This window comes from Achromobacter animicus, from assembly GCF_040775605.1.
Classification (GTDB): Bacteria; Pseudomonadota; Gammaproteobacteria; order Burkholderiales; family Burkholderiaceae_B; genus Achromobacter; species Achromobacter animicus.
Genome location: NZ_JAYGJK010000001.1, coordinates 3059640 through 3172831 on the forward strand (window position 1 = coordinate 3059640; position 113192 = coordinate 3172831).

Here is a 113192-nt window from a genome sequence, read left to right on the forward strand (position 1 = left end):
ACTCACCTTCGCGGACGTGACCTTGCTGTCGCCGCCGATGCGATTGATGTTCTTCAGGAAGTCCGCCACGCCGAAGAGGCCCATGGCCAGCGCTACGATCTGCAGGCCATCGGACAGTTCCAGGATGCCGAAGTGAAAGCGCATCGTGCCCGTGTTGACGTCCGTGCCCACCACGCCCAGCAGCAGGCCGACCACGACCATCGCCACGCCCTTGATCGCCGATCCCTTGGCCAGCGTGGCGCCGGCCAGCAGGCCCAGCATCATCATCGAGAAGTACTCGGCCGGACCGAACTTGAACGCAACGTCAACCAGCAGCGGCGAGAACAGGATCATCGCCAGGATGCCGACGGACGCGCCGCAGAATGACGAGAACATCAGCATGAAAAGCGCCGAGCCGGCCTTGCCGTTGCGCGCCAGCGGATTGCCGTCCAGACACGCTACCGCATGCGACGCGGTGCCCGGCAGGTTCAGCATGATCGACGTGATCCCGCCGCCGTATTGCGAGCCGTAGTAGATGCCGGACAGCATCACCAACGCCGCGGTGGGCGTCATCGTGTAGGTCAGCGGCAGCAGGATCGAAATGGCGGCCAGCACGCCCATGCCCGGCAGCACGCCGATCAGGTTGCCCATGAACACGCCGAAGATGGCCCACATCAGGTTGTCCAGCGCGAACGCGACAGAGAACCCGTGCATCAGGTTATTGAAGATTTCCATGGATCAACCCCAGCGGAACAACGGAAACTGGAGCTGCAGGGCCCAGGAGAAAACCGCCACGCCAAGCACCGTCACACCGGCGGCAAGAATGGCTGCGCTGCGCCAGGTGTGCTGGCGATCGCCCATGGCAGAGATGAAGACCAGCACGAAGGTCGCCGGCACCAGGCCGCCGAACTTGCCGATCAGAATGAAGGACAGCAACCCGCCGATGATGCAGCCCCAGCCGCGCCACTCGGGCGGCGCCACTTCTTCGGCATCTTCCTCGGCAACCACGGGCGACGTCGCCGTCTTGGCAATGGCCAGCCCCAGAAGGACGAGCAGCACGCCCAGAATCGCGGGGAACATGCCAGGACCCATGCGATCAAGGCTTCCCAATGTGTAGGTTGACGCCTGCGCGAGGGCGCCCAGGCCCAGCACGATCATCGTGCCCGCGGCCCACGCCTCGCGCCGTACGGCGCTGCTTTTTGATTGCATGGTCTTTTCCTCCCGTTGTTGTGCTTCTGTCTGACTGCGGTCTGAACAAAAGCTGACACTGCAATGAATGCGGGAGTCTAAAAATCCAAACTTCCGTTCACCTTTCAAGGTTCGCGAAAGTTGCGCGCGGGTGTGCGTATCGCCATGAAACCGGGGGAAATCCCTAGGCCTTTTTCAACCGAAAAGCGGGCGTTGCGCGCATGCGGATCACATGCGCGCATGCGTATTGATGGGTACTACAGGCCCAGTTCCGACAGCCCCGGATGATCGTCGGGACGGCGTCCCAGCGGCCAATGGAACTTGCGGTCCGCTTCCTTGATCGGCATGTCGTTGATGCACGCATAGCGGTTGAACATCAGGCCGTCTTCGTTGAACTCCCAGTTCTCGTTGCCATACGAACGGAACCAGTTGCCCGAATCGTCATGCCACTCGTAGGCATAGCGCACCGCGATGCGGTTGCCGTTGTAGGCCCACAGCTCCTTGATCAGGCGGTAGTCCAGCTCGCGCGCCCATTTGCGCGCCAGAAACGCACGCGCTTCCTCGCGGTTCGTTGCGAACTCGGCGCGGTTGCGCCAGTGCGTGTCCAGGCTGTAGGCCAGAGAAACCTTGTCGGCATCGCGGCTGTTCCAGCCGTCTTCGGCCAGGCGGACCTTCTGGATGGCGCTTTCGTGCGTGAAGGGGGGGAGGGGCGGGCGGACTTCGGAGGGGGTCGTCATGGCAAAGGCCTCATGGACTGGGGGGGTGGAAAAAAGCAAGAGGAGGGCGTGGACTCAGTGGTCCGCGTCAAGCAGCGCCTGGGCGGCGCGTTCGGCGCTGTCGGTGATAGACGCATCGCCCGTGACCATGGCCACGGCAATCGCGCCATCGATCAGCACGAGCAATTGCCGCGCGCGCTCATCGGCGTGCGGCAGGCCCGCGGCCTGCACCAGCGACAGTACGTGGGCAAGCAGACGTTCCTTGTGGCGCCGGGCAACCGCGCGGATTGGGCTGTCCGCGTCGCCGATTTCGCCGGCGGCGTTGATGAACGCGCAGCCGCGAAAGCCGTCCGACGCAAACCATTCGCGCAGCGCATCGAAGATGGACAGAAGGCGCGCACGCGGCGAAGGCGCGCGGGTCGTGGCGTCGATGAACCACTGCATCCAACGCTCGTCGCGGGCCGTCAGTGCAGCGGCAACCAGGACTTCCTTCGTGCCGTAGTGGTTGTAGATGGTCTTGCGGGATACGCCAGAGGTCTTGACGATGAGGTCCATGCCGGTGGCATTGATGCCGCCGGCATAGATCAAATGTTCGGTGGCGCGCAGCAGCTTTTCATGCACGTCGGAAGCGGGGGTAAGGGCGGTGTCGGACATAAGGAGAATGATCGTTCTAGCTGTAATGCGCAGATGGTAGAACGATCATTCTCCAAAGTCAATCACTCGCAGTTTTGGGTCGTTGCCAGCACCGCGCGGCATCGGATGGATGCCGCGAGCAAACGGCATCCGGTACTCCTGCTTGCTATTTCTGTCAACTTTGGGCTAAAATCTTTTATCTATCGGCAAAAAAACAATAAAACTGCCGATACCTCTTCCCGGCGCCGCCTGCTTTCTGAATGCTCCCCCGCACCCGCGGCATTCATGGCCCGCCAGAATCTGTGCATGGTGCTCGGCGGGGGAAGCCATGTGCCTGTCCAGGAGCATGCTTATGACTCATCAATTGACTGCCAAGAAGGGAAGCTTCGAGATCCCCCCGCTGAATTGGAAAGCGCCCGAATCCAACAAGCAGTCCGACCGTCACGACGCGCCTTCCCGTAGCGCCGAGACCTCCAAGCAGGCCGACGTTTCACGCGTCAAGTCGTAATCCGGCAATCGGGCAATCCGCGCTGCAGGTAGCAGTAGTCAGGTAATCCGCTGAGCGCATCGCCCATCGGCCCAGAAGCTAGACGGCCCAGCCGCCGTCAAGCTTCTGGGCCGTTCAGCTTCCGGGCCGCTGAACTCCGGGCCGCCAAAAACGGTGTCATCCCAGGGTGCGTTGCTGAACCTGATTGCGCCCATTCAATTTCGCCAGATACAAGAGTTCGTCAGCGGCACGGAAAAGGCCGCTGACGGATTCCGCATGGCTCCAGGAAATGCATGCCACGCCGAAGCTGGCCGTCAGGCCAAACGTGGCGCCGCTTTCCGACGTGACGGTGCTTGCGCCGATGCTTGCACGCATGCGTTCCGCCATCTCTACCGCCTGCTGCGCGCCGCGCGTGCGGCACAGCACGGCAAATTCCTCTCCGCCCACGCGCGCGACCACATCTGACTGACGCCAGACTGTGCGGCATAAATCGGCCACGGCCTTGAGCGCCAGGTCGCCGCTCGCATGGCCGTACGTGTCATTGATGGTCTTGAAGTGGTCGATATCGAACAGGATGAAGGCCAGCATCGGCTGGCTTTCGTCCCAATGGGCGCACGCCGCCTCAAACCGCTTCTCGAAGGCGCGCCGGTTCAACAATCCCGTCAGGTAGTCCGTTTCGGCGGTATGCGCCAAGTCCGCAATCAGCCGGTCGCGCTCCGTCTCAAGGCGCTTGCGCGCCGCGGCGTTTTCCTTCAACACGCGCAGCGCATTGAAGACCTCCTCGACTTCGCCATGGTATTTGCCCGGTGGAATCTTGGCCGGCGTCGACCCGCTGGCGATTGATCCGATGATGCGCGTGGCCAGTGCAAAAGGCTGGATCACGCGCTTGCGGAATTGCACCAGCGCCACGGCCAGCGCCGCCACGAGCAGGGCGGTCGCCGCCAGGGTCACGGCAAGCAATCGGGCTGCTGACATGCGGTGCGCGTCGATGTGACGTTCCATCTCGTCCAGCAGCACGTCGCGGAACTCGGTGATGGCGCCCATCATCGGCACATACGCCGCGGCCAGATCGCCAGTCGAGACAGAGGCTTCGTCCCACTGCCGCGATGCCTGCTCGCGCACATCGTCAAGGTAGGCCAGGCCTTCGCCAAAATAGCGCGCTTCCATCCGCGCATACACCTCGGTCGCCCGCACATCCGGATGTGTCGCCATCCGAGCCCTGATCAGCGCGTGCAACTCGTCGATCCTGCCGAGCACGCGTTCGATACGGTACTGTTCCTCGTCGGTCAACTGCCGGCGCTGGCTTAAAGCGGGCGTGTAGGTGGAACCGAGCAGGCCGGCCTGTTCGCGCAGCTCGCTGGCCAGCAGTGCCAGCGTCAACAGGCTGGGCGCATTGGCTTCGCTGCGCATGACCAGCCCCGCGTTGGCGGCCAGGCTCGCCTGCCATTGCGGAATGATGCGCACCATGGCGCTGACCGCGTCCCACAGCATCTGGCCGGATCGCTGATCGCGCGGGGCGGCGATCAGTCGGTCAACGTCCTGGCGCGCTTCGGCTAGCGACAGGCGTATGCGTTGGATCTCGCCGCGCTTGGCATTGCCGTCGGCGCCGGCGTGCAGCGCCAGCAGCGCCTCGATCAAGCTGTCCGTGCGTGTCCGAGCCGCGGCCAGCGATGCCATGACCTCCGGCGGCACGGGCAGGGCAGATCCCAGCGCGGCGTTCATGGGGCCTCGTTCGGCGGAGGCTCGCTCCATGACGCGGATCGTCGCGCGCACCGAGGCAAATGCCTGCCGCGCCTGCGACGCCGCGCCGTACGACTGCCAGTTCTGGTACAGCAGGATGCCGGCAAGCACCGACACCAGCAACAACACGCCTATAGCCAGCGCGATGAAATGACGTTCCAGGGATTTTGGCGCGACGGCGGGGCGCAACATCTCGGCGTGCAGGTCCAGGCAAAGTCGAAGCTGCGCAGAATACTGTAATTGCCCTTGCTGATATTGGGGTTTTGGCAGATTCCGCCTAATTTCAATTTATGCGGGCAAGAATATTTCGCTGGAATGCAGTTAATTGCGGTTTTCTGCGAAACGTTGCGGCGGCCGGTCTTCGTGTCATATCTGCCCAGGCCTCTTGCTGGAACGCGCACCTGGATCCTGGTGCCGAGCCGCTGCGGCTCGGCGCCGCCACGGCGAATTCACCTGCCGGGCTTCACGCCTCGTGCATGACGACGCGATTGCGCCCCTGCTGCTTGGCCACATACAACGCCGCGTCGGCCGCCCGGAACGTCTCATCCACGTCCGGCCCCGTCGACGGCCACTGGGCCACGCCCGCCGATACCGTCACGCGGTTGGCGCCGTGCAATGGCCGTTCTGCAATATGCGCCCGCAGCCGTTCGGCCACATTCACCGCCTCCCGCGCCGCCACGCCGGGCAACAGGATCAGGAACTCCTCACCGCCATTGCGGCACAGCACGTCCGACGGCCGCGAACATTCACGCATGATCTGCGCCATATCGCGAATCACCTCGTCGCCGACGTTGTGGCCGTAGGTATCGTTGATGCGTTTGAAGTGATCGATATCCAGCGCCACCACCGAAAACGGCGTGCTGCCGGCCTGCATCTGGTCCACCGCGTCCTGCGTGCCGCGTCGGTTGCGCAGCCCGGTCAGCGGATCCGTGATGCTCGCCAGGTTCAGTTTGCCGATCTTGTCCTGCAGGCTCGTGAAGCTGGCCATCACGGCGCGCTTGAGCCGTTCGGCCTCGAAGTACCAGGCCTTCACGGACTGCACGCGCTGCATCGCCACGGATACGTCCTGATGCTCCACGTTCGTGGCCAGTTGCGACAGCGGCAGCGAAATCATGCGGGCGCACCACCAGATGGCCAGCAGGAAAGCCACCGCCAGCGGTGCGGCATAGCCCAGCAACGCCCAGATCAGGTCGTGGATCGGTTCCAACGTGACCTGGGCGGGGCGCTGCGCCACCACGCCCCAACCGCTGATGGGCACCGGTGCGTACCCGGCCAGCATGTCCACCCCCTTGGTATTGATGACGCGCATCGCGCCGGTATTGCCCTTGATCACCGAGGCGACCACCGGATTCGTCAGGACTATTTCGCCGACGCGCGCGGGATCGGTGTGATAGAGAAGCTGTCCATCGCCATCCACCACATACAGATACGACCCGTCGTGGTAATGATGCTTGCCCAGCAGCTCGTTCAACGCGCTTTCATTACGCAGGTAGATCGTGCCCCCGACGTACCCCATGTAGACGCCGTCGTTCGAAAAGATCGGGTGCGTGACATTGATCAGCAGATTGCCCGCGATGGACACGTACGGCTTGCTGATCATGGGCTGGCGTTTGCTCAAGGCGGCGCGGCTGCCGGGGCTGTCGACCTGCACGCCCAGAAAGTTGCGGAAAGACGCCGTGGTGGCCAGGATGGTGCCGTCCGCGCCCACCACGCCCACCGAGTTGAAGCTGTCCGTCTGTTGCTGCACGCGCATCACTTCGGCAGCCAGGCGATCCGGGGACGCCATCAGATCGGGCATGTGCCGGGCGCTGTATCCCAACTGCTGCTGCGCCGATCGCAGAAAACTGGCCGCGCCTTCGGCCAGCTTCGTCGCGTAGACGCGGTTCGATTCGAGCGTGTTCTCGATCAATTGCTCCCGCTGCACGCGATAGCTTGCATACAGGGCATTGGCCGTGGCGGCGATGGCGCTGAAGACGGTAAGCGCAAGCACAAGCCCGCGGAGATTGATTTGCATGGGATCGGAACGGGCAGGGGACGAGCCAGGCGTCCGGGCGCTTACCGTTGATTCGAAGGATATCGGTCGGGACGAGGGCCGGAGCGCAGTGATTGTAGAGTCACTGCCTCCATTACGGCAGGTTGCGCGGATCCTGTAGGTCTGGGGCAGGCGGGTCGTCCAGCAGGCGCGCCGCGGGCGATTGCGCCGCCGCCCCGGCCCGGAAGTACCCCATCACCGTCGCCACGCTGGCGTGGCCGGTCATCGCCATGGTGTCGCCCAGCGGCACGTTGCGCCGGCCGGCTTCCGTCACAAAACCCGAGCGCAGGCTGTGCGCCGAATACGCGCCGTCCAGCCCCGCCAGCCGGCTGCGTTCCAGGACGATGTCGCGCACGGCCGCGGCCGCCAGCGGCTCGCCCACGACATCGCCACGCCGCACCCGCCTGAAGATCGGCCCTTGCTGGACGCCGCTGGCTGCCAGCCAGTCGGCCAGCGCTTCAGCAGCCTTACCCAGGATCGGCTTCTGGTCCTGCGCCCGGACGGCGCCCGTCTGGTTGGTTTTGGAATGCGCCATCGTAAAAAGATAGCCATCGCCCGTGCGGCGGGTGTTTTCCATCGTGGCGCGCACCACCTCCGAGCGGCGGCGGCCGCCGCTGGCCCAAGCGAACAGCAGCAGCGCACGGTCCCGCTTGCCGCGCAACGAGTCGTCGCAGGTGTCCAGCATGGCTTCAAGCGGTTCGCGCGTCAGCGCCTCTTTGCGCGCGGGCGCCACGCCGCGGCGGGCATAGGCCCGGCGGGTCTTGGACACCAGCTCTCGCACAGCGGCGCCGCGACAGGGGTTCGGGTGCCCCAGCAACTCATGCGCCTTGGACAGCACGGACAAGCGCTGCAGCAGCGTGTTCAGGCTCGGCGCGCCAAGCTTGCCTTTCGCCTTCAGCCGCACCAGTTCCCGGTCCAGAGCCAGCGGCAGCTCCCACTCCAGGCCGGTATCGGAGGACCGTTGCGCGTGGTCCACCACGAATTGAATGACTGCGGCCTCGGACACGGGCAAGGCGAAGGCCTTGCCATACCGCAACCCGAACCACGCCGACCAGTATCGGATCGCCGCGCGGTAGCTTGATGCCGTGTTGGCCGAACTGCCTTCGCGCAGCAGGTCGCGCACGGCGGCGTCGGCGTGGCTGTCGAGCGTGTCCGGATCCAGCGGCGCCAAGGCGGCTGTCAGCGCCGGGGCCATGCCAGGCAAATCATTCATGTTTCCGCGCCCACGGCAGTTGGCCGTCCCTTTGGTTTTGGTAATAAAACAGTCGAATAATCCCGTCATGTTAGCCGGTGAGCGTGGCGCTACCGGCGTCCGGCCGTTGCGCATGGCGCCGGGCGCGGTGCTACGATTTCCCCCACGCAAGTCAACTTCCGACGCTAGGGCAAACCGGAGCGGTAAGTGTCCCGGCGGCGTTCCCTCAAGGAGCAATCCATGGCCGCAACCGTCGCAGACTATCTTGTCAAAGTGCTTGCTGAAGTTGGCGTCCGCCGCATCTGGGGCGTGACAGGCGACAGTCTCAATGGACTGAACGACAGCCTTCGCAGGATGGGCCGGATCGAGTGGATGCACACCCGCCACGAGGAGACCGCGGCTTTCGCCGCCGGCGCAGAAGCTGCCATCACCGGCACGCTGGCGGTATGCGCCGGCAGTTGCGGACCCGGCAATCTGCACCTGATCAATGGCCTGTTCGACTGCCAGCGCAGCCGCGTCCCCGTGCTGGCCATCGCCGCCCACATTCCGTCGTCCGAGATCGGGTTGGGATATTTCCAGGAAACCCATCCCCAGGACCTGTTCAAGGAATGCTCCGACTTCGTCGAGCTTGTCTCCAACCCGGCGCAACTTCCGGGAATACTGGCCCGCGCCATCAATACGGCGGTCGGCAGGCAAGGCGTGTCCGTCCTGGTGATACCGGGCGACGTGGCGCTCGCCGCAGCCCCTTCGGACGTGCCGGCCTCGTGGCCGCAGCCTCCGGCGCCTCCTCACATCCGCCCGGACGCGACGGCGGTGAAGAAGCTGGCCCAACTGCTGAACGGGGCGGGGAAGGTGTCGATCCTGGCCGGTAGCGGCTGCGCCGGCAGCCACGATGCCGTGGTCGCGCTGGCCCAGCGGCTCAAGGCTCCTGTCATCCATGCGTTGCGCGGCAAAGAGCACGTCGAATGGGACAACCCTTGCGACGTCGGCATGACCGGCTTCATCGGCTTTTCTTCCGGCTATCACGCAATGGAAAACGCCGACCTGCTGCTGATGCTGGGCACGGATTTTCCGTACCGCCCGTTCTATCCCAAACACGCAAAGATCGTGCAGGTCGATCGCGATCCCAGCGCCCTGGGCCGACGCGTGCCGCTGACGATGGGTCTTGTTGGCGACGTGGGCGAGACCATCGCCGCGCTGCTCGAGCAACTGGAGGACCGCCAGGACAGCGCCTTCCTTGACGCCGCGCTTCGGCATTACCGGGATTCCCGCAAAGAGCTCAACAACCTGGCCGCTCCCGCGCCCGCCGGCCGGCCGCTGCATCCCCAGTATCTGGCCCGGCGCATCAACGAATTGGCCGATGACGACGCCATCTTCGCGGCGGAAGTCGGTTCGCCCACCGTATGGGCGGCAAGATATCTCACCATGAACGGCAAGCGCCGCTTGCTGGGTTCCTTCAACCACGGCTCCATGGCCAACGCGATGCTCCAGGCGATCGGCGCGCAGGCAGCGGCGCCGGGTCGGCAGGTGATTTCCATGTCCGGCGATGGTGGGTTCACGATGATGATGGGAGACTTTCTGTCGCTGTCGCAGTTGCAGCTTCCCGTGAAGATCGTCGTCTTCAACAACGGCTCGCTCGGCTTCGTCTCCATGGAAATGAAAGCGGCCGGGTTCCTGGATACCGGCACCGACCTGCAAAACCCCAATTTCGCCGCCATGGCCGAGGCCGTCGGCGTACGCGGCATCCGGGTTGAATCGTCCGAATTCCTGGATGCCGCGCTGCGGGAAGCGCTTGCCCATCCCGGCCCGGTGCTGGTCGATGTGTTGACCTCGTCGCAAGAATTGATCGTCCCGCCCAAGATAAAGCTCGAACAGGCCAAAGGGTTTGGGCTGTATATGCTGAAGGCCATCATGAACGGCAGGGGTGACGAGGTAATCGAATTGGCGAGGACAAATCTGGGGCGGTGAGTTGAAACGAACGGGCGACATTCTGGCGACGGGCTCGGCGCGCCCGCCGACTGGGTCTTTTGCGAAGTCGCCAGGGAAGGGGGCAGCAGCCTCGTGCCCGCGCCTATCTTGTGATTTGCTCAGCGACTAACCGAGGTCCACCGAATATTTGCGGCAGAAGCGTCTCGAAGAGCGCGGACGCCCCTGCTGACTTGCGCGCTAGCGGCATGTGCGCATATCTTTCGACTTGAATGTACGAAATCATACGTATGATGTAAGATATACAACAGTAATGGCAGATAACTCGCGATAAGGTTCCATTATCGTGACTAATTCCCCCGCCCAACTCGACAAAACATCATCATGGCCACTGGAATCACCGAATCGGATGTCTGGACCGCGGCAGACGCGCTGTTGCTCGAAGGCGCCCGGCCCACGATCGAGCGGGTACGGCAGAAGATCGGCCGGGGGTCCCCCAACACAGTTAGCCCGCATCTGGAAACCTGGTTTCGTGCCCTCGGCGCGCGGATCCAGGATCCGGGCGCTTTCGCTGCACCGCCTGCCGTGCCGGATCCGATCGCACAAGCGGCGACGCATTTTTGGGAAGCGGCGCTGGCTGCGGCCAGGGCAGAACAGGCCCAGGCTTATCAGGAGCGCTGGGAAGAGCTGGCACGGGAAGGGGAACGGTTTGCGGCGCAAGCCGAGCAGCTGGAACAGCGCGAAGCGCAACTGCTTGAGCGCGAGCACGACCTGCAGGAAGCGTTGAAAGTCGCCGCGGCCCAACTGGCAACCACCGAAGCCCGCCTGCAAGCGGCCGAAGCGCAATTGCGCCAGCGAGACAAGGCGCTAGCCGCCTCGCAGGACAGCCTGGAGGACGCCCGCAGCGCCAACAAGGCGCTATTGGCTGACGCCGAACAGGATCGCGACCGCCACGCACAGGCCATTGCAGCGTTGGAAGCGCGTCACGCTGCCCACGAGCGGCGATGGCTCAACGAACTGGATGCGGAGCGAGGAAGCGTAAAGCGCCTGCAAACCCGCCTGGATGCATCGCTGTCCGCCGCCCAGCAACAGGCAGATCAACTGCGGGACGCGCTTGCCGCGTCCCAAGCGCAACTTCGCGCGTCCGAACAGCAGGCGGCCGCCTTGCAGGCGCAGGGGTTGGCCGACCAGCGCCTGCAACAAACCGAAGCCGTCGCCGCGGCCAATGCGCTACAGGCCAGTCAGGCGCGCGAATCCGAACTGGCGCAGCGCCTGGCTACGGCATCCGCGCAGGTGAATGATCTGTTGGCGCAATTGAAGTCGCGAGACGCCCAGTTCGGTGATTTGGCGAGCCGCTTGCTGGCAATCCAGGAAACGCCGAGGCCAGCGCAGCCTTCGCAGCAAGCGGATCCGGTAGTGGCGGCGCGTTCTGAAGGGCTGTGACTCACGCGTGGTAAATGGCGCGGCCGATTTCGTATTTTCGATGCGCGCAGCGGACCGGGAAAGATCCCGAAAAAGATGCCCCGTAAGCCGAATCTTCCGGGGCGCTGCCTTCTCAATCTTCAGGAAAAACCTTGCTCATCCGCGTACCGGAGCAGTTCGGCGTTGGTCTCGATGTTCAGCTTGCGCATCGCCGACTGTTTTTGCGTGCCGATGGTTGCCACTGAACGATGAAGGCGCCGCGCGATCTCGGTAACGGATAGGCCCTGCGCAAACATCCGCACCACCTCAAGCTCTTTCGGCGACAACCCCTTTCCCTTGCCGGCACGTCCCATGGTCACGTCGTTCTGGCTGAGCCGCTGGCTGATGCTGTGCGACAGGATCGGCCCGCTTTCGCTCAGCGCGCGCACACAGATGGACACCAGCTCATCGATCGGCTCTTCCTTGCTGACGATTCCCGCCACGCCCACCTGGCGAAGCTGGTTCAGGATGCCGCTGTTGGACAACATCGTGAAGACCACGATGGGAATTTCCGGGAACAGGCGCTGCAACCGCTCAATCAGCCGCAAGCCGTCTTCGTCCGCGGACCGGGCGGCCATTGAAAAGTCGGTGACGATGAGATGGCAGGGATGGTCCTGCACGGCAGTGACGAGTTCGAGGCCCGAGCGAGCCGTGGCCACCACCGTAAACCCGGGCACATCGTTCAGGGAATCCGCGAGCGCGAGGGAGATGATGGGATGGTCGTCGGCGACGATGATCCGAACATCCTGATCGGACGAAAGCTTCATCATGGTCCCGCCATCGCGTTGATGTTCGACTGCGCCTGGTAAGCCCGGGTGTCCGGATTGCGACACGGTACGGGGAAGCCGGTCCGTGGCTGGCCCCGCCAGGCTGAGAGCGCCAGGAATTTCGGTACGTCCGTCGGTGACCATTTTATGTTCAAACTCCACTGAAAAGGCGAGGAGAAACGGTTGGGCTGCAGGCAGAAAACGCGCGAAGCAGGCGGCCAGGGCTACTGAGAAAGCCGCTGAATCTACCGCCCGATACCCATTCAATACATAGACAAGCTTCGAAAGCCAGTCGGCTTCGGCGCAATATCGGATTGTTCGGCGCCCGAATTTGAAGGCTAGACCTGGGCCAGCGTATCGCGCAGCAGCTCGACCATCGCATGGCTTTCCGCCAGGGCAGCCGCATTCAGCCCGGCGCTGCGCAACTGCTCCTCCAATGCTTCCAGGCGTTCGGTGATTGCGGTCATTTGCATGACGCTCAATGCGCCGCGCATCCGGTGCAGCGTGCGGCTCAAAAGGCGTTGGTCGTTCGTTTCGAGGGCCCGGACCATCTGTGCGATATCGGCTTCCATCGTATCGACGAACAATGCGCGGTACTTTTCCGGCACGGCCGGCGCGGGCTCGGCTTGGCGCGTTGCGCGCGGCGGGGCCGTGGCGTCCGCAATGTCAGCCGATGGCGCGCGGCTTCCCTGAAGATGCCGTCGCAGTGTGGAAAGGCTGATGGGCTTGACCAGCCAGGAGGTCATGCCCGCCGCCAGACAGCGCTCTTCTTCTTCGCGCATGGCGTTGGCGGTGACGCCAATGACGGGAACGGTGGCGCCCTGGGCCCGCAATGCCTTCACGAGTTCATAGCCATTCATGCGCGGCATGTTCACGTCGGTCAGGACCACGTCGTAACGCGTAAGCCCCCACAACATCAGCGCTTCCGCGCCGTCGGACGCCAGGGTGACCTCGCAGCCGAGTTGTTCGAGTTGATGCTGCAGCGTCGCCTGATTGATCGGATTGTCCTCGGCGACGAGGATCGACAGGCCAAGCGGGGCTAAAGCGCTGCTGTCGGATTCGGGGTCCACGGTATGTTCTCCGCGAACCGCGGCCAGGATGCCGGCGGCAATGTGTTCGATGCTGGCAATGACCCGGACGGTGCGCGCGGTGGGTGGCTTGGCGCTTGCGCTGGCCAGCACGTGGTGGCCGGCCCAGTCGTGCAGGTTGCCGCTGCCCGGATTCAGGACATCTACAAGGATGTCGTCTGGCGTGCCGGCGGGCAGGGGAGCGGGCGCGGGAACTGCCTTGGCGCCCCAGCGTTTAAGCCACTGGCTGATGTTTTCGGACAGTTCGTGATGCGGGCTTCGGACGTATACGGTCAGGCCGCTCAAGTCGGGCGGGCTGAATGGCTGGCCGGCTGCCACTTGTAGCGGCAAATCCAATGAAAAGCTGCTGCCCAGCCCGAGTTCGCTGGTGACATTGATGCTGGTGCCCATCAGTCCGGCCAGGCGTGCGCAGATGGATAATCCGATGCCAGCGCCGCGCACGGTATGCGAGCCGCTGTCGATCTGATAGAACGGCACAAAAAGCTGCGCCTGTCCTTCCTTGGGGATGCCAATCCCCGTGTCGACCACCTGCAGCCTTAGATGCGTGCGGTCGGCCAGCACTTGCGCCACTGTCAGCCGGACGATCACATGCCCGGAGTCGCTGAACTTGATGGCGTTGCTGAGCAGGTTGCTGAGGATCTGGTGGATACGCACGGGGTCGCCCGTCATCCATTCGGGCACGGCGACGTCCACGCAGCAAAAGAGCAGCAGCCCCTTCTGTTCGGCCATCGCCGCGTAGGCGTTGGTGCATTCTTCGACCAGTTCGCGGGGATTGAACTCCGAAAACTCCAGCGCGAGTTGCCCGGCTTCGATCTTGGTGATGTCCAGAACGTCGCTGATGAGCTGCAGCAGGATCGCCGACGAGCTTTGCATGCGCTCCAGGTGCTGACGCTGTTCGGCGTCCAGGGTGGTGAGGCTCATGAGTTGCAGCGTGCCCAGCACCCCGTAGAGAGGAGTTCGGATCTCGTGGCTCATCGTGGCCAGGAAGGTCGATTTTGCTTCGTTGGCCCTGTCTGCCTCGCGCTTGGCCTCCGTCAGGGCCTGCTCAACGACCGCGCGGGCGCTGATGTCCGAGAAGGCGCACAACACCACGTCCTGGTGGTTGTAGCGGGTAGGTGCATAGGCCACGTACAACGGACGTCCATCGGTGGCCTGAAAACTGGCGATCGTACCCGGACCGGCTGCGCCGAGCACCTGCCTCAGGAACAGGTTGGTCTGCGGCGAGTTGTCCAGCTCCCGGCCGGCCTCCGCGCCCAGCCATTGAAGCGCCAGGCTGTTGCCGAATACGACTTCACCGCCGGGCCGCGCCAATACGCACAGCGCCACGGGTGCGGTCTCGATCAATGTCCGGCTGAATTCTTCCTTTTCGACGATGTCGCGTTGCGCATTCGAGGCCGGGGCGATGACGTGGCGGCTGTACCATCGCGAAGACATGATGCCGGTCCCAAGGCTGAGCAGAATCAGCAGACCCGCGATGGCGGGCAACCAAAGGTTGTCCTGGAAGAAGGCGCCATAACTGACGCGATAAGTGCCGGTCCATACTCCTGACGGGTCCGTGATGCGCAGCACGATCCCTTCCGCCGTGTATTCCAGGCCGTCCTTGGTTCCGGTCGGTCCGGGCGGTTCTCCGAGCAGCAGCCCCTCGCTGCGGTGCGTCAGCCAAAACCCGCCATGCAGCGGCTTGCGCAGGGTCTTTTCGAAGATGTTGATCCGCTGATGATTGAATTGCGTGGCCGCGTAGACGGCAGACGTTCCATCCCGTGCCGTGGACCAGACAGATTGCGGCATGTCGGCGTACAGCAAACCCAGCATGCTGCCGGAAAGCGCTTCCAACCTGAACCAATGGACGCGTCCGGATCTGGGAGGGTCGCGATGCCCGGGAAGGTCTTGATCGATAAGGCGTTGGCGGACCGTCTGCAGGCGGCGCAACTCCGTTCTGATGGCGTCGGTGACTGTCAGGAAAGCGGCGGGACTCAGGCGCTCATACCCCGACACGGCGCCGACGGCGGGCACGCTCATGCTGATGCTGTCCGAGTGGTTGACCAGGAAGATCGTGGAGGCGGGATAGTAGGACGCCGCCCAGTAACTTGAATAGAAGTCCGCCACGAACTCGCCCAGGTTCGCAAGGCGGCGGCCTGCGGTGGGGCAGTCAGAGGCCTGCTCGCACGCCAGCGAGAAAGCCATTTCCGCGTAGGAATGTTGACCTTCAAAGAGCTGCATGCCGAAACGCTCTGGCACGTCTGTCGCCTGCAGGGTGAGCTCTGTCGAGAGGTTTTCGGTGGGCAGCGAGGGGCTGTGGGCGCGGAGCTTTCCCAGGAATTGCTCCTGGGCCTGGATGTAGCCGACCAGAATGGAGAAGTCGAGCTTCAGACGATCGCTCTCTTGCTCGACGATGCGGTTCAGTCCCCAATAAAGCGCGCCGACCAGGACCAGGGCAAAGGGCAGGATGCCGAAGAGGGCGAAATTCAGCCAGCGAGAGGTACGGGTGATCCGGGCAAACGGGGTATCGGGCTTTCGCATGGCCGGTTCTCACCGATACTCAGGATTTGCCGCCTGCCGCTCGCTGGCGAGCATCTGGCTGAAGCGGTCGGAGGTGACGGCGGGGGATATGAAATACCCCTGGACGCAGTCGCAGCCGATGCGGCGGAGGAACGCGAGATCGTGGGCGGTTTCCACGCCTTCGGCGGTGACCTGCAAGCCCAATTGCCGCCCGAGCAGTACCGAAGACACCAGCGCCGCCGACCGGCTTTCGTCGTGTGCCGCGCCACTGACAAAGGCGCGGTCGATTTTCAGTTCGGTGAACGGCGTCGAAATCAGGCTGTACATGGAGCTGTATCCTCGGCCAAAGTCGTCCTGTGCCAACCCGAAACCCTTCAACCGCAATCGGCTGGCCCCCATATAGTATTGGCCTTGTATGGTCGGTGTCTCGTCCTCGAGTAGTTCGAAGGTGATTTCGGACGCCGCCACGCGCTTGGCCGCCACGATTTCCTCGAGGTCGTCGGGCAGATCCGGGTCGTCCAGGCACTGGGTGGGCAAATTGACGGAGACGGGCACCCGAAAGCCCATCTGGCGCCAGTGCATGTGCGCGTTCAGCGCGGCTTCCAGGACATGTCGCAGCAGAGCCTTGTCCAGCCCGTGCGCCCGCACCGCGGCGAGAAATGCGTCTGGCGGCAGGCAGCCGAATGCCGGGTGCAGCCACCGCGCCAGCGCCTCAGCGCCCACGATCCGCCCGGTGGCAAGCGATTGTTTGGGCTGGAACCATGCTTGCAGGTGCCCCTGATGCAGCGCGTTATCGATCGCGGCACGGTCCAATACGGGGCCCGTCGTGCGGCGCACGAGTTGCGGTTCCGTGGGTGCCGTTGATTCAGGCGGATTGCGGCTGAGCAGGCCGGCCAATTGGGAGGCGTGGTGCGGGGTAAACGGCTTGGAGAACGAGCCCAGCACGGCAAGTCCCTTTTCCTTGGCCATCATGGCGACGCTGTTGATGATGCCTTTGAGGCAAGCCGACACGATCGCCAGCATGGGAGGTTGTTCGTGCCGGGACAGCCGGTCGATGAATTGCACGCCATCCATGCCGGCCATGTTCAGGTCGATCAGCACCAGGTGATACGGCTGCCGCGCGGTCTTGGCCAGGGCGGTCTCGGCGCAAGACGCCACATCCGCCCGGCCAAATCCGGCCGAAGCGAGCTGGTCGGCCAGGTGAACGCATTGAAATGGATGATCGTCCACGATCAGTACCCTGTACTCCGACAGCTTTCTCGTCATGCGGCTTCCTTGAACGGCATCAACGCCTGGCACAACGCGGCAATCGGCAACGGTTTGAGCAGCACGGTGTTCATGCCGGCTTCCGAGCTGCGCCGCAGGTCTTCGGTGAACGCGCTGGCGGTGATTCCCACGATCGGGCGGGTGTAGCCCTGGCTTCTGAGCGCGCGGGTGAGGGCGTAGCCGTCCAGCTCGGGCATGTGCAGGTCGGTCAGGATGGCGTGGAACTCGGGGAGTTCGGGCAGCGCCAACGCGTCGTTGCCGTCTGCCGCCACGACCACCGTGCATCCGAGGTGTTCAAGCTGTTCGCGCAGGATCTGACGACTAACCGGGTTGTCCTCGACGACCAGCAGGTGCATGTCGAGCGCGTCTCGCGACGGCTCCAACGCGGGAAGCGTCTTGGTGGCGACGCTGTCCTGCGCCAGCCGGACCGCCGCGACGATACTGGCGAGGCTATGGCTGTCGGCCGTCCAGGTGTTGCGAGCCGGCCGCGGCTGAACGCCCGGGGGTTGCGCAAAAACCCGAGCGCCGCTCCAGACGGCCGGCGTCAAATCGCGTGACCACGTTTCCACAAGGACGCTGCCCTCGCGCCGGCCATGCAGAGTGGCCTTATAGGGCATTGCCACGGCGCCGCAGTGACGCAACCACTGGCACAGATTCGCGACCACCTCGTTGTTGGCGCCCCGCACGAAGACCGGCCTGGAATCCAGCTGTACACCCAGGTCCGTGCGCACACCGCCGCCGCGGGGCAGGGTCAGGGTGAGCGACATGCTGGTGCCCAGACCGGGTTCGCTGACGGCGCTGAGCGTTCCGTTCATCATCTCGGACAGGCGCCGGCATATGGCAAGCCCGAGGCCGGTGCCAGGGACATTCTGGTTATCACCGGATTCAGCGCGGAAGTAGGGTTCGAAAAGCCGCGCGTGGTGCTTTGCCGAGATGCCCATGCCGGTGTCCGCCACCTGGAATTTCAGGGTGGCGAAATGCGCATCCTGGCTGAGTACCTGCAGGCGCAGCACCACCTGGCCGGAACTGGTGTACTTGATGGCGTTGTTGACGAGGTTGTTGAGGATTTGGCGGACGCGGGTCGAGTCGCCCAGAACTTGCGCCGGCGCGGCCACATCGGCCAGTGCGTACAGGTGCAGTCCCTTGGCGTCGGCGCGCGCCGCATAGGTGCCAATGACGCTGTCCAGCAACTGGACCGGCGAGAACTCCGAGGTTTCGAGCTTCAGGTAACCGGCCTCGATGCGCGACAGGTCCAGCGTGTCGTTGATGGAGCTGAGCAGGGTTGCCGAGGACTGCTGCATCGTATGAAGGTATTGCTGCTGCTGGGCGTCCATGGCGGTCAGGCCAAGCAGTTCAAGCGTGCCAAGGATGCCGAACAGCGGTGTCCGGATCTCGTGGCTCATGGTGGTCAGGAACACCGTCTTGGCGTGGTTCGCGGCGTCGGCGTGCAACTTGGCCTGGGTGATGGAGTGCTCGACCCGTTTGAATGCAGTGATGTCGTTGATGCCGCAGAGGATGACTTCCTCGGCGCGATAGGTGATGGGCGCGAAGGTCAGGTACAGGCACCGTCCGTCGTCCAGCGGGTACTCGCGTTGGGCGCCATGACCGTCGTCGGCCAGCAGCCGGGCCAATAGTGCGGGGTCTTCCAGCAACCAATCCCTGGCGAGTTCGTTCGACAGCAGCGGCATGCCATCTGCCCGGCGCAAGAGACACAGGCCCACGGGCGCGACTTCGACCAGTCTTCGATTCAGGGACACGCTTTCTGCCAGGGCCTCGTACTGGCGCAGGGCGGGGGCGACGAGTTTCCGGCGGATGTGCCGAATGCCGACGATGACCGCAGCGCACAGCAGGAGCGCGCCGCCCAGTGTGGCCTGGATGACGTAGGCGGCGTCATCCAGGATCCGGCTGATCGGCATGTAATAGACCAACCGCCAGCCGTCTTCGCCGACGGACTTGCTGAGCACGACGTAGCGGGGTAGCAGGCCGGGTCCCCACAGGCCGAATGAGTCCTCGCGCCCGGCGTAGCGGCTTAGCCCCGCCAGGGTTTGCGCGTCGTCCGGACTATGCAGGACGGGCGCGCCATCCTGGTCATGCAGGAGGTAGCTGCCGCCCTGCAGCGAAGACGGGTCGATGGCCGCGTTGATGTCGCCGAGTTCCAGGCCGATCCATCCGGCGTTCGGCGTGGAAGCATCGACAGGCGTGTACAGATACAGGGGTTTGGCGTTATTCAGCTGAGGCTTGAGCCAACTGATGGCGTTTTGCCCGCCGTGCGCAGCGTTGGGATTGGCGACGGCGAGCTTGCGCGCGAGCCAGGATTGCGCGGCGTGATCCGGACCGGCGGGTTGGCCGGGGCGGGGCGTGAGATAGGTGGTCTGCCCATTTCGGACGGAACTGAAGAGCAGTTGCGTCTGCGCGAACGCAATGTCGTTGAGATCGCGCGGGGTGAGAATCAACGCCCAGTCGTAGGCGTTGGGACCTTCGTGCAGGGGGAAGACGTTGATCTGCCCGGTGTTGCCAAAGTGACGCGGCGTTTCGGAGGCAGGCGCGGAATCGGTGTTGCGGACCAGGCTGGACGCCAGCGAGCGAAGCAGCGACTCCCGCTGATCGAAGAAGATCTGCGCGTTGTACGCGGCCGCGTTCATCTGGCGCCGGTAGGTGGAAACCGTGCTGGTGAAGGACCAGTAGAGCAGAAATGCAGCGGCCGCCGCGATGCAGGCGAGCAATGCGGCGGCGAAGAGATGCAAGAGCAGCGTGGGGGCTCGGGGGACTGGCTGGACGTCTGGCGAGAGGGTATTGGATTCCTTGACAGGCATGCACCCATCGTAGGTATGGCCCCAAACGGCGGATATAAGAAAATTTTGAAAATGCGCCGATGACGCGGGCAAATGGCAACGCAAATCGTACTTTTACGATTGGTTTGTGAAATTGCGATCCATAAACTCGTCGCCTTATGAACGCTATCAACCAGGCCGAATCCGCCTCACTCGTCAGCGAGCCGTTACGAATCCAACCCGTGCTGGACGCCAAAGGGGTTGTCCGCGAAATGGCGCTGGTCGGCGGTCACAGCCGCCTTACTTCCGCGTTGCTCACCAATGCCGCTTCGGCAGATGCCTTGCGCCGCGCCGGGCGAATCTTCCGCGCGGCGGGCTGCATGGCAACGCTGTCGATGGACCATCCGCTCAACGTCCACTCCGATATTTTGCTTCCGCAGCAGCTGTGCCAGGATCTGCGCATTGGCGCGGTGGCCGGCGACCAACTGCGTGACACGCTGCAAGAAGCGCAGCTCAGCCAGCCCATCTATCCCTGCGCCAAGGTCACGTACAACGTCCCCCTCAGCGACCGCCTGGCGCAGGGCGCCACGCTTTTCCACAGCTACCAGGAACTGCAGCCTGCGTTACGCGTGCGGCTGCTGCCCTCGGCGCAAGTTCCATTCGGCACACTTCGCGCCACGGGCCTGCGGGTGGGCATCCCGGAAGGCATCTGTACCCGCCGCCCGTTGCAAGAGCGCTTCTTCAGCCTGCTGGGGCAAGCGTCACGCCAAGGCCTGAAGGTCTTGGCGCAAGACATCCGCAGAATCGACGACTTCAACTGGCTCCGCGCGCAGCCCGACGTCCTGTTTCAGGGCGAGGCCCTGTCAATCGCCTTGAGCCTTCAGTATGTCCAGGAGTGGCTGGCCAGCGCAGGCCCCAGCTGGCGCGCTTTTCAAATGGGGGCATAGAAAAAGGCCACACCGCGGATCCGATTAAAATCCGCGCATGCTTCGTACTCAAGTCATTTTGGCGCTGCTGGTGCTACAGCTTGCGCTGCTTATTCCCCTGGTCGCCGTGGGCATCCAGCTCATACGCTGGTTACATTGGTGCTTTCTTGCGTCCCCCCATACTCGGGGCGAGCGCCCTCGGTTCACCGGTCCGGTGCTGGCCTTGATTTTCAGCACGCTGGCGGCCACCGACTTCATCGGCTTTGAACCCTTCCCAACCCTGTCGCAAATGAATCCCGTGCCGGAGGGCGCACGCGCCTACTTCACAGTGGCGATGCTGGCCCTCGCGGTCTGGTGCTGGGCGTATTCCGGCGCGATCCGCAGCAGGATTCGCACGATGCTGGGCATTTCGTAGCCCTTGCGCCCGACGGTAGCAACGTTCGGCCCATCGGCGGGTCAGCGTCCCAGGTAAGTTCCCTGGAATGGTTCGTTGTTGGGCTCGCCAAAATCAGACCGATGGTAATTGGCGGGGTCGGAATGGGTTGCGCGCGCGGCGTGCGACCCGTCGGAGCGGTGGGAATCCATGTAACTGCAGCCGCTCAACACGATTGCCAGCATTACGCTGGCGAAAGCCATGTTTTTCATGGCACACCTCCACACTGTTTGCCTGCGCCCCGGACCGGCGAACCCGGCCGGCCGCAGTGGCAAGCCGAGCAAGTAATGTTCCCATTCAGCTTCGCGCGGATTTCGGATACATTCGATTGATCGCGATGGCTGGCAGGGCGGGCGCCGCCAGTCCGCATCCACCGCAACCTGGGGCGAAAGCCCCGCCAGGAGCCGCGGGTGATACCACGCCAGTCCGTCGACATAGCCCGGGTTCTGCTTGTGATCGTCATGCTCTTGGCCTTGATGATCGGCAGCCTGTATGTCCTGCGTCCTTTTCTGCCCGGGCTGATCTGGGCCACGACCATCGTGGTCGCCACCTGGCCGGTGTTGCTCTCGATTCAGCGGCACTGCGGCGGGCGGCGCTGGCTGGCCACCGTGGCAATGCTGCTCATCCTGCTGTTCGTGATCGTGCTGCCGTTGTATCAGGCGATCTCCACGCTGGCGCTGCACGGCGGCGCCATCATGGCGGCCGTCAAGAGCCTGCCCGACTATGCACTGCTGGCGCCGCCGGCGTGGATCGGCAGCATTCCGCTGGCCGGCCCCCGCATCGCCCAGGAGTGGCAGACGTTGTCGGACGCGGGCGCTGGCGGGTTGCTGGCGCGGATTGAACCGTACCTGACCACCGCCGCGCACTGGCTGCTCGGTCACGCCGCCATCGTCGGCGTGTTCGTGATGCATATGCTGATCACCGTGATCATCGCCGGCATCCTCTACAGCAAAGGCGACATTGCGGCCGATTTTGCGCGGCGCTTTGCCAACCGGCTTGCGGGCCAGCGCGGCGTTGCCGCGATCAGGCTGGCCGCGTCTGCGATCCGCGCGGTGGCGCTAGGCATCGTTGTGACCGCCGTGGTGCAATCGGCGCTGGGCGGTATCGGGCTTTGGATTGCGGGCGTGCCGGCGGCGGGGATTCTGACCGCGCTCATGGTGATGCTGTGCCTGGCGCAGCTCGGCCCGTTTCTGCCCATGCTGGGCGGGGTCGCCTGGCTGTTCCAGAACGATATGAAGCTGGCGGCGGCCGTGCTGCTGGTCTGGGCCATTGTGGTGGGAACGCTGGACAACCTGCTGCGGCCACTGCTTATCAAGCGCGGGGTGAACCTGTCGATGCTGCTGATACTTTCCGGCGTGTTGGGCGGCATGTTCGCCTTCGGCATCGTCGGATTGTTCATTGGTCCGGTGATCCTGGCGGTGACGTCGACGCTGCTCAAGGCGTGGATCGATGAAGTGCCGCCGCCCGCAGACGTCTACCCGGACGAAGCCGCCTTGAACGTGGACCCGCCCGACGGACCGCGGCAGAAAAGGGCGTAACATCCGTCTCAAGGTGCGGGCCATGTGGCCCGCTTTTCGCAATACCCGGCAACACCGATGACAACGCTTTTTCTCCTGGCGCCTGCAGGCGTGCCTGACCTTTTCCTTCACCGTTTCAATCCGCTGCATCAGGAGGGGGGACGATGAGCAACACGATGCGGCCCACCAAGCCCGGCACGCTCACGCTGACCTCCCGTCCCGCCAAGCGCAGCGCGGCAAACCGCAGTGCACGTCCGGCGAGATCGGACGAGTCCGCTGCGACGAGCAAACCGTTCCAGCGTGCCCCGGCTGGTCAAAGCCGGGGCGTCTCCAACGCCGGAAAGACCGAGGCGTTTGAACGCAGGGCCATCGAATCCAAGGGAACAGCACGTCGAGCCACTGAGGCGAAAAGCGGCGGGCCGAAAGCCACCGAACGCCAAAGCAGCGGACGCGCTGCAAGCGACCGCAAGCCCAGCGACCGCAAGCCCGGTGAACGCAAGCCCGGTGAACGCAAGCCCGAAGACCGCAAGCGTGGTGACCGCTATGGCGCTAAATCGCAAGCGGGCGGCCTCAAAGCCAGCGCGAAGGGCGCCGTCGCCCGGCCCGTGCGCAATACCCCCGAACGCCGCGATCGCTCCAACCCCTCCTCACAAGCTGCCGCAAGCAACACCGATCGCCTGGCCAAGCGCCTGGCGGCCGAGCTGCCGTGTTCGCGCGGCGATGCCGAGCGCTACATCGAAGGCGGTTGGGTAACCGTCGACGGCAAAGTGCAGGAAGAGCCGGGGTTGCGAGTCGCGCCCTCCCAGGTTGTGAGCCTGATGCCCGGCGCACGGCTCGAAGAAGGCCGTCCGGTCACCGTGCTGGTCCACAAGCCGGCCGGCATGTATGCCGACGACCAGCCCGGCTCGGCGCGCGACCTCATCCTGCCCGAGAACCTGATGCCCGGAGACCGGTCGGGCCAGCGCTACCTGAAACGTATGTTCAATGGGCTCAAGCTGGTGACGCCGCTGGAGCGCGCTGCGAGCGGCCTGGTCGTTTATTCCCAGGAGTACGCCGTGGCCCGCAAGCTGGTGGAGGAGGGCCGGCACGTGGAGCAGGAATATATCGCGCATGTCGAAGGCAAGCTAAGCGAAGCGGACCTGGCCCGCATGCAGCGCGGCATGGCCTATGAAGGCCGCGCCGCCACGCCGATGAAGGTCAGCTGGCAGAACGAGAACCACCTTCGCTTTGCGCTGAAGTCGCCCCCGCCGGGGTTCATTGAAGCCGTGTGCGATGCGGCGGGCTTGCGCTTGCTGGCATTGCGGCGTCTGCGGATCGGGCGTTTGCCGATGGCAGGCCTTGCCGCGGGACAATGGCGCTACCGGCTGGACTACGAGCGATTCTGATGGGCGGACCAACCAGCTCCCAGATTGCCGATCCTGTGTTCGCGACGCATCCGCAGACCACGCCGCGCGTTGATGGCGGCTCCCCGGACGCCGGACGTCGACGGATGTTGTTCAATGCCGGCGCGCTTTGCCTGGCCGGCTTTGGCCTGGCAGGTTGCGCAGGCGGGCGGGAAGGTGCGCCGAATGCCACATCCCAGTCTGCCCAGAATGCCGCCGCACGGCGTGACACCGCGCCGCCGCCTTCTCACGCGAAACCGGCGGCCGCCCCTGTGCCTGTCCTGCGGCCCGGCGCGAAGGTCGCGATCGTGGCGCCTGCGTCCGCGGCCCCAAACGCCAGCGATCTTGCCGCGGAATGGCTGGAAGACCGGGGCTTCGCGCCGGTGGTCATGCCGGCATCGCGCACGCGGCTCGACGCCCCCTATGAATACCTGGCCGGTACCGACGCCCAGCGCCTGGACGACTTGCATGCCGCGTTTGCCGCGCCGGATATCGGCGCGGTGTGGTGCCTGCAGGGCGGTTTCGGCTCATGGCGGCTGTTGGACAAGCTGGATTTCGCGTTGCTTCGCCAACATCCAAAGCCCTTCATCGGCTACAGCGACATCACGGCCCTGCATTTGGCCATGCAACGCCACGCCGGTTTTGTGACGTTTCACGGGCCGATGCTGGCGCAGGATCTGGTCGCGGGCAAGCGCGAGCCCACTGAATCCCATCTGCTGGCCATGCTTGGCGGGCAGATCGGGCAGGGCGCCTGGATTCAGCCTCCCCCGGATACACGGGCGGTGGAACTGGTTGCGGGCACGGCAAGCGGACGACTGGTCGGCGGAAACCTGGCGCTCATCGCCGCATTGATCGGCTCCCGGCACGAGATCGATACCCGCGACGCCATTCTGTTTTTTGAAGACGTCAACGAGGCGCTGCCTCGCGTGGACCGGCTATTGAGTCAATTGGCCGCCGCAGGCAAGTTTGACGGCCTGAAGGGCGTGATCGTGGGCAATTTCACCCGCATCATCGGCACGAATCTGGAGGATGCGCAGGCGCAAAGTCTGCTGTATCCGCTGGTGATCGAACAGTTTGCCGCGCGAGGCATCCCGGTCCTGGCCGGCTGGCCCAGCGGACACGGCGAACCCAATCTGACCCTGCCGCTGGGCGCGCGCGTCACGTTGGACACCGGGCGGGCGGCGTTGCGGCTGGATCAGGCCGTGACGCGGTGAGGAATGCGCTGCGGGGCAGGGGTTTGCCGCATTAATGGCGCATTAGGTGCGTTTGTGCACTATAAAAGCGACTTCCCTCCGTGGGGAGTTTGACTTATTAATAGTGCATTAACGCGTTTAAAGCACTATTATTGCGTCATGAAAAAGAAGATCGAACCCAGTTTCGAGGCGGCCGAAGCTTTGGCTCGTCTAGGTGCGCGCATCCGCACCGCGCGCTTGCGCCGCAACGAAACAGAAGCGATGCTGGCCAGCCGCATGGGGGTTTCGCGTGCGACCATCAACCGGCTTGAGCGCGGCGATGGGGGCGTCTCCCTGGCGCTGGCATTTGAAGCGTTGCTGCAGTACGGCTTTGGCGACCAGTTGTTCGCGCTGGGTGATCCTGACCTCGATGGCGTCGGCAAGCGGCTGGATGCCATGCGCCGGCCCGCCCGGGGCAGCGGCAAGGCGCAGCATTCGCATCGCGCCGATCCTTCCAGCCTGTAACGCGGCGGTCGCCATCGTGCCAGCCAAAAAGCATAAAACCGTCGAAAGCGAGCTTTTCGTCTACGTGGATATCCGGGGCGAGGCCGTGTTGGCCGGAATCCTGACCCTGGACGACACCGACGAGAACCATTTTTTTGCCGAGTTCACGTATGTGCAGTCCTACGTGAACGATCCGCGCGCGTTTTCGCTGGACCCGCTCAATCTGCCCCTTACCGATTCGACGACCACATTCCGCACCGAAAGCCGCTATCAAACGCTGGGCGCCATTTTCGATGCGGCGCCTGATGCCTGGGGCCGCAATGTGATGCGCGTGGACAATGCGGGCGCCCGGGTGACCGAAAACGAAGTCCTGCTCAAGGGCCGCGGCATGGGCGTGGGCGCGCTGTTTTTCAGCGCCCGCCAGTTGACGCCCAACATGCGCAAGACCTATCGGCTGCCCGAAGTCAGCCAGCTCGAATCCCTGGCGGACCTGCTGACCGACATCGACCAGGGCATCAAGCCCAAGGGGCTGTATCGCGACATCCTGGGCAGTTCGTGGGATATCGGCGGCGCGCGTCCCAAAACGATCGTCCGGGATGCAGAAGGCGAGATGTGGATCGCGAAGTTTCCCCGCAAGGGCGAGTCCTACGACCGCCAGCGCGTGGAATACGCCAACCTGCAGATGGCCCGCGCCATCGGGCTGAACGTGCCCGAGATCCGCCTGGCGCAGACCCATCTTGGCGCGGTGCTGCTGACGCACCGGTTCGACCGCGAGCTATTGCCGGTCCAGCAAGGGGCGGATCCAGTCATTGCGCGGCGGCATTTCCTGAGTGGCGCTTCCCTGATCAGCCCGTCGGTGCACATCGGCAAGCGCGAGCTGGACGGGCCACGCGGTAAGGCCACGTATTCCTACGCGCGGCTGGCCGACGTGGCGCGCCGCATCTCGTCGAATCCCGTGCAGGATCTGCTGGAGCTGTATGCGCGGATGGTGCTGAACGTGGCCGTTCACAACACGGACGATCATCTGAAGAACGTCGGCTTCCTGAAGGACGAAGGCGCGCACACCTACCGGATGTCGCCGCTGTTTGATGTGGTGACCCAGGAAGGGTCGGCGCGGCATTACCTGCACATCGGCGCCGAGGGCCGTGACAGCACCTTTGCCAATTGCCTGACCGAGTACCGGCGTTTCGGACTCCGGTCGGAAGCGGCCGCCCGATCGATCATCGACCGCGTCCTGGATGTGGTGCGCGAGCGCCAGCGATTTTACGAAGAAGCCGGGATGTCGCAGGCCGAAATTGCGCACGTCGAAGCGTCGTTGATGGCGTGGCGTCAGCCGTGGAAGTAGGGGGCGATCATCCCTCGTGGATGGCTTGCGGATCAAACGCTTGCCCACGTTCCACCATGCGCGCGTGAAAATCGCGGCTCAGGGCGGCCAGCGTGACTTTGCCGAGCCGATCCAGAAGCAGACGCTGCGCCTCTTCGAACGCGTCGTCCAGCGACGCATTCACCGCCTCTTCCACCAGGCATCCCGGCGACTCGCTGCGGTTGCCCATCGCAAAGATCTCCGGTGCGCCCAGGGCGTCGTAGATATCGCGCAGCGTCACTGCGTTGAAGTCACAGGAAATCGTCCATCCGCCGCCGTGGCCTTTTTCGGAGCGGACCAGACCTTGCTCTCGCAGGCCGGCCATGATGCGGCGGATCACCACGGGGTTGGTCTGCATGACGCGGCCGAGGTCGTCGGAGGTCATGGGGCCGGGGTGCTCGGCCATATGCAGCAGAACGTGCAGGACGCCGGAAAGCTTGCTGTCTCTTCTCATGCAACAGATGCTATTGCATGACGCCGGGGACGGTCAACGCGACGCGGCCACACAAGGCCGCGCCGCGCGCCACGTCCAACGCACGAAGATCAGCTCCGCTTGGCCTGCCAGTTGCCCTTGCCGGCGGCGGTGCCGCTCATGGTGCGGCCGTTCACCACGCCCGCATAACGCACGCCGTCGGCGGTGAAGGTGATTGACGTGCCGTCCAGGCGGGCGTCCGAGATCGGCACGGATCCCAGCTTGCCGGACAGCACCTGATAGTGCTGATCCAGCTGCAGCGTCTGGCCGCCCAGATCCCATTTGCCTTGAACCTTGGCCGGTACGATCCACAACAGCGCCGTGCAATAGGTCTGGCAGTTCTCGGTGACGGTCTCGGAGGCGTCCGGCTCCCAGTCGCCCATGCGGAACGTATTGGACACGACGCGGGTGCCGGCCGGCAGTTCCAGCAGCTTTGGCCGCAGCTTCTCGTTGATGGTCGACAGCAGGAACATCGTGATCACATCCGCCTGCGACAGGTCTGTGGTGAAGAGATCCTGCGCCACAAAGGTGGCCCGGTCGGCCACGCCGGCGCGCTTGGCGTTCTGGCGCGACAGCTCGACCAGGTCGGGGTTGTACTCGATGCCTTGCGCGGTCAGGCCGCGCTGCGCGGCCGTGATAACCGTGCGGCCATCGCCCGATCCCAGGTCCATCAGCCGGTCCTTGGGCGTGACCTTGGCCATGTCCAGCATCTTGTCCACGAGACTTTGCGGGGTCGGGACCCAGATGACGTCCTTGCCTTCCTGGCCGACGTCGGGCACATAGGCCTTTTGTTCCCCGGCCTTGGCGGGCGCCGCGGCGGTCTGCGCCATGGCGGCGCTCGCGCCCAACAGCGCGAACGCCATTGCCGAGGCCAGCATTGCGAGACGCAGGCGCGGGGTGAACGCCTGAACCGCGGACTTGGAAGATGCGTTGAAGCGTACGTTGGAGCGTTGCATGGTGAGGGTTCCTTGGACGAAGAGGACAGGGAAGAACCAGTTAGCCGATGGCCTGGGCGGGCTTGAGCAGTCGCATGAGCGGCACGCCGGCTGCCAGCACGGCCAGCCCGATCAGGGCGCCGGCGCCGGCGTACATGGCGCTGGAAACCACCAGCCCGGCGCAGGTCAGCGCCAGCAGCAGGGGAGGCAGCGGAAAGAGCGGCACGCGGAAGGGCCGGGGGCGATCGGGATCCAGGCGGCGCAGGCGCCAGACGGACGCGGCCACCAGCATCATGAACAGCCAGAACACGGGCGCGGTGTACGCCACCATCGTTTGCACACTGTTCTGGCTGAAGGCGCCCAGCGCCACCAGCGCCAGCGTGATCAGTCCCTGGGCCACCAACGCGCTGACCGGCGTTTCGTTGCGGTCGCTCCAGCCGGCCAGCGCCTGCAGCCGCGGCACGTCCCGGCCCAGCGCGTAATAAACCCGCGCGCCGGTGATGATGGTGCCGTTGATGGTGCTGAGCGCCGTGGCGCAGATGGTCAGGCTGAGCAGTGCCGCGGCATAGGGGCCGGCCGCAAGCTGCATGACCTCGGCGCCCAGCGCGGGCGTGTCGCGGAGCCCCTGCAAGCCAAAGATTTCCAGCAAGGCGATGTTGGTCAGCACATAGGCGCCGGTGACGACCGCCGTGCCGATCAGCAGCACCCGGCTCATATTCCGCCCGGGGTCGCGCAGTTCGCCACTGAGGTACGCGGCTTCGTTCCATCCGCCATAGGTCAGCAGCACGAACACCATGCCCATGCCCAGCAGGCCCGCGGTGTTGCCCGACAGCGGCGCGGGGTCCGGGGTCTTGAGCCCCTCGCCACCCGAAGCCGTCAGGCAGGCGATCAGCACCGCGGCCAGGGCGACCACCGTCAGCAGGGTAAAGACCCATTGCAGCCGCTTGGAATAACGCGTGCCGATCATGTTCAGGCCCGTCAGCACGACCACCGAGATGGCCGCGTGCACAGCCGGCCCTTGTGATCCCAGCGGCAACAGCCGGTTGGCATAGTCGCCGTAGATGAACGCCACGACGGCAATCGCGCCCGTCTGGATGACGGAGCAGCGCGCCCAGGCAAACATCAGCCCAACGCGCGCACCCCAAGCCCGGGTCAGATACAGGTACTCGCCCCCGGCGCCGGGATACGCCGAGCCAAGTTCGGCATAGCAAAGGGCGCCCACCAGCATGACGAGCCCGCCGGCGCACCACAGGCCGATATACATGGCGTCTGAATGGGCATGCTGCGCGACAAGAGGGGGGAAACCGAAGATGCCGATGCCGATGACGACGCCGACCAGCACCATGGTTGCGTCCATGACCGACAGGCCGGTGGGCGCACGGTTGTTCACCGCGTCAGGAACGGCGCTCATGGTTGCACGCGGCGTGGACATGGATCGGCACGCAGCGAAAGGGCGTGGAGAGAAGGGAGATCAGGGGGGCGCGCGGTGGAAGTGGAGGGCAGATTCGCGAGGAAACGCGAGCGGAGCAATGACATGCAATTCTCCCGGGGGTGGACGCGCGGAAACGGCTTAAAGGCAAATGTCGGCATATGCTGACAATTGCCTGAACATAAAGCGACCGTTACCGAACAGGGAAAGTTCCGCAGGGTTTTCCTGGGTGAGCGCGGCAGATGCAAGTGGCGCGGGGCGCCAGTTCAACTTCATGCGCTATCTCATTAATCGGCGTTAAGCTATTGATTAATCAAGAGATAATTAAAAAGAAACAGCGGCAACCTAAAGTAGATTCTTAGAAGTAAATTCTCAGGATTCGCGCAATGATCTATCACCTCCCGAGCGCGAAATAAATTCACACCCGTCTCAAGAGTCGGCTGCTATCCTGCTTTTTCGCGCTCACGCCTGCGCCTTCGCGCGGACGAACGGCAGCCACCGCACTTCAGGAGCATCGACATGAAGCTTTCCCATCGCGCGTTGATCGCCACACTGGCGCTGTCTGCCATGGGCGGCGTCGCCCCCTCAGCCATGGCGCACCACGGCTGGTCGTGGGCAGAATCCGAACAAATGACATTGCAGGGCACGGTCGAACAGGTGCAGATCGCCCCGCCGCACCCCACGCTCAAGGTCCGGGCCAAGGACGGCGTGTGGACGGTGGAACTCGGCAACCCCAGCCAGACAAAGGAAGCCGGATTCGTGGAAGGTTCCGCCAAGCCCGGCGATGCGATCACCGCCGTCGGCAACCGTGACCAGGACGCGGCCGCCAAACGCATGAAGGCCGTGCAGGTGACCGTGGGCGGAAAGACCTACGACATTTACCCAAGCCGCATCAAGAAACCCTGAGCACCCGCGCCGGATGCCTGAACTGCTGCGGCTTGCGCTCGAACACCTTGAATCCGTTCCGCCGGCGCTGTGGTTGCGCCGGTCCGGCGTTCTCTATCTGCTGTTGAACGCCGCGCATATTGGCGCCATCGGCCTGTTGATCGGGTCTATCGTGCCGCTGGATCTGCGCCTGCTCGGCATCCTGAAGCCGAACGCGCTGGCCGTCCTGGCGCCGGTGCTGGCGCGCACAGCCGCAACGGGCCTTGCATTGGCGGTGCTGACGGGCGCGATGCTGTTTTCGGTGCGTCCGCTTGAGTATCTGGAAAATCCCGCATTCCTGGTGAAGATGGCGCTGCTGGCCGCCGGTGCGGTCAACGCCTGGCTCGTGCACCGGGGCCGCGCATGGGCCGGCGTCGAAAACGGCGGCCGGCCAACCGGGATGCTTCGGGCGCAGGCGGGTGCGTCGCTGGCGCTTTGGCTGGGATGCCTGATCGCGGGGCGCTGGATCGGGTTTCTGTAGCGGCCCGGTCAGCAGTAAGGGACACCCTGCGCATTCACATACAGCGCAAACAGGCATTGTCCGGTCACCATGAACAGCCGGTTGCGCCGCGCGCCGCCAAAGCACAGATTGGCGCAGCGGTCGGGCAGGGCGATGCGGCCGATGGCCGTGGCGTCGGGTGCAAAGACCATCACGCCGCTCAGTTCCGGACCCGGTCCCCAGCCGGCCCAAAGATTGCCCTCGGTATCGCAGCGGATGCCGTCCGGGATCGCCTCAAGGCTTGCCTCCACAAACGTGCGCCCTTCATCCAGCGTGCCGTCCTCTCCAACCCCGTAAACCAGGATGCGGTTAGGAGAAGAGCCGTTGTCCACGACATACAGCAGCCGTTCGTCCGGCGAAAAACACAGACCGTTGGGATTGTGGACGCCCCGGACCACGGCCTGCAGCTCCCCAGTGCCGGGGTCCAGCCGATAGACGTGCGTCGGGAGTTCCGGGTCGGCCTTGAAGCCTTCGTAGTTGCTCAGAATGCCGAATACCGGATCGGAGAACCAGATCGATCCATCTCGCCGCACAACCACGTCGTTCGGCGCATTCAGGCGTTTGCCCTCGAACCGGTCGGCCAGCACCGTCACTGAGCCGTCGTACTCGGTCCGCACCACGCGCCGCTCGCCATGTTCGCAACTGACGAGCCGGCCCTGGCGGTCGCGCGTGTTGCCGTTCGTGTACCCGGAAGGCTGACGGTGCACCGATACCGCACCCGTTTCCTCGTCCCATCTCAAGAGGCGGTTGTTGGGGATGTCGCTCCAGATCAGGCACCTGCCGTCTCCGAACCAGACCGGGCCCTCGCCATAGCGGACACCGGTCGCCAGGCGTTCGATGCCCGCGTTATTGAGCCGGATGTTGCGGAATCGGGGATCCAGTACCTCAATGGCCGGATCGGGATAGCGTTCACTGGGTTCCCACATGGGACCTCCTGTAGCCAGGTCGCAAGCTGGCAGGCGGCTAGCTTGCCGGGATGGAATTGCCGCGTCCATCCGCCTGTAGCAGCAAGCCGCCTGCCCGGACGGGTCCCGCGTCCGTGCGGTTCACCCAAATCAGGTGAACCGCGGCGTGCCGGCGTCAGTTTCCAGTGGGCAGGGAAAGCTTGAAGCCGTCCTTCGCCAGACTGTCGCGGATGTACTGGAACCGCTCGTAGCCGGACAAAGTCAGCGGTCCGTCATAGCCTTCGCTTTGCATCTTGCGGGGCGGGTAGTCGATGTACGTCTTCATCAGCGGCGCGACGGCGTCGTTGATCATGACCATCGTCCAGGTTCGCTCCGTGACGTTGCTCATGAAGATGTCGTAACGCTCCTGCGGATCGGCCCACAGGTCGAACACCTGGGGCACCGTCGCCACATAGGACTCGGCGCCTTTCCAGCCCAGGTTCGTGTCCACCGCAAGCCCGCCCGTCACCGCGCCGTCGTCGCCGCGCAGGTTGAACACCGCCTTGTAGTTGGCAACGCGCACGGCGCCCGGCGACAGCTCGTTCTCGGTGAAGTAGAACCACGACTTGCGGTCGCACTTGCCGGTGCCAAAAAGGACGGGCGACATGTCATAGCTGTCGAAGATGATCGGCTTGTCTTCGCGGTCGTTCGTGGGCAACTTCACGCCGGCAACCGCGGCAAACGTCGCCATCAGATCCAGGCCACCCACCAGGCTGTGATCTTTGGCGCCCGCGGCGATCTTGCCGGGCATCCACGCGATCGCGGGAACCCGGTTGCCGCCTTCGCGCACCGTTCCCTTTGTGCCGCGCAACGGGGTGTAGCCCGCATCGGGGTAGACGTCCTGCCAGGCGCCATTGTCCGTCGTGTAGAACACCAGCGTGTTCTTGTCCAGGCCCAGCTCGCGGATCTTGTCCATGATGCGGCCGATCCGTGCGTCCAGTTCCACGACCGAATCCGCGTACTTGCTCTTGGACATGGACTTATGGATGTAGTCGGGATCCGGCATGTTGGGCTGGTGCACCTTCATGAAGTTGATGCTCATGAAGAACGGCTGCTCGGACTTGGCGTTGCGGTCCAGATAGTCCAGCGAGGCCTTTTCGACATACCGGTCAAAGAACGGAATGCCGACGACGCCTTCACGGCCGTTGACCATGGGCGTGTCGACGTATTGACCGTTGATCTTGAACTCCTCGCGCGGCTTTTCGCCGGCGTTGCCGGACAATGCGCCCTTGGTGACGCGTTGGAACATCTCGCGCACGTCCGCGGGCATGTCCGGAAACCACGTGGGATCCGCGTAGGTGTAAGCGTTCAGGTGATAGAGGCCCGCATACTTCATCTCGTCGTAGCCCTGGGCGTTGGGCAAGGCGTAGTCCGCTTCGCCCAAATGCCATTTGCCCGTGAAGAACGTCTTGTAGCCGGCGGTCTTCAGCACCGACCCGAGTGTCCATTCGGCCGCCGGCAGGCCGCCGCCCTGGCCTTGAAAGGCCACGGTGGTCATGCCGCTGCGATTGGGGATGCGGCCGGTCTGCATCGCTGCGCGGCCGGGGGTGCAGCTGGGTTGCGCGTAGAACGAGAAGAAGGTCATGCCTTCGGAAGAGAGCCGGTCGATGTTGGGCGTTGGCATGCCGCGGCCGATGCCGCCGCCATAAGGACCGAGATCGCCGAGACCGGTGTCGTCGGAGACAAGCAGGATGATGTTGGGTTTGCGTTGATCCTGCGCGGAGGCGGGGGCACAGATTGCCGCTCCCGCCATGAGAAGTGCTGCGGCACCGCAAGTGAGCGTTCGTTTGGTCGCCATTTTCAACTCCGTCGTGTAAGAGTGAAATCAACCGCACGAAGCTGCAAACCGTGCGGTTCACATTGGCCTACGTACTTGGGGGTGTTCAATCCGGGACGCGCAGTCCGGGACGCGTAGTCCGGAACGCAGACTCCGGGACTTGCAATCCGACATGCATCGTCCGCGGGATTTGAACTGCAATAATTTTCATCTTCCTTTCCCGCCTGTCAACGAGATTCTGCGATGCGCTTGCATGCGAGCGCCGCATTGGTCAACACGGACCGGCACGGCTGTATCACGCGTTGGCTGCGCTTGCGCGATTGCCAGCCCGCGCGCGTTGCTTTTATCGTTGATGCGTTCCGGACACGCCAGCGTACCGCTCGCACGTTCCTCCGGTAATCGCACACGCGAGGTTCCCATGGACTACTCGTTTCTCCTGGCAGGCTTGGCGGCGGCGTTCTTTGTGGCGCTGTTTGGCGCCATCGCATTGGGCAAGCGATTGGGCAGAAAGCTTGAGGAGAACGGCGGGGCAGGGGTGGCGGCGATCGAGGCATCGGTGTTTGCGCTGCTGGGGCTTCTGGTCGCGTTTACGTTCTCGGGCGCGGCGCAGCGTATGTCGGACCGGCGCGATCTCTTGATCCAGGAAGTCAACGCCATTGGCACGGCTTGGCTGCGGGTTGATCTGCTGCCGCCCGCCGCGCAGCCGACGCTGCGGGCGCAATTTCGCCACTACGTCGATCAACGGATTCTTTATGAACGCCATGTCGCCGATCTGGATGCGCGGACGGGGATTGCGGCCAAGGCCAGCGCGCTGCAAATGGACATCTGGCGGGCCTCCGTCGGGGCGGCGCGGGACGATGTTGCGCCGCCGCTGGCGGCCTCGTACGTGCAGGCAGTGAATGACATGTTCGATGCGGCGACCGCGCTTGTCGCCGCCCAGAAGGTGCATCCGCCCATGGCGGCCTACGTTTTCCTGGGGTTTCTTGCGCTGATCTGCGCCGGGCTGGTGGGCGTGAAGCTGGCCGCAACGCAGCGGGGGACGCTATTGCACGAGCTGATCTACGCGCTGGTCATGACCGCGGCGCTGTACATCATCATCGACTTTGAATTTCCACGAATCGGCACGATACGCATCGACCAGAGCGACGCGTTGCTGGTGTCCCAACGCCAGGCGATGGTTGATCCGCCGTCTTCCCGCCCGTGACGCCGCGGCTGCCGTAAGCGCGGGCGTATGCCCATACCCGCGCATCCGGTGCAGTCGCACTAGCGCAGTTGCGTTTTGCCGGCACACGGCATCCGTGCTTATATTTCCGAAGCCCGTCGCGGGCCGGCCCTTTGGGAGATCACCATGGCGCTGAGCGATGTGCGGGGCAATCCCGTTTCCAGCGATGAACCGGCGTCGATGGCCGCTTACGAACGGGCGCAAAGCTTGTTCCACGGCTATTACGGCGATCCCTTGGGCATCATCGACGGCGCGCTTTCCGAAGACCCCGTCTTCGTCATGGGCCACCTGCTGCGCGCAGGCATGATGATTACCGCCAGCGACAAGTGCGTCGAACCGCTGCTACGCGAAAGCGTCGAGGCTGCCGAAGCACTAGTCGATATCGCCAATGATCGCGAGCGCCGTCATACGGCGGCGGCGCGCGCCTGGCTCGACGGCAATTTCTCTACCGCGTTGCGGCGCTACGCCGACATTCTTGCGGATTACCCGCACGACACCCTGGCGCTGCAGGTGGGCCACATCGGCGACTTCCTGCTTGGCCGCTCCGCCATGTTGCGCGACCGCGTGGCCGGCATTCTGCCCGCGTGGAACTGCAAGATGCCCGACTACGGCTACGTGCTGGGCATGCACGCCTTCGGGCTGGAAGAGACCAATCTCTATGCCGCAGCGGAAGTCCAGGGCCGCCGCGCGCTGGACCTGAACCCCCGCGATCCGTGGGCCGTGCACGCGGTGGCTCATGTGCTGGAAATGCAGGGCAGGGTGGACGAGGGCATTGCCTGGCTGAACGGCCGGCGCGACGACTGGTCCAGCGACAACATGCTGTCCATCCACAACTGGTGGCACCTGGCCCTGTTTCACCTCGACCGCGACGACATCGCCGAAGTGCTTGCCATATACGACGACCGGCTGCGCGAAACATCCACCGGGCAGGTGCTTGACCTGATCGACGCGTCGGCCATGCTGTGGCGCCTGTTGCTGCGTGGGATCGATGTCGATTGGCGGTGGCGGCAGCTTGCCGAAGTCTGGCAGGCGCGCGGCGGCACGGGCTACTACGCCTTCAACGATGTGCATGCGTTGATGGCCTACTTGGGCGCCGGCGACAGCGCTGCGGCGCAGACGTTGATCGACTCCATGGAAGCCGCCGCTCAGGGCGCCGGCACCAACGCGATGATGACGCGCGACGTGGGGCTGCCGGTGGCGCACGCGCTGGTGGCCTTCACGCGCGACGACTACGCATTGGCCGCGGATCTGTTGCGCGACGTGCGCCTGATTGCGCACCGGTTCGGCGGCAGCCACGCCCAACGCGACGTGCTGGCGCTGACGCTGGTCGAGGCGGCGCTGCGTGGTGGCGCGCGGTCGCTCGCGAAGGTGCTAACCGCCGAACGCATGAGTCTCAAGCCTAACAGCGAGGGCAACCGCAAGCTGGCCTCGCGGGCTGCGGCGCTGTAACGGCATCAGAAGATACGCCTGCATTGCGAAAGGATTCTCTTCAAGGAGAACGCGCATGAAAAAGCACGCGAAGATCGGGTTGGCGTTGGTGGCAATACTGGGCGCGACAGGCGCGATCGGCGCGTATGTCGTGGTCTCCGCGCCACCGGCGGGGCCGCACGTCATCACGTTGGGAGACGGCAAGCAGGGACCGGCGGCGATGGCCTGGATACCCGGCAACGAATTCCTGATGGGCAACGACCACCAGATGTCCCAGCCGAACGAGCGCCCGGCGCACAAGGTGCGCGTCAGCGGGTTCTGGATGGACGTGCACGACGTCACCAACGCGCAGTTCCGCCGTTTCGTCGAGGCGACCGGCTATGTGACGACCGCCGAGCAGAAGCCGCGCTGGGAAGACCTGCGTGTCCAGCTTCCGGCTGGCACGCCGCGTCCGGACGACAGCGCCTTGCAGGCGGGCGCCATGGTGTTCACCGGCACGGAGACCGAGGTGTCGCTGCGCGACTATTCGCGCTGGTGGCGCTTTGTTCCGGGCGCAAACTGGCGGCACCCCGAGGGGCCCGGCAGCAACATCGACGGCAAGGACGATCACCCGGTCGTGCAGGTGTCTTACGCAGACGCGCAAGCCTACGCCAAGTGGGCGGGCAAGCGGCTGCCGACGGAGGCCGAGTGGGAATTCGCTGCCCGAGGCGGCCTGGAGCAGGCTACGTATACGTGGGGCAACGAGCTGCTGCCACAGGGCAAGGCGATGGCCAACATCTGGGACACGCGACAGCCGCAGCCGTTTCCCGTCGTCAAGGATGAAAAGGTGCAGGTCGGGACCACACCCGTCGGCAGCTTCGCCCCCAACGGCTATGGCCTGTACGACATGGCGGGGAACGTCTGGCAATGGACGTCGGACTGGTATCGCGCGGATGCCTTCAAGTTTCAGGCGCAGTACCGCCAGCCGCCGCAGGATCCTGCCGGACCCGCCGACAGCTTTGATCCCGACGACGGCGGCACGCCCGTGTCGGCGCCCAAGCGCGTGACCCGCGGCGGATCCTTTCTTTGCAGCGACACGTATTGCATCAGCTACCGCGCCAGCGCGCGGCGCGGCACGGATCCGCTCAACCCCATGTCGCATATCGGTTTTCGCACCGTCATGACACCGCAGCAGTGGAAGGCGGCGCAGGCGTCTCAAGGCAACATCGCCAGCCGTTGATGCCTGTTCGCCGTGCGGGGCGCGGACAGGGGAAATCGTTCAAAGGATGTCACCACCGCGCCATGCGCGCGCTCGGGAGATCGTCATGCAAGCTTCGATTGAATATCGCTCCATGCGGCGGCTGGCCTGGATGTGGCTCTGCATCGTGTATCTGCTGGCCGGCTGCGCCGCGTCCGACCGCCAGAAGCAGGCGGAGCTGGCGTCCTGGACCGACGGGCCATCCCGTGTGGCCATCGTCGCGTTCGTGAAGGCAGTCACCGAACCGGGCAGCCCGGACTTCGTGCCCGAGGAAGATCGTATCGCCGTGTTCGACAACGACGGCACGCTGTGGAGCGAAAAGCCGATCTACTTCCAGGTAATGTTCTCGATGGACGAGATCCACGCGCTGGCGCCATCGCATCCGGACTGGGCCACGCGTCAGCCGTTCATGGCGGTGCTGCAGAACGATCATGCCGAGGTGGCCAAGTCCGGCGAGCGCGGCATGATGGAAATCGTGTTGGCGACCAACACCGGCATGCCCGTCGCGCAATACACGCAGCGCGTCGATCAGTGGCTGCAAACCGCGCGCCATCCGCGCACCAAACTGCCGTACGACAGCATGACGTACGTGCCGATGCGGGAGCTGCTGGATTACCTGCGCGCGCGCGGCTTCAAGACCTACATCGTGTCGGGTGGCGAAACCGAGTTCATGCGGGCCTGGACGCAGAAGGCCTACGGCATCCCGCCGGAACAGGTCATCGGCACGGCGTTCGGCAGCGAATTCGTGGCAAGCGGCGACGGGTACGCGCTGATGCGGTTGCCGAAGCTGGACTTCAACGACGACGGCCCCGGCAAACCCGTGGCCATCCAGCGTCACATCGGCAAGCGTCCCATACTGGCCTTCGGCAACTCGGACGGCGACCTGCAGATGCTGCAATGGACCACCGCCGGGCCGGGCAAGCGCTTTGGCGGCATCATTCACCACACCGACGCCAAGCGCGAATGGGCCTACGACCGGGATTCGAGCGTCGGCCGTCTGGACAAGGCCCTGGACGCGGCGCGGGCCACTGGATGGACGGTCGTCGATATGGAGAAGGAGTGGAAGCGGATCTACGCGCAGGATTGGCAGTGAGTGCGGGGTGACGCCGCGCGGCAACACATGTTGCGAACAATTCTTGGTATCATTTGGCGGTTCTCGCCGCTTGACCGCTTTCCCGGCAGGCGGCTTTTCCGTGTCATCGCGCTGCTTGCCGGGGCGTTTGAGCATGTCCAACCCCCTCCAGCCGATCCAGCTTCTCTGCGAAACCCATTACGAATGGCTCTGCCAATGGTGGCGGCGTCAGCTTGGCCACGGCGATGAGGCATCGGATTTCGCGCATGACACCTTTCTGCGCGTGCTGCGCAATCCCGAAGAAGTCCGCACCCTGCGGCAGCCTCGCGCCTACCTGACCACCATCGCACGAGGCCTGCTGAACGACCATTGGCGCCGCCGTTCGCTCGAGCGCGCCTGGCTGCAGGCCATTGCAGAGATTCCGCCCGAGATGGAGGCGTCGCCGGAGATGCTGGTGGGCGTGCAGCAGGCGCTGCAGCAACTGGACCGCATGCTGGCCAATCTGGCCCCTCAGGCGCGCGAAGTGTTTGTGCTGTCGCAACTGGAAGGCCTGACGTACGTGGAGATCGCGGCGCGCACCGGACTCAGTGATCGCACGGTGAAGCGATACATGGCCCAGGGCTTTGAGGTCTGCCTGACCCTGCTGGAGCATTGATTCATGGCCGCCGCCGAATCCAAGCCTCTTGACGCCGCAATCATCCGCGAGGCGGCGCGTTGGCTGGTGCGTTTGCATTCGGGCGAGGCGGGGCCAGCGGATCACGCCGCCTTCGAACGCTGGCGCGCGGGCAGCCCGGACCGCGAACTCGCGTGGCAACGGGCGCAGCGCCTGACGCAACAGTTCAACGCCGTGCCGGCCGCGCTGGGGGTGCCGCTGCTGACGCGCGAGCCGCGGGTCAGCCGGCGCACAGTGCTGCGTACGTTGGCGGCGATGGGTTTCGCGGCGCCGGCTGCGGCATGGCTGGGATACCGCGTCCACTACGGGCAGGAGGGCGCGTACCGCACGGCAGTGGGCGAAAGCCACGACCTGATGCTGGCCGACGGCAGCCAGGTGCTGCTCAATACCGCTACGGGCATGGACGTGCGCTATTCCGACGCCGCCCGCGTGGTGCAGTTGCGGTCTGGCGAAGTCTATGTGCGTACGGCGGCCGACAAGGCGGTTCGTCCGTTTTATGTCGAAACGCCGCAGGGACGTCTGCAAGCCCTGGGCACACGGTTCGTCGTCCGGCAACTGGACGGCCGCGACGCCATGACTGAATTGACCGTGCTCGAGCACCGGGTCGCCGTCACCCTTGCGAACGGGGGATCGGCGCGGATCTTCAACGCCGGCGAGTCCGTGCGCTTCACGGCCGGGGCTTTCCTGCAAAGCGACCTCCCGGCGGGCGCGCGTCAACCGTCTGGAGTTGCACCGGGGTGGACGCGCGGTGTGATCGAGGCCGACTACATACGGCTGGACGCATTGCTGGCCGAAGTGTCGCGCTACCGGCAGGGCGTGGTCCGCTGCGATCCCGAAGTGGCGGGCTTGCGCTTGTCGGGCGTGTTCCGCCTGCACGACACCGATGCGCTGCTGGCTGTCGTGGCCAACACGCTGGATCTACGCGTGGTGACGCGGACGTCGTACTGGGTGACCCTGACTAGATAAACGCTTTCGACGCCGTTTCACTTATTTACAACTACCTTTCTGCCCGCGTGTCCCTTTTGTCCCGGCTCATCCGGCATACCGCACATTGATGACCTGAACGGGATGTGATCACGTGGCACTTCAAACCCCATCGCCCGCGCGCAGCGCAACGCGCGTCCTGCGCCTGGCCGCATTGAGCCTGAGCCTGACTGCCGCCTTTGGCGCTTCGCCGTATGCGGTGGCCCAACCGGTGCTGCAAGCCGGCACGCAGGACTACCGCATTCCGGCGGGTCCGCTGGACCAGGCGCTTTCCGCCTTCGCCAAGGCGGGGGGCATTACGGTGTCGTTCCGTCCGGAAGACACCGGCCGCCTGACGACGCAGGGCCTCAACGGCAGCTACGCGGTGGACGCCGGTCTGGCCAAGCTGCTCGCTGGCACCGGACTGGTGGCCGAGGCGCAAGGCGGGCAGGGCTATGTCGTGCGAGCGCCGGCGGCGTCAGCGGCAAAGGCTTCCGCGCCGGCCGCCGTGCCCGCCGCCAGCGCCAGCACGCTGGAGTCCATCCAGGTCAGCGGCGACTGGCTGGGCACCGGCCTTGAAAACAGCGTGCAGACCTTTGGCGGAGCGCGCACGCTGCTGCGCCGCGACGAAATCCAGAACAGCGGCGCCACCAGCGTGGCGGACGCGTTGCGCCGCGTGCCTGGCGTGCAGATCAGCGGCAGCACCAGCGCCACGGGCAGCTCGGTAGGCCTGCATGTGGGCATCCGGGGCTTGAACCCGCGCAACTCTTTCCGCACGACGATGCTGCTGGACGGCATCCCGATGGCGATGGCGCCTTACGGCCAACCGAATCTGGTCATGTCCCCGACCAGTCTGGGCAACATCGAGGCCATCGACGTGGTGCGGGGCGGCGGGGCCGTGCGCTACGGCCCGCAGAACGTCGGCGGCGTCATCAACTTCAAGACCCGCGCGATTCCCAACACGCCCGGCCTGACCGCCGAAGCCTCGGCGCGCTACAACATCTTCAGCCACGGCGGCACGAACACCCAATACACCGGCTTCCTGGGCACGCAGTTCGACAACGGCCTGGGTGTGGCCCTGATGTATTCCGGCATGGACGGCGAGCAATGGCGCGACGGCAGCGACGACCGCTACAACGACGTCGCGTTGAAATGGCGCTTTGCGCTGACGCCCGCGTCGGAGATCTACGGCAAGTTCGCGCATTACGACGTCAAATCGATGACGGCCGGCGGCCTGACCGTCGCCCAGTATCGGGACGATCCCTTCCAGAACACGCACCCGACCGATTACTGGAAAGGGCAGCGGGACCAGGTTGATATCGGCTATCTGAATTCGATTTCAGATACGCAGGAGTTCGAGGCGCGCGTCTATCACTACGACAGCTCGCGGCAGAGTTCGCTGATCAATTCCGCCGCGAACCGCAATGACTACCAACCGCGCAACAACCAGGTGCTGGGTATCGAACCGCGCTACACGCAGCGCATCGAATGGGGGCCGACGACGCATGACGTCACCATCGGCTACCGTTATATCCACGAAACCGGCCAGGACCGGCGCTATTCCGAGTCGCTGACGACCGGCCAGCGCGTGGGTGTGCAGCAGGTCTTCGACAACGAGACCGAAGCGCACTCCGTTTACCTGGACGACCGCATCGCCTACGGCAACTGGCGCATCACACCGGGCGTGCGCTACGAGCGCATCGACACCCACCGCCAGCCGAGCGGCACCACCAACGACACGCCGTTCGACATGCGCAACAGCCGCGGGTTGCCTTCGCTGAACGTGGCGTACCTGGTCAATGACGCGCTGACGCTCTACACCAACTACAACACGTCGTTTGGCGCGGTCCAGTACACGCAGCTCAACTCCATGTCCGCGACCAATCCGCTAAGCCCCGAGATCGCGAAGACGGTCGAGGCCGGCCTGCGCTACACGGGCGAGCAACTGCACACGGAATTCACGGTGTTCGATCTGCGCTTCGACAACCAGATTCTGTCGATTCCCGGCACGAACCCGGCCGTCTTCCGTAATCTGGGCGCCACGACGCACAATGGCGTCGAGTTCGCCATCGACTATGACTTCGACCGCTCCGGGCCGCTTGCCGGCCTGAACGTCTACGCCAACTACACGTACGTGCGAGCCATTCAGAAATCCGGCGAATTCGAAGGCAACGACGTGCCGTTCTATTCGCGCCAGACCGGTACGGTGGGCGGCCGGTATACGCGCAACAACTGGACGTTCAACTTGTTCACCACGGCGCAAAGCAGCCAATACTCGGACACCGCCAACACGGGGCCTGAGAATGCGGACGCGACCAATGGCCGTGTGCCTGGCTTCAGCGTCTGGAACACGCAACTGGCGTACAAGGTGCCGCAATGGCGCGGCAGCGAGCTGGCGGTGGGGGTGAACAACCTGTTTGATCGCCGCTACTACACGCGCAACGTCGACACCAACGGCGGCCGCATGGTGGGCGCGCCGCGCATGGTCTACCTGCAGGCGCGACTGGCGTATTGATGCCTCGGCGCGTCTGGTTGGCCTGCCATCGCTGGGTCGCGCTCGTCCTGGGCGGAATTCTGATTCTGTCCGGGTTGACGGGCGCCTTGCTCGTGGCCGCGCGGCCGCTGGATCGGATGTTGCATCCGGCTTATTTCGTTGCGGAAAGCCCGCCGGATGGTGGCGCCGTGCCGTTGGAAACCGTGCGGCGCAATCTGGTGGCCGCATTTGGCCCAGATGCCTCGTTGACGTTCGATCCTCCCCGCAAGGCGGGTGACACGTTGCAGGTGCGGGTGCGCGCCGCCTGGCGGGGCACCGTCTATCTGGACCCGTCGAGCGGCCGAGAGCAGGGCAGGCGGGCAGAGGACGAGGGCGTTACCGCGGTCCTTTTTCAGCTGCACAGCGCGTTGATGCTGGGGCAGACCGGCAAGGCGGTGCTGGCGTGGGCCGCGTTGGCGTATCTTGTGCTGATGGTGTCCGGGCTGGTGCTCTGGTGGCCGCGCAAATGGCCCCCATCGCTGCGCATGGTATTCGACAAGGGAACGTTGCGCGCGCTGTTTGATGTCCATCGTCAGGGCGGGGCGATTCTGGCGACTTTCCTGACGGTGTCGGTGGCGACGGGGGCTTACCTGGCGTGGCGTCCGATCGGCGGGTGGATCACTGCGGCCACCGGGCAGGCTCGCGTGGTCGCGCCTAAGCTTCCGGGGCTGGTGGCCGGGATGGCGGCGTCGCAGGATGGGATGCCCCGGCCGCCATCTCTGGACGCCTTTGCCGCGGCGGCCAGGAAAGCATTCCCGGACGGTGAGATCGGCTTCATTCTCTACACGCCCCACCTCGACCGGCCCATGGCTATTCGAATGCGCGTTCCAGACGATTCGCATCCCAACGGACGCTCCACCGTATGGCTGGATCCTCGGGACGGCAGGGTTCTGGCCGCGCACCGCTGGAACGACCTAGATCCGGGCACGCGGATCAACTCGGTGATCTATCCGTTGCATACAGGAGAGTTGGGCGGCCCCGCGGGTGAGATCGGCGTGGCGATGCTGGGACTCGGGTTGGCCACGCTGGGCATCAGCGGTTTGTGGTTGTGGTGGCGAAGAAGGTCGGATAACCACCGCAACACTTCAGCTGTCAGGCACCTTGGACGCGATTGCCGTTCGCGTCCATGACGGGGTCGCCGTCCTCCTTGTTGAGCGCGCCGCGTTGACGTTGCGGCAGGATATCCAGGACTGCTTCGGACGGCCGGCAAAGGCGGGTGCCAAGCGGCGTCAGTTGCGCGCGGCGCCGGCTTCGTACCAACACTTGCTCTGATTCACGATCCGCACGACGAGCAGCATGACGGGGACTTCGATCAGCACGCCGACCACCGTTGCCAGCGCCGCCCCGGACTGAAAGCCAAACAGGCTGATCGCAGCTGCGACCGCGAGTTCGAAGAAGTTGGACGCGCCGATCAGCGCAGACGGGCACGCGATGCTGTGCTTTTCACCGACGCGCCGGTTGAGCCAGTACGCCAGGCCGGAATTGAAGAACACCTGGATCAGAATGGGCACCGCCAACATCGCTATGACCAAGGGCTGCCCGATGATGGCTTCGCCCTGAAACGCGAACAGCAGCACCAGCGTCAGCAACAGGGCGGCCATCGAAAACGGACCGATCCGCGCCAACGCGGCATCGAACGCCGCCTGACTGCGCCGCAGTAACGCGCGGCGCCACACCTGCGCCAAAATGACCGGCACCACGATGTACAGCCCCACGGAAACCAGCAACGTGTCCCACGGCACGCTGATGGCCGACAGGCCGAGCAGCAGTCCGACTACGGGCGCGAAGGCAAACACCATGATGGTGTCGTTCAGCGCCACCTGAGACAGCGTGAAAACCGGGTCCCCGCCCGTCAGCCGGCTCCAGACGAACACCATTGCCGTGCACGGGGCGGCGGCGAGCAGGATCAGACCCGCGATGTAGCTGTCGAGCTGGTCGGCCGGCAGCCAGGCGGCGAAAACGTGGCGGATGAACAGCCAGCCCAGAAAGGCCATGGAGAACGGCTTGACTGCCCAATTGATGAACAGCGTCACGCCGATACCACGCCAGTGCTGCTTGACCTGACCCAGCGCGCCAAAGTCCACCTTCAGCAGCATCGGGATGATCATCACCCAGATCAGAATGCCGACCGGCAAATTGACCTGGGCGACTTCCATGCGACCGATGGCCTGGAAAACGCCGGGGGCCGCCTGGCCCAATGTCACGCCCAGGACGATACAGAGAACGACCCACAAGGTGAGATAGCGCTCGAAGACGCTCATGGAAGGGCGCTGGGGCGCCGGACGTGCGGCGGTTGCGGTGGAGTGCATGGGTTGCAGGAGAGAAGGGCGGTAAGTAGGGGGGCTGGGTCAGCAGGATTCGCACGCGCCGCGATCCGTGACTGCGCAAGGCGCGCCCGCGCAGCAGTGCTCGGTCAAATAGCCCAGCAGGCCGTTCATGCGGGAAAAGTCGGCGCGGTAGATCAGGTTGCGGCCCTGCTGCTCGATGGAGACCAGTCCCGCATGCGCCAGCTCTTTCAGATGGAATGACAACGTGTTGCGCGCCACGGCAAGCTGGTCGGCAAGCACGCTGGGGGTCAGGCCTTCTTGTCCGGCGACGACCAGGGCGCGGAACACGCGCAGGCGTTGGGCATGGGCCAAGGCGGCGAGGGCGAGCACGGCATGTTCTTCATTCATGCGCCGGATAATACAACGATTGTTGAATTATTGAATAGCGGCGAATGCGGATGCGGACCGCCCGAGATCAACGCGGGAATTCACCCCCCCGCGCTCTCATCCAGCAACCAATCCCGAAACGCCGCCACTGCCGGAATGGCCAACTTGTCTGGCGACGCCAGGAAAAAGTATCCCGCGCCCGTGCTGAATTCCTCATCCAATGCCGGCGCCAGCACGCCTTGCCGTAACTCATCCTCCACCAGGAAGGTCGGCAACAGGCCAACGCCCAAGCCCGACGCCACCGCCTGGATCAGGTGCGTGGTCAGTTCAAACTGCGCGCCCCAGCGCATCGAGCGCACGGGCAGGCCGTGGGCTTCGAACCAGCGTTGCCACACGGCCGGCCTGGCCGCGACTTGCAGCAGCACGTGCTGGATGAGGTCTGCGGGCCTGCGGATGGTCTGGCGCGCGGCGATGTCGGGGCTGATGACCGGGATGACCTGTTCATTCATCAGCCGATGCGGGACCAGTCCCGGCCAGTCGCCATCGCCCACGGCAATGACGGCGTCGATGCCGGCCAGATCCAGGTCGAAGCGGGTCACGCGCGAATGCAGGTGAACCAGAATGCCGGGATGGCGCGCATAGAAGCGGTGCAGCCTGGGCATCAGCCACTTGGCCGTAAACGTGGGCAACGCGGCCAGGTGGAAGGCGCCTCGGCCGGTGCGGTGTGAAATGGCCTGAAGCGATGCGCTGCGGATGCGCTGCAGGGCGGCGGCCAGTTCTTTCTGGTATCCCGTGCCCGCCTCGGTCAGCACAATCCGCCGCTTTTCCCGGCGAAAGAGCGCGACTTCCAGAAGATCTTCCAGCGCCTGCACCTGCCGGCTGACGGCGCTTTGCGTCAGCGCAAGCTCGGTCGCCGCTCGCGTAAAGCTCAGATGGCGGGCGCTGGCTTCAAAGGCCAACAGCAGGGACATGGAGGGGGTGAGGCGGCGCGGGTTCATTCAATGCGTGCATGAAAATGGTGGCCCCAATATAGCGGAATTGCCCGCGCCCACAGCTTGCACGCTGGGAGACGCATACCTTGCAACTGCCAAATCATTCATAAACCGAATGATCTATCCAACAATTTTCCGTTTTTCCGCGACGCGCTTTGGCAAGAAAATGAGGTCTACAGGGCGCACCTTGCGATCCGTCAGGCGCAGGGTGGCGCGACGCGGTCAAGATAGGCCGGCCAGCGCTCAGCGCTGACTGATCAAGCTTTTTTCGTACGGAGGTAAAGATGGATTTGGGTATCAAAGACAAGACGGCGCTGGTGTTGGGCGGCGGCGGTGGCCTGGGCAGCGCCATTGCACAGTCGCTGGCGCGCGAAGGCGCCAAGGTGGTCGTCGCCGATCTGAACCTTGACGCTGCAACGGCCACCGCCGACGGCATCAAGGCCCAGGGCCTGTCTGCCTTTGTCCTGCAATGGGATCTGCGTGCATTGGACGCCTTTGACAGCCAGGTGGCGTGGATCGAGGCCAATGTGGGTCCTGTCGATATCCTGGTCAACAACACCGGTGGCCCGCCGCCCACGCCGTCTTTCGGACAGCAGGCCGATCTTTGGCGCGAGCATTTTGAAGGCATGGTGCTGTCTGTCATCAAGCTGACTGATCGCATCCTGCCGGGCATGCGGGAACGGCAGTGGGGCCGCATCATCACCAGCACCTCGTCGGGCGTGATTGCGCCGATTCCGAATCTGGGCATCTCCAACGCGCTGCGCATGTCGCTGGTGGGGTGGTCCAAGACGCTGGCGCGCGAAGTGGGCAAGGACGGCGTCACGTCGAACATCGTGCTGCCGGGCCGTATTGCGACGGCGCGCATCTCTTTTCTGGACGAAGCCCGGGCCAAGCGCGAAGGGCGCAGCGTAGAGGACGTCAGCCGCGAAAGCACCAGCGCCATTCCGATGGGCCGTTACGGTGACCCGCAGGAATACGGCGATGCGGTTGCGTTCCTGGCCAGCTCGCGGGCCAGCTACATCACCGGATCGACGATCCGGGTGGACGGCGGCCTCATCGCAAGCATCTAAGGCCTGACGCCTGACTCAAACAACTTCTTGAAGAAACAGACCATGAAACTGACTGCTGACGCGAAAGGCGTATATCCCATCGCCCCGACGCCGTTCTTTGACGATGGTTCCGTCGACCACGCCTCGATCGACCGCATGATGGAGTTCTACCTGGATTGCGGCTCGACCGGCCTGACCGTATTGGGCCAACTGGGCGAAGCGCCCAAACTGGACTTCGCGGAATCCCTGGAAATCGCCTCGCAGGTGATCGGCAAATCGCAGGGCATTCCCATCGTGGTGGGCGTGTCGGCGCCCGGCTTCGCCTCCATGCGTTCGCTCACGCGCGAGGTGATGGACCGCGGCGCGGCCGGCGTCATGATCGCGCCGCCCAACACCTTGCGCACCGACGATCAGATCGTCAACTACTACCACCAGGCAGTGGAGGCCATCGGCGACGACGTTCCGTTTGTGCTGCAGGACTATCCGCTGACGTTCTCGGTGCAGATGGCGCCCACGGTCATCCGGCGGATCGTGACCGATCTGGCCTCGTGCGTCATGCTCAAGCACGAAGACTGGCCGGGCCTGGAGAAGATCTCGGCGCTGCGCCGCTTTGAAGCCGAAGGCGCCATGCGGCATATCTCGATCCTGTGCGGCAACAACGGCCTGTTCCTGGACTACGAAATGGCGCGCGGCGCCGACGGCGCCAACACCGGATACTGCTTTCCGGACATGCTGTGCGATTTCGTCAAATGGGTAGGCGAGGGCAGGACCGAAGAGGCGCATGATCTGTTCGATGCGCATCTGCCCCTGCTGCGCTACGAACAGCAGCCGGGTGTCGGCCTGGCCGTGCGCAAATACGTGATGATGCGCCGGGGCATCCTGACCAGTGCGGCGCAACGCCGGCCGGGTGCTGCGCTGACCAACCAGGCGCGGACCGAGGTCGATCATCTGTTGGCGCGCCTGGGCAAGCGCGACGCGCGCGCGCGGGATCTGGTTTAAGGCATCTGCCGCATCGAGTTCGGGCGCGCTGAGCGCCCATTCTGATTTCACAGGGAGAAAAACCCATGACTGTTTCGGACGAGGTTCATTTCAAGGCGCTGTCCGGCGTCACGACGGCAACACTGACCACGATTCTGCTCAAGAAAGGGCTGCGCAACGTCTGGATCCGCGGCGCCTTTCCGTTGGCGCAAGGCCTCGAACGCATCGTCGGCCGCGCGTTCACGGTGCGCTTCGTGCCCGCCCGCGAAGACCTGGCCACGCCAGAATCATGGTCCTCGCCCAAATCCAGCCGCGGCGCGATCGAGCAGATGCCCTCTGGCTGCATCGCGGTGGTCGACGCCATGGGCGTGAAAGACGCCGGCATCTGGGGCGACATCCTGTGCGCCCGCATGGCCAAGCGCGGCGTTGCGGGCCTGGTGACCGACGGCGTCGTGCGCGATCTGGCCGGTGTGCTGGGCACCAAGCTGCCCGTCTGGGCGAGCGGTGCTGCCGCGCCTCCCTCGGTGGCCGGCCTGACGTTCGTGGATTGGCAGCAGCCCGTCGCCTGCGGCGGCGTGGCCGTTTTTCCCGATGACGTGATCGTTGCCGACCAGGACGGCGCCGTCGTCATCCCGGCCGCGCTGCTGGCCGACGTGGTTGACGCCGCCGTCGAGCAGGAACGTTTTGAAGGCTGGATCATGGACGAGGTCAACAATGGCGCCGTGCTGCCGGGCCTGTACCCGCCGAACGAAACCAACAAGGCGAAATACGAGGCGTCCAAGAAGCGCTGACCCTCGGTGAAAGCAAAAGGCGATGCCGGGAAATCTGGCATCGCCTTTTTTGTTCCGGCCGGTGTCGATCAGGTCCGCGCGCGCTCGCCGATGGTGGCCACAAATGCGCGGGCGATCCGCGCGCCGGCCTCGTCGGCGTCGGCGGCAAAGCGGGCCCGGTCCTCGGCCGCCTGGGTCTCCAGCCAGCCCGGCGCAATGCGATTGACCCGGTCGGGATTGGCGCGCGTCCAGTCGTGAACCACGTCGCCACTGGCTTCAAAGTGGAATTGCAGGCCGTAAGTTGCCCGTCCCACGCGGAAACACTGATTCTGGACCATTTCGGATCGGGCCAGAAGGAGGGCGGACGGGGGCAGGGTGTAGGTGTCCACGTGCCACTGGAAACTGGTGAAGCCGTCCTGCAATTCGGCAAACAGCGGATCGGCGCGCCCATCGTCCGTCACGGTCAGCGGCGTCCAGGAAAATTCCCGCGCCACCCCCAACAGGTTGTCGGCCCCGTAAGCGCGGGCCAGCACCTGCGCACCTAAGCAGATGCCCAGCACGGACTTGCCGGCGTCGCCAAATGTGCGCATCAGCGCGACGAGTTTGGGCAGGTAAGGATAAAGATCATCGTCCTGCGCACTCGGCCAGCCGCCGGGAACGATCAGGGCGTCGAAATCGTCAAAGGCAACGTCGCCAAGACCGTCGCGATAGACGCGGAACCAGGTGATGTCGGCCTGGGCTTCATTCAGCGCGCTCAGCAGAAGGCCGAGCTGCGTGTTCTCCATGGTTTCGATGATGGCGACGCGCGGGGTCATGGGGTCTGGATGGGGATGGGTTGGGAAGGCTTGGCGCGCATCTTATCTGATGGCTGCGTGGTGACGGGACGAAAACGGCCATTTCGCACTTTACATAATACACATTATGCGTAATTCGTCTGACCAAGAGAGACCTCCTTGAGGACCCACTTGGCCCCGGTGCAATCAGCCGGACAAATCGCCGGCCGTGCACGTTTAGTGTCCCGGCCGAATCACCTTGCCACCGCGCGCGCCGGTGGCGCCTCCCGCCTGCCACGCGACGCTGCCGTTGACCAACACGTAGTCGATCCCCACCGCCTGGCTCGTCGGCGACGACCACGTTGCGGTGTCGGCAATGGTCTCTGCATCGAATACGACCAGATCAGCCGCGTAGTCCGCCGCGATGCGGCCCCGTTGCGGCAGACGGAAGTGTGCAGCGGGCTTGCCCGTCATCTTGTGCACGGCCTGCTCCAGCGTGAACAATCCGACGTCGCGGCAGTAATGGCCCAGGACCCGCGGGAACGTGCCCCACAGGCGCGGATGCGGCGCGGGATCGTGCGGCATGCCATCCGAGCCGATCATGGTGCCCGGGTACGCCAGGATGCGCTGGACGTCCGTCTCGTCCATGATGAAGTAGATCGCGCCAGCCGGCTGCAGCGCATCGACCGCGTCCTCCGGGCTCAGACCCATATCAAGCGCGATGTCGTCCAGATCGCGTCCTGCGTACTGGGGATATGGCACCGACTTGGTCACGATGACGCGGCTGGACACCGCCAGGCGGTCTTTGCGCAGGATGGTGGATCCTGCAACGTAGGGATAGCAATCCAGCGCCACCTTCTGCCCCTGCCCCGCTTTGTCGATGTGCGCAAGCGTTTGAACCGAGCGGCCATGATTGCGTGGACCGATCAGCTTGTGATGCGAGATCAGGACGGGCGCATCGCCGGCGGCGCCCACGGCGAAGGCCTCATCCAGCGCGGCGAAGATGCGGTCGCCCTCGTCGCGGATATGGCTGGCGTAAAGCCCGCGATGCTCGCGCAGCACGCTGGCAACAGCCATCAGTTCATCCAACGTGGCTGGCATGGCCGCAGGATATGCAGTGCCGGTCGACAGGCCGATCGCGCCGCTCTCCATGGCTTCGCGAAGCAAGGCCTGCATGTGTTCGATCTCGGCCGCCGTCGCGGGGCGGTTCAGGTCGGCCATCGCGGCGGCGCGCAGCGACGTGTGTCCCACCAGACAAGCCGCATTCACGGCGGGCGGATGCCGGTCCAGGTTTTCCAGGTAGGCGCCGAAGGTCTCGTACGGGAAGTCGGCCAACTCGTTGCCCAGCAGGTTGATCGGCGCCGGCACCTCGTCTCGCCAACCCGGACGCCACGGTGCCTGGCTGATGCCGCAGTTGCCGGTCACGACCGTGGTGACGCCCTGGCTCAGCTTGGCGGGCATGCCGGGATCCATCGACAGGTAGCGGTCGTCGTGGGTGTGCGTATCGATGAAGCCGGGCGACACGATCCGGCCGCCCGCCTCCAGCACCTGATCGGCGGTGGCGCCGTCCAGGTCGCCGACGGCCGCAATCCGGCCGCCGCGCAGGCCCACATCGGCCCGGACGCGGTCAGCGCCCGTTCCATCAATTACCGTGCCTCCACGGATCAGCAGGTCGTAGCGTTCGTCGTTCATAAGGTTCAGTCAATCTTGACGTTGGCTTGCTGGATTACCTGAGCCCAGACCGGGCGCTCCGCATGCGCACGCTCAAAGAGCTGCTGGCGCGGGCCGATGTTCGGCACATAGGCCATGCTCTTGAGCTTTTCTTGCACGCCGGGGGATTGCAGGGCCTTGTTGAAGGCGGCGTTCAGAAAGTCCAGCACCTTCGGATCGGTGCCCGCCGGCGCCACATACCCGGTCCAGGCCACCGCACGGTAGCCCTTCAGACCCTGCTCATCCAGCGTCGCCAGATTGGGCATCGACGGATCGCGCTGAAGATCGGTGACGGCCAGCGGCACGACCTTGCCCTGCTCCACGAAACCCGCGATGGACGAAATGTTGTCGAACACCAGGTCGGCTTCGCCGCGCAGCACGGCCAGGTCCGCCTCGACACCGCCCTTGTACGGCACATGCATGAATTCCACGCCCGCCATCGTGCCGAACATGGCTGCGCTCAAGTGGCCGGTGGTGCCGTTGCCGCCCGAGGCGACGACCAGCTTGCCCGGGTCTTTCTTGGCCATGGCGATCAGCTCGGCGACGCTCTTGATGTTCAAGCCGGGGCGCACGGCCAGCAGATTCTGCACCGAGCCCGTCAGCGCGACAGGCGCCAACTGCTTGTCGGCGTCGTACTGCAGCTTGGCGTAGAGGCTTTGATTGATGGCAAGCGTAGCGACGTTGGCAAACCCAATCGTGTAGCCATCTGGCGCGGCGTTCGCCACCGCTTGGGTGCCGATGATGCCCGACGCGCCGGTGCGGTTCTGCACCACGAAGTTGCCGCCCGTCTGCTTGGCCATTTCCGCAGCCAGCAGGCGCGACACCAGGTCGGGCGTGGTGCCGGTATTGAACGGCACGACGATCGTGACCGGATGTTCGGGATAAGCGGCCTGCGCGGCGGACGCCGCCATCAAGGTAAATGCTGCGCTCGCGGCCGCGAGCCAGCGCTTGGCGCTGCTTTGATACGTGGACATGGTTTTCTTCCTTGGACTGTTATAGGTGTATCCGCGCGGGCTCTGCGTCCCGCGTGGGTTGTGCAAGGCGCCTGATGGGCGCCCTTACTGCTCGGCAGGCCTGAAAGGGTCCCGCCGTTCCGGACTGCGGCGCGAGCGCTCAGTCCAGGGCGATCTGACGCAAAAGCGGTAGATCGATGTTTCCGCCTGAGAGCACGATGACCGCATCGCGGCCGTCGGCCGACAGCTTTCCCGCCAGCAACGCGGCAAGCGCAACCGCCCCACCCGGCTCGATCACCAGGCGCAGTTCTTCGAGCGCGAAACGGATGGCGGCGGCGACTTCGTCGTCGCTCACGGACACGGCAGCGCTCAGGGACCGGCTGTTGATCGCATAGGGCAGTTCGGCCGGCGTCGCAGCCTGCAGCGCGTCGCACAAGGTCTTGGCGCCCGCCGGATTGGTTTCACGCTTGCCGGAGGCCAGCGACCGCACCGTGTCGTCGAATTCGAGGGGCTCCACGGCCACCATCCGGGCTTGTGGCGCAAGCTCGCGCAACACCAGTGAACAGCCTGCCGCCATGCCTCCGCCGCCGCACGGCGTTGCGAACAGCCCCAGGTTTGCAAGCGCTGCGGCGGGCAGGTCCTGCAGGGCTTCCAGCGCCAGCGTGCCCTGGGCTGCCAGCACGTCGGGATGGTCGCCGGGCGGCAGCAGCGTGGCGCCGGTTTCGGCCAGGAGACGCATGCCAATCTCTTCGCGGCTTTCGCGAGTGCGGTCGTAGCGCACGACCCTGGCGCCATGGCGCAGCGCCTTGTCCACCTTGTTTTCCGGCGCGTCGACCGGCATCACGATGGTGGCGGGAACGCGCAGGCAGCGGCTGGCCCACGCGACAGCCTGGCCGTGATTGCCGGTCGAATACGCCACCACGCCACGCTCGCGTTGGGCTGGCTCCATGTTCAGCAAGGCATTGAACGCGCCTCGGGCCTTGAAGGAACCCGTCACCTGGAGGTTTTCCAGCTTCAGCCAGACTGGCGCCTGCGCAAGTTCATCAAGGACTGGCGAGCGCAACAGCATGGTGCGCCGCACGTGGGGCGCCAGCCGCTGGGCGGCGGCCGTTACGTCGGCGTATTCCGGCACGCGCAGGGTGCCGAGCATTTCGTGTTCGATGGTCGTAGGCAGGGGCATCGCGGTCATGAGGCTATCCAGCAAGGAAGAAGAATTCGGACGAATCAGGCGGACGGCGTCCAGACGGCGGGCGCGACGCTGCCGGTCTGCTCGATCAGCCGGCCATAGGCTTCGGGACGGCGATGCTTGGCGAAGTTGAAGACCGTGCTGCGGCCTAGTTCGCACAAATCCAGGTCGCAGTCGGCAACGATCAGCTCGTCGTCCCACGTCGCAGCCATCGCGATGATTTCGCCCTGCGGATTGACGATGATGGAATGGCCCAACAACTCATGGCCGTCCTCGGTGCCGGCCTTGGCGACGGCCGCGGCAAAGGTGGCGTTCTGGTAGCAGCCGGCCTGGATGGACAGATGCGAATGCAGCACCCTCAGGTGGTGCGCCTCAAATCCGCGATTGTCCTGGTTCCGGCTGGGCGTGTTGTAGCCCAGCATCACCAGTTCGACCTGTTGCAGGCCTAGCACGCGCCAGGCTTCCGGCCAACGCCGGTCATTGCAGATCAGCATGCCCAGATTGGCGTCGACACCTGCTGCGACCGGCGCGCGCACGACGGGAAAGCCCAGGTTGCCCACTTCGAAGTAGCGCTTTTCCAGATGCTGGACCTGGCGATGCTCGGCAAACTCGGCGTGGCCGGGCAAATGGACCTTGCGGTACTTGAACACGATTTCGCCGTTTGGCGCGATCACGACAGACGTGTTGAACCGGCGCTTGCGCACCACGCCCTGCTCGTCCGGTTCCCAGGCCAGTTCGGCGTAGCCGAGGTAAACCATCAAGCCGTAGCGCTTGATGGCGTTGAACAGAGGCTGCGTGGCGGGCGATGGCAGGTTGGGTTCAAACCACGCGTCGGCCTCGTCCAGGTCCTCGCAGTACCAGCGGGGAAAGAAGGTCGTCAGCGCCAGCTCCGGGAACACCACGACCTGGGCGCCGCGCTGATGCGCGCGCTCCATCAGCCGGATCATGCGGCCGATCGCAACATCGCGACCTTCGGAACGTTGGATCGGACCCAATTGGGCGGCAGCGACGGTGACGATGCGGGACATGGAAAAATCCTGAGGTGGGTTGCGATATGGCTTGCAGCATGACGCGGCGGCAGCGGCGCGCAAAGACGGCCCGCCCAGCGAAATGACCCGTCCAGCGTTCTCTCCCAAGACCCGCCGAGCCTTGAAAACAAACGGTTTTGCGCGCAACCCCGGCCTTGCGGACCGGCGCGGGGACTGTGCATTTAGTTATGGGGTGCGCGCAAAAGGTCATGGCGGAGCCGTTGTGTGCGCGCAGCGGCGCTTCCCCGACATAAAATGGCCGGCAACGCGTTCCCGTCCACGAGTGCTTCCTTATGTCCGGCCCCCTTCCCTCTGCGCCCGGAGCGCTGACGCTTCGCCAGATCGAGGTCTTTCACGCCGTGATGCTGACCGGCTCGCTCAGCGAAGCGGGTCGCATGCTCTCCGTGACGCAACCCGCCGTGAGCCGGCTGCTCGCCTCGGCCGAAAACCGTTTGCGCTACCGGCTGTTCGAGCGCGTCAAGGGGCGTCTGCATCCCACTCCCGAGGCGCGCCGCCTCTTTGTCGAGGCCGAAGAGATCTTCGGCCGCGTCAATCGCTTCAACGATCTGGCGGGCGCGCTGGGCGCGGGTTCGGCTGGCGCCGTAAGCCTCGTTTCCAGCCCCAGCTTCAGCGAATGGCTCATCCCTCACGCGATCCAGAAGTTTCGCGAACGGCATCCCGATACGCCCATCCGCTACCGCCCGCTGGCCTTCGACGCGCTGCTGCCGCACCTGTTGCTGGGACAGGCCGATTTCGGTATCGCCTCGATGCCCCCGCCGGTGAACGCTAATATCGTCAGCGAGGAGATCGGCCAAGGGTGGCTGGGGTGCGCAGTGCCGCGCGGTCATCCGCTGGCGGTGCGCAGCCGGCTGCGGGCCGAAGACCTGCAAGGCCATCTGCTTATTGGCTATGGCGCAGACACGCCGTTCGGACGTCTGGCCAGCCGGTTCCTCCATTCAGGAGCGGCGTCAGTGCACCCGCAGATCGAAATACGTTCCACGCCCGAAGCGCTGTCGCTGGTGCGCCAGGGGGTGGGCGTGGCGCTGATTGAGTCGTTCGGCTATCACCCCAGCTTCCGCAAAGACTTCATCCTGCTGCCGACCGATCCCGCGCTCAGCCATGCCATTCATCTGCTGCATTCGGCCAGCAGCCCGCTATCCAACACGGCGAAGCGTTTCGCGACCGTGCTGAAGACGCTGATCCGGCAAGCGCAAAAAGACGCGCCCTACTGAAAGTCCAGCTGCGAAATCGGCCGCAGGCGCACGCCCTCTTCCAGCAACGCATCGCGCACCGCGCGCGCAATCTCCACGCCTTGCGGGTTGTCACCGTGCACGCAGATCGTGTGCACCGGCATCTCGACCACCCTGCCCCCCACTGTGCGGATTGCCTGTTCTCGCACCATGCGCAGCGCCTGCGCAGCCGCCGCGGCCGGATCGTGGATGACGGCGCCCGGCTCGCTGCGCGGCAGTGTAAGCCCGTTGTCGCCATAGAGACGATCGGCGAAGACCTCGCAGGCCACGCGGATGCCCGCCCGGCGCGCTGCGCGCTCGGTTTCGTTGTGCGGCGTGCAGACGAGCACCAGTTCCGGATCGAGCATGCGCATCGCCCAGGTCAGCGCCTCGGAAAGCGCGCGGTCCTCGAACGCCAGCGTGGCCAATGCGCCGTGCACTTTCACGTGCGTCACGCGATGCCCGGCCGCGCGAGCCATGCCCTGCATTGCGGCGATCTGATACGCGAGCATGTCGCCGATGGCCTGCGGGCTGTCGCCGACGATCTTGCGCCGTCCAAATCCCCAGAGGTCGTTGAAGCCCGGATGGGCGCCCACGTCGATGCCCCGCTTTAGGGCGGATGCTGCGGTTTGGTGCATCACGGATGCATCACCACCGTGAAAACCGCAGGCAACGTTGGCCGACGTGATGAGATCCAGCATGGCCTCGTCGGCACCGATCTTATAGTGACCGAAGCTCTCTCCCAGGTCGGAATTGAGGTCTACATCGTGCATCTGAAGGACTCCGAGAAAAGGCGAATTTGAATGTTTGGCATACCGTTGGCATGCAAATTGCATGCCAACGACTTGCCGAGGCGAAATGCCCTGGATCGGGGCGAGTCTGCCCACCGCGCTTTTCTTATGGAACGGAGTCCAAGCAATGAATTTCACATGGAAGAACGTCACGTGCACTGTCGCCGCCTCGCTGGCGATGGCCACGGGCGCCGCACAAGCGGCCGAGCTCAATTTCGCAAGCTGGGGAGGCAACTACCAAGGCGCCATCCGGGACGCGTGGCTCAAGCCCTTTTCCAAGGAAGCCGGCATTACGGTTCACGAGGACACCGATCCGCAGGTCGCGAAGATTCGCGCCATGATCGACACCAAGTCGATCACGTGGGATGTGGTGACTGAGAACAGCGCCCGCCTCACACGCGGCATCAAGCTTGGCGTCTTCGAGAAGATCACGCCAGACATGGTCAACCAGGACCACGTCATCGCAAATGCCCGCAACGATTACGGCGTGCCGTCCGAAATCTTCTCCACCAACATCGGCTTTTCGACGCAGGCGTTCCCTGCCGGCAAGCCTCAGCCCAGCACGTTCGCCGATTTCTGGGACGTGAAGAAGTTTCCTGGCAAGCGCACCCTCCAGGACGATCCCGCGACGGTGATCGAAGCGGCGCTGATCGCCGACGGCGTCGCGCCTGCGGACGTGTACAAGGTGCTGGCCACCCCTGAAGGCCTGGATCGTGCTTTCAAGAAGATCGACGAGATCAAGCCGCACGTCGCCCGCTGGTGGAAGAGCGGCGCGGAACCGGTCAACGCGCTGGGCAGCGGCGAAGTGGTGATGGCGCTGGGCTGGAACGGCCGCTTCCAGGCCGGCATCGATTCAGGTCTGCCCATCGCCATGGGTTGGGGCGACAGCATCGCCCAGGTCGGCTACTTCGCCATCGTCAAGGGCGCGCCCAATCGAGACGCGGCCATCAAGCTGCTGAACTACATGATCCAGCCCAAGCACCAGGCCGAATTCAGCAAGTACATCGCGTACGGCCCGACCACCGAGCAAGCGCTGCCGCTGATCGACGCCAAACGCCTGGAGCGTCTGCCGTCGACCACCGAGCGCCTGAAGAACAGCATCTTCCTGAATTCGGAGTTCTGGGATACGAACGGCCCGGCCATCACCGAACGCTACAACCAGGTCCGCGCCCGCTGATCTTTCTGCCTCTTCACTCAGACGCCGGTGTGCGCGCCGGCGCCAAGATGCCATGACTACGAGCACCGACGCCCTTTCCCTGCCCGTCGCCACACCGCGCCGGGCCGCCGCCTCCCGGCGCGGCCGCGTTGCGGCCCTTGCCGCGCTGCCGCTGCTGCTTTTCCTGCTGTTGTTCTTTGCCGGCCCGATTGCAGGTCTGCTCGGCAACGGTTTCAAGGGAGAGGACGGCGGACTGACGCTGGGCCACTATCGCCATCTGCTGGACACGCCGATCTACCGCATCGTGCTCGTCAACACGTTCACGATCGCCGCGGCGGTCACGCTGGCCTGCGTGCTGTTGAGCTATCCGCTGGCCTACCTGATGGCGACCGTGTCGCCCACGGTGGCGCGCGTGCTGTTCTTCGCGGTGCTGCTCCCCTTCTGGTCCAGCGCGCTGGTGCGCACATCGGCGTGGATCGCCTTGCTGGGCAAGAACGGGCCGTTGAACACGCTGCTGACGACAGTGGGCATTCTGGACCAGCCGATGGCATTTCTCTATAACTTCACCGGTGTGATGGTGGGCATGACGCACGTGCTCATGCCCTTTGTCGTGCTACCGCTCTATGCCTCGTTCCGGTCCCTGGACGGCAGTCTGGTGCAGGCCGCGCAAGGCCTGGGTGCAGGATCCGCAGGCATCTTCAGCAGGGTCATCCTGCCTCTGACCAGTCCCGGCGCCGTTGCGGGCGGCATCATCGTCTTCATGAACGCGGTCGGCTACTACATCACGCCGTCGCTGATGGGCGGGCCTGCCCAGCGCATGGCTGCCGAACTGATTTCGCACAACATCACGGAAGAGCTGAACTGGGGGCTGGCGTCGGCCCTGGCTGGCGTGCTGCTAGCCACCGTGCTGCTATCGCTGTGGCTGTTCAACCGGCTGTTCGGCCTGAACAATCTGATCAGCGCCAGCTCCGGCAAGGGCAGCAACCACACGGGCTATCGACGCACGCCGGGCGGCCGGGTATCCGCCGTGCTGGGCGTGATATGCGCCGTATTCCTGCTGCTGCCCATCGTCGTCGTCATCCCGATGAGTTTCGGCACGACGGACTTCCCCATCTTTCCGCCACCCAGCTATGGGCTGCGGTGGTACGAGAACTTCTTTACCGATGGCAAGTGGCTGGCCGCCTTGGCGTCCAGCACTCGGATAGCCATCGTCGTCACCCTGCTTGCGACGGCGCTGGGCACTGCAGCAGCCTTGGGGGTCAGCAGATTGGCTAAGCGCCATCAAGGCTGGCTGGACGCATTCTTCATCGTCCCCATGTCTGTCCCAGCCATCGTCACGGCGGTCGCGCTGTACTACCTGTTCGCGCCCGTCGGCTGGGTCGCGAACTCCATGGCCGTGATCCTTGGTCATACGGTGCTGGCCGCGCCGTACGTCTACATCACCATGCGCGCGGCACTGCGCAGCCTGGATCCGAGCCTCGAGCTTGCTGCGCTGGGCATGGGCGCCACCTGGCCCGCGATGTTCAGGTTGGTCATGCTGCCGGCGCTGATCCCCAGCCTGATCGGCGGCGCCGTCTTCGCCTTCGTCAGTTCTTTCGACGACGTGGTCATGGCGCTATTCCTGACGACGATACGCAACCGCACCCTCCCAAAACTGATGTTCGAAGGCCTGGCCAACGACTTCGATCCCACCGTTATCTCCGCCTCCTGCCTACTGGTCGGCGCAACGGCACTCATTCTGCTCGCCAACCTGCTGATCAGCAAAAAGAAGGAACACTGACATGCATAACGCTAACGACATCCTCCCGCAACGCCCGCCGGAAAGCCAAGGAAAGCCGCTGACTCTCGCGGGCATCCACAAGCGCTATGGCGATTCAGTCGCCCTGCCCGAGGTCGACCTGGCCGTGGCCCGAGGCGAGTTCTGCACGCTGCTGGGCGCGTCCGGCTCTGGCAAGACCACGCTGCTCAAGATCATTGCCGGATTCGAACATCCGGATGCGGGCGTGGTGACGATCGGGGGACGCGACGTCACGCACACCCCAATCGCGGATCGCAACATCGGCATGGTGTTCCAGAACTACGCCCTCTTCCCTCACATGAGCGTGTTTGAGAACGTGGCGTTTGCGCTGCGCATGCGGCGCTTGAACGATGGAGACATCCGCCGCCGCGTGCTGGAAGCCCTGGATCTGGTGAGCCTCGCTCCGCTTCAGGACCGCAAGCCGGGTGCGCTGTCGGGCGGTCAGCAGCAGCGCGTCGCGCTGGCCCGCGCACTGGTGTTCAACCCGGACATCCTGCTGATGGATGAGCCGCTGGGCGCGCTGGACAAGAACCTGCGCCAGTCCATCCAGCTTCAATTGCGCCGGCTGCACCAGGAATTGGGGCTGACCGTCGTCTTTGTCACGCATGACCAGGAAGAGGCTATGAACCTGTCGGATCGCATCGTCATCCTGGAACAGGGCCGCATTGTCGAGGCCGGATCACCGGAGAGCCTGTACCGCACGCCGGCCAGCGCCTTCGTCGCGGGCTTCCTGGGCGAGTGCAATTTCCTGCCTGCCAACGACGGCGTGCTGGGCGTGCGACCTGAACATCTGCGCCTGGGCAGCCGACTGGCCGGCGGCGATCAGCGGCATCCGGGAAAAGTGGTGGCGTCGACCTTCTGCGGCGTGCACTGGAAGGTCTTCATCGCAGCCTATGACAAGATCATCCTGGCCTATGCGCCGTTGAACGAGGACGTGGCTCAGCGCACGCCGGGCCAGGCCGTGACATGGGGCTTTCATCCGGCTGACGCCATGGAATTCGCCAACGCAGCATGATGACCGCCGCGCCAATCTCCACGCCTTCCCCGGTGCCTCGCATCGTTCCCGCAGGTGACCGCACGCTGCTGATCGAGTTCGCCGACCGTATCGACGCCGACACGAACGCACAGGTGCTGGCGCTGGCGCACAAGCTGCGAAGCGCCTTGCGCAAGACTCGAGGCTTGTCGAGCGTGGTCCCCGCGTACCGCTCGCTGGCGGTGGGCTTCGATCCGCTCCTGATTGGGCACGGCGCAGTGCGCGACCTGATCGCACGCAGCCTTGACGCCTGTGCTGGCGCGCCCATGCCCGTTCCACGCCGCTGGGAGGTTCCCGTCTGCTATGGCGGCGACCACGGGATGGACCTGCAGGCGCTCGCGGACCTACACCAGTTGGCCCCCGCGCAGCTCATCGCGCGCCACACGGCGCCCGTCTACCGGGTCTACATGGTAGGTTTCCTGCCCGGATTCGCGTATTTAGGGGGCCTCGATCCCCTGCTGCACACGCCCCGCCGCGCCATGCCCCGCGCGCACACGCCCGCGGGCAGCGTCAACATTGGCGGGCAGCAGACCGCCATCGCCTCGGTGCCCGGGCCCAGCGGATGGCACCTGATCGGCCGCACGCCCTGGCGCAGTTTTGATCTGCGCCATGCCCAGCCCTTCTTGTTCGAAGCTGGCGACGAGGTCGTGTTCACGCCAATCGACGCCGACGCGTTCGAACACTTGGCCGCCCAGCAGGACGATCCCGCCAGCCGTCCGCAGCCACAAAGGGAAGTCCGGCCATGAAAGCCCGGCTACGCGTCGAAGTGCCCGGGATGCTGACCACGGTGCAGGACCTGGGCCGCGCGGGTTATGAGCACATGGGCGTGCCGCCATCGGGCGCCATGGATCCGGGTGCGCTGCGCCTGGCCAACGCGCTCGTCGGCAACACGCCCAACGCCGCAGCGCTGGAATTCACCTTGCTGGGCGGCCGGCTGACGGTGCTGGACGCAGACTGTGCAATCGCTTTCGCTGGTACTGCCACTCTGCACATCGCCGCAACCGGCGCATTGCCCGCGCGCGCCCTGACTCCTTGGCAGTCCCATCGTCTGCCAGCGGGGGCCACATTGGCGATCGGGCCCTTGGAGCGCGGCGTTCGCGGCTATCTCGCGGTCGGTGGCGGCATTGCCGTCACGCCCGTCCTGGGCAGCGCGTCCACGCTTACGCGCGCCCGGCTCGGGGGCCTCGATGGCCGTGCGCTGGCGCGAGGCGACGTGCTCGGCACGGGCGATAGCCGAAGCCGCTTCCCACGACGGTGGCTGGCGGCCCGCGACACCGGCTGGTTCTACCGGGACGAGCCCGTCGGCATCGTGCTCGGGCCGCAGCAGGACCACTTTGCACCGGCTGAAATCGAACGCTTTCTTGGAGCCACGTATTGCCTGGCGCCTCAGTCCGACCGCATGGGCTTGCGCCTGGAAGGCCCGGCCATCGCGCATGCCAAGGGCGCCGACATCATCACCGACCCCATTGCGGCAGGCAGCATCCAGATCCCGGGCGCGGGGCAGCCCCTCATTGCCATGAATGACCGCCAGACCACCGGCGGGTATCCGAAGATCGCAACCGTGATCTCCGCCGACCTTCCCCGGCTCGCCCAGATGCGGCCGGGCCAGCGGGTGCGCTTCGAGCCGCTGGAACCGGCGCAGGCCGTGCAACGCTGGCGGGACTATTTGGATTGGATCCGCGACCGTGAAGCTGCGCTACGGGCCGATCCGAACTTTCCCATCTTCCCCCTACTCTTTCCCTGATCCCCATGTCCATCACGCACGCCATGGAAGCATCCCCGCCCCACCTTCGGCAGGCGGCAACTGCCCCCTCCGCCGACGCGCGAGACCTGGTCGAAGAGGCCTATTTGACCATGCTGGACATGATCCAGCTCGGCAAATTGCCCATTAACCGGCCGCTGCAGGAGCGCACGCTCGCCAGCGCGCTCGGCGTATCGCGCACGCCGCTGCGCGAAGCGATGAGCCGGCTGATCGGGGCGGGCTTTGCGGTTCGCACCGCCCGCGGCCAACTGATCGTGCCGGAACCGTCGCTGCGCCAGTACCTGGAAATCTTCCAGATGCGCGTATTGCTGGAAGGCGACGCGGCCGCCGCGGCCGCGACCCGCATGCCCCCGGCTGAGGCTGCTGCCCTGCTCCAGCAGGTCGAAGAGATCCGGCGCCGGCAACACGCCACTCACGAAGAGAATCATCGTGTCGACAACCTGCTGCACGACAGCATCGCCCGGGCTAGCGGCAACCGGCTGATGGCGCAGGCCATCCACGACCTGCGCATCAAGGCGCGATGTTTTGACCAGAATGGCGCGCCGGAGCGGCTGATCCCTGGCTGCGACGAGCACATTGCCGTCCTGCAGGCTATTGTGGACCGCAACCCGGAAGGCGCGCGCGCGGCGATGCAAGCCCACTTGAGCAACGTGCGCGTCGGTCTGGTCGCCCGGCACACCGAAATTTGATATGGATTCCCCTCCCAGCATGTCTTCCCCAAAGCCTCTACTCATCATCATGAATCCGGTCACGCAGTCCGACCGCGACCAGATCGCCCGCCACTTCGAAGCCATCTTCACGCCGACGCCAGAGCAGTACGCGCAGGCCATTGCCGACCACGCCTCGCGCGTTGAGGTGGTGATGACCATCGGCGCCATTGGCTTGACGGCGGAGCAGATGGACGCCTTGCCCAATTTGAAGTTGGTGTATTCGATGGGCGCCGGTTACGAAAAAATCGACCTGGATCACGCCAGGCAGCGCGGCATCAAGGTCGCCAACGGGGCCGGCACCAACGACAGTTGTGTCGCCGACCACGCCATGGGCCTGATGATCGCGGTTATCCGTGGCATTCCGCGTCTGGACCAGCTTACGCGGCAAGGCGTGTGGCGCACCCAGTTGCCGCTGCCTCCCAACGTGTCGGGCAAGAAGCTGGGCATTGTCGGCCTTGGGGGAATTGGCGAAAAAGTGGCATTGCGAGCGCAGGCATTCGAAATGCAGATCGGATACCACAACCGCCGTCCACGCACGGGTTCGGCGCATCGTTACTTTTCAACGCTGGAAGAATTGGCGCAATGGTCTGACGTGCTGTTGGTCGCCATCCCCGGTGGCGACGCGACCTTCCACCTGATCGATGCCGGCGTCCTTTCGCATCTGGGAGCGAATGGATACCTGATCAACATCGCGCGCGGCAGCGTGGTGGACACCGCCGCTCTGGAATGCGCGCTGCGCGAGCAGACGATTGCAGGTGCTGCGCTGGATGTTTATGAAGGCGAACCGCAATTGCCTGTGGGCCTTGCTGATCTGCACAACGTGGTGTTGACGCCGCGCGTTGCCGGGTGGTCGCCCGAGGCTATGCAGGCAATGGTGCAGATGTTCCTGGATAACACGGAACGTCTATACGCCGACGAGCCGCTGCTCACGCCATTGTGTTGACCCGCAGCAGTCCTGGCGCACTACCTTCTTTAGCTCTTCTTGGCTGTTCACTTTCGCCGGTAAGATTTTTCCTCCCTGTCGCAACATCGAGGCTCGGCATATGACCACAACCTACTTTGGGCTGCCCATCGTGAAAGACCGTCTGGTGCGCCTGGACGACATCCGCCGGCTTCCCTTCTTCGCATTCTGGGAGGAAAGCAGCCGGGGATCCGCGCTGTGTGAAGGCGATGACGGCGAGATGTTCGTGTACCTGCAGGACTGGGAGAGTTTTTCGGACCTGTTCATCAAGACCGGCAAGCATCGGCACAGCGGTTAGGTCCCGCAGCACCACGTCCGCTGCCCTCGCCCACAACGAAAAGGGCGCTCCGTGGAGCGCCCTAGCGTTCAACCTACCGCAAGGCTCAGACCTTGCCCGGCAACGCGTACGCGATCACATAATCGCCACGATCAGGCGAGTTGCGGGCGCCGCCGGCCGAGATGACGATGTACTGCTTGCCATCGACGGTCGACTTGTAGCTGATGGGCGTGCCCTGGCTGCCGACCGGCAGGCGGACCTTCCACACCTCCTTGCCCGTGCCGGCGTCATACGCGCGCAGGTAGTAGTCCTGCGTGGCGGCGATGAACACCAGGCCGCCCTGCGTGGCGAGCGTGCCGCCGATGGTGGGCATGCCGATCGGAATCGGCAGACCCAGCTTGACGCCGAAGGGACCGGTGTCCTGCACGGTGCCGACCGGCACCTGCCAGACCATCTTCTGCGTCTTCAGGTCCACGGCGGTCAGCGTGCCGAACGGCGGCGCCTGGCACGGGATCTCCAGCGGCGACATGAAGCGCACCTTGGCGTTGATCGCGTAGGGCGTGCCCGACAGCGCCACGGGGCCCTGGATGGCGGCGGCTTCATTGCCGTCGCTCTTTTTGGCATTGGCGCCGGCTTCGACCAGTTGCACTTCCAGGCCGACGCGCATGTCGTTGATGAACAGGTAGCCGTTCACCGGGTCGATCGAGATGCCGCCCCAGTTCATGCCGCCCAGCGAGCCGGGCAGGTTCAACGACGGATCCGTGCCAGGCGGCGTGAACAGGCCCGTGTAGCGCTTGGATTTGAAGTGGATGCGGCACAGCAGCTGATCGAACGGCGTGGCGCCCCACATGTCCGATTCCTTCATGTCGTTCGCGCCGATCGAAGGCATGCCGACGGAGAACGGCTGGGTCGGCGAATAGGTTTCGCCGGGGATGTTGCCGGCCGGCACCTTGCGTTCTTCGACGCGGGTGAGCGGCTTGCCGGTCTGACGATCCAACACGAAGATCTGGCCGGCCTTGGTGCCGAACACCAGTGCGGGCACGGTCTTGCCGTCGACGGGGAAGTCGGCAAAGGACGGCTGCATCGGGACGTCGAAGTCCCACAGGTCGTCATGCACGGTCTGGTAGACCCACTTCTCGCGGCCGGTGCTGGCATCGACGGCCAGCACCGAGGCGCCGTACTTGCGGTCAAGCGCGGTGTGCTTCACGCCCCACAGGTCCACCGCGGCGCTGCCAACCGGCATGAACACGGTGTTCGATTGGGCGTCATACGACATCGGCGCCCACACGTTCGGGGTCGAGCGTACGTAGGTCTGGCCGTCGGCGGGCGCGGCCTGGTCTTCCGGGTTGCCCGGATCGAAGGCCCAGCGCAGCTCGCCGGTCACCACGTCGAAACCGCGCACCACGCCGCCAGGCATGTCGGTGCTGACGTTGTCCGCCACGCGGCCGCCGATGACGATGGTCGTGCCGGCCAGCGTCGGGGCCGAGGTCGGGTAATACTCGCCCTTGTCGGCGCCCTTGCCCATGCCGGCGCGCAGGTCCACGCGGCCTTGGTTGCCGAAGTCGGCGCAGAAGGCGCCGGTGTCGGCGTCCAGCGCGATCAGCTCGGGCGTCACGCTGTTCATCAGGATGCGGCGGCGGCAGGCGGCGCCTGCGGCGAGGCTCACGGCCTTGACCGGCGTCGCGCCTTCGACGGTGGGCTGCTCAAGCGGCGCATCGATATCGAAATAGGCCAGGCCGCGGCAACGCATCCACTTCTTCTGCTTGGCGTTGATCTCGACCTTCCAGAGCTCCTTGCCCGTGGTGGCGTCCAGCGCGATCACGTTGTTGTGCGGGGTGCACAGGAACACGCGGTTGCCGATCTGCAGCGGGGTCTGCTGATCTTCGGCGCCGCCGCCACCGGGGCTGACGGGGGTGTCGCCCGTGCGGTAGGTCCAGGCGACCTCAAGGTCCTTCACGTTGTCGCGGGTGATCTCGTCCAGCGCCGCAAAGCGGGTGCCGCCGGCGGTGTTGCCGTAGTGCGCCCAGTCCTTCTGTTCCTGGCCGGGTGCGACGGGCTTGAGCGCCAGGGTCTCGCCTTGCGACACGGGCGCGTGGGGCACGAACATGCCGGCCACGGTTCCGATAAAGGCCAGCGCCAGCACGGCGGCCGCAATGCGGGACGGCGCCGGGTTGGCCGGCAGCTTCTGTGCCCGGCGCAGCAGCGGCTGCGACAGCGCGACCAGGATGCCGAAGCCCACGAACACCAGCACGCGGGAGACGAGCGGCCAGAATTGCAGGCCCACGTCGATGACCGCCCAGATCGCGGTGCCGACCAGCGCCAGCGCGAAAAGCAGGCCGCCATTGGGGCGGCGGCGGGCGATCTGGATGCCGGAGACGGCAAGCACGACGCCGCACACCACGAAGTACCAGCTTCCATTCAGGGCCACCAGGCGAGCGCCGTGGTAACCGAAAAAGAGCCCGGCGGCCAGAATGCACGCGCCCAGCACAAACAGCCACGCTTTTGCGAGCGCGGACAGGTCTTTATGTTGTTGATTCATAGGGAATTCCAAAACACGATACGGCCATGCAGCCGGCAATGCGGCCCATCGACCGGCCCAGAGTATAAGGGTTTGTCCTTACATTCGGGAAAAGCAAAGCCGCCCCGGGGGGCGGCTAGCGGACTTGCGGGCCATCATTCCTCGGTCTGGCCGAGCTCGATCCGATGCTGCGTGCGCAGCGCCTTGGCCAGCAGATAGCCCTTGTTGTGTTCGTTCGGATAAACCCCTGTCAGGCGGCAACCGCTGACCCGGATGCCCATGCGTTCCAACTGCGTGCGCTTGTCGGGATTGTTGGTCAGCAGTTCCAGATCATCGACGCCCAGCGCCCGCAGCATCTGCGCCGCCGGCGTGTAGTCGCGGTCGTCCAGGCCGTGGCCCAGTTCCAGATTGGCGGTGTAGGTGTCGTAGCCCAATTCCTGCAGCCGGTACGCGTCGATCTTGGAATACAGGCCGATGCCCCGCCCTTCCTGGCGCAGGTACAGCAGGTAACCGCCCTCCTGGCTCATAAGACGCAACGCTTCCTGCAGTTGCGGGCCGCAGTCGCAGCGCAACGAGCCGAAGACGTCGCCGGTCATGCACTCGGAATGCAGGCGGACAAGCGGCTGCGGGCCGGGTTGCCCGAATTTGAGGGCGAGATGGTCGCGAGCGTCGGCCAGGCCGTGAAAGCTGTACGCCAACGCCTGTGCCTCGGAGCCGTCGGCAAGACGGATGGGCAACCGGACGGTGGCGCGGATGGTGGCTTCGGGCAGCTGGACCGCGGCGGGGGGCGTTACGGGGTTCACGACAAACAGGTACGGGTATCGACTTGAGGCCGACAGAATACCGTATGCGCCCGCCGCACGCTCTTTACATCACGCGGACGCTGTCCACATCGAACTCGACGTTGTTGCGATCGCGGTCCAGTTCGCCGCGCAGTTCGACCTGGGTCTTGTCGTCGATCTTCTGGCCGGCGGGGAAGTCGTCGTTGTCGATTTCGACGCGGATCTGACCCGTGCCGTCGTCAAAGGTGTAGTGATCGTCGCCGTCGTGCGAGACGATCCGGCCACGCAGGATGGCGTTCTGGTCATCGCGGCCGTTGGCCAGCAATTCCTTGACCGTGGTGACGGCCACCGTGCTGGGGCCGCTATAGCCCTGCGCCGCCGGCTTGCCGGTGCTGGGGCCCGTGTAGCCCTGCGCGTGCGCCACGCCTGCCACGGCGGCGCCGGCCAGCACGGTGCTGGCCAGGAAGGTGCGGATGAACGTGGAACGACGGGTAGTCTGGGTCATGGTGCAGCTCCTTGCGCGGATTGCGCTTCGTTGTTGAACATGGCGTCATTTGACGCCCCGAAGATGAAGCAGACCTTAGCTTTGGGCACGAATGCGACCGTGATGTCGTCACGCCTTCGTATCGATGGGCACAAGTAGCGTCACACCCAGCCCCCGGCCGCCCAGCCCCGGCCCGAACTGCAATTGCCCGCGGTGCATATCCGCCACGCGCGCGACGATGGACAGGCCAAGGCCATTTCCCGGCACATTGGTGCCCAGCACGCGATAGAAGCGCTGCGTCAATCGCTCGAGATCGGCCGGGGCCACGCCCGGGCCGTCGTCCTTCACACTGAGCGCGACGTATTGACCCGCGCGTTCGGCAGCGACCCGCACCTGGCCGCCTTCGCGGCCGTACGACACCGCGTTATGGATCAGGTTGCGCAAGGCCGTAAAAAGCGCATCGCGGTTGCCGGCCAGTGCCGTCTCGCGCGCATCGATCGTTATCGTAGTGCCCTGCGCCGCCGCCGTGGGCGCGCAAGCGTCGGCGGCGTCCTGCAGCAGGCTGGGCACATCAACGCGCTCGCGGGGCATGGCATCGGCCGATTGCGGGTCCAGGCGCGCCAGCTGCAGCAGGTTTTCGACCAGGCTGGTCGTGCGCATCATGTCGGCGCGCAGGCGTTGCAACTGGGCGGCAAGCGCCGGCGCCTGTTCGGCGGGATGGCTGCGTTGCAGCACCTGGATCCGCGACGCCAGCGCGGCGAGCGGCGTGCGCAGTTCGTGGGCGGCATCCGCGGTGAAGCGCCGCTCGGCTTCCAGCGCATGATCCAGCCGGCCCAGCAGACGGTTCAGCGCCGCCGTGATCGACTGGACTTCATACGCCCTGCTCTCCTCGGCCACGGGCGACAGGTCCGTCGGCGACTTGCCCTCGATGCCGCGGGTCATGCGCGCAAGCGGCTTGAGCAGCCGCCAGATCAGAAACCAGTTGATCAGCCCCAACAGGACCCACAGGCCGACCAGGGGCCAGGCCAGCGATTCGAGCATGTCCCAGATCAGATCGGTGCGTTCGTCCATCTCTTGACCGACCTGTGCCGAAAACCCCAGCGTGTCGTGATGGCGGACATACACGCGCCAGTCCTCGCCGTCGGCGCGCACGTCGTAATAGCGGTCGCCGCGCCGCTCGGGGTCCACGAACGGCCGCTTGGGCGCGTCTTCGCCGCGCAACAGCACTTCTCCCGTGCGCGACACCAGCTGGTAGTCCAGACGCAGCGCGGGTTGCGTGTCGGCCGGGGAGCGCTCGCCGGCCACGCGGCCGATGCTGCCTTCGCCCAGCGCCAGCACCAGCCGCGCGCCCTCTTCCAGCCAGTCGTCGTAGGCGTCGTTGACCTCCTTGCGTGCGATGGCCAGCACGATCAGGGTGCTGACCAGTCCGACCAGGATGCTGGAGCCGAGTGTCGTGCCGATCAGGCGCCGCCGCAGCGAATAGCCGCGCGGGGCCTTCGACGCGGCGTTGGATGGAGTCCTGGATGTCTTCTTGCGCCAGCGCATGTCAGTCGGCCAGGCGATAACCCTGGCGCCGCACCGTCTTGATAAGGTCGGCCGCCAGCTTGCGCCGCAGGTTGTAGATGTGCACTTCGATCGTGTTGCTTTCGACTTCGTCGCCCCAGCCGTACAGGGCTTCTTCGAGTTGCGCGCGGGACACGATGTGGCCGGGATGGCGGATGAGCGCGTGCAGGATGGCGAACTCCCGCGCCGTCAGCTCCACCTGCGCGCCGTGGTAACGGACCTGCTTGGCGGCCACGTCGAGCGAGACACCGCCGTGTTCCAGCGCCGGCGTGGCGTTGCCGTCGCGGCGGCGCAAGGCGGCGCGGATGCGGGCGGACAGCTCCTCCAGATCGAACGGTTTGACCAGATAGTCGTCCGCACCCAGATCCAGGCCTTCGATGCGGTCGGGCACCGCGTCGCGCGCGGTGATCATGATGGCCGGCACGTTGTCGCGCCGCGCGCGCAATCGCCGAAGCAGGTCGTCACCCGTCATGCCGGGCAGCCCGCGGTCGATCAGGACGCAGTGATAGTCGTGCGTGGCAAGCGCGGTCTCGGCAAGATCGCCGCGCGTCACACGGTCGACGACGTAGCCGTCCAGCTCCAGCCACGATTCGATCGACTCGCCCAGGGATACATCGTCTTCGGCCAGTAGGATACGCATGCGCTGACTATACGCGACAGGATGAAGCGAATCTTAAGCCTGGCGGCGGGACGTCTTTCCGGTAATTCGTAGCTCGTGCTGCGTCCGCCCGCGGCCGCTTTGCGGAGCATGTTCCGATTCAGGAGATCGGTGATGTCGCGCAGAGCCGTATCGGGCGAACATTTGGCGATGGCGGCCCATTTGGTGGTGGTGAGCTTCGAGCGATTTATTCTCCGCAAAATTTGCGGAGAATAAGCCGCCTAATCTCCGCATCCAGCGGCAATCACGGTTTGAAAGGCACTACATCGACGTCAAATCCCGCCCACGCGGCTCACGCCGCCCTGCGTCACGATCTGAACGCGTTGGCCGGTCGAAATCGGCACGTCTGCCTCCTGCGTGATGACGCGCACGTCGCCCGAATCCAGGCGCACGGTGATTTCCAGCCCTGCCCGGCGGGCGCTGGCGTTTTCGATGGCGTTGCCTGCCATGGCGCCGCCAACCGCGCCGCCGACGGTGGTGATACGGCGCCCCGAACCGCCGCCCACGGCGCTGCCCGTCACGGCGCCCAGCGCGCCGCCGGCAATGACGCCCAGGCCCGAGGTCTGGGCGGCCTGGATGGTGACGGGCCGCACGCCGATGACGTAGCCAAGGGTGACGGTCTGGGCGCGCTGCGCCTGGTCGAAGGTGTAGACGCGGGACGACGCGGACGGGTTGGCGCAACCGGCAAGGACGGTTGCCAGGCCAAGAATGCCGCTTGCGGCGATAAGGGTCAGGGCACGACGCGGGGCGGCCTGCTGAGGCTTTTGCATGGTGGGTTCTCCGGAACGGCGCAATGGGGTATGCCGAGGCCTAGCGCGGCTGCGCCGGCGTGGGTGCGGGCGCGGCCGCTGCTGGCGGCTGGGCGCTCGTGCGCATGAACTTCCCATTCGCATCGAAACCGCCTATCGCGCGGCCATTGAAGAACACGACGCGCCGCGCGGTCCACTGCGGCTGCTCGGGGCCTGGCTGGTCGTAGCCGGCGACTTCAAAGTCGTACTGCCAGGCGGACACCGGTTTGCCGTCCTCTGCTATGACCGTGGTCTTTTTCACGGATTCCGCGTACCCCTTGTCCCGATAACTGACATACCGGGTCGGCGGCATGGTGTCGCGCAGCGACGACATGTACTGGTACAGGTCGTCGTCGCTGGGTGGCGTGCCGTACTTTGCCAAGTCGTTCTTCGTTGCGACCGTGCCGGCGCAGCCGGCCAGCACACACGTGGTCAGGACAAGGAATAGCCTTTTCATCGGGATTGCTCCTAAGTACGCGTTCGCGCCCTGACTGCGGGCGCACGGCGGCAAGCCGGGTGGCGCTTGGGGAATCGTCAGGGGGTGGGCCCGGCGGGCCGGGCGGTGGCCCCTCGGAAGGCGGAACGCAGCAGGCTGAGCAGAAAGCCGCCTGTGAGCATGCCCAGGATGTAGACGCCGATGACGAGAACCGACGCCGGCAAAGTGAAGGTGGAGGTCCAGAGCGTCAGCGTGACGGATTCGAAGTTCTGGATCTTGAACGACAAAACCATTGCCGTGAGCAACACGATCAATACGATGTACAGGTAACGCATGAGGCACCTTTCGTATTCGTTGTCGAACCGCCCCGAAGCCACCCTGGGGCCCGTCGTGCGAAAAACTATGCCACTCATCCGGCGCGAAAACAAGAAAAACAGGGCCGCGTGCAGCCGTCATTGTTCGCCGCCGCAAACAGGAACAGAATGTCTCTCGCCGCAAAAACGGCATGTGTGGCCGGCCCATCATCGAATAGCCGCGTCCCGCGGTCTATCGTTGTGGGCTGCTTATAGGGGACACCTCATGGAAGCGATCAAGGATTGTTGCATGGCTGGGCACCCTCTGGACCTGGGACGGCGCGGCTGGTTGAAGGCCAGCGTTGGCGCGGCGGCGATGGCTGGCCTGGCGTTTGCGCCCGGCGACGCGCCAGCCGCATCACTGACGCAGGCGCAGCGTGACGCGATGACGCCGGACCAGGTGATTGACATGATGAAACGGGGCAATGCGCGCTTTCGGGCGGGCAAGCCTCAGAAGCACGACTATCTTGCGCAGAAGCGTTCCAGCGCCCTTGGCCAGTTTCCTGCGGCGGTGATCCTGAGCTGCATCGACTCGCGCGCCCCCGCCGAGATCATCCTGGACACGGGAATCGGCGAAACCTTCAACGGGCGCATCGCCGGCAACATCTCCAACAACGACCTGCTGGGCAGCATGGAGTTCGCCTGCGCGGCGGCGGGCGCCAAGGTGATTCTGGTGATGGGGCACACGGCATGCGGCGCAGTGGCCGGGGCGATCGACAACGTTCAGCTAGGCCATCTGACCGCCCTGCTGGAAGTCATCAAACCGGCGGTCGAGGCGACGAAGTACACCGGAGACCGAAACGGCAAAAATGGCCAGTTCGTGGACGCCGTGGCGCGGACGAATGTGCTACACACCGTCGAGGCCATCCGCAAGAACAGCCCGATTCTTGCCGGGCTGGAAAAGGAAGGAAAGATCAAGATCGTCGGGTCGATGTACGACCTGAGCAACGGCATGCTGACCTTCCTGGCATAACGGACCCCGCCCGAAAACGGCCCGTCGGGCGCGCAAACCGATCCTCGATCGCGGCGCGCCCGCCCTGCCCTCAGGGCAACCGGCTCAGGCTGTATACCGAGGCCGGCGGCAGGTTCATCGGAACAAAGCGCACCCGCCGCGCGTACAGGCCGCAATCCTCAAGCACTCGTGCCGAGATCGGGCACTTCACGCCATAGGTGAAAAAGTGCATGGACCCGCCCGGCGGCATCGCCTCGAACACGGCGGTCAGCAGCTTATGGTGATGCGCGCCGCTCATGTTCCGTAGTGGCAGGCCGCAGATGGCCGCGCTGATGCCGTGAAGCTCCGGATGGCTGTCCCGAGACAGCTCCTGCGCCGGCACCTGCAGGACGGCTGCCTCCGGGAACTGGCTGCGCAGGCTGGAACTCATTTCGGAGTCCTGCTCCACCAGGACCAGGCTGGACGGCGCAATCCCCTTGCGCAGCATCTCCCGGGTGAAGACGCCGGTTCCGCAGCCCAGTTCGAGGACCTTACCGGCTCGGGGCTGAATCGATTCCGTGATGGCGGCGGCCAGCGCCGCGCTCGAAGGGGCCACTGCCCCGACCGCCGCCGGGTTGGACAGCAGCGCCTTGACGAACTGCTTGCGTTCCTTCAGCCAGTTCATGGCCGGGCCAGCGTGGGACTTGTGCCGGGCAAGGGTCTTGAGGGGCGACATGGAAAACATCGAAACGTCTATCTCCGGGGCGACATGGTCAGGGAGACCTTACCTGCGGGCGGCGGGCGCGACCGGCAACGGTGCGTAAGCGACCCTGTCAAATGAAGAACGGCGAAAGGATCGAAAGATCGCAACGGGCGAGGCGCCGGATGGTGCAGCGCCGATTCTGCGGCATGCGGGCGACCGCGCCAATCGCCCAGACGAAAGACATCCAAAGGATTGCCGCCGACAAGAAATCCGGCTCAAAACCCGAATCAACGGCACAAATGAAAAGGCCGTAACCGGTTGTGTTCCGGATACGGCCTGTTTCTAGTCAGGCGGGGTCTGACGCGGGCTTAGACGCCCACGACCGAGACGGCCTTGGTGACCAGGTACGCCTCGAGCGCCTCGGGACCGCCCTCGGAACCGTAGCCGGAATCCTTCACGCCGCCGAACGGCAGCTCAGCCGAAGGCGTCGCGGGCTGGTTGACCCAGAGCATGCCCACTTCAAGGCGGCGCGACAGCTCGTGCACCGTCTTGATCGAGCGCGTGAAACCATAGGCGGCCAGGCCGAACGGCAGGCGGTTGGCTTCGCGGATGGCTTCGTCCAGGTTCTCGAAGCTGCGGATGGCCGCGATGGGACCAAACGGCTCTTCGTTGAAAATATCGGCCTCGAGCGGCACGTCGGTCAGGATGGTCGGCGCAAAGAAATTGCCTGCGCTGCCCACGCGCTGACCACCGGTGGCCACGCGCGCGCCCTTCTCGGCCGCGTTCTTGACGATCTTGTCCATGGCGGCCAGACGGCGGTCGTTGGCCAGCGGGCCGAGCGTCGTGCCTTCGGTCAGGCCGTCGCCCAGCTTGAGCTTTTCGGCATGGGCCACGAAGGCCTGCTCGAAGGCGGCCTTGACGTTCTTGTGCACCAGGAAGCGGGTCGGCGAGATGCAGACCTGACCGGCATTGCGGAACTTGGCGCCGCCCGACGCCTTGACCGCCAGTTCGACATCGGCGTCTTCCGCCACGATCACCGGGGCGTGACCGCCCAGCTCCATCGTGACGCGCTTCATGTGGCGGCCGGCCAATGCGGCCAGTTCCTTGCCGACCGGCGTGGAACCCGTGAAGGTGACCTTGCGGATGATCGGGTGCGGGATCAGGTAGCTGGAAATCTCGGCCGGCGAGCCAAACACCAGGCCCAGAACGCCCTTCGGGATGCCGGCGTCGACAAAGCAGTTGAGCAGCGCGGCCGGCGAGGCCGGGGTTTCCTCAGGCGCCTTCACCAGGAAGGAGCAGCCCGTGGCAAGCGCGGCGCCCAGCTTGCGGACGATCTGGTTGACCGGGAAGTTCCACGGCGTGAACGCGGCGACGGGGCCGACCGGTTCCTTGATGACCAATTGCTGGGCGGCGGGATTACGCGACGGCACGATGCGGCCGTAGACGCGCAGCGCTTCGTTGGCGAACCAGTCGATGATGTCCGCACCGGCCAGCACTTCGCCACGCGCTTCGGCGAGCGGCTTGCCCTGTTCCTGCGTCAGCAGGCGTGCCACGTCGTCCGCGCGCTCGCGCAGCAGGACGGCGGCCTTGCGCATGACCGCGCAACGCTCGTGGGCGGAGGTATCGCGCCACGTCTCGAAGCCGCGTTGCGCTGCCGCCAGCGCCGCGTCCAGGTCCTCGCGGGAGGCGCTGGCCACCTGGCCGATCTTCTGGCCGGTGGCGGGATTGACGACGTCGATGCGCGCGCCGCCGCGGGCCTCGCGCCATTCGTTGTCGATCAGGAGAAGAGTATCTGGGTAACCGTTCATGAATGCTCCGTGGTTGAAATGCGGCCGTCACGTGTCAGTCGATTCGGGCAAGCGCGGCGATAAACGCCCGGCGCCTGCCGTATCGTAAGTGTTTTGGGCGGGAGACGGGAAGTGGGCCGTGATCGGACCGTCCGGCTGACGGGCAAGGGTTGGGCACGCAGCTTGCTGTTGGGGTTTCGCCTTTCGTTACCCAACCCCATTGCGGAGGCTTCCCATGAGCTCACCGGAACCCGTTCTGACGCCGACTCCCGCCGGCACCCGCCTTGTCTCCTTGGGCATTGCGCCCGTTGCCCGCACCGCGGACGCCGTGGCCCGCCCGGGCTTCAGCCCCAAAGCCGCCAATGAAGAAGTCCTGCCGTCGCCGCAATCGGCCCTGCCCGCAGACGCTGACGCGCCGGCGCGCGTGCCGCTGAGCGCCTGGCTGTCGCTGGCGTTCTACGCCATCGGCACGGCGCTGCTCTTCAGCTTGGGCGTGGCTTACCGTCTGTTCGCGTGACCGGCTGCGGTCAGGCAACCTGGGCGAGCGCCTCTCGCGCCACCTGTACCAGTTTTCGGTCGGAAAGACGATAGGCCGTCAGCGGGCCGCCCGTCACACAGCCCGTGTCCAGGCACACGGCGTCCGACCGCACCAGCAGGCCCAGCGTCGCCCAGTGGCCGAACACGATGGTCTTGTCGGCGCCCGCGCGTCGCGGCAGGTTGTACCAAGGCAGGGTCTCGCGGGGCCAGCGCCCCGGCGTGGACTTGGCGCCGGGCGCCAACGCCCCGTTGCGAGTGCATAGGCGCATGCGGGTGAACGCGCTGACGATGAAGCGCAGACGCAGTTGCGTTTCCAGCCTGGCGTTCCAGGCCAGCGGCGCTGCTCCCAAGAGGGTTCGCATGTGACGGCGCCAGTCATTGTCCCGAAGCATGGCCTCGACCTCCCCGGCGTGCGCCATGGCCTGCAGCACGTCCCAACCGGGATACAGCCCCGCGTGCACCAGGACGTGACGGTCCTGCACATGGATCAGGGGCTGCGCGCGCAGCCAGTCGAGCAGGACATCTGCATCCGGCGCGTCGAACAGATCGTTGAGGGTGTCGCGGGCGTCCGGCCGCAAACATCCCGCTGCAACGCCCAGGGCGCGCAGGTCGTGATTGCCCAGCACCACCGTCGCGCGGTCGCCCAGTGACATGACCCGGCGCAGCGTCTCCGCGTTTGAGGGCCCCCGATTGACGAGGTCGCCGACGAACCAGAACCTGCAGTTGGGGTCGCCCGCGATCTCCGGACTGGCCAGCAGTGCGTCCAGCGACTGGCAGCAGCCATGCACGTCGCCGATTGCCCAGATGGCGGGCCGCGGTGCTTCGGGTGCGTCGTCCGCCAAAGGCGAATCGTCGGCAAAGGCCGTTGCGGGGTGATGGAATGTCGGCGGATTGGCTGTCTTACCCGTCTGCGTAGCATGTTCTGTCCTTCTCGCTGGCCATTTCCTGGCACGAATCAATGGTTTCGTGCCGGCAGGACAGCAAGCCCCATGCCCATGTAAATATTTGCATCCGAGGACTAACCCTCCTTCGGGACTAACCCTCCTTCTTGCGGCGCCCCCAAACGGATTCCTGCCGATAGGAATCCGCCTGGCACAGCGTGCGGTAGAACATGGCGCCGGCGCCAATGAAGTTGCCCAATTCCTTTTCAGACAGCTTGGGCGCGACGCCTTCCAGGTATCCCGCGTAGATGGATAGCACCCGGTCCCACTCGTCCAGACGGGGTGCGGGTGCGGAAACTGAGATCATCAGTGCCAAGAGCTCATCGCGCTGCATGATTCCCTCCTGTGACCGCCGCCGCGCCGGTCATCCCTTGGTCATGTGAGTCAAGACCCGCCGTCCATCCGCCCTGCGGTGCACGAAGGCCATCGTGATGTGGCCCACGGCCAGCGCCAGCAACGTCCAGCCCAACAGCCCATGCCAGGCGTTGCCAAGTTCGACCAGAGCTTCGATCTCCTGGTCGCGGGGGCTGAAGATCTGGATGCCGAAGGCAGAATATCCCCTGCCCCGCCCGTAGGCGCGCAACAGCGCCAGCGTGGGGATGGCGATCATCATCAGGTACAGGACAAGATGCCCGAAGCCCGCCAGCAGGCCGCTGTCCGGCCGCTTGCCCCAGTTGGCGATGGCCCAGGCGCCGCGTACAAGCACCAGGATCAGCAGCAACAGGCCAAGCGAGGTATGCGAGGCCCAGAAGAAATCCTCGATCGGGGTGTCCGGCAGAAACTGCCGCGACGCCGCGCTGGTGAACTGCCACGCCAGCAGCACGGCCATGAGCCAATGCAGGACGCGGCTGACGATTCCATACCCGTCCGGGTGGTCCATCACGCTTGAGGCGGCGACGCGGGGTGGCATAGGGAGGCTCCTTCGGAGATCCATGCTGCGCAAGGGAAAACCTGCTCCGGGCATTGTGCCAACGCGCCCGGCGCGGAGTGCAACCAATTGCAATGGCGGCTGGCCAGCAGGACGGCTGTGGACGCGTTCTGATCATGGTTCGAACTCCATCGCCGACATGGCGGCCGTCAGCGACTGCGGCGCGTAGTCGTCCCACGGCGTGTTGCCCGCATCCAGCCGGGAATGCACGTCCTGAATGGTCCAGTGCGCGCCGCTGGTGAGCTTGTCCAGCTCGTCCCACGTCACCGGCACCGAAATGCCCAGACCGGGCCGCGCCCGCGCAGACCACGCGCATACCGTCGTCGCCCCAAACCCGTTGCGCAGGTAATCCGCGAAAATTTTGCCGACGCGATTCTTCGGGCCGCTCTTGGCGACGAAGAGTTGCGGCAGCGTCCGGGCCAGGTGCTGCACGATCGTCTGGGAAAATCGCTTTACCGTGTCCCAGTCGTATTGCTTGCGTAGCGGCACGACGACGTGCAGCCCTTTGCCGCCGCTGGTCTTCAGCCAGGCTTGAAGGCCGATCTCCTGCAGCAGCACGCGCACCAGATTGGCGGCCTGTTGCATGGTCGGCCATGGCACGCCCTCGCCCGGGTCCAGGTCGAACATCATGCGATCCGGTTTGTCGATGGACGTCTTGACGGCGTTCCAGGTGTGGAATTCGACGACGTTCATCTGCACGGCGGACATGATGGCCTCTGCGGTCGGGATTTCGAGCAGCGGCGGATGATCCGGATCGAGCTTGGCGGGCAACGGTTTGACGCCGGGCATCGCGGCTTCCAGATGCTTCTGGAAGAAGAATTCGCCCTGGATGCCGGCGGGCGCGCGCAGGAATGACACGGGCCGGCCCTTCAGATGCTCCAGCATCAGCGGCGCGATCAGCCCGTAATAGCGCGCGAGATCCAGCTTGGTGAGCTTGGTGGACGGGTCGATCACCCGGTCCGGATTGGTGAGCTTGCCGCCCTTGGCGCGGCTGGTTTTGCCGCCGGGCGCGGCTTTGGCGTCGGAGGCGGGTGCGGGCGCCTTTGAAGATGCCTTTGGAGATGCCTTGGAAGACGTGCCAGCAGGTGCCGTGGCAGATCTGGCTGCGGATCTGGCCGCAGGCGCCGCCTTCGAAGCGGATTTCCTGTTGCCCTTGTCGCCGTCTACGTCCTCGACCGGCACCGCCTTCTCCCGGGAAATGGCCTTCACCGGCTTGTCCTGCCGCAGGCCCCGGAATACGGAATGACGGATGTGGCCGCCGCTCGTCCATTCGCCGAACGACACTTCGGCGATCAGTTCGGGTTTGACCCAGCGAACACCACCCGCCGCGGGCGCATTCGTGACCGGCTTTTTGTCCGTCTCAATGGCCGCCAGACGCTTCTGCAGGGACACCAGACTTGCGTCGTCGAACCCCGTGCCAACCTTGCCGGCATAGCGCAGGCTGCCGTCCTGCTCGGTGACCGCCAGCAGCAGCGCACCCAGTCCGGCCCGGCTGCCCTTGGGCGCCGTGTAGCCGACGATGGCAAACTCCTGACGCCGGGCGCACTTGACCTTGACCCAGGTGTCGCTGCGCCGGGACACGTACGGTGACGACAGGCGCTTGGCCATGATGCCCTCAAGCCCCATCCTGCACGCGGTTGCCACCAGATCTGACGGCGCGGCCTCAAGGGCCTCGCTGAATCGCAGCTGGTCGTCTTGGGCGGCGTCCATCAGTTGCTGCAACAGCGCCCGCCGCACGCCCAGCGGCTCCTGGCGCAGGTCCCGCATCCCGATGAACGGCAGATCGAAGGCGTAAAACACGATGTCCTGTGTCCGATCGTTGTCGAAGGCGTTTTGCAGCGACTGGAAGTTCGGAATGCCTTCGCGGTCCAGCATCACGATTTCGCCGTCGATCCACGCCCATTTGGCGGGCAATGCGCGCATGGCCTCGACCAGATGCGGCATTTTGGCGCTCCAGTCGTGGCCGTTGCGCGTAAACAGCCGCACATCGTCGCCTTCGATCCGGACGACGAGCCGGTAGCCGTCGAATTTCATCTCGTACAGCCAGTCCGGCGCATGCTGAGGCACGCCGTCAACCAGCGTGGCGAGCTGGGGTTTCAGTTGCGCGGGCAAGTCGGCGGCTACACCGGGCAACGCGGACTGATCGTCGGCGGTGTTGTCGTCCTGATCCTGCGATTGGTCGTCAGCCGCCGCCTCCGCGGGAGCTTTGGATTTGGCGCGGGATTTCGCTACGGAACGCGACGTCTTGGCTTCGGAATGCGCCTTGGCTGTCGCCTCGCCGCCCTTGCCTGCCGGCTTGGCCTTCGCAGGTTTGCGCAGCGGCACCACGCTATCCGGCATTTCGTCCACCACACTGAATTCCCGCTCGGGCCGCGCGAAATCGTCTCGGTCCTTGATAAGCAGCCAGGGCGGCTGCTTCTCCGACTCTTTGCCCTTCAGCCGGATCAGCGCCCAGCGGCCCTGCATCTTCACGCCCTGCAAGTCGAACTTCAGGTGGCCGTCGCGATAGCCCTTGCGCGGATCGCCCACCGGCATCCACTTGCCTTCGTCCCAGATGATGACCTTGCCGGCGCCGTACTGCCCTTCGGGAATCTGCCCCTCGAACTGGTTGTAGGCAATGGGGTGATCCTCGACCTGGACCGCCATGCGCTTGACCGCCGGGTCGTAGCACGGCCCCTTGGGCACCGCCCAGCTCTTCATGGCCCCGTCCAGTTCCAGACGGAAGTCGTAGTGCAGCCGGCTGGCCCAGTGCTTCTGGATGACGAAGGCGCGGGCGTCCTCATTGGCCTCACCACCCTCGGCGGGTTCCGACGTGATCTCGAAGTTGCGCTTTTCGCGGTACTTCTTCAGCGTGTCAGCCATGGTCAGGCCGCCTTGCGCGTTTTGCTCGGTGTCTTGCCGGTGTTCTTGTCACTCGACTTGCTGGCGGTTTTACCCGTGGCCTTGCTCGCCGACTTGCTGGCCGTCTTGCTTGCGCTCTTGGCCGACTTGGCCGCCGTCTTCTTGGCCGGCGCCTTGGCTGCCTTTTTGTCATCGCCTTCGTCGGACTTGGCCGCCTTGGACCCGCCCTTGCCCCCCTTCAGGCTGCGTTGCAGCAGTTCGGTCAGGTCAATGACGTTGTCCGCATACGCGGGCGACGCTTCCTGCGGCTCGATGACGGTTTCGGTCTCGCCGGCGCGCGCCTTCTGCTCCACCAGCTCCATCACGGCGGCCTTGAACTCGTCCTTGTACTGTTCGGGATCCCATTCGCCGGACATGTCGTCGACCAGCATCTTCGCCATCTTCATCTCGCTGGCGCTTGGCGTCATGTTCTTGGCGCCGGCCTTGGGCAGATCCAGCCCTTCCACCGACTTCACCTCGTCGCCCCAGCGCATCAGGTTCAGCACCAGCGCGTCGCCTGACGGAATCAGCGCCGCCAGGTGCTGCTTGGTCTGGATCACAACCTTGGCGATGCCGATCTTTCCTGTCTTGACCAGCGTGTCCCGGAGCAAGGCGTACACCTTGTGGCCCTTGTTGATGGGCGCGACGTAGTAGGGTCGCTCCAGATAAACAAACGACACGCCCCCGGCGTCCACGAACTGCTGGATCTCGATGGTCTGCGTGGTGCGAGGATAGGCCTCGGCTATCTCCTCGGGCGACACGATGACGTATTTACCGTCCTCGTACGCCACTCCCTTCACGATGTTGTCCTTGTCGATTTCCTTGCCGGTGCGCTTGTTGATGCGCTTGTAGCCAACCGGGTCCATCGAGCGCTTGTCCAGCCAGTCGAAGTCCACGCCGGACTCCGTCGTGGCCGTGTGCAAGCCCACGGGAATGTGAACCAGCCCGAAGGAAATCGCTCCTTTCCATATCGTTCTTGCTGCCATGACGGTCTCCTGCGCGTGATCAGCCCAGGCGCTTGACGAGCCGGGCGACGCGGGCAATGCCGCCCGTCCCGCTTGCCGCGCGGCCGATCAAGGCGGTCCCGGCGGCGGTGACCAGGGTGCGCCGCAACAGCGTGCGGCTGCGCATGCCGGACAGCATCAGCAGCACGCCCACGCCAAACACGATGATGTGTTCGCCTGGAAAATCCGGCCTGCGGGCGTCGATGTCCTTGATCTGCGCAACCAATGAAGAACGCGAGGGCGATTCGTAACGGCGGGGTTCGTCGACGGATTCGATCTGCATGTGGCCTCCTGCGGGCGTGGATCAGGCATGGGGTGCGGAGCGTGCTGCCCCGCGCCGGTTTACTTGGCGTACTTGAATTCGGGCAGCGCCTTGAGCGTGTCCTTCGTGGCGTCCGGCAGCTGGAACTGGTCGCCGGCGACTTGCATCTTCGACAGCGGAACCGTCACAAGATGATTGCCGACGCCAAGCAGCCCACCCACCGACAACACCGCATACGGCGCCCAATCGGGCGGGCCGAGGATCAGATCATCCACGGTGCCGATCTTTTCCTTCTTGCCGTTGTAGACGGTCGCGCCGATGATCTTCGAGGCGCGGTAGCCGGCCTCGACCTTGGCGACATCGACTCGCACTTCGGTCACGGACTGCGGCGCGCCCTGCGCCCAGCCGGTGGTAACGACGCCAGCGGCGCCCAGCATGGCAACCACGCCCAGCATTGCAGTCTTTACGATCATGATCGGATCTCCTCGGGGGTCTCTTGTGTTCAGGACGTGCGTTGCGAGTCGGCGGGATCGGGATTGGATTCGGAGGCGTCCGATGGCTCCATGTCCTCGTTGCTGACTTCGTTGCCCTGCGTGTTCTCACTGGCATCCGACGGCTTGACCGGCGGCGCGCTGCCCGTAGTCGGCGAGCCTGCGCCAGGCCGCACCGGCAGATCGTCGGGCGTTGAGGTCGCCTCTACGGCGTTGTCCTGGGAAGATGTCTGCCCAACGGAATGATCTGGTTCCATTTTCCTCACCTCAGATTCGCTGCGGCCAGCGGAAACGTGGCCGTGGACCCGGGCAGCAAATAACGTTCCCGAAACATTTGTCGGGTGACCAGCGCCCAATGGCGCGGCGGACTGCGGCACCATAATTCCATTGGTAACGCGCTCCCAAACCGCCTTAAATCGGCAATATATTCAGATCACATGTGGCGCCCGCGTGCGCCGTTCATTCGTGGCAGGAAGACTTCCGGAGCGCGACGATGGGCGACAAGAAAAAGCAGAAGGACAATCCCGAGACCGCCGAGGCGGGCAAGCTTTCCAATAAGCAGTACGAAAGGGAACTGGCCCAACTTCACGTCGAACTGGTCAAGCTGCAGCAATGGGTCGTCGATACGGGGGCCAAGGTCTGCATCGTGTTCGAAGGGCGCGACGGCGCCGGCAAAGGCGGCACGATCAAGGCGCTGACCGAGCGTGTCAGCCCCCGCGTCTTTCGCGTCGTGGCCTTGCCCGCCCCCACCGAGCGCGAAAAATCCCAGATGTACATGCAGCGCTACCTGCCACACCTGCCCGCGGCGGGCGAAGTCGTGATCTTCGACCGCAGCTGGTACAACCGGGCTGGCGTTGAGCGCGTGATGGGGTTTTGCAGCCAGGCGCAGGTCGACGCCTTTCTGAAAGCCGTGCCGCTGGTGGAACGCGTGATGATCGACTCCGGCATCCTGCTCTTCAAGTACTGGCTGGAAGTCACCGAGGCGGAACAGACACGTCGCCTGCAATCGCGCATCAACGATGCGCGCAAGACCTGGAAGCTGACGAAGATGGACCTGGATTCGTACAGCCGCTGGTACGACTACTCGCGTGCCCGGGACGAGATGTTCCGGGCGTCGGATACGTCGATCTCGCCCTGGTACGTCGGACGATCCGACGACAAGAAGCGAATCCGGCTGAACATCATTACCCACCTGCTGGAACACATTCCCTACACCGTCAGCGCCAGGGAAAAAATCACCCTGCCCAAACGGCAGAAGGCCAAGGGCTACACGCAGCCGGAACATCCGTTCCGGTATGTGCCCGAAAAGTTCTGATCTCTGGAGGTTGCGCCATGGCAGCGCTACTCATCAATCAGGTGGAAGACACCACCAGCGACGAAGATGTCCGGGCGTTCCTGGTCAAGTACGGCTTTCCCGCGCCGGACGGCATGAAGCGCGTCCCCAGCGAGGGGAATCGTCCCGCCGTGCTGGTCACGTTCGACGGCGTGACGGAGCCGGAGCTGCAAGCCCTGCTGCCCCGTATCCACCAGATGTTCTGGAAAAATCACACCATCTCGGCGCTGGTGATGCGGGCGCCGATCGCGTGACAGGCGCCGTCAGTGCGCGGCGCCCCGCCCTGGCGCCTTTACCAAGCCGTGCGCGGCCGGTAGGTATCTTTTACATATTTGGCCAATTCGGCTTCGACCGTCGACATCAGGACGGCCGGCGGACGATCCGGGTGCAAAAGTTGCTGCGCCGCAGCAAGCGTTCGCATCGCGCAACGTTCGCCATTGGTCATCGGCTGGGGGGTGGACAAGGTGGGCGTGTACTTGAACTCTTCCATGTTGCTTCTCCATAAGACAAGGAATGACCCTCATCCCCCTTTCAGCAAGTAGCGTGCCCAACCCCGTTTCGGTCAGTATCGGACGCTGACCCGAGCCCAGACGCTGCGGCCGGGTTCGTTCAACGCCGTGCCCGCCGGATAGCCAAATCCGGCGTTCCCCGCCAGGTTCAGGTGTTCGCTATAGGTCTTGTCGAACACGTTGTCCACGCCCAGCGACAACCGAACCTGCTTGTTCACGACGTATCCCGCATTAAGGGAAAACACGCCAAATCCGGCGCTGGGACCGAAATCTTTGCCCACGACGTTGCCTTCGTTCAGCGCGTAGCGTTTTTGCGGGGCGACGATGCGCCACAAAGCGCCCGCCGACCAGGTGCCGTCGTCATAGGCGGCGGTGAGCTTGGCCTCCAGCGGCGGAATCTGCGGCAGCGCGCGGCCGTCGCTGCGGTTCTGGCCCCAGGCGTAGGCCAATGTGGCGCCCACCTTCCAGCTCGGCGTCACGGCATAGGACGCGCCAAACTCCCCGCCAAAAATCCGGGCATCCACGTTCGTCGCCTGCGAGGTGGCCCCCATCATCCCGCCGGACGTGTAATTGAAAAGAATGAAATCGTCCACGTAGCCCGCATACCCCGAGAACCACGCATCCAGCGTTTCCGTCTTGTACTGGGCGCCAAAATCAAGCTGGGTCGTCTTTTCCGGCTTGACGCCCTGGAAGGCGTTGACCGAGCCGGCCGGACCGCGCTTGGGCGAGAACAGTTCCCAGTAGTCCGGGAACCGCTCCACATGACCCAGCCCGATGTAGAGCGTGGCGGGCAGCGATTCCAGATCCTTTTCATAGCGCAGGAATCCGCTGGGGAGCGTGTCGTTGCGCCGTTCGCCCGCCGTGGGGTTGGGCATGACCATCATCATGCCGCCGGTGGTCTGCCGGAAATCCTTGACGGACGCCCAGTCGACGCGGGCTCCGCCGATCACGCGGCTGTCCGGTGCGGCGCGCCAGGTCAATTCGCCAAAGACACCCGTATTGGAAAAATCGGCGTCCTTAACCCACGGCTGGCTGCGATAGGACATGGTGTCCGAGCCGCTGCGGGCGCGGTGGCGGCTTTGCTGGAAGTCCATCCCTGCCTCCAGGCTGGTGTCTTGCGACAGATTCCAGGTGCTGGCGACACGTCCGCCCCAGGTTGCGCGGTCCACGTCCGAGGCCATCGCCATCGCCATGGCGCTGGACGGGTCCGGCGCGCGCAGCGTGTAGTTGTCCATGACGTGGTCCGCGTAGTTGTAATAGAGCTGTGCCTCGACCTGACTCAGGACGGGCCCGAGGTTACGTTTTTCAAAGCGCAGTCCAAAACTTTCCCGCTTGAATTGCGAGCCGTCCATGCCGCGCCCGGCATACCGCGCCTCGCCGTCGCCCGTGCCGGCGGTCAGTTCATATAGCGTGTCCGCATCGGGCGTGAAGCCCAGCGTGACATCCGCGTTCCATTTGTCCCAGCGCGACGGCACGGTGTTGCCGTCGCCGTCCTTGTAGTCCTGCGAATGCGAGTGGTTGGCGGTGATCCGGGTATAGACCTTTTCGTTGCCGATGGTCAGGTCCGCCGTCTGGTCGTTGCGCCCGAACGAGCCGCCGGTCAGGCTGCCGTCAAAACGCACGCCCGGCTCGGTGAACTGGGGTGTGTCGCGGTCGAAGCGGACGGTGCCGGCGGACGCGCCCGGCCCCCACAGCACTGTCTGCGGTCCCTTGATGACGGTGAGCTGGTCGAAATTCTCGGGCGAAATATAGGAACTGGGCGCGTCCATCCGCGACGGGCAGGCGCCGGGCATGGAGGTGCCGTTGGTCAAAATGTTCAGGCGGGAACCGAACATGCCGCGCAGCACCGGGTCGCCGTTGGTGCCGCCGTTCCGGATGGCCGAAAAGCCGGGAATGGTCTTCAGGTAGTCGGTGCCGTCGCTGGCTGGCAGCGGCTGGCGCGGCAGCTTCGGATCGGTCGTGAAGGTCAGCGGCGCGCTGGGCGCTACGCCCATGATGACGACGGGTTCGAGCGTGGTTACGCCCTCTTGGATGGGCTGCGCGGCGGCGGAGAATGTGGCGGCCACGGCGGCGGCCAGGCAGGTCATGCGGACGAATTGCGGTTGCTTGCGCATAGGGAATCTGGATCAACTTGGAATCTGAGTCGGAATCTGCAATCGGGGCGTCGCCCCCGCGCGGACAGGCCATGCATGGGCGCGCCTCGGCGCCCGGACCTCAAACGGATCCGTGCCAAAAGCGGCGATACGGCCTGGCGCTAACCGGCGGCGCGCCCGTCAACCGTGGGCGCCGCGATGCAAACCGGTGATGCTGAGAGAAGTGCCGTCAGGCGACGGGTGGCGGCGCGCGCGGCTGCTGCTGCAGCCGGGCGTGCGCACTGGAGAAGTAAGGAACGTCGGCGGCCGGCGCCGTAGCAGGCTGCGCCAGCGTAGGCAGCAGCCAGGCAAGCAGCCACAGTCCGGGCAGCGTGGCGCCGCCCAACATGGCGCAGCCGGCAACGCAGCAATGCGCCATGGCGCCGCTGTGCTGCTCGACGCCTTGCGTGGCGCCTTCGATGCCGATGGTGACAACGCGCGGCCCGCTGGCCGTGCAGATGATGGTGGTGGCGCCGGCGGCGCCCGACATACCGGCGGGACTTGGTGCGGCGAGCGCTGCAGAGGCGATCAGCGCCTGAAAGACGAACAGGGCCGCCGCGAACAGCGAAACCCATCGTCTGGCAGCAGTGGCGCTTGTGTACATCAAATCCCCTTGACGCCGCAGATGGTAGCGCGGTTCCGGCCCCGAATCCGGTCTGCCCGCGCCCATCTGCACTGCCCGTTGACGCATATCAAGCGCGTCTGGCGGCTACCCAGCGCAACACATCAATGACCAGGAATACGGCCAGGCTCACGCCCATCACCGGCAGGCTCCATCCCAGCGCCGGCGCGATGGCCGCCACGCCGATCCGTCCGGGCCATGACAGCTCGCGCCAGGCGTGAGTCAGCGTCTGCCCTGTCGCGCCCGCGGTCGGACGGCGCAGCCACCACATCCGGTAGCCCAGCACGATCATCGTCGTCAGGGCGATGCCAATGGCGGCCATCAGGAGTTGATTGGGCCAGCCGAACAGGATGCCCATGTGCATGTCCACGCCCCAGCGGATCAGCTTGGCGATGAGCGGAAAGGTGTCGAAGTCTGCGCGGCTGGTGATGGCGTAGGTGGTCGGATCCACGGCGATGGTGTCGACCTGGGTGGGCCAGGAGCGGTCCACCTCGCGCACCAACCACGCCTGGCCAGCGCCGCGCGGCGGCCGGATTTCAAGCTGGCTGCTGTCGATGCCGCCCTGGCGCGCGGCCTGCAACACCCGGTCAAAGCCCGCCGGCACGGTGTCCGGCGCCGGCGACATGGCGGCGTGGTCATGCTGGCCGCCATGATGATGGGCATGCTCGCCGCCCTCGGGCATGGCTGCCATGGCGGGCATCCCGGCGTCGGGCAGTTTCAACGACACCGCCGGCGTGATCCACCCCAACTGCGCGCGCAATTGATCCACGCGCGCACCGGCCCAGTTGGACCAGGTCAGCCCGGTGGCCGAGAAGAACACCAGGCCGATGCCGATCCACAACCCCAGCAGTCCATGCCAGCGCCGGGCGCGCAGGCGCGGGCTGCGGGCTTCCAACGTCTTGTCGCGCCCGCGCCGGGCAATCCACAGCACCAGACCGCCCAGCGTCGCAATCCAGAGCCACGACGCCGCCAGTTCGCTGTAGTTGCGGCCCAGGTCGCCCAGCATCAGGTTGCGGTGCAGGTAGTCCAGCTTGGTCCGGAAGGGCAGCGTGCCGCTGGTGCCGTAGACGACCATGTCGCCCTGGATCTTCAACGTGACGGGGTCCACAAACAGCGCGCGGGCTTCGGAATCGCCCATGCCGGGCTGCGTAAACATCACCCGCGTGGTTTCGCCGGGACCCGGCGCGGGCCGGACGGCGAACAGGCGCGGACCCGGTCCGACTTGGCTTTGCGCTGCCTGGACCTGCGCCGCGAGGGGTTGCGCCGCGCCGGTGGAAGTGGTGCGCAACTGGTCGGCGTAGATGAGGTTTTCCAGTTGCGGGGTCAGCACGAACAGCGTGCCGGTCACCGCCGCGACCAGGATGAAGGGGCCGACGAACAGGCCTATATAGAAATGCAGCCGGGCGATCAGCGCGAGCAACGCGCTGCCGCTTGCCGCCCTCGGCCGCGTGGAGGCGGCCGGACTAACCAGGGTCTCAGTGGACATGATGATCTCGAAAACAACGGACGCCGCCTGCAACAGGCGGCAATCGTGCGCTTGGCGCGCACGGCGACGGATGTCATCCGGTGATTCGAGGCGGAGCGCGCTGTCCCAGCGGCGGCCCGGCGGCCGGCATGGGCGGCCGCGGACTGTCGGTCAGTCGGGGCGCCTGCACCCACCAGCCGAGCAAGGCAGGAACCAGCGCGACGGTGGGCGGCACGAGCAGCGCCGGGTGTGCGCTCAGCCCGAACGGACATTCCTGGCCGGCGCCCACGTGCTGGGAAGAATCGTGGTGTTCATGGTGGTCATGAGAGGAATCGGTGTGGGCGGTGTGCGCATCGGCCCTGCCCGACATGCCGGGAAACACCCCGCCGCCCGCGGCACAGAAGCCCAGTTCCAGGCGCCCCTGCTTCAGCGCCTGCGCGTCCGGCATGTATCCGACCGGCACGAACGCCCGCACCACCAGCAGAAGCAGCAGCAACAGCCGCACGAGGGTGGCGGCGCAGACTGGACGTGAGGACGGACAGGACGATCGGGTGGGCATGCGGGATTTCCGGGCGACGGCCGATTCCGTCGCCAAGCCGGCATTTTAAACATCGGGCCGCCAATCCCGGATGCTTTGCGCCGGCGCGGCCCGACCGATCGAAGGGTCAACTAAGACAATTGAGAACTATTATTGCTAGAATTCCGCCTGACGCCTCCCTTAAATGGGGACCAGGCAACCCTCTTCTGTCTACCGGATAGCTTTTGAATGGCCAAGCCATCGCGCTCCAAATTATGGTTTCTCGTCCACAGTTGGCTGGCCTTGCCAATCTGGATTTTCCTTTTCTTCATCTGTGCGACCGGGACCATCGCCGTCATCAGCCAGGAAATCGTCTGGCTCATCAACCCCGCCGTTCGCGCCCAGGCGCCCGATGCCGATACGCCCCGCATGGGCTACCAGGCCCTGATGGACTCCATCGCCAAACAGGAACCCGAAGCGTCGGTGCAGCGCCTGTCCTGGCCTGAGGAATCGCAGTTCGCCCTGACGGCCGCCGTGGGTTATCCGGGCGCACGCTTCACCTCGATCTACGTCAACCCGTACACGGGCCACGTGCAAGGTCCGGCCTTGAACTTCGACCTGCGCCAATTCATGCGCGCGCTGCACGGCTGGCTGCTGATCCCGTTCAACAATGGCTATAGCTGGGGCTGGTATCTGGTCTCGCTGTTGTCGATTCCGATGCTGCTGTCGCTGATCACCGGACTGGTGGTCTACAAGCGGTTCTGGCGCGCCTATTTCCAGAAGCCGCGCCTGCGCGTCGGCCAGGGCGCTCGCATTTTCTGGGGCGACTTCCACCGCCTGTCGGGTCTGTGGTCGGTCTGGTTCATCCTGCTGATTTCGGTCAGCGCGATCTGGTTCCTGGCGCAGGCGATCCTGTCCGACACGGCGACCACCATTTCGACACAGGGCGTGCCGGCTGTCGTAGCCCGCGATCAGGTGCCCACCGTCGCCGCCGGCGAAACCGTCAAACGCCTGCCGCTCGACGAGATCGTAGCCATTGCCGAGCGCGAACTGCCCGGCCTGGAAACGCAGCACGTCTTCTTCCCCGGCAACGCGTATGACCCGATCACCATCTCGGGCCGCGGCGCGTACCCGCTGATGTTCCAGTACGCCAAGATCAATCCGTACAACGGCGCGGTCGAGGAAGTGCGCCGCCTGTCCGACCGCAACGGCCTGGAATTCTTCACTGAATCCATGCGGCCGCTGCATACCGGCGACTTCGGCGGCTTCTGGCTGAAGCTGGTGTGGTTCCTGTTTGGGCTCCTGCTGACCATGATGTCGCTCAGCGGCCTCCTGATCTGGACCAAGCGCACCGCGCAGGCCACTGCCAAAGCCCTGCGCCCTGCCCGCGCAGACCGTACCGCCGCTCGCGAGGTGACCGAATGAGCAAGACCGCCACCCTGGACGCCGCCGCGGCCAAACCCAGTTTCTGGCGCCGCTGGCGCTTCCACCTGAGCGCGCTGCTGCTCATCCTGCCCATCATTTATGTCCCGAAGTATTTCGACAACCTGGCGCTGTCGCGCGGGCTGATGGGGCTGGGCCAGCGCCCCGCGGGCGAGCTGGACGTGGGTCCCTGGAAGCTGAAGTTTGCCGAGTGGAAGGTCGAGCCGCCCCAGTCCGACCCAGCCGGCATGGTCAAGACCTTCACCATGGCCCAGTGCGAAGGCTGCAAAGATCAGATCCGCGCGGTCTACGTGCGCGTGGGCAAACCGCGCAGCCTGCGTGCCGCGGGTTCGATTTTCTTTGGCAGCCCGCACCGGGCCTTTGCCACCGTGCCGATCCCGCCGCGCACCGCCCCGGACGCCGAGCTCTGGGTCACCGCGGAAGGCTGGGACGGTTCGGTGCACCAGGCGGCCTGGCCGCTTGCCATGGCCTCCCCCGCCACCGTCGAGTGGCTGAAGAAACAAGGAGCATCCCGATGAATGCAATTTTCGCTAACGGCCTTCGCGCTGCCCTGCTGGGCGCGCTGCTGAGCGCCAGCGCCACGGCCCTGGCGCACAACCCCATGGCCGAATGCAAGGCCGATGGCAAGGAACAGATCCAGTGCACCGGCGGATTCTCCGACGGCAGCGGCGCCGCCGGCGTCACCATGGACGTGATCTCGTACGACGAACAGATCATCGTGCCGGGCAAGCTGGATGCCGATTCCAAGATGTCGTTCAAGCGGCCCAACGGCGAGTTCTACGTGCTGTTCGACGCGGGCCCCGGCCACGTCGTTGAAATCGACCACGTCGACATCCAGTAAGCCCCGGCCCTTCGCAGCATGCATACACAAGTCATCCGACCCGCGGGCGCCGGACACGAAACGCTGGCGGTCCTGGGCGCCTGCCTGGTCATCGTCGCGGCCGCCGCGGGTTACATCGGCCTGCGTGAAGCGCCGCCCGAAAGCGCGCCGCTCGCCGCCACCCAGATCGATGCGCGGCGCGACCTGACGCCCGCCGAACAAGGCATTTACGCCGACCTGCGCGTCGCCTACGAGGAAATCGGCTTCGCGCTGCAGGCCGGCGAGCCGCTGCCTTCGGTTGAAGAACTGGCCGCGCAGGGGCTGCCGCCGTTTGTGGCCGACAACAGCACCGCCGTGCGCGGTGGCCACGCCTGGCGGCTCCAACGCCAGGGCGGTAAGGCGCTATACGTGGGCCAGACGGCCGACGTTGCACTGGCCGGATCATTCCTGCTGCGCACCGAAGAGGGCCACGCCAAGGACGGCCATGGTCATGACCATGGCGCGGACGCCCAGGCCGATGTCTGGCTGGCCCGCGATGCTGCGGCCCGCGTGCCCGCTGCCACCGACGACGCCGCGCTGGCCGCCGCGGGCTGGCGTCAGGTCGTCGCTCAGTTCGACGCCGGCGTGACCCGCCAGAACAAGCCCTGACCGGGCCCCTCCCCCTTCGTCTTCCGACACGAGCCTACGGATTTATGTCTGCCTTTTCGTCTTTCTCACAGCTCCTGCGCCGCTGCGCCGCGCCGATCGCCGCGCTGGCGCTGCTGGCCGGCGCCTTCGCCGCGCCCGTCCACGCCGAAGAGGTCAAGCGCCTGAAGATCGGCGTGACGCTGCATCCCTATTACAGCTACGTCGCCAACATCGTGGGCGACAAGGCCGAGGTCGTGCCGCTGATTCCGGTGGGCTTCAATCCGCACGCCTACGAGCCGCGTGCCGAAGACATCAAGCGCATCGGCACCCTGGATGTCGTGGTGCTCAACGGCATCGGCCATGACGACTTTGCGGACCGCATGATCGCCGCCAGCGAAACGCCGAAGATCCCCGTGATCGAAGCGAACGCGCAGGTGCCGCTGCTGGCGGCCGTGGGCATGGCCGCACGCGGCGGCGGCGATTCCGGCAAGGTCGTGAATCCGCACACATTCCTGTCGATCACAGCCTCGATCGCCCAGATCAACACCATTGCACGCGAACTGGGCCGTATCGACCCGGCCAACGCGCAGACCTACACCGCCAATGCACGGGCCTATGGCCAGCGTCTGCGCAAGCTGCGCGCCGACGCCCTTGGCCAGCTTGCAAAAGCGCCCAACGCGGACCTGCGCGTGGCCACGATCCATGGCGCCTACGACTACCTCTTGCGTGAGTTCGGCCTGGAAGTCACTGCGGTTGTCGAACCGGCGCACGGCATCGAGCCCAGCCCCGCGCAGCTCAAGGGCACCATCGAGCAATTGCGCGCGGCGGACGTCAAGGTGATCTTCTCCGAGCTGAACTTCCCGTCCGCGTACGTCGAGACGATCCAGCGCGAGACCGGCGTGAAGCTGTATGCGCTGTCGCACATCTCGTATGGCGAATACAGCCCCGAGCAGTTCGAAAAAGAAATGAAGCAGAACCTGGCCACCGTGGTGCGCGCCATCGAAGAGGCCGGCGCGTGACCGGCCCCGTGACAGCCCACCCGGGCGGCGCAATGGGTCCCACGCTGACCTTCGACCACATCTCCCTGACGCTCGGCCGTACCGACATCCTCAGCGACGTCGCCTTCAGCGTTGCGGCCGGCAGCGTGCATGCGCTGGTCGGCCCCAACGGCGGCGGCAAGAGTTCGCTGGTCAAGACGCTGCTGGGCCAGATGCCGCATCGCGGCAAGCTCAGCGTGGCGTGGCCGGGCGACCGGGCGGGCGTCATCGGCTACATCCCGCAGGCCCTTGAGTTCGATCGTGGCCTGCCCATGACCGTCAACGATTTCATGGCCGCGATGTGCCAGCGCAAACCTGCGTTCCTTGGCCTGTCGCGCGCGAAATCGAAGGAAATCGGCGACGCGCTGGAACGCGTTGGCATGCAGGACAAGCGCAACCGCCGCATGGGCGCGCTGTCGGGCGGCGAGCGCCAGCGCGTGCTGCTGGCCCAGGGCCTGGTGCCCAGCCCGTCGATGGTGGTGCTGGACGAACCCATGTCGGCGCTGGACGAAGCCGGCGTGCGCGTGTTTGAGGAACTGCTGGACAGCTGGCGCGCGCAGCGCGTGACCGTGCTGTGGATCGAACACGACCTCGAGGCCGTCGGCCGCCTGGCCGATCGCGTCACCGGCCTGAACCGCCAGGTGCTATGCGACGGCCCGCCCGCGCAGGTGCTGACGCCCGACCGCCTGCTTGCGCTCTTTTCAACCCGGCCGCGCGTTGGCAATCAGCCGCAGGAGCGCGCCGCATGAACGCCTTTTTCGACAACCTGCGCCAGCTCATTCAGAGCGCGGCGGAATCCGGCGTACTGCCCGAATCGCTGGCCTTCGGCTTCGTCACCAACGCCCTGCTTGCGGGCCTGATCATCGGACCGGTGTTGGGTGGCCTGGGCACGCTGGTCGTGGTCAAGCGCTTTGCGTTCTTCTCGGAAGCCGTGGGCCATGCCGCGCTGACCGGCGTCGCTATCGGGATCCTGCTGGGCGAGCCCTACACCGGACCGTATGGCAGCCTGTTCAGCTATTGCCTCATCTTCGGCATCCTGCTCAATTTCCTCAGCAATCGCACGCGCCTCACGCCCGACACGCTGATTGGCGTATTCCTGTCGGTGTCGCTGGCGCTGGGCGCAAGCCTGTTGCTCGTGTTGTCAGGCCGCATCAACATCCACATCCTGGAAAACGTGCTGTTCGGCTCGGTGCTTACCGTCAACAGCAACGACCTGTCGGTTCTGACGTGCGTGGCGATCCTGGCGCTGGCGCTGGCCCTGCCGAACTACAACCGGCTGATGCTGGCCAGCTTCAATCCGCAGCTGGCCGCCGTGCGCGGCGTGCCCGTCAAGGCCATGGACTACCTGTTCGTGATCCTGGTGACGCTGGTCACGGTGGCCTCGGTCAAGGTGATCGGCGCCGTTCTGGTCGGCGCACTGCTGGTGATTCCGGCGGCCGCGGCACGGATGCTGGCGCAATCGCTCAAGGGCTTTTTCACGATGTCGGTGCTGTTCGCGCTGTTCAGCACACTGGCCGGCATCATGTTGCCCATCGAACTGGAACTGCCGATCCCCTCCGGCGCGGCCATCATTCTGGTCGCGGGAGTTTTGTTTGCGATCTCGGCCCTGGCACGCGGCCTGGTCCCCGGTCTGAAAGGAAATGCAGCATGAGTTTGAAGTCAGTCACCCTGCGCCGCGCCGCCCTGGCCGTGGCATTGGCATCCGCGCTGGGCGCCGCCGTCACGGCGCAAGCCCAGGAGGCGACCAAATCCGGCCGCGCCGCGCGCGCCGCGCAGCCGGAAGCCACGGCCGCCGCCGCGGGCAGCGTCACCGTGCTGGCCGCGCATCCCGTCGTGTTTGCGCTGACCGACAGCCTGGCCAAAGGCAGCACCATCCGTGTGGAGCGCGCCGCGCCCGCCAACCTGCCCGCCACCCGCCTCACGTCGTATTTCAGCGGGCGCGGCGGCGCTGCGCTGCAAAAGGCCGCCGCATCGGCGGACGCCGCGGTCGGCCTGCGCTCTATCTGGCCCGACGATCCGCTCTACGCCAACGCGCGGCGCACCAACATCCGCATCGTCGAAATCGACGCCGCCCGTCCGCTCGATGGTGCGCTGAACGGCATTGCTCTGCAAAGCGACACGCGCCCCGGCGGACAGTTTGCCGCCTACCCGTGGCTCAGCATCGTCAACCTGGGACGCATGGCCGACATCGTCGCCGCCGATCTGGGGCGCCTGTCCCCGTCCGACGACAAGCGCATCGCCGAGAACCTGGCGCAGATCAAGCGCACGCTGGTCGAATTGAACGCCAGCAGCCAGGCCGGATTGGCTCAGGCCGAGAACGTGGCCGTCGTCAGCCTGTCCGAGCGCCTGCCCTACCTGATTGCCGAGTTCAATCTGGATTTGATCGACACGAACGCGCGCGATGACAAGGACTGGACACCTGAGACGCTGGCGGCGCTGACCGCCACACTCAAGGACAACGGCGCGGCCGCCGCGCTGCTGCACCGCGAGCCCACGCCGGAACTGCGCCAGGCCATCGAAGCCGGCGGCGCCAAGGCCGTCGTGCTGGCCACCGACGGGGCCGATCCCGTTGCCGACCTGCAGGCCAACGCCAAGCTGCTCCTGCAGGCGCTGGCGCCCGCCGCGGCACAGACCACCGCCGCGAAGTAAAGCCCATCGCGGGAACGGCGCCGCCCTAACCGGCGCCGTTTGCCGCATCAGCCATCAGCGCCGTTGCCTCGTTCTTCAGGCATTCGATCAGGTGCGCGCTGGCCGCAGGCAGCCGGGCTTCACGCAAGGTGATGATGCCAACCGGCGGCAATGCCAGGTCCAGCGGCACGTCCAGGATCCGGCACAGGCCCTGACGCTCGAAACTGCGGGCGGCCGACTTCGCCAGAAATCCCACCGCATTGCGCTCACGAATGAAAGTCAGCGTGGACAGGTAGGACGACGTTTCCATCAGATCGGACGACGGTTGCAGGCCGCGATGATGGAACTGCTGCTCCAGCTTTACCCGCAATGACGCCCACGGCGGCGGCATCACGCAAGGCAACGCCGCCAGATCCGCCCACCCCGGTGCGCTGCGGCCTGCCACGTCGCTGCCGGGCGCCGCCACCACTACCATCGGCTCTTCGAACAACGCTTCGGCATGCAGATCGGGCGCGGCGTAGCCTGGCTCCAGCCTTCCCACGAACAGATCCAGTTCGCCCAGGCGCAGCTTGGGCAGTAGATGGGTCAGATCGCCCTCTTCGATCAGGACGGTCGCGCGCGCCGACCGCAGCTTCAAGGCATGCACGGCCCGCGCCAGCAGCACCGGCAGCGCGACCGCCATCGCCCCCACCCGCGTCTTGCCGGCCGCGCCGCTTGCGGCGGCGTCGATCTCATCGCGCGTGCGCTCGTACTGCGCCAGCACGCCGCGCGCAAAGCGCACCACTGCAGCGCCCGCGTCGGTGGGCTCCGTTCCGCGCACGGACCGCGCAAACAGTGCGAGACCCAGCATGGACTCCACCTCCGACAACATGCGCGACACCGCCGGCTGGCTGACCGCCATGAACTCGGCCGTGCGCCCCAAATGCCGGAACTCGTCCAGCGCCACCACCAATTGGAGGTGACGCAGCTTCAGGTTTGAGCGGAACACGCGGTCCAGGTGCGCCATGCCAACATCCTTACATATCAGACTTGTTATCTTTCGATGCGGCAATTCTATTGGATAGTTATATATAAGCTCACGAGAATAGATCCGGGCGGCCTTGTAGCCTTGAGGGTGCTCACAAAAATAATCACATCGGAGACAAACCATGAGGCACATCCCCACCCCTGACCGGGACCGGCGCAGGTTCCTGGCGGGCGCCGCCTGTCTGGGCGCCATGGCTGGCGCCGGCGCGGCCGGCCTGCTGGCCCCCGGCCTGGCACGCGCCGCGGACTATCCGCAGCGCCCCATCACCTTCATCTGCCCCTGGCCCGTTGGCGGCACCGCGGACCAGTCCATGCGCGCGCTCTGCCAGGTGGCGTCGGGCGTGCTGGGCCAGTCCATCGTGGTGGAGAACCGCGCGGGCGCCTCGGGCATGATCGGCACGAAGTCGCTGTCGCAGGCGCAACCCGACGGCTACACCATCGGCCAGATTCCCATTTCGGTGGCGCGTTTCTCGCAATTGGGACTGTTGCAGCTTGATCCGCGCAGCGAGCTGACTTATTTGGCCCGTACGTCGGGCCAGACCTTCGGCATCGCAGTGCTTGCCAGCTCGCCGTTCAAGACGTTGCAGGAGGTCGTGGCTTACGCAAAGGCCAATCCCGGCAAGCTGACATACGGCCACGCCGGCATCGGCGGCGCGACGCATGTGGGCATGGAAGAGTTCGCCATGACGGCCGGCGTGCGTTTCAATGCGATTGCCTACAAGGGCGGCGCGGCCGCCTTGCAGGATGTGCTGGGCGGGCAGATCGATCTGCTGGCGGATTCAAGCTCGTGGGCGCCGCATGTCGAGGCAGGCAAGCTGCGGCTTCTGGCGACCTGGGGCGAGTCGCGCGCCTCGCGTTTCAAGGATGCGCCCACCCTGAAAGAACTGGGCTACGACGTCGTGGTCGAGGCCCCCAACGGCATCGGCGCGCCCAAGGGCCTGGACCCCGCCGTCGAGCGCAAGCTGCGCGAGGCCTTCCGCACTGCGGTCAAGAGCGACGCCTTCAAGCAGGTGGCCGACCGCATCGATGCGCCGGTGATGTACCTGGACGGGCCGGATTACCAGGCTTATGTGGCGTCGGTCTATGCGCAGGAGACCGCGCTGATCGCGCGCCTGAAACTGAAAGAAATGCTGCAGAAAGGCTGATCCCCGGTGACTTCCAATCCCTTGATCCGGCTGCACGCCAACGACAATGTGCTGGTCGCCCGGGAGGCCCTGGCCTTGGGCATGCCTATCCCGGCGCTGGGCCTGCGGGTACGCGCGCAGGTGCCGGGCGGCCACAAGATTGCGGCCTGCCGGATTCCGGCAGGCACGCCGGTGCGCAAGTACGACGCCATCATCGGCGTGGCCGCGCGCGACATCGAAGCCGGCGAGCACGTGCATGCCCACAATCTTGCGCTCGCCGACTTCGAGCGGGATCCGGGCTTCTGCCGCGATGTGCGGCCGGTCGACATTCTGCCCGAGGCCGAACGCGCGACGTTTCAGGGCTACGTTCGGGGGGATGGCCGGGTGGGCACGCGCAATTTCATCGGCATCCTTGCGTCGGTGAACTGTTCCGCGACGGTCATCCACCACATCGCGCAGCACTTCACGCCCGAACGCCTTGCCGCGTTTCCCAACGTGGACGGCGTAGTGGCGTTCGCGCAGACGAGCGGTTGCGGCATGTCGTCGCCCAGCGAGCATTTCGACGTCCTGCGACGCACGCTGGCCGGCTACGCGCGGCACCCGAACCTGGCCGGCGTGCTGATCGTGGGGCTTGGCTGCGAACGCAATCAGGTGTCGGCGTTGATCGAATCGCAGGATCTGGCCGGGGACGCGCGGGTGCGTACGCTCGTGATGCAGGACACGGGCGGCACCCGGGCCACGATCGAGGCCGGCATCCGGACCATCAACGAGATGCTGCCGCTGGCCGATGCCGCGCGCCGCAGCCCCGTGCCGGCAAGCCACCTCAAGATCGGCCTGGAATGCGGCGGATCGGACGGCTACTCCGCCATCACGGCCAATCCCGCGCTGGGTGCAGCCATGGACATTCTGGTGCGGCACGGCGGCACGGCGATCCTGTCCGAAACCCCGGAGATCCACGGGGTGGAATACCTGCTGACGCGCCGCGCCGTCACGCCGGAAGTGGGCCAGAAACTGCTGGACCGGCTGGCCTGGTGGGAAAGGTACACGGCCGGACACAACGCGCAGTTCAACGGCGTCGTCGGCCACGGCAACCAGCAAGGCGGGCTGGCCAACATTTTCGAGAAATCGCTGGGGTCCGCCATGAAAGGCGGCACGACGCCGCTGCAGGCCGTGTATGAATATGCCGAGCCCATCGACCGCGCAGGCCTGGTTTTCATGGATTCGCCCGGCTACGACCCCGTCGCCGTCACCGGTCAGATCGCCAGCGGCGCCAACCTGATCTGCTTCACGACGGGCCGCGGATCGATGTTCGGCTCCAAGCCCGCGCCCACGCTCAAGCTTGCAAGCAACAGCAGCATGTATGCGCGCCTCGTCGAGGACATGGACATCAATTGCGGCGCGGTGCTCGATGGCGAGGTGGACATCGCGCAGATGGGACAACGCATCTTCGACCATATCCTGCGCGCGGCCTCGGGCGCGCCGACCAAGAGCGAAGCGCTGGGCCTGGGCAACCATGAATTCGTGCCCTGGCATCTGGGCATCGTCAGCTGACCCGTCATTTCAGGAACCTTCACGCATGCCTGCACACAACCCCTTCAAGACGGCCCTTGCCGCGCGCCAGGCCCAGGTCGGCCTGTGGCTCTCGATGGCCGACCCCTATCTGGCCGAGGTTTCCGCCACGGCAGGCTTCGATTGGCTGCTGATCGACGGCGAGCACGCACCGAACGACCTGCGCGGCACCCTGGCCGCCCTGCAGAGCGTCGCGCCCTACCGCGCCCAGCCCGTGGTGCGCGTGGTGGCCGGAGACACCGCACTCATCAAGCAGATGCTGGACATCGGCGCGAAGAACCTGCTGGTGCCGATGGTCGACACCGCCGAGCAGGCCCGCGCCCTGGTGGCCGCGACCCGCTATCCACCGCAAGGCATACGCGGCGTGGGCAGCGCCGTGGGGCGCGCATCACGCTGGAGCGCCCGTCAGGACTACCTGGAAATCGCCGACGACGAGATCTGCCTGCTGGTGCAGGCGGAAACGGTGCAGGCGCTGTCGAACCTGGAGGCGATCTGCGAGGTGCCCGGCGTGGACGGCGTGTTCATCGGGCCGGCCGATCTGGCCGCGTCCATGGGGTATCGCGGGCGGCCCGGGCATCCGGACGTGCAAGCCGCCATCGAGCGCGCCATGCAAGTCATCATCGAACACGGCAAAGCAGCCGGAACCTTGACATCGGACCCCGCGCTGGCGCGCCGTTACCTGGAACTGGGCTGCACCTTCGTGGCGGTAGGCGTTGACGTGCTGCTTTACGCAAATAGCGCCCGCCGGCTGGCGGCAAGCTTCTCTTGCGCGGACCCGAACGCCGCGGCGCCCGCCCCGTCCGCCGCCTATTGAGCATCCCGAAGCGGCCGATCCGTCCTGTAATCCGGTCTTGCATGACCACGCATTCAGGCATAAATTGATCGGTACCGCTTTTCGATCGGCCATCTCGATCCCCCCGCCCGAATCGCGCGCGAAGGTTGTTTTCTATCTTTTGTTCCCCCAACAGGAGCGATGCGATGCGAGTAAAACACCTGCTTGGCCCAGCGACCGTAGCCCTCTCGATGCTTGTCGGGTCGGCTGTCACGGCCGCCCCCTCGGACCCCGCCCCGATCATCACCGGCAAGCACTGGACCGATTCCGACGCCAACCTCAAGAAGGCCTATCTGCTGGGCGTGGCCAATGCGCTTGAGGTTGAACGCGCCTATCAGCAACGCCGGGCCGTGCCGGATACCCAGACGCTGGTGCCCAAGTTCTCCGCGGGCCTTCAGAACCAGACGCTGGACTCGGTGCGCGAGACCATCGACCGCTGGTATGCCGCCAATCCGGGCCAATTGGATCGCCCCGTCATGGAGACGATCTGGTTTGAGATCGTCGTGCCTGCCACCAAGACGAAACGCACCCCCTAGGAGCCGCCATGAAGACTATCCGCACGATAGGCCTGGCCATTGCGATGGCATCGCTGGCCGCATGCACCAACATGACCAAGGAACAGCAAGGCACCGTCACGGGTGGCTTGATGGGCGCCGCGGCGGGCGCCGGCATTGCCGCCATCGCGGGGGGCAGCGCCTGGACCGGGGCCGCCATTGGCGGTGCAGCCGGCGGTATCGCCGGCAACATCCGCGGCGCGAACCAGTAAACAACGCCAGTAGACAACGCAATACCGACCTGACCCGTCACCCCCGAACGCCGGCTCGCGTGCAAACGCCAGCCGGCGTTCTTGCGTCTGGGGTCTGCGTGCACGCCCGCGTCCCTGCCTGGACCCCGCCCGCCGCCTTCGTCGCCCACCTTCGTCCTGCCCATCGCCACGGCTACCCGCTGCGGCCATAGACTGATACGCTTTGCGCCGCGACTTCACCCGGGCGATGCGGATGTTTCTTTCATGATGTACCTGCTGTGGTCCCTGCCGGCGCTGACCGTGATCGCCGCGATCGCGAGCGGGCGCGTCAACACGACCATCGCCGCCGCGCTGGGCCTGCTGGCGGCGCTGCCCATCGCCTTGCTCGCCGCGCCCGCGCCGTTCGCGCTGGCGCAAATGGCCGTTGCCCTGGAACGCGGACTCTGGATCGGCTGGATCATCACCCCCTACATCCTCGGCGGCCTGCTGTTCTGGCAGATGGCGGCGCAAGGCGGCATGAGCAAGGGCGCGGCAGGCAATCCGCCGGACGCCATGCGCCCCGAACCCCTCGCACGGCGCCGGCTGCTCTTCTTCGCCTGTTTCCTGGTCGGTCCGTTTGCCGAGTCCGCCACGGGCTTCGGCGTGGGCATGCTGGGAACGGTGATGCTGATCCGGCCGCTGGGCCTGAAGCCGCGCGAGATCATGGTGTTCGCGCTGCTCAGCCAGACGCTGATCCCGTGGGGCGCGATGGGAAGCGGCACGTTGCTGGCCTCGGCCTACGCGCGGGTGCCGGCCACGCAGCTTGCTCTCTACAGCATGGGGCCCGTGGCGCTGCTGATGGGGGTGTGGCTGGCGCTGTACTGGCGCACTGCCGCACGCGCGGCGCTGTCCGCGCCTGCGGCCGAACTGGGGCGTGAAGCGGGCTGGATGGCCGCGAGCCTGGCCTTGCTCACGGCAGCGACCGCACTGCTGGGACCGGAAACGGCGCTGCTGGCAGCCTATGGTCCGCTAATCGTGCTGCGCTTCCTGGCGGACCGCAGGCCCGATCGCGGGCAAGCGCTGGACGCCGCACGCCGCGCCCTGCCCTACATCGCCCTCATCGCCTGGCTGGTGGCTACGCGGCTCGTCCCCGGCCTGAATCGCGGCCTTGCCGGCGTGGCCGATTTCAAGCCTTATGCGGACCTGCCGGCTTGGATGCCTTTTCTGCACGCCGGAAGCTGGCTGATCGCGGGCGCGGTAGCCATGGCCGCCTGGCAACGCCACCCGGGCGCGCTGCGGACTCAGGCACGCGCCGCGTGGATGACAGGACGTCATGCCGTCATGTCCGTCTTTCTGTTTGCAATGATGGCCGAGGTGCTGGCGGGCGCGGGCATTTCCCGGGCGTATGCCGATGGATTATTCTCGAGCCTGCGCGACTGGACTATCCTGATCACGCCTCTTCTGGCTGGCGCATTCGGCATTCTGGCCAACAGCGGCAATGCGCCGAACAGCCTGTTCATGTCTTCCCAGCTATCATTAGCGCTTCAGGGCGGTCTGAACGTGCCCGCGGCCGCCGCGCTGCTGCACGTGTCGGGCACGTCGATGGGGATTTTTTCGCCGGTCCGGATGTCGATTGCGGCCGGTTTGGCGCATGGACGGGGGCAAGAACGCGGCGTGTATGTTCTACTACTGCCGTTTGCCCTGGCCGCGTTCGGCATCCTGCTGTCGCTGGCGCTGCTCGTGGTCATCTCCGGGTAGAAGTTTTCAGGGCTGCTGAAAGGCCGACAACTGGCGGCGCAGCGGATACGCTCGCCGCCTCAACCTTTTTTTTGTGTAGCACATGGGACTAGAACAATTAGCCGCGATCCGGGAATTGCTTATCAAGCAGTCGCCTGACAAGGCAGGCTCGAAGAACGAATCGCGACCGCAAGGCACGGACAAGCCGCGCCGCCCGCAAGGCGCCGGCAAGGGTCCGCGTCCGCAAGGCGGCGACAAGGCAAAGCGCGCGCAAGGCGGCGACAAGGGCCAGCGTGCGCCGCGTCCCGAAAAGCGCGAGACGCCGGTCGATCCCGTGGTCGTCGCCATTTCGCGCCTGCAACGTCACTTTCCCAAGGCTTTCCCCAAGAACCCCGCGCCCAAGCTGCCCCTCAAGCTGGGTGTGCTGGCGGACCTGGTGCAACACGCCGAGCAACTGCAGCTCGACGAGGCGCAGATCAAGGAAGCCGTCAAGACCTGGTGCGATGGCCGCCGCTACTGGGCCAGCATGGTCGAGGACGCGCCGCGCGTGGACCTGAACGGCGAACCCGCCGGCGCCGTGACCGCCAACGAAGCGCGTCACGCCAAGCGCATGGCATCTCGCAACGCGTCGCGCAACGCCGCCCGCGCACGGGCCGAGAAAAAGGCGCAGACGGCTGCTGAGCAGACCCCGGCGCCGGCTGCTGACGCCGCCCCTGACACGCAACCAGCCGACGTGCCGTCCGCTGATGTCAAAGCCGTGGATGTGAAGGCAGCAGAGGTGAAAGCCGCAGAGGTGAAAGCCGCCGACACGAAGGCCGCCGGTGCAACGTCCGCAGACGTCACGCCCACTGACGCCACCCAGGCAGACGTCACGCCCCAAGCGTCCGAATAAGCCCGCCAAAAGCAATTCAGGCCTGCGCCAGGCCGGGACAATGTTTCCCGGTCTGGCGCAGGCCTTTCTGCATTGATGCGGCTGTAACTAGCCTGCCGGCTCCAGCGCCGCCAGCGCCTGCTTGATGTAGCCCATGCCCTTCTCGGAATAGGTCAGCGTCATGGCCTGCTGATGCCCCGCGCCGTCCATCTTCAGCAAGGACTTGCGCAGGATCTCGACGATCTTGTCTTCGTGGGCCGGGTAAAAGGCCTCGTACTGGTATTGCAGGAACACCAGGCACAGCGCGTTTTCCATGACCTGCACGTCCGGATCCTGCTTGATGCCCTGCTTCATCAGGATTGCCGCCACGCGCTCGCAATCTGCCTGCGGATAGCCTGCTTCCTTCATGATCTCCTGCGCGATGCCGGCGTGATGCCGTGCCAGCGCCTTGCGCCACGTCAGGTAGCCGATGCGGCCTTCGGGATAGCTGGCGCGTGCGATCTCCCAGCGGCCGATGTGCTGGCACCGGGACGCCAGGATCAACGGTTCGGAAGCATCGGGCGCCAGCTTCATGACCCATTCGTGCAGCTTTTGCGCAAGAAACAGCTCCTGCGGACAGGATTCGCCTTTCCAGTTAAACGTGTTGGGGTCGGCGGCGTTGTAGTCGTCGAAGCGGCGCAGAGTCTGCTGCAGGCGGTCGTTCATGGGGTGTGGTGTCTTCGGAAAGCCCGGCGCGTGTGGGCCGGCGCGGAGATTGACAGGCGCAAGCAGGCCATCATACCTGCGGCCTGGGCGCTGTGCGTCGACCATGCCGTTTGGTGATCGACCCCTGGCGACGAATAATGCGCAAGCCCTGCGCCTATCGCGGCAGCGCGGGCGCGGGCGTCAGCGGCCCTATTGGCGTCTGACCCGGCCGGGGCGGCATTGGCGGCAGCCAGGTCCGGGTGGGCGCCTTCAGCCCGGGCTGATCCTGCGGCCGCGTGGGCGTTGCCGCCGGCGACGGATAGCGGGACCCCGGACACGAGGTGCCCAGACAATCCCGGTTGATCTTGCCCGGGTCAACGATGCGCGGGCAATCGGTGCCCAGGCACGTATCCGGCAAGGTGCGGGCTGACGTTGGCGGGGATGGCACCGTCGGAAGCGGATCGCGCGCCAGCGCAGGCGCAGCGGCCAGCGCCGACAACGCACCCAATGCCCCCAGCACCGCGGCAAACAAGGGTTTCATTGACCGGGCTCCACGGAATCGGTCCAGGCCGAGGCCTGGACGCAATTCCAGTGTGCTCCCGAACCCCGCCCCTAGCAAGGCGGGGTCGGCGCCGTTCAATCCAGGCGGATGTCGGTGCTGGCCACGACCTTGGCCCAGCGCGCGCGCTCGCTGCTGAAGAACTGCGCAAGTTCGGCCGGGCTCTTGGTGACGATCTCGGCGCCCTGCTCGTTCAACTGCGCCGTGACGTCCGGCTGGGTGACGATCTGCGCCATCAGCATCTGCAGGCGGGCCGCCACCGGGTCGGTCATGGTGGACGGGGCCATCACGCCTTGCCACGTGCCGGACTCAAAGCCCTTCACGCCCTGCTCGGAGATGGTGGGGATGTCCGGCACCAGCTTCATGCGTTCGCTCTTGGAAATCGCGATCGCGCGCAGCTTGCCGGACTTGATGTGCGGCAGCGTGGCCAGCAGCCCGTTCATGATGATCTGCGTCTGGCCGCCGATGGTGTCGGTGACCGCCTGCGAACCGCCCTTGTACGGCACGTATTCCCACTGCGCGCCCGTGGCCTGCTGAACCGCGACGGCCGCCAGGTGAGGCGCGCTGCCGATCGCGGTGACGGCGAAGTTGATGCGTTCTTTCTTGGACAGCTCGACCAGATCCTGCACGGTCTTGGCCTTCACGTCCGGGTGCACGGCCAGCACGTGCGGCGAATACGCCAGCATGCCGACGGCGCGCAGGTCCTTGGACGGATCAAAGGTCAGCTTCGTATAGACGGACGGGCTGATCGCCAGCGCGCCGACGTCGCACAAGAGGACCGTGTGGCCTTCGTTAGCCGACTGCACCACCAGACCGGCGCCCAGGTTGCCGTTGGCGCCGGGTTTGTTCTCGACGACCACGGTCTGCTTGAGCACTTCGGCCAGCCGGGGCGCCAGGATGCGCGCGATGATGTCCGACGAGCCGCCGGGCGGGTAAGGCACGACGATGCGCACGGGCCGCGTCGGCCATTCCGCCGATTGGGCCCATGCCGGCACCAGGGGCGTCAGGCAAAGCGCCGCGGCGCTGCCCAGGAACTGTCTCTTGCTCGGGTTCATGCTGTCTCCACACTGTTTGGTATGTGTGTTGAAGTGTCCCGCGGCCTGGTGAGGCCGCGGTGGGGATGTGCCTATGCCGCGCCGCGGGTCTCCACGTACAGGGCATAGAGCGAATGGCTGCTCGCCATGAAGAGGCGGTTGCGCTTGGCGCCGCCAAAGCAAAGATTGGCGCAGCGTTCCGGCAGGCGGATGTGGCCGATGGCCTTGCCCGCGGGGTTGAACACCATCACGCCGTCCAGGTCCTCGGCTTTGGCGTCGGGCGAGCCGTTGCTGCCCCAGCCGCACCACAGGTTGCCGGCCTCGTCGCACTTGATGCCGTCGATGGCGCCGGGCCCTTGCGCGTCAACGTGCAGGCGCTTGTTGGACAACGCGCCGTCCGCGCCCACGTCAAAGGCCCAGATCACGCGATTGGGCTGGTGACGCGATTCGACGATGTACAGCACTTTCTCGTCGGGCGAAAAGCACAGGCCGTTGGGACCGGCCAGGTCGGCAAGCGCCAGCGTCACACGGCCGTTGGCCGGATCGATGCGATAGACGGAATGCGGCAGCTCGGGCGTGGCCTTGTCGCCTTCCCAGTGCCCGCCGATGCCGAAGGGCGGATCGGTGAACCAGATGGCGCCATTGCGCTGGCACACGATGTCATTGGGGGAATTGAACGGCTTGCCGTCAAAGCGGTCCGCCAGCACCGTGATGCTGCCGTCGTACTCCGTGCGCGTGACGCGGCGCGTCAGGTGTTCGCAGGCCAGCAGGCGGCCCTGGCGATCTCGGGCTAACCCGTTGCTGAAGTTGGAGGGATGGCGGAACACGCTGGTTTGGCCGGTGGTTTCGTCCCAGCGGATGATGCGGTTATTGGGAATGTCCGAGGCGAGCAGATAACGCCCGTCGCCAAACCACACCGGACCTTCCAGCCAGCGGAAGCCGGTCGCAAGCTGCTCCACGCTGCTGCTGTAGATGCGGTACTTGGCGAATTCCGGGTCCAGGATCCGGACCGAGGGGTCCGGGTAGCGCTGCTGCGGGGTGAAGCTGAAAGACTGCGCGTGCACCAGACTGGCGGGGGCCAGTGCAAGCGCGGCGCCCAGCAGCCGGCGCCGGCCGGCCTGGACTTGCGGGTCAATTTCCATCGGCTGTCTCCTCTCGGTGGTTTTATTCTGCGATGGCGCTACGGACGGATTGGGTTCCCGATCAGGTCACGGGGCCCGGGTTGAACAGCGCCAAGGCGTTGTGCAGCTTGAGCTTTTCCGCACAGGTCTGCTTCTTGCCGCTGGCTACGTCAAGCATCATCTGAAAGAGCTGCCAGCCCACTTCCTCGATCGAGGCCTGGCCGGTGGCGATGACGCCGGCATCCACGTCCATCAGGTCGTGCCAGCGGCGCGCCAGCGCCGAGCGCGTGGCGACCTTGATGACCGGCACCTGCGCCAGCCCGTAGGGCGTGCCGCGGCCGGTGGTGAAGATGTGCAGGTTCATGCCGGCAGCCAGTTGCAGCGTGCCGCAGATGAAGTCGCTGGCGGGCGTGGCCGCAAAGATCAGGCCCTTGCGTGTCAGGCGGTCGCCGGGCGACAGCACGCCATGAATCGGCGAGGAACCCGACTTGACGATCGACCCCATGGCCTTTTCGACAATGTTGGACAGGCCGCCCTTCTTGTTGCCGGGACTGGTGTTGGCGCTGCGGTCGGCCATGCCGCGCTGCAGGTACGCGTCGTACCAGGCCATTTCACGGATCAGCGCGTCCGCGACTTCGGGCGTTTCGGCGCGGGCAGTCAACTGGTCGATGCCGTCGCGCACCTCGGTGTTCTCGGAGAACATCACCGTGCCGCCCGCGCGCACCAGCAGGTCGGTGGCAAAACCCACGGCCGGGTTGGCCGTCACGCCGGAAAACGCATCGCTGCCGCCGCACTGCACGCCGACGGTCAGGTCCGACACCGGGCAGGTTTCGCGCTGGCGGGCGTTGAGCTTCTGCAGGTGGCGCTCGGCAGTGCGCATGATGAGCTGGATCATCGAATCGAAGCCGATGTTCTCTTCGTCCTGCAGGACGATGGTGTCCACGCCGTCGCCGCCCATGCCCTCGCCGGCGCGGATCGGAATGGCGGTGGGCGCCAGGAGGCGGTCCGGCTGCAACTTTTCACAGCCCAGGCTGACGACCATGGACGTGCCGCCGAAGTTCGGGTTGCGGGCGATGTTGTGCAGCGTGCGGATGGGAATCGCCGCGCCGGGCGCGTCGATGGCTACGCCGCAGCCGTAGGTGTGCTCGATGCCCACCACGTCGTCAACGTTGGGATACAGCGGCAGCAGTTCGCGGCGGATGCGCGCGACCGCGTGCTCGACCACGCCCTGCACGCACTGCACCGTGGTGCTGATGGCAAGAATGTTGCGCGTGCCGACGGTGCCGTCCGCGTTGCGATAGCCCTGGAAGGTGTAGCCCTCGAGCGGCGGCAGCGGCGCAATCCGCGTGGAGACCGGCAGGTCTTCCAGCGTGCGGGCCGTCGGCATCGTGGTGACGCGCTCGTTGATCCAACTGCCGCGCGGCAGCGCCTTGGCGGCGTAGCCGACCACCACGTTGTAGCGCCGGACCTCATCGCCCTCGGCCAGATCGGTCAGGGCAACCTTATGCCCTTGCGGCACGGCGTCGACCAACTGAAGCCCATCGGGCAGAACGGTTCCCGACGGCAATCCGCCATCGTTGGCCACGATGGCGACGTTGTCGTCGGGATGAATCTTGATGAGAACGGGCGCCTGCTCGACTGCAACCTGCATGATGAATCCTTTAGCCTGATGGATGCCCCGCTGCGGGCACCGTACGTTATCGTACAACCAAGAGAATATCGCTGAAAGGCTCTAGAAAGGAATTTCGGGTTTCCCCTTGTAAATGCTGCGCCACATGGGGACACGCCTTGAATCCGGCAAATTGATGTTGTACGATGACTCACCTTTTACCACCGCATCCCGTTCGCAAGCACCTACCTTTCGCCTGCGACGGCCATTTAGGGATGAGCGCAACATGACGACTCCGCAAGAACTCAAGGCCATTGTTTCGGAAGGATTGCTTTCCTTCCCCGTGACCGACTTCGACCAGAACGGCGATTTCAACGCCAAGAGCTATGCGGCTCGTCTGGAATGGCTGGCCCCCTACGGCGCCACCGCCCTGTTCGCCGCCGGCGGCACCGGTGAGTTCTTCTCGCTGGCTCCCGACGAATACTCCGACGTCATCCGTACCGCCGTGCAGACCTGCAAGGGCAAGGTGCCGATCCTGGCTGGCGCCGGCGGCCCCACCCGCACCGCCATCGCTTACGCACAAGAAGCCGAACGCCAAGGCGCTAAGGGCGTCCTGCTGTTGCCCCACTACCTGACCGAAGCTTCGCAGGACGGCATCGCCGCCCACGTCGAGCAGGTCTGCAAGTCCGTCAACATCGGCGTCATCGTCTACAACCGCGCCCAGTCGCGTCTGTCGGCCGACAGTCTGGCCCGCCTGGCCGACCGCTGCCCCAACCTGGTCGGTTTCAAGGACGGTATCGGCGACATCGAATCGATGGTCCGCATCCGCCGCAAGATGGGCGACCGATTCTCGTACCTGGGCGGCCTGCCCACCGCCGAAGTCTACGCAGCCGCCTACCGCGCGCTGGGCGTGCCGGTCTACTCGTCGGCCGTCTTCAACTTCGTGCCCAAGATGGCCATGGAGTTCTACAACGCCATCGCCGCCGGCGACAGCGACACCACCAACCGCCTGCTGGACGATTTCTTCCTGCCCTACCTGGAAATCCGCAACCGCAAGGCCGGCTACGCCGTCAGCATCGTCAAGGCCGGCGCCAAGCTGGTCGGCCACGACGCGGGCCCGGTGCGCGCACCGCTGACCGACCTGACCGGCGAAGAAATGGAAATGCTTGCCGCCCTGATCAAGAAGTCCGGCGCCGAGTAATCGGTCCGCACTGACACCTGCTATCTGCCCCCGGTCCGGGGGCATTTTTTTCCCCGGACCCATCGGGGGCGACAACGCCCATCCTTCGGATCGGCGCCTATTTTTGGAGATGACCATGAACCTGACCGGCCAGATGTTGATCGGCTCGACCGCCGTCCTGGGCGCGGGCGCTGCCCAGCACGCCATCAATCCCGCCACCGGCGAACGCCTGGAACCCGCCTACCCCGCCGGCTCCGCCGACGACGTGTCGCGCGCCGCCGAACTGGCCCGCGCCGCGTTCGACCCGTACCGCGCCCTGCCGCTGGAAACGCGCGCCCAATTCCTGGAAAGCATCGCTGAGAACATCGTTGCCATCGGCGACGCGTTGATCGAGCGCGCGCACCAGGAAACCGGCCTGCCCGTCGCCCGCCTGCAAGGCGAGCGTGGCCGCACGGTCGGCCAGCTGCGCCTGTTCGCCCGCGTGGTGCGCGACGGCTATTTCCTGGACGCCACCATCGACCCGGCCCAACCCGAGCGCCAGCCGCTGCCGCGCGCCGACCTGCGCCTGGCCAACGTTCCCCTGGGCCCCGTGGTGGTGTTCGGCGCCAGCAACTTCCCGCTCGCCTTCTCGGTTGCGGGCGGCGACACCGCGTCGGCATTGGCCGCCGGTTGCCCGGTGATCGTCAAGGCGCACAACGCCCACCCCGGCACGTCCGAGCTCGTCGGCCGCGCCATCCAGCAAGCCGTCGCCAAGCACGGTCTGCCGGAAGGCACGTTCTCGCTGCTGTTTGGCGCCGGCAATGAAATCGGCACCGCACTGGCAACGCACCCGGCAATCACGGCCATCGGTTTCACCGGCTCGCGCCGCGGCGGCCTGGCGCTGGTCGCCGCCGCCAACGCCCGCCCCGTGCCGATTCCCGTGTACGCGGAAATGTCCAGCATCAACCCCGTCTTCCTGCTGCCCGCCGCGCTGGAAGCGCGCGCCGAGACCATCGCCAAGGGCTTCGTGGATTCGCTGTCGATGGGCGTGGGCCAGTTCTGCACGAACCCTGGCCTGGTGATCGGCATCGAAGGTCCGGCGCTGGACCGCTTCCGCCAGGCTGCCGCCGAGGCCGTCAAGGCCAAGGGCGCCGCCACCATGCTGACGCCGGGCATTTTCTCGGCCTATGAGCAAGGCGCGGATGCCCTCGCGCGCCACGCCAGCGTGTCGACGGTCGGCCGCGGCGAACCCTCGAACCCGGCATGCAACGCCGCCGGCGCCGTGGTGTTCGGCGCCAGCGCCGACCAGTTCCTGGCCTCGCACGAGCTGGAAGCCGAAGTGTTCGGCCCCGCTTCGCTGGTTGTCGCGTGCAAGGACGCCGCGCAGGTCCGCGCCGTGGCCGAGCACCTGGAAGGCCAACTGACCGCGACGCTGTTCGTGGACGACGCCGACCTGGACGACGCCCGCGCCCTGCTGCCGGTACTGGAACGCAAGGCCGGCCGCATCCTGGCCAATGGCTACCCGACCGGCGTGGAAGTCAGCCACGCCATGGTCCACGGCGGCCCCTTCCCGGCCACGTCGAACCCGGCCTCGACGTCGGTGGGCGCCACGGCGATCCGTCGCTTCCTGCGTCCGGTCTGCTACCAGGACCTGCCCGACGGCCTGCTGCCGGAAGGCGTCCAGCGCGGTAACCCGCTGGGTCTGACGCGCATGGTGGACGGCACGCTGGTCAAGGCGTAATGGGTTGACGCCTGGATTTCGGGCGTCACACTGAACCGATCACAGGCCCCGGCGCCGCCTCACGCGGCCCGGGGCCTACGTCATTTCGCGCCGGTGTCAGACACCTACTGAGACGCCCATTGCAAACCCCGATTCACCCCGTCAAAACTCCAACCCAATAAAAAAACCTGGCGCGAGGATCGACTCCCCGCGCCAGGCTTTCATACCTGACAACGCAATCACTGCGCCTTCAACTTTCCATCGGCAATGATCTTGGCCCACTTGGCCTGCTCGGCCGCCTGGAATGCCGTGAATTCCGCCGGCGTGTTCGGCGTGTAGGCCAGACCCAGGCCCTGCATCTTGGCGGTGACTTCCGGCTTGGCCACGATCTCGGCGATCGTCTTGTTCAGCTTTTCGACCACGGCCGGCGGCGTGTTGGCCGGGGCGTAGATGGCCTGCCAGCTGCTGACGTCAAAGCCCGGCACGCCGGCTTCCTGCATGGTGGGCACGTCCGGCAGCACGGCGGTGCGCTTGGCGGACGTGACCGCCAGCGCGCGGACCTTGCCGCTTTGCACATACGGCAACGCGACCAGGGCGGTTTCGAACGAGCTGGGGATCTGCCCGCCGATCAGGTCCGAAATGGCCGGCGCGCTGCCGCGGTACGGCACGTGCGTCAGGTGCGCACCCGTCAGCTGCTTGAACACTTCGCCCGACAAATGCTGCGACGTGCCCTGCCCGGCCGAGCCGAAGGCGATGGTGTCGGGATTGGCCTTGGCGGCGGCAACGACATCCTGCACGCTCTTATAGGGCTGGTTCGCGCCCACCAGCAGCACATTGGAAATGCTGCCCAGCAGGATCACGGGCGAGAAATCCTTGGCCGCGTTGTAGTTGATGCTGGGCAGCAGCGACGGGTTGATCGCGTGCGTGGCGATCGTGCCCAGCAGCAGCGTGTAGCCGTCCGGCTTGGCGCGCGCCACGGCGTCCGCGCCCAGTACGCCACCGGCGCCACCCTTGTTTTCAACGACGACGGTCTGCTTGAGCGTCGTGCCCAGTTCCTGGGCGATCAAGCGCCCCAGAATGTCGGACGTGCCGCCCGCCGCAAACGGAACCACCAGCGTGATGGCCTTCGCAGACGGCCAGTCATCAGCGGCATGGACAGGTGCGGCAAAAGCGGTGGCGACGGCCAGGGCGGCCGACAGGCGGCTCAACAGGGGGAATGCCTTCAAACTTGTCTCCTAGAGATTGGAATTGTCGCCGTTCTTGTACGTTGTCGTACGACAATGA

General features: G+C 65.3%; 108 protein-coding genes and 2 pseudogenes (1 of these 110 only partly in view). 53 read left to right on the plus strand and 57 right to left on the minus strand.

Annotated elements, in window-relative coordinates; all coding sequences use genetic code 11:
• The 4 genes from AB3147_RS13795 to AB3147_RS13810 all read right to left on the minus strand — a co-directional run.
• Positions 1-714, minus strand: the 5' portion of a protein-coding gene (locus AB3147_RS13795; RefSeq protein ID WP_175121547.1) for a tripartite tricarboxylate transporter permease. Its footprint begins 813 nt before the window's first position; the window shows 714 of its 1527 coding nt (coding positions 1-714); its start codon is at positions 712-714; its stop codon lies off the left edge, out of view.
• A gap of 3 nt (positions 715-717) precedes the next feature.
• On the minus strand, positions 718-1188 hold the full coding sequence (locus AB3147_RS13800) for a tripartite tricarboxylate transporter TctB family protein (RefSeq protein WP_367352160.1): 471 nt from the start codon (positions 1186-1188) through the stop codon (positions 718-720).
• A 236-nt stretch (positions 1189-1424) separates the two neighbouring features.
• Entirely contained in the window at positions 1425-1904 is a 480-nt protein-coding gene (locus tag AB3147_RS13805) for a nuclear transport factor 2 family protein (protein WP_175185277.1), read from the minus strand.
• Between the two features lie 54 nt (positions 1905-1958).
• Entirely contained in the window at positions 1959-2537 is a 579-nt protein-coding gene (locus AB3147_RS13810) for a TetR/AcrR family transcriptional regulator (protein WP_367352161.1), read from the minus strand.
• Between the two features lie 331 nt (positions 2538-2868).
• Between AB3147_RS13810 and AB3147_RS13815 the strand changes: the two genes are divergently transcribed.
• Positions 2869-3024 (plus strand): hypothetical protein, encoded by a 156-nt coding sequence (locus AB3147_RS13815; RefSeq protein ID WP_175121543.1) that lies wholly within the window; start codon positions 2869-2871, stop codon positions 3022-3024.
• Between the two features lie 156 nt (positions 3025-3180).
• Here AB3147_RS13815 and AB3147_RS13820 read toward each other — a convergent pair whose 3' ends face one another.
• From AB3147_RS13820 to AB3147_RS13830, 3 genes are all read right to left on the minus strand, one after another.
• On the minus strand, positions 3181-4935 hold the full coding sequence (locus AB3147_RS13820) for a GGDEF domain-containing protein (protein ID WP_367352162.1): 1755 nt from the start codon (positions 4933-4935) through the stop codon (positions 3181-3183).
• Positions 4936-5206: 271 nt separating this feature from the next.
• Positions 5207-6757 carry a sensor domain-containing diguanylate cyclase gene (locus AB3147_RS13825; RefSeq protein WP_175121541.1) on the minus strand — a complete coding sequence of 517 codons (1551 nt, stop codon included), beginning with the start codon at positions 6755-6757 and terminating at the stop codon, positions 5207-5209.
• A gap of 112 nt (positions 6758-6869) precedes the next feature.
• Positions 6870-7988, minus strand: a complete 1119-nt coding sequence (locus AB3147_RS13830) for a tyrosine-type recombinase/integrase (protein ID WP_438860974.1) — start codon at positions 7986-7988, stop codon at positions 6870-6872.
• Positions 7989-8207: 219 nt separating this feature from the next.
• Here AB3147_RS13830 and poxB point away from each other — a divergent pair, with 219 nt between their 5' ends.
• A complete protein-coding gene (poxB, locus tag AB3147_RS13835; protein ID WP_367352163.1) occupies positions 8208-9935 on the plus strand; it encodes a ubiquinone-dependent pyruvate dehydrogenase in 1728 nt (575 codons plus the stop codon).
• 342 nt (positions 9936-10277) lie between these two features.
• The gene (locus AB3147_RS13840; protein WP_367352164.1) at positions 10278-11336 is read left to right on the plus strand and encodes a DNA-binding protein; all 1059 of its coding nucleotides are present in this window, start codon (positions 10278-10280) and stop codon (positions 11334-11336) included.
• Positions 11337-11455: 119 nt separating this feature from the next.
• On the opposite strand, the gene AB3147_RS13845 is transcribed toward AB3147_RS13840, so the two are convergent.
• The 4 genes from AB3147_RS13845 to AB3147_RS13860 all read right to left on the minus strand — a co-directional run bounded on the left by AB3147_RS13845 (position 11456) and on the right by AB3147_RS13860 (position 19787).
• Positions 11456-12124, minus strand: a complete 669-nt coding sequence (locus AB3147_RS13845; protein ID WP_175121538.1) for a response regulator transcription factor — start codon at positions 12122-12124, stop codon at positions 11456-11458.
• Positions 12125-12459: 335 nt separating this feature from the next.
• Positions 12460-15729 carry a hybrid sensor histidine kinase/response regulator gene (locus AB3147_RS13850; RefSeq protein ID WP_367352165.1) on the minus strand — a complete coding sequence of 1090 codons (3270 nt, stop codon included), beginning with the start codon at positions 15727-15729 and terminating at the stop codon, positions 12460-12462.
• Between the two features lie 9 nt (positions 15730-15738).
• Complete coding sequence (locus AB3147_RS13855) at positions 15739-16974, minus strand: EAL domain-containing response regulator (protein ID WP_367352166.1); 1236 nt, start codon at positions 16972-16974, stop codon at positions 15739-15741.
• Positions 16971-19787 carry an ATP-binding protein gene (locus tag AB3147_RS13860; RefSeq protein WP_367352167.1) on the minus strand — a complete coding sequence of 939 codons (2817 nt, stop codon included), beginning with the start codon at positions 19785-19787 and terminating at the stop codon, positions 16971-16973. Before AB3147_RS13860 ends, AB3147_RS13855 begins: the two co-directional genes overlap by 4 nt.
• Before the next feature lie 230 nt (positions 19788-20017).
• Here AB3147_RS13860 and AB3147_RS13865 point away from each other — a divergent pair, with 230 nt between their 5' ends.
• The 7 genes from AB3147_RS13865 to AB3147_RS13895 all read left to right on the plus strand — a co-directional run bounded on the left by AB3147_RS13865 (position 20018) and on the right by AB3147_RS13895 (position 27024).
• A complete protein-coding gene (locus AB3147_RS13865) occupies positions 20018-20692 on the plus strand; it encodes a hypothetical protein (RefSeq protein WP_218343825.1) in 675 nt (224 codons plus the stop codon).
• A 37-nt stretch (positions 20693-20729) separates the two neighbouring features.
• The gene (locus tag AB3147_RS13870; RefSeq protein WP_367352168.1) at positions 20730-21086 is read left to right on the plus strand and encodes a hypothetical protein; all 357 of its coding nucleotides are present in this window, start codon (positions 20730-20732) and stop codon (positions 21084-21086) included.
• Positions 21087-21565: 479 nt separating this feature from the next.
• Positions 21566-22642, plus strand: coding sequence for an AI-2E family transporter YdiK (gene ydiK / locus AB3147_RS13875; protein WP_175121533.1), 1077 nt, complete (start codon positions 21566-21568; stop codon positions 22640-22642).
• Between the two features lie 656 nt (positions 22643-23298).
• Positions 23299-24006 (plus strand): RNA pseudouridine synthase, encoded by a 708-nt coding sequence (locus tag AB3147_RS13880; RefSeq protein WP_246282812.1) that lies wholly within the window; start codon positions 23299-23301, stop codon positions 24004-24006.
• Positions 24007-24275: 269 nt separating this feature from the next.
• Positions 24276-25217: a S66 peptidase family protein gene (locus AB3147_RS13885; protein WP_286936412.1), complete on the plus strand. Its 942-nt coding sequence runs from the start codon at positions 24276-24278 to the stop codon at positions 25215-25217.
• 138 nt (positions 25218-25355) lie between these two features.
• Complete coding sequence (locus AB3147_RS13890; protein WP_175136502.1) at positions 25356-25700, plus strand: helix-turn-helix transcriptional regulator; 345 nt, start codon at positions 25356-25358, stop codon at positions 25698-25700.
• A gap of 16 nt (positions 25701-25716) precedes the next feature.
• Positions 25717-27024: a type II toxin-antitoxin system HipA family toxin gene (locus tag AB3147_RS13895; protein ID WP_286896289.1), complete on the plus strand. Its 1308-nt coding sequence runs from the start codon at positions 25717-25719 to the stop codon at positions 27022-27024.
• Between the two features lie 7 nt (positions 27025-27031).
• Here AB3147_RS13895 and AB3147_RS13900 read toward each other — a convergent pair whose 3' ends face one another.
• The 3 genes from AB3147_RS13900 to AB3147_RS13910 all read right to left on the minus strand — a co-directional run bounded on the left by AB3147_RS13900 (position 27032) and on the right by AB3147_RS13910 (position 29860).
• A complete protein-coding gene (locus AB3147_RS13900; RefSeq protein WP_286896287.1) occupies positions 27032-27496 on the minus strand; it encodes an Rrf2 family transcriptional regulator in 465 nt (154 codons plus the stop codon).
• A gap of 89 nt (positions 27497-27585) precedes the next feature.
• Positions 27586-28470: an SAM-dependent methyltransferase gene (locus tag AB3147_RS13905; RefSeq protein WP_175121529.1), complete on the minus strand. Its 885-nt coding sequence runs from the start codon at positions 28468-28470 to the stop codon at positions 27586-27588.
• Positions 28471-28510: 40 nt separating this feature from the next.
• On the minus strand, positions 28511-29860 hold the full coding sequence (locus AB3147_RS13910) for an APC family permease (protein ID WP_367352169.1): 1350 nt from the start codon (positions 29858-29860) through the stop codon (positions 28511-28513).
• 537 nt (positions 29861-30397) lie between these two features.
• On the opposite strand from AB3147_RS13910, the gene AB3147_RS13915 reads away from it, so the two are divergent.
• A complete protein-coding gene (locus AB3147_RS13915) occupies positions 30398-30784 on the plus strand; it encodes a DUF6152 family protein (RefSeq protein ID WP_239213639.1) in 387 nt (128 codons plus the stop codon).
• A gap of 13 nt (positions 30785-30797) precedes the next feature.
• The gene (locus AB3147_RS13920; protein ID WP_239213640.1) at positions 30798-31283 is read left to right on the plus strand and encodes a DUF6644 family protein; all 486 of its coding nucleotides are present in this window, start codon (positions 30798-30800) and stop codon (positions 31281-31283) included.
• An 8-nt stretch (positions 31284-31291) separates the two neighbouring features.
• On the opposite strand, the gene AB3147_RS13925 is transcribed toward AB3147_RS13920, so the two are convergent.
• Together AB3147_RS13925 and AB3147_RS13930 are read right to left on the minus strand one after the other, a co-directional pair.
• Complete coding sequence (locus AB3147_RS13925; protein ID WP_367352170.1) at positions 31292-32227, minus strand: SMP-30/gluconolactonase/LRE family protein; 936 nt, start codon at positions 32225-32227, stop codon at positions 31292-31294.
• Between the two features lie 154 nt (positions 32228-32381).
• Positions 32382-33998: an arylsulfatase gene (locus tag AB3147_RS13930; protein ID WP_246282793.1), complete on the minus strand. Its 1617-nt coding sequence runs from the start codon at positions 33996-33998 to the stop codon at positions 32382-32384.
• Between the two features lie 184 nt (positions 33999-34182).
• Between AB3147_RS13930 and AB3147_RS13935 the strand changes: the two genes are divergently transcribed.
• From AB3147_RS13935 to AB3147_RS13970, 8 genes are all read left to right on the plus strand, one after another.
• Positions 34183-35226 carry a bestrophin-like domain gene (locus AB3147_RS13935; protein WP_367352171.1) on the plus strand — a complete coding sequence of 348 codons (1044 nt, stop codon included), beginning with the start codon at positions 34183-34185 and terminating at the stop codon, positions 35224-35226.
• A gap of 144 nt (positions 35227-35370) precedes the next feature.
• Positions 35371-36693: a tetratricopeptide repeat protein gene (locus AB3147_RS13940; protein WP_367352172.1), complete on the plus strand. Its 1323-nt coding sequence runs from the start codon at positions 35371-35373 to the stop codon at positions 36691-36693.
• A gap of 55 nt (positions 36694-36748) precedes the next feature.
• A complete protein-coding gene (locus AB3147_RS13945) occupies positions 36749-37891 on the plus strand; it encodes a formylglycine-generating enzyme family protein (protein ID WP_367352173.1) in 1143 nt (380 codons plus the stop codon).
• A gap of 112 nt (positions 37892-38003) precedes the next feature.
• Positions 38004-39002: an HAD family hydrolase gene (locus AB3147_RS13950; RefSeq protein ID WP_367353537.1), complete on the plus strand. Its 999-nt coding sequence runs from the start codon at positions 38004-38006 to the stop codon at positions 39000-39002.
• A 133-nt stretch (positions 39003-39135) separates the two neighbouring features.
• Positions 39136-39636: a sigma-70 family RNA polymerase sigma factor gene (locus tag AB3147_RS13955; protein WP_218343839.1), complete on the plus strand. Its 501-nt coding sequence runs from the start codon at positions 39136-39138 to the stop codon at positions 39634-39636.
• Positions 39637-39639: 3 nt separating this feature from the next.
• On the plus strand, positions 39640-40620 hold the full coding sequence (locus AB3147_RS13960; protein ID WP_367352174.1) for a FecR domain-containing protein: 981 nt from the start codon (positions 39640-39642) through the stop codon (positions 40618-40620).
• 112 nt (positions 40621-40732) lie between these two features.
• Positions 40733-43132 (plus strand): TonB-dependent siderophore receptor, encoded by a 2400-nt coding sequence (locus AB3147_RS13965; RefSeq protein ID WP_367352175.1) that lies wholly within the window; start codon positions 40733-40735, stop codon positions 43130-43132.
• Positions 43132-44280 (plus strand): PepSY-associated TM helix domain-containing protein, encoded by a 1149-nt coding sequence (locus tag AB3147_RS13970; RefSeq protein ID WP_367352176.1) that lies wholly within the window; start codon positions 43132-43134, stop codon positions 44278-44280. Before AB3147_RS13965 ends, AB3147_RS13970 begins: the two co-directional genes overlap by 1 nt.
• Here AB3147_RS13970 and AB3147_RS13975 read toward each other — a convergent pair.
• The 4 genes and pseudogenes from AB3147_RS13975 to AB3147_RS13990 all read right to left on the minus strand — a co-directional run.
• A pseudogene (locus tag AB3147_RS13975) lies at positions 44243-44383 on the minus strand (arsenate reductase); the annotation flags it as partial. The gene AB3147_RS13970 and the pseudogene AB3147_RS13975 sit on opposite strands and share 38 nt — an antisense overlap.
• On the minus strand, positions 44380-45459 hold the full coding sequence (arsB, locus tag AB3147_RS13980) for an ACR3 family arsenite efflux transporter (RefSeq protein ID WP_367352177.1): 1080 nt from the start codon (positions 45457-45459) through the stop codon (positions 44380-44382). The pseudogene AB3147_RS13975 and the gene arsB, both read right to left, overlap by 4 nt.
• A gap of 39 nt (positions 45460-45498) precedes the next feature.
• A complete protein-coding gene (locus tag AB3147_RS13985; protein ID WP_175136491.1) occupies positions 45499-45825 on the minus strand; it encodes an ArsR/SmtB family transcription factor in 327 nt (108 codons plus the stop codon).
• Positions 45826-45905: 80 nt separating this feature from the next.
• Positions 45906-46802, minus strand: coding sequence for a LysR substrate-binding domain-containing protein (locus tag AB3147_RS13990; RefSeq protein ID WP_218343852.1), 897 nt, complete (start codon positions 46800-46802; stop codon positions 45906-45908).
• A gap of 278 nt (positions 46803-47080) precedes the next feature.
• Between AB3147_RS13990 and AB3147_RS13995 the strand changes: the two genes are divergently transcribed.
• The 3 genes from AB3147_RS13995 (at position 47081) to AB3147_RS14005 (ending at position 49614) form a co-directional block, all read left to right on the plus strand.
• Positions 47081-47866: an SDR family oxidoreductase gene (locus AB3147_RS13995; RefSeq protein WP_367352178.1), complete on the plus strand. Its 786-nt coding sequence runs from the start codon at positions 47081-47083 to the stop codon at positions 47864-47866.
• 42 nt (positions 47867-47908) lie between these two features.
• The gene (locus tag AB3147_RS14000) at positions 47909-48844 is read left to right on the plus strand and encodes a dihydrodipicolinate synthase family protein (RefSeq protein WP_367352179.1); all 936 of its coding nucleotides are present in this window, start codon (positions 47909-47911) and stop codon (positions 48842-48844) included.
• Positions 48845-48909: 65 nt separating this feature from the next.
• Positions 48910-49614, plus strand: a complete 705-nt coding sequence (locus AB3147_RS14005; protein ID WP_367352180.1) for a ribonuclease activity regulator RraA — start codon at positions 48910-48912, stop codon at positions 49612-49614.
• 68 nt (positions 49615-49682) lie between these two features.
• Here the strand turns inward: AB3147_RS14005 and AB3147_RS14010 are convergent, their stop codons facing one another.
• From AB3147_RS14010 to AB3147_RS14030, 5 genes are all read right to left on the minus strand, one after another.
• On the minus strand, positions 49683-50408 hold the full coding sequence (locus AB3147_RS14010; RefSeq protein ID WP_367352181.1) for a type 1 glutamine amidotransferase: 726 nt from the start codon (positions 50406-50408) through the stop codon (positions 49683-49685).
• Positions 50409-50603: 195 nt separating this feature from the next.
• Positions 50604-52058 (minus strand): N-acyl-D-amino-acid deacylase family protein, encoded by a 1455-nt coding sequence (locus AB3147_RS14015; protein WP_367352182.1) that lies wholly within the window; start codon positions 52056-52058, stop codon positions 50604-50606.
• 5 nt (positions 52059-52063) lie between these two features.
• Complete coding sequence (locus tag AB3147_RS14020) at positions 52064-53050, minus strand: Bug family tripartite tricarboxylate transporter substrate binding protein (protein ID WP_367352183.1); 987 nt, start codon at positions 53048-53050, stop codon at positions 52064-52066.
• Positions 53051-53189: 139 nt separating this feature from the next.
• The gene (locus AB3147_RS14025) at positions 53190-54218 is read right to left on the minus strand and encodes a threonine ammonia-lyase (RefSeq protein ID WP_367352184.1); all 1029 of its coding nucleotides are present in this window, start codon (positions 54216-54218) and stop codon (positions 53190-53192) included.
• A 35-nt stretch (positions 54219-54253) separates the two neighbouring features.
• Positions 54254-55243 (minus strand): N-carbamoyl-D-amino-acid hydrolase, encoded by a 990-nt coding sequence (locus AB3147_RS14030; protein WP_367352185.1) that lies wholly within the window; start codon positions 55241-55243, stop codon positions 54254-54256.
• Between the two features lie 293 nt (positions 55244-55536).
• On the opposite strand from AB3147_RS14030, the gene AB3147_RS14035 reads away from it, so the two are divergent.
• Positions 55537-56475: a LysR family transcriptional regulator gene (locus AB3147_RS14035; protein ID WP_218343879.1), complete on the plus strand. Its 939-nt coding sequence runs from the start codon at positions 55537-55539 to the stop codon at positions 56473-56475.
• Here the strand turns inward: AB3147_RS14035 and AB3147_RS14040 are convergent.
• Positions 56469-57308, minus strand: a complete 840-nt coding sequence (locus AB3147_RS14040; protein WP_367352186.1) for a LamB/YcsF family protein — start codon at positions 57306-57308, stop codon at positions 56469-56471. The genes AB3147_RS14035 and AB3147_RS14040 overlap by 7 nt on opposite strands.
• 82 nt (positions 57309-57390) lie before the next feature.
• On the opposite strand from AB3147_RS14040, the gene AB3147_RS14045 reads away from it, so the two are divergent.
• The 8 genes from AB3147_RS14045 (at position 57391) to AB3147_RS14080 (ending at position 64981) form a co-directional block, all read left to right on the plus strand.
• On the plus strand, positions 57391-58440 hold the full coding sequence (locus AB3147_RS14045; protein ID WP_367352187.1) for an ABC transporter substrate-binding protein: 1050 nt from the start codon (positions 57391-57393) through the stop codon (positions 58438-58440).
• A gap of 52 nt (positions 58441-58492) precedes the next feature.
• Entirely contained in the window at positions 58493-60199 is a 1707-nt protein-coding gene (locus AB3147_RS14050) for an ABC transporter permease subunit (protein ID WP_239213668.1), read from the plus strand.
• 1 nt (position 60200) lies between these two features.
• Positions 60201-61232 carry an ABC transporter ATP-binding protein gene (locus AB3147_RS14055; RefSeq protein WP_218343884.1) on the plus strand — a complete coding sequence of 344 codons (1032 nt, stop codon included), beginning with the start codon at positions 60201-60203 and terminating at the stop codon, positions 61230-61232.
• Between the two features lie 32 nt (positions 61233-61264).
• Positions 61265-61996, plus strand: a complete 732-nt coding sequence (gene pxpB / locus AB3147_RS14060; protein ID WP_343736827.1) for a 5-oxoprolinase subunit PxpB — start codon at positions 61265-61267, stop codon at positions 61994-61996.
• Positions 61993-62994 carry a 5-oxoprolinase subunit C family protein gene (locus tag AB3147_RS14065; RefSeq protein WP_367352188.1) on the plus strand — a complete coding sequence of 334 codons (1002 nt, stop codon included), beginning with the start codon at positions 61993-61995 and terminating at the stop codon, positions 62992-62994. The genes pxpB and AB3147_RS14065 overlap by 4 nt, the downstream gene beginning before the upstream one ends.
• A gap of 23 nt (positions 62995-63017) precedes the next feature.
• A complete protein-coding gene (locus AB3147_RS14070) occupies positions 63018-63701 on the plus strand; it encodes a GntR family transcriptional regulator (RefSeq protein ID WP_367353538.1) in 684 nt (227 codons plus the stop codon).
• 19 nt (positions 63702-63720) lie between these two features.
• Entirely contained in the window at positions 63721-64665 is a 945-nt protein-coding gene (locus tag AB3147_RS14075; protein ID WP_367352189.1) for a 2-hydroxyacid dehydrogenase, read from the plus strand.
• A gap of 100 nt (positions 64666-64765) precedes the next feature.
• Entirely contained in the window at positions 64766-64981 is a 216-nt protein-coding gene (locus AB3147_RS14080; RefSeq protein WP_218343895.1) for a hypothetical protein, read from the plus strand.
• 85 nt (positions 64982-65066) lie between these two features.
• Here AB3147_RS14080 and AB3147_RS14085 read toward each other — a convergent pair whose 3' ends face one another.
• The 9 genes and pseudogenes from AB3147_RS14085 to AB3147_RS14125 all read right to left on the minus strand — a co-directional run bounded on the left by AB3147_RS14085 (position 65067) and on the right by AB3147_RS14125 (position 72524).
• Entirely contained in the window at positions 65067-67499 is a 2433-nt protein-coding gene (locus tag AB3147_RS14085) for a membrane-bound PQQ-dependent dehydrogenase, glucose/quinate/shikimate family (protein WP_367352190.1), read from the minus strand.
• A 134-nt stretch (positions 67500-67633) separates the two neighbouring features.
• Complete coding sequence (ribA, locus tag AB3147_RS14090) at positions 67634-68215, minus strand: GTP cyclohydrolase II RibA (protein ID WP_255809482.1); 582 nt, start codon at positions 68213-68215, stop codon at positions 67634-67636.
• 130 nt (positions 68216-68345) lie between these two features.
• Positions 68346-68765, minus strand: coding sequence for a YgiW/YdeI family stress tolerance OB fold protein (locus AB3147_RS14095; RefSeq protein WP_218343900.1), 420 nt, complete (start codon positions 68763-68765; stop codon positions 68346-68348).
• 108 nt (positions 68766-68873) lie between these two features.
• Positions 68874-70289: an ATP-binding protein gene (locus AB3147_RS14100; RefSeq protein ID WP_367352191.1), complete on the minus strand. Its 1416-nt coding sequence runs from the start codon at positions 70287-70289 to the stop codon at positions 68874-68876.
• 1 nt (position 70290) lies between these two features.
• Positions 70291-70947 (minus strand): response regulator transcription factor, encoded by a 657-nt coding sequence (locus AB3147_RS14105; RefSeq protein WP_191577181.1) that lies wholly within the window; start codon positions 70945-70947, stop codon positions 70291-70293.
• 65 nt (positions 70948-71012) lie between these two features.
• Positions 71013-71144, minus strand: a pseudogene (locus AB3147_RS14110) (DUF4172 domain-containing protein); the annotation flags it as partial.
• Positions 71145-71237: 93 nt separating this feature from the next.
• A complete protein-coding gene (locus AB3147_RS14115; RefSeq protein ID WP_343739070.1) occupies positions 71238-71735 on the minus strand; it encodes an outer membrane lipoprotein in 498 nt (165 codons plus the stop codon).
• A gap of 40 nt (positions 71736-71775) precedes the next feature.
• Positions 71776-72210, minus strand: a complete 435-nt coding sequence (locus AB3147_RS14120) for a hypothetical protein (protein WP_175121497.1) — start codon at positions 72208-72210, stop codon at positions 71776-71778.
• Between the two features lie 77 nt (positions 72211-72287).
• Positions 72288-72524, minus strand: coding sequence for a LapA family protein (locus AB3147_RS14125; RefSeq protein ID WP_218343906.1), 237 nt, complete (start codon positions 72522-72524; stop codon positions 72288-72290).
• Positions 72525-72792: 268 nt separating this feature from the next.
• On the opposite strand from AB3147_RS14125, the gene AB3147_RS14130 reads away from it, so the two are divergent.
• Positions 72793-73515, plus strand: a complete 723-nt coding sequence (locus AB3147_RS14130) for a carbonic anhydrase family protein (protein ID WP_367352192.1) — start codon at positions 72793-72795, stop codon at positions 73513-73515.
• Between the two features lie 70 nt (positions 73516-73585).
• On the opposite strand, the gene AB3147_RS14135 is transcribed toward AB3147_RS14130, so the two are convergent.
• Together AB3147_RS14135 and AB3147_RS14140 are read right to left on the minus strand one after the other, a co-directional pair.
• On the minus strand, positions 73586-74158 hold the full coding sequence (locus tag AB3147_RS14135) for a class I SAM-dependent methyltransferase (protein WP_239213682.1): 573 nt from the start codon (positions 74156-74158) through the stop codon (positions 73586-73588).
• A 386-nt stretch (positions 74159-74544) separates the two neighbouring features.
• The gene (locus AB3147_RS14140) at positions 74545-75984 is read right to left on the minus strand and encodes an NAD-dependent succinate-semialdehyde dehydrogenase (RefSeq protein WP_175121493.1); all 1440 of its coding nucleotides are present in this window, start codon (positions 75982-75984) and stop codon (positions 74545-74547) included.
• A 214-nt stretch (positions 75985-76198) separates the two neighbouring features.
• On the opposite strand from AB3147_RS14140, the gene AB3147_RS14145 reads away from it, so the two are divergent.
• A complete protein-coding gene (locus tag AB3147_RS14145) occupies positions 76199-76480 on the plus strand; it encodes a hypothetical protein (protein ID WP_175136475.1) in 282 nt (93 codons plus the stop codon).
• 10 nt (positions 76481-76490) lie between these two features.
• On the opposite strand, the gene AB3147_RS14150 is transcribed toward AB3147_RS14145, so the two are convergent.
• From AB3147_RS14150 to AB3147_RS14185, 8 genes are all read right to left on the minus strand, one after another.
• Entirely contained in the window at positions 76491-77342 is an 852-nt protein-coding gene (locus AB3147_RS14150) for a symmetrical bis(5'-nucleosyl)-tetraphosphatase (protein ID WP_367352193.1), read from the minus strand.
• A 193-nt stretch (positions 77343-77535) separates the two neighbouring features.
• Positions 77536-77775 (minus strand): hypothetical protein, encoded by a 240-nt coding sequence (locus tag AB3147_RS14155; protein WP_062839450.1) that lies wholly within the window; start codon positions 77773-77775, stop codon positions 77536-77538.
• A gap of 30 nt (positions 77776-77805) precedes the next feature.
• A complete protein-coding gene (locus AB3147_RS14160; protein WP_224776810.1) occupies positions 77806-78351 on the minus strand; it encodes a cytochrome b in 546 nt (181 codons plus the stop codon).
• Positions 78352-78483: 132 nt separating this feature from the next.
• Positions 78484-81231, minus strand: a complete 2748-nt coding sequence (gene ligD / locus AB3147_RS14165) for a DNA ligase D (RefSeq protein WP_367352194.1) — start codon at positions 81229-81231, stop codon at positions 78484-78486.
• 2 nt (positions 81232-81233) lie between these two features.
• The gene (locus AB3147_RS14170) at positions 81234-82235 is read right to left on the minus strand and encodes a non-homologous end joining protein Ku (RefSeq protein WP_367352195.1); all 1002 of its coding nucleotides are present in this window, start codon (positions 82233-82235) and stop codon (positions 81234-81236) included.
• 19 nt (positions 82236-82254) lie between these two features.
• Positions 82255-82536: a hypothetical protein gene (locus AB3147_RS14175; protein WP_367352196.1), complete on the minus strand. Its 282-nt coding sequence runs from the start codon at positions 82534-82536 to the stop codon at positions 82255-82257.
• Positions 82537-82595: 59 nt separating this feature from the next.
• Complete coding sequence (locus AB3147_RS14180) at positions 82596-82988, minus strand: PRC-barrel domain-containing protein (protein WP_367352197.1); 393 nt, start codon at positions 82986-82988, stop codon at positions 82596-82598.
• Positions 82989-83017: 29 nt separating this feature from the next.
• Positions 83018-83263: a hypothetical protein gene (locus tag AB3147_RS14185; protein ID WP_218343923.1), complete on the minus strand. Its 246-nt coding sequence runs from the start codon at positions 83261-83263 to the stop codon at positions 83018-83020.
• A gap of 236 nt (positions 83264-83499) precedes the next feature.
• On the opposite strand from AB3147_RS14185, the gene ppk2 reads away from it, so the two are divergent.
• Positions 83500-84321 (plus strand): polyphosphate kinase 2, encoded by an 822-nt coding sequence (gene ppk2 / locus AB3147_RS14190; RefSeq protein ID WP_218343925.1) that lies wholly within the window; start codon positions 83500-83502, stop codon positions 84319-84321.
• A 17-nt stretch (positions 84322-84338) separates the two neighbouring features.
• The gene (locus tag AB3147_RS14195; protein WP_218343928.1) at positions 84339-84593 is read left to right on the plus strand and encodes an RNA-binding protein; all 255 of its coding nucleotides are present in this window, start codon (positions 84339-84341) and stop codon (positions 84591-84593) included.
• 38 nt (positions 84594-84631) lie between these two features.
• Here AB3147_RS14195 and AB3147_RS14200 read toward each other — a convergent pair whose 3' ends face one another.
• From AB3147_RS14200 to AB3147_RS14220, 5 genes are all read right to left on the minus strand, one after another.
• Positions 84632-84829 (minus strand): hypothetical protein, encoded by a 198-nt coding sequence (locus AB3147_RS14200; RefSeq protein WP_175136469.1) that lies wholly within the window; start codon positions 84827-84829, stop codon positions 84632-84634.
• A gap of 72 nt (positions 84830-84901) precedes the next feature.
• On the minus strand, positions 84902-86962 hold the full coding sequence (locus AB3147_RS14205) for a TonB-dependent copper receptor (RefSeq protein WP_367352198.1): 2061 nt from the start codon (positions 86960-86962) through the stop codon (positions 84902-84904).
• Between the two features lie 208 nt (positions 86963-87170).
• Complete coding sequence (locus tag AB3147_RS14210; protein WP_367352199.1) at positions 87171-87584, minus strand: DUF2946 family protein; 414 nt, start codon at positions 87582-87584, stop codon at positions 87171-87173.
• An 88-nt stretch (positions 87585-87672) separates the two neighbouring features.
• A complete protein-coding gene (locus AB3147_RS14215) occupies positions 87673-89088 on the minus strand; it encodes a PepSY-associated TM helix domain-containing protein (RefSeq protein ID WP_367352200.1) in 1416 nt (471 codons plus the stop codon).
• A 73-nt stretch (positions 89089-89161) separates the two neighbouring features.
• The gene (locus AB3147_RS14220) at positions 89162-89626 is read right to left on the minus strand and encodes a DUF2946 family protein (protein ID WP_218343936.1); all 465 of its coding nucleotides are present in this window, start codon (positions 89624-89626) and stop codon (positions 89162-89164) included.
• Between the two features lie 207 nt (positions 89627-89833).
• Here AB3147_RS14220 and AB3147_RS14225 point away from each other — a divergent pair, with 207 nt between their 5' ends.
• The 8 genes from AB3147_RS14225 to AB3147_RS14260 are packed head-to-tail and all read left to right on the plus strand — an operon-like array spanning position 89834 to position 96160.
• On the plus strand, positions 89834-91009 hold the full coding sequence (locus AB3147_RS14225; protein WP_175121479.1) for a PepSY-associated TM helix domain-containing protein: 1176 nt from the start codon (positions 89834-89836) through the stop codon (positions 91007-91009).
• Entirely contained in the window at positions 91006-91545 is a 540-nt protein-coding gene (locus tag AB3147_RS14230) for a thiamine pyrophosphate-binding protein (RefSeq protein ID WP_175121478.1), read from the plus strand. Before AB3147_RS14225 ends, AB3147_RS14230 begins: the two co-directional genes overlap by 4 nt.
• Positions 91542-91868 (plus strand): hypothetical protein, encoded by a 327-nt coding sequence (locus tag AB3147_RS14235; RefSeq protein WP_175121477.1) that lies wholly within the window; start codon positions 91542-91544, stop codon positions 91866-91868. Before AB3147_RS14230 ends, AB3147_RS14235 begins: the two co-directional genes overlap by 4 nt.
• 18 nt (positions 91869-91886) lie before the next feature.
• On the plus strand, positions 91887-92495 hold the full coding sequence (locus AB3147_RS14240) for a DUF6162 family protein (RefSeq protein WP_367352201.1): 609 nt from the start codon (positions 91887-91889) through the stop codon (positions 92493-92495).
• Positions 92496-92539: 44 nt separating this feature from the next.
• Positions 92540-93493, plus strand: a complete 954-nt coding sequence (locus tag AB3147_RS14245) for a metal ABC transporter substrate-binding protein (RefSeq protein ID WP_367352202.1) — start codon at positions 92540-92542, stop codon at positions 93491-93493.
• On the plus strand, positions 93490-94260 hold the full coding sequence (locus AB3147_RS14250; RefSeq protein WP_246282786.1) for a metal ABC transporter ATP-binding protein: 771 nt from the start codon (positions 93490-93492) through the stop codon (positions 94258-94260). Before AB3147_RS14245 ends, AB3147_RS14250 begins: the two co-directional genes overlap by 4 nt.
• Positions 94257-95162, plus strand: coding sequence for a metal ABC transporter permease (locus AB3147_RS14255; RefSeq protein ID WP_367352203.1), 906 nt, complete (start codon positions 94257-94259; stop codon positions 95160-95162). The genes AB3147_RS14250 and AB3147_RS14255 overlap by 4 nt, the downstream gene beginning before the upstream one ends.
• Positions 95159-96160: a metal ABC transporter solute-binding protein, Zn/Mn family gene (locus AB3147_RS14260; protein ID WP_367352204.1), complete on the plus strand. Its 1002-nt coding sequence runs from the start codon at positions 95159-95161 to the stop codon at positions 96158-96160. Before AB3147_RS14255 ends, AB3147_RS14260 begins: the two co-directional genes overlap by 4 nt.
• A gap of 25 nt (positions 96161-96185) precedes the next feature.
• Here the strand turns inward: AB3147_RS14260 and AB3147_RS14265 are convergent, their stop codons facing one another.
• Complete coding sequence (locus tag AB3147_RS14265; RefSeq protein WP_367352205.1) at positions 96186-97145, minus strand: LysR substrate-binding domain-containing protein; 960 nt, start codon at positions 97143-97145, stop codon at positions 96186-96188.
• Between the two features lie 142 nt (positions 97146-97287).
• On the opposite strand from AB3147_RS14265, the gene AB3147_RS14270 reads away from it, so the two are divergent.
• From AB3147_RS14270 to AB3147_RS14300, 7 genes are all read left to right on the plus strand, one after another.
• The gene (locus AB3147_RS14270; protein WP_438860975.1) at positions 97288-98310 is read left to right on the plus strand and encodes a tripartite tricarboxylate transporter substrate-binding protein; all 1023 of its coding nucleotides are present in this window, start codon (positions 97288-97290) and stop codon (positions 98308-98310) included.
• Between the two features lie 6 nt (positions 98311-98316).
• Positions 98317-99840 carry a UxaA family hydrolase gene (locus tag AB3147_RS14275; protein WP_367352206.1) on the plus strand — a complete coding sequence of 508 codons (1524 nt, stop codon included), beginning with the start codon at positions 98317-98319 and terminating at the stop codon, positions 99838-99840.
• A 25-nt stretch (positions 99841-99865) separates the two neighbouring features.
• The gene (hpaI, locus tag AB3147_RS14280; protein WP_367352207.1) at positions 99866-100672 is read left to right on the plus strand and encodes a 4-hydroxy-2-oxoheptanedioate aldolase; all 807 of its coding nucleotides are present in this window, start codon (positions 99866-99868) and stop codon (positions 100670-100672) included.
• A 164-nt stretch (positions 100673-100836) separates the two neighbouring features.
• Positions 100837-101226, plus strand: coding sequence for a hypothetical protein (locus tag AB3147_RS14285; protein ID WP_175121468.1), 390 nt, complete (start codon positions 100837-100839; stop codon positions 101224-101226).
• A gap of 8 nt (positions 101227-101234) precedes the next feature.
• A complete protein-coding gene (locus AB3147_RS14290) occupies positions 101235-101456 on the plus strand; it encodes a hypothetical protein (protein ID WP_056318016.1) in 222 nt (73 codons plus the stop codon).
• A 243-nt stretch (positions 101457-101699) separates the two neighbouring features.
• Positions 101700-103172 carry a hypothetical protein gene (locus AB3147_RS14295; RefSeq protein WP_367352208.1) on the plus strand — a complete coding sequence of 491 codons (1473 nt, stop codon included), beginning with the start codon at positions 101700-101702 and terminating at the stop codon, positions 103170-103172.
• A gap of 82 nt (positions 103173-103254) precedes the next feature.
• Entirely contained in the window at positions 103255-104043 is a 789-nt protein-coding gene (locus AB3147_RS14300) for a ProQ/FINO family protein (RefSeq protein ID WP_367352209.1), read from the plus strand.
• A gap of 87 nt (positions 104044-104130) precedes the next feature.
• Here AB3147_RS14300 and AB3147_RS14305 read toward each other — a convergent pair whose 3' ends face one another.
• The 5 genes from AB3147_RS14305 to garD form a co-directional block, all read right to left on the minus strand.
• A complete protein-coding gene (locus AB3147_RS14305) occupies positions 104131-104727 on the minus strand; it encodes a DUF4202 domain-containing protein (RefSeq protein WP_367352210.1) in 597 nt (198 codons plus the stop codon).
• 154 nt (positions 104728-104881) lie between these two features.
• A complete protein-coding gene (locus tag AB3147_RS14310) occupies positions 104882-105247 on the minus strand; it encodes a hypothetical protein (protein WP_255595763.1) in 366 nt (121 codons plus the stop codon).
• A gap of 95 nt (positions 105248-105342) precedes the next feature.
• Positions 105343-106320, minus strand: coding sequence for a Bug family tripartite tricarboxylate transporter substrate binding protein (locus tag AB3147_RS14315; protein ID WP_286936328.1), 978 nt, complete (start codon positions 106318-106320; stop codon positions 105343-105345).
• A 71-nt stretch (positions 106321-106391) separates the two neighbouring features.
• Positions 106392-107441, minus strand: coding sequence for an SMP-30/gluconolactonase/LRE family protein (locus AB3147_RS14320; protein WP_175121464.1), 1050 nt, complete (start codon positions 107439-107441; stop codon positions 106392-106394).
• Positions 107442-107502: 61 nt separating this feature from the next.
• Entirely contained in the window at positions 107503-109071 is a 1569-nt protein-coding gene (gene garD, locus AB3147_RS14325) for a galactarate dehydratase (protein WP_175121463.1), read from the minus strand.
• Between the two features lie 244 nt (positions 109072-109315).
• Between garD and kdgD the strand changes: the two genes are divergently transcribed.
• Together kdgD and AB3147_RS14335 are read left to right on the plus strand one after the other, a co-directional pair.
• Positions 109316-110230: a 5-dehydro-4-deoxyglucarate dehydratase gene (kdgD, locus tag AB3147_RS14330; RefSeq protein ID WP_175136457.1), complete on the plus strand. Its 915-nt coding sequence runs from the start codon at positions 109316-109318 to the stop codon at positions 110228-110230.
• Between the two features lie 115 nt (positions 110231-110345).
• Positions 110346-111929, plus strand: a complete 1584-nt coding sequence (locus tag AB3147_RS14335; RefSeq protein WP_175136456.1) for an aldehyde dehydrogenase (NADP(+)) — start codon at positions 110346-110348, stop codon at positions 111927-111929.
• Positions 111930-112147: 218 nt separating this feature from the next.
• On the opposite strand, the gene AB3147_RS14340 is transcribed toward AB3147_RS14335, so the two are convergent.
• The gene (locus AB3147_RS14340) at positions 112148-113134 is read right to left on the minus strand and encodes a Bug family tripartite tricarboxylate transporter substrate binding protein (RefSeq protein WP_367352211.1); all 987 of its coding nucleotides are present in this window, start codon (positions 113132-113134) and stop codon (positions 112148-112150) included.
• Positions 113135-113192 lie beyond the last annotated feature (58 nt).

Bases quoted from the DNA above. Each gene is read 5' to 3' on its own strand.
- AB3147_RS14010 (WP_367352181.1), bottom strand. From the start codon at position 50,408: ATGACCCCGCGCGTCGCCATCATCGAAACCATGGAGAACACGCAGCTC.
- AB3147_RS14075 (WP_367352189.1), top strand. From the start codon at position 63,721: ATGTCTTCCCCAAAGCCTCTACTCATCATCATGAATCCGGTCACGCAG.
- AB3147_RS13810 (WP_367352161.1), bottom strand. From the start codon at position 2,537: ATGTCCGACACCGCCCTTACCCCCGCTTCCGACGTGCATGAAAAGCTG.
- AB3147_RS13925 (WP_367352170.1), bottom strand. From the start codon at position 32,227: ATGTGGGAACCCAGTGAACGCTATCCCGATCCGGCCATTGAGGTACTG.
- AB3147_RS13860 (WP_367352167.1), bottom strand. From the start codon at position 19,787: ATGCCTGTCAAGGAATCCAATACCCTCTCGCCAGACGTCCAGCCAGTC.
- AB3147_RS14260 (WP_367352204.1), top strand. From the start codon at position 95,159: ATGAGTTTGAAGTCAGTCACCCTGCGCCGCGCCGCCCTGGCCGTGGCA.
- AB3147_RS13945 (WP_367352173.1), top strand. From the start codon at position 36,749: ATGAAAAAGCACGCGAAGATCGGGTTGGCGTTGGTGGCAATACTGGGC.
- AB3147_RS14310 (WP_255595763.1), bottom strand. From the start codon at position 105,247: ATGAAACCCTTGTTTGCCGCGGTGCTGGGGGCATTGGGTGCGTTGTCG.
- AB3147_RS14295 (WP_367352208.1), top strand. From the start codon at position 101,700: ATGATGTACCTGCTGTGGTCCCTGCCGGCGCTGACCGTGATCGCCGCG.
- AB3147_RS14230 (WP_175121478.1), top strand. From the start codon at position 91,006: ATGAGCAAGACCGCCACCCTGGACGCCGCCGCGGCCAAACCCAGTTTC.
- AB3147_RS14135 (WP_239213682.1), bottom strand. From the start codon at position 74,158: ATGAACTGGCTGAAGGAACGCAAGCAGTTCGTCAAGGCGCTGCTGTCC.
- AB3147_RS14070 (WP_367353538.1), top strand. From the start codon at position 63,018: ATGGAAGCATCCCCGCCCCACCTTCGGCAGGCGGCAACTGCCCCCTCC.
- AB3147_RS14180 (WP_367352197.1), bottom strand. From the start codon at position 82,988: ATGATCGTAAAGACTGCAATGCTGGGCGTGGTTGCCATGCTGGGCGCC.
- AB3147_RS14000 (WP_367352179.1), top strand. From the start codon at position 47,909: ATGAAACTGACTGCTGACGCGAAAGGCGTATATCCCATCGCCCCGACG.
- AB3147_RS14305 (WP_367352210.1), bottom strand. From the start codon at position 104,727: ATGAACGACCGCCTGCAGCAGACTCTGCGCCGCTTCGACGACTACAAC.
- AB3147_RS14200 (WP_175136469.1), bottom strand. From the start codon at position 84,829: ATGGAAGAGTTCAAGTACACGCCCACCTTGTCCACCCCCCAGCCGATG.
- AB3147_RS13815 (WP_175121543.1), top strand. From the start codon at position 2,869: ATGACTCATCAATTGACTGCCAAGAAGGGAAGCTTCGAGATCCCCCCG.
- arsB (WP_367352177.1), bottom strand. From the start codon at position 45,459: ATGCACTCCACCGCAACCGCCGCACGTCCGGCGCCCCAGCGCCCTTCC.
- AB3147_RS14175 (WP_367352196.1), bottom strand. From the start codon at position 82,536: ATGCAGATCGAATCCGTCGACGAACCCCGCCGTTACGAATCGCCCTCG.
- AB3147_RS14095 (WP_218343900.1), bottom strand. From the start codon at position 68,765: ATGACCCAGACTACCCGTCGTTCCACGTTCATCCGCACCTTCCTGGCC.
- AB3147_RS13845 (WP_175121538.1), bottom strand. From the start codon at position 12,124: ATGATGAAGCTTTCGTCCGATCAGGATGTTCGGATCATCGTCGCCGAC.
- AB3147_RS13865 (WP_218343825.1), top strand. From the start codon at position 20,018: ATGGCGCTGGTCGGCGGTCACAGCCGCCTTACTTCCGCGTTGCTCACC.
- AB3147_RS13905 (WP_175121529.1), bottom strand. From the start codon at position 28,470: ATGCAACGCTCCAACGTACGCTTCAACGCATCTTCCAAGTCCGCGGTT.
- AB3147_RS14185 (WP_218343923.1), bottom strand. From the start codon at position 83,263: ATGGAACCAGATCATTCCGTTGGGCAGACATCTTCCCAGGACAACGCC.
- AB3147_RS14020 (WP_367352183.1), bottom strand. From the start codon at position 53,050: ATGTCCACGTATCAAAGCAGCGCCAAGCGCTGGCTCGCGGCCGCGAGC.
- AB3147_RS14080 (WP_218343895.1), top strand. From the start codon at position 64,766: ATGACCACAACCTACTTTGGGCTGCCCATCGTGAAAGACCGTCTGGTG.
- AB3147_RS13825 (WP_175121541.1), bottom strand. From the start codon at position 6,757: ATGCAAATCAATCTCCGCGGGCTTGTGCTTGCGCTTACCGTCTTCAGC.
- AB3147_RS14145 (WP_175136475.1), top strand. From the start codon at position 76,199: ATGAGCTCACCGGAACCCGTTCTGACGCCGACTCCCGCCGGCACCCGC.
- AB3147_RS13890 (WP_175136502.1), top strand. From the start codon at position 25,356: ATGAAAAAGAAGATCGAACCCAGTTTCGAGGCGGCCGAAGCTTTGGCT.
- AB3147_RS14290 (WP_056318016.1), top strand. From the start codon at position 101,235: ATGAAGACTATCCGCACGATAGGCCTGGCCATTGCGATGGCATCGCTG.
- AB3147_RS14045 (WP_367352187.1), top strand. From the start codon at position 57,391: ATGAATTTCACATGGAAGAACGTCACGTGCACTGTCGCCGCCTCGCTG.
- ppk2 (WP_218343925.1), top strand. From the start codon at position 83,500: ATGGGCGACAAGAAAAAGCAGAAGGACAATCCCGAGACCGCCGAGGCG.
- poxB (WP_367352163.1), top strand. From the start codon at position 8,208: ATGGCCGCAACCGTCGCAGACTATCTTGTCAAAGTGCTTGCTGAAGTT.
- AB3147_RS14125 (WP_218343906.1), bottom strand. From the start codon at position 72,524: ATGCGTTACCTGTACATCGTATTGATCGTGTTGCTCACGGCAATGGTT.
- AB3147_RS13930 (WP_246282793.1), bottom strand. From the start codon at position 33,998: ATGGCGGGAGCGGCAATCTGTGCCCCCGCCTCCGCGCAGGATCAACGC.
- AB3147_RS13920 (WP_239213640.1), top strand. From the start codon at position 30,798: ATGCCTGAACTGCTGCGGCTTGCGCTCGAACACCTTGAATCCGTTCCG.
- AB3147_RS13995 (WP_367352178.1), top strand. From the start codon at position 47,081: ATGGATTTGGGTATCAAAGACAAGACGGCGCTGGTGTTGGGCGGCGGC.
- AB3147_RS14220 (WP_218343936.1), bottom strand. From the start codon at position 89,626: ATGCCCACCCGATCGTCCTGTCCGTCCTCACGTCCAGTCTGCGCCGCC.
- AB3147_RS13970 (WP_367352176.1), top strand. From the start codon at position 43,132: ATGCCTCGGCGCGTCTGGTTGGCCTGCCATCGCTGGGTCGCGCTCGTC.
- AB3147_RS13820 (WP_367352162.1), bottom strand. From the start codon at position 4,935: ATGTTGCGCCCCGCCGTCGCGCCAAAATCCCTGGAACGTCATTTCATC.
- AB3147_RS14300 (WP_367352209.1), top strand. From the start codon at position 103,255: ATGGGACTAGAACAATTAGCCGCGATCCGGGAATTGCTTATCAAGCAG.
- AB3147_RS14100 (WP_367352191.1), bottom strand. From the start codon at position 70,289: ATGCGCTGGCGCAAGAAGACATCCAGGACTCCATCCAACGCCGCGTCG.
- AB3147_RS13850 (WP_367352165.1), bottom strand. From the start codon at position 15,729: ATGCGAAAGCCCGATACCCCGTTTGCCCGGATCACCCGTACCTCTCGC.
- AB3147_RS13985 (WP_175136491.1), bottom strand. From the start codon at position 45,825: ATGAATGAAGAACATGCCGTGCTCGCCCTCGCCGCCTTGGCCCATGCC.
- hpaI (WP_367352207.1), top strand. From the start codon at position 99,866: ATGCCTGCACACAACCCCTTCAAGACGGCCCTTGCCGCGCGCCAGGCC.
- AB3147_RS14120 (WP_175121497.1), bottom strand. From the start codon at position 72,210: ATGAAAAGGCTATTCCTTGTCCTGACCACGTGTGTGCTGGCCGGCTGC.
- AB3147_RS13870 (WP_367352168.1), top strand. From the start codon at position 20,730: ATGCTTCGTACTCAAGTCATTTTGGCGCTGCTGGTGCTACAGCTTGCG.
- AB3147_RS14255 (WP_367352203.1), top strand. From the start codon at position 94,257: ATGAACGCCTTTTTCGACAACCTGCGCCAGCTCATTCAGAGCGCGGCG.
- ydiK (WP_175121533.1), top strand. From the start codon at position 21,566: ATGCTCTTGGCCTTGATGATCGGCAGCCTGTATGTCCTGCGTCCTTTT.
- AB3147_RS14235 (WP_175121477.1), top strand. From the start codon at position 91,542: ATGAATGCAATTTTCGCTAACGGCCTTCGCGCTGCCCTGCTGGGCGCG.
- AB3147_RS14030 (WP_367352185.1), bottom strand. From the start codon at position 55,243: ATGTCCCGCATCGTCACCGTCGCTGCCGCCCAATTGGGTCCGATCCAA.
- AB3147_RS14225 (WP_175121479.1), top strand. From the start codon at position 89,834: ATGGCCAAGCCATCGCGCTCCAAATTATGGTTTCTCGTCCACAGTTGG.
- AB3147_RS13960 (WP_367352174.1), top strand. From the start codon at position 39,640: ATGGCCGCCGCCGAATCCAAGCCTCTTGACGCCGCAATCATCCGCGAG.
- AB3147_RS14005 (WP_367352180.1), top strand. From the start codon at position 48,910: ATGACTGTTTCGGACGAGGTTCATTTCAAGGCGCTGTCCGGCGTCACG.
- AB3147_RS14270 (WP_438860975.1), top strand. From the start codon at position 97,288: ATGAGGCACATCCCCACCCCTGACCGGGACCGGCGCAGGTTCCTGGCG.
- AB3147_RS13940 (WP_367352172.1), top strand. From the start codon at position 35,371: ATGGCGCTGAGCGATGTGCGGGGCAATCCCGTTTCCAGCGATGAACCG.
- AB3147_RS14265 (WP_367352205.1), bottom strand. From the start codon at position 97,145: ATGGCGCACCTGGACCGCGTGTTCCGCTCAAACCTGAAGCTGCGTCAC.
- AB3147_RS14155 (WP_062839450.1), bottom strand. From the start codon at position 77,775: ATGCAGCGCGATGAGCTCTTGGCACTGATGATCTCAGTTTCCGCACCC.
- AB3147_RS13840 (WP_367352164.1), top strand. From the start codon at position 10,278: ATGGCCACTGGAATCACCGAATCGGATGTCTGGACCGCGGCAGACGCG.
- AB3147_RS13955 (WP_218343839.1), top strand. From the start codon at position 39,136: ATGTCCAACCCCCTCCAGCCGATCCAGCTTCTCTGCGAAACCCATTAC.
- AB3147_RS14140 (WP_175121493.1), bottom strand. From the start codon at position 75,984: ATGAACGGTTACCCAGATACTCTTCTCCTGATCGACAACGAATGGCGC.
- AB3147_RS13805 (WP_175185277.1), bottom strand. From the start codon at position 1,904: ATGACGACCCCCTCCGAAGTCCGCCCGCCCCTCCCCCCCTTCACGCAC.
- AB3147_RS14065 (WP_367352188.1), top strand. From the start codon at position 61,993: ATGAAAGCCCGGCTACGCGTCGAAGTGCCCGGGATGCTGACCACGGTG.
- AB3147_RS14285 (WP_175121468.1), top strand. From the start codon at position 100,837: ATGCGAGTAAAACACCTGCTTGGCCCAGCGACCGTAGCCCTCTCGATG.
- garD (WP_175121463.1), bottom strand. From the start codon at position 109,071: ATGCAGGTTGCAGTCGAGCAGGCGCCCGTTCTCATCAAGATTCATCCC.
- AB3147_RS14170 (WP_367352195.1), bottom strand. From the start codon at position 82,235: ATGGCAGCAAGAACGATATGGAAAGGAGCGATTTCCTTCGGGCTGGTT.
- AB3147_RS13915 (WP_239213639.1), top strand. From the start codon at position 30,398: ATGAAGCTTTCCCATCGCGCGTTGATCGCCACACTGGCGCTGTCTGCC.
- AB3147_RS14195 (WP_218343928.1), top strand. From the start codon at position 84,339: ATGGCAGCGCTACTCATCAATCAGGTGGAAGACACCACCAGCGACGAA.
- AB3147_RS14035 (WP_218343879.1), top strand. From the start codon at position 55,537: ATGTCCGGCCCCCTTCCCTCTGCGCCCGGAGCGCTGACGCTTCGCCAG.
- AB3147_RS14320 (WP_175121464.1), bottom strand. From the start codon at position 107,441: ATGGAAATTGACCCGCAAGTCCAGGCCGGCCGGCGCCGGCTGCTGGGC.
- AB3147_RS14130 (WP_367352192.1), top strand. From the start codon at position 72,793: ATGGCTGGGCACCCTCTGGACCTGGGACGGCGCGGCTGGTTGAAGGCC.
- AB3147_RS13855 (WP_367352166.1), bottom strand. From the start codon at position 16,974: ATGACGAGAAAGCTGTCGGAGTACAGGGTACTGATCGTGGACGATCAT.
- AB3147_RS14040 (WP_367352186.1), bottom strand. From the start codon at position 57,308: ATGCAATTTGCATGCCAACGGTATGCCAAACATTCAAATTCGCCTTTT.
- AB3147_RS14055 (WP_218343884.1), top strand. From the start codon at position 60,201: ATGCATAACGCTAACGACATCCTCCCGCAACGCCCGCCGGAAAGCCAA.
- AB3147_RS14210 (WP_367352199.1), bottom strand. From the start codon at position 87,584: ATGTACACAAGCGCCACTGCTGCCAGACGATGGGTTTCGCTGTTCGCG.
- AB3147_RS13800 (WP_367352160.1), bottom strand. From the start codon at position 1,188: ATGCAATCAAAAAGCAGCGCCGTACGGCGCGAGGCGTGGGCCGCGGGC.
- kdgD (WP_175136457.1), top strand. From the start codon at position 109,316: ATGACGACTCCGCAAGAACTCAAGGCCATTGTTTCGGAAGGATTGCTT.
- AB3147_RS14335 (WP_175136456.1), top strand. From the start codon at position 110,346: ATGAACCTGACCGGCCAGATGTTGATCGGCTCGACCGCCGTCCTGGGC.
- AB3147_RS13910 (WP_367352169.1), bottom strand. From the start codon at position 29,860: ATGAGCGCCGTTCCTGACGCGGTGAACAACCGTGCGCCCACCGGCCTG.
- AB3147_RS14160 (WP_224776810.1), bottom strand. From the start codon at position 78,351: ATGCCACCCCGCGTCGCCGCCTCAAGCGTGATGGACCACCCGGACGGG.
- AB3147_RS13830 (WP_438860974.1), bottom strand. From the start codon at position 7,988: ATGAATGATTTGCCTGGCATGGCCCCGGCGCTGACAGCCGCCTTGGCG.
- AB3147_RS14315 (WP_286936328.1), bottom strand. From the start codon at position 106,320: ATGAACCCGAGCAAGAGACAGTTCCTGGGCAGCGCCGCGGCGCTTTGC.
- AB3147_RS14115 (WP_343739070.1), bottom strand. From the start codon at position 71,735: ATGCAAAAGCCTCAGCAGGCCGCCCCGCGTCGTGCCCTGACCCTTATC.
- AB3147_RS13900 (WP_286896287.1), bottom strand. From the start codon at position 27,496: ATGAGAAGAGACAGCAAGCTTTCCGGCGTCCTGCACGTTCTGCTGCAT.
- AB3147_RS14105 (WP_191577181.1), bottom strand. From the start codon at position 70,947: ATGCGTATCCTACTGGCCGAAGACGATGTATCCCTGGGCGAGTCGATC.
- AB3147_RS14025 (WP_367352184.1), bottom strand. From the start codon at position 54,218: ATGACCGCGATGCCCCTGCCTACGACCATCGAACACGAAATGCTCGGC.
- AB3147_RS13990 (WP_218343852.1), bottom strand. From the start codon at position 46,802: ATGAACCCGCGCCGCCTCACCCCCTCCATGTCCCTGCTGTTGGCCTTT.
- AB3147_RS14245 (WP_367352202.1), top strand. From the start codon at position 92,540: ATGTCTGCCTTTTCGTCTTTCTCACAGCTCCTGCGCCGCTGCGCCGCG.
- ligD (WP_367352194.1), bottom strand. From the start codon at position 81,231: ATGGCTGACACGCTGAAGAAGTACCGCGAAAAGCGCAACTTCGAGATC.
- AB3147_RS14215 (WP_367352200.1), bottom strand. From the start codon at position 89,088: ATGTCCACTGAGACCCTGGTTAGTCCGGCCGCCTCCACGCGGCCGAGG.
- AB3147_RS14205 (WP_367352198.1), bottom strand. From the start codon at position 86,962: ATGCGCAAGCAACCGCAATTCGTCCGCATGACCTGCCTGGCCGCCGCC.
- AB3147_RS13950 (WP_367353537.1), top strand. From the start codon at position 38,004: ATGCGGCGGCTGGCCTGGATGTGGCTCTGCATCGTGTATCTGCTGGCC.
- AB3147_RS14050 (WP_239213668.1), top strand. From the start codon at position 58,493: ATGACTACGAGCACCGACGCCCTTTCCCTGCCCGTCGCCACACCGCGC.
- AB3147_RS14015 (WP_367352182.1), bottom strand. From the start codon at position 52,058: ATGAACGACGAACGCTACGACCTGCTGATCCGTGGAGGCACGGTAATT.
- AB3147_RS14085 (WP_367352190.1), bottom strand. From the start codon at position 67,499: ATGAATCAACAACATAAAGACCTGTCCGCGCTCGCAAAAGCGTGGCTG.
- AB3147_RS14240 (WP_367352201.1), top strand. From the start codon at position 91,887: ATGCATACACAAGTCATCCGACCCGCGGGCGCCGGACACGAAACGCTG.